This is a genomic window from Nocardia nepalensis, from assembly GCF_048910785.1.
In the GTDB taxonomy this organism is placed as follows: domain Bacteria; phylum Actinomycetota; class Actinomycetes; order Mycobacteriales; family Mycobacteriaceae; genus Nocardia; species Nocardia nepalensis.
Window position 1 is genome coordinate 111,111 of the sequence record NZ_JBKBET010000028.1, and the last position, 115,343, is coordinate 226,453.

The window sequence follows — 115,343 nt, forward strand, 5'->3', positions numbered from 1 at the left end:
ACACCACCGCATCGGACATGTCGACGACGCGCTTGTTGCGGCCGCCGGGGGTCTGCGCGATGCCGGGCACCTTCTCCAGCCCGTCGACACCGCCGACGGACTTCAGTCCGTCCGACATCACCAGCAGCACATCCGGTGCGGCCGCGATCATGCCCTCGCTGGTGATCGCGACGAACGGTTCGGTCAATCCGGCCGCGGTGCCCGCATCGCGCGCGCCGAGGGCGGTGATGAGGGCGTCGGCGCCGGAGCCGGGTCCGGCGAGCATGGTGATGGCGGTGCTGCGCAGGTAGAGGAAGGCGATGGTGAGGGGCTTATCGGGCTTGGGTACCGCGGCGCTGGCGGCGGCGATTTCGTCGCGGGTGCGCTGGGCCAGGGCCCGGCCGCGCTCGGGGATGCCGAGTGCGGCGGCGACCGCCTCGATCTGCGGCACCACCCCGTCCATGGTGCGTTGCGGATCGAAGTAGACGACGGTGACCCCGGCCGCGCGCAACTGCTCACGCACCTGCGGGGCGGCGCTGGTGCTGTCGGTGAGGAACACCGAAGGACGCAGCGCCAGAATCGATTCCACATTCAGCGAGCCGCTGCCGCCGGTCACGTTCGGCACATTCTCGACCGCGGGGAACGCGGCGGCGGTGCTGCGTCCGACGAGTTTTGCGCCCATGCCCAGCGCCCACACGGTCTGTGCGAGGGTGCCGTAGCGGTCGGCGGCGATGATGCGGCTGGCATCGGTCACGGTGACCTCGGCCCCGTCGAACGAGCGGACGGTCACCGGCAGCGCAGGTGTGGGTTCGGGCCCGATGGGCACCGGATCCAGATTCTCCAGTTTCGCGGTGACCGGCCCGCGCCCGCCGGAGGTCGCCGCGTCGCCATCGGTGCCGCAGGCGGCCGAACCGACCAGCAGGGTCAATGCCAGCGCGGCCAGGAGGCAACGAGCCCCGCCGGATCGGACACGGTCGAGAAACCTCATGCAGGTAAGGCTAGCCTCCGTCATTCCGTGCGTGCACTCACGTCGTCGAGCGCGGCCGCGATGGCGCGCGGAAGTTCCAGTGTCTCGGCGGCCAGCACCCCGGTGAGCTGCCCGATATCGCGAGCGCCGACGATCATGCTCGCGATGCCCGGGCGATCCCGAATCCAGGCCAGGGCGACCGCCAGCGGTGAGGTGGCCAGTCCGTCGGCCGCGGTCACCAGGGCATCGACCACGCGGGTCGCCCGGTCATCGAGCCGGTGCCGGATCTCGGCGGCGGTCGCCTCATCCGCGCCACGCGAGTCTGCGGGCACACCGTCACGATATTTGCCGGTGAGGATGCCCCCGGCCAGCGGCGCGGTGGCGATCAGCCCGACACCGTGGTGGCGGGCGGCGGGGATGAAATCGGTCTCGGTCTCACGGGCCAGCAGCGAGTACGGGGTCTGCGCGACACTGACCGGCGCGACCGCGGCGATGCTGGCGACCTGCCAGGCGTTGAAACCACGCACCCCCGCGTAGCGGACCTTTCCGGAGCGGACCGCGAATTCCAGGGTTGCGGCGACCTCGTCGAGCGGGGTCGCCGGATCCCAGGCCGCGACATGCCAGATATCGAGATAGTCGGTGCCCAGTTCGAGCAGCGTCCGATCGAGTTGGCGCAGCAGCGCGCGACGCGAGGTGTCCACGGCCGGACGCACCGGCTCCGGTGTGGGCACGGTCGGTCCCGCGGGCGCGGGCGTGATCCGCGGCGCGACACCCGCGCAGCCGCTGAGCACCAGATCGTCGCGCGAAACCAGATCGCCGAGCAGCTCGGCCAGAATCCGTTGTGCCACACCGCCCGCGTAGGCGGGCGAGGTGTCGACCAGGGTGCCGCCCGCCTCGGCGAACGCCACCAACTGCACCGCCGCCTCGTTGGTATCGGTATGCGCACCCCAGGTGTGGGTCGCCAGTCCTATCCGGGACACCCTTAGGCCGCTGCGGCCGACCGTCCGCTGTTCCATCACCGTGTCCGCGCATTCGTCACGGCGCCAAGCCTAGAGTGTGGATACCCAACTCGACGCCCACCAGCACAGTGGGTCGCATCGGTGCGAGGTCGAGTCGGCGAATTCGGTCCCGGCACAACAGCCGGACACGCCGTCGTAGCCTCGACACTGTACTGTCGCTGCGTGATTGCGGCGATGGTCACGTGATGCGACCGGCCGCCGGACCAATTGCCCAGTAGGAACAGGTATTTCGGGCGGAAAGTGGAGGCGGATTCGTGGTCGGTGAGTCGATGACCTGGGTGCAGGCCTTGGTACTTGGTCTGGTGCAGGGGCTCACCGAGTTTCTGCCGATCTCCTCCTCGGCGCATCTGCGCATCGTTTCGGCGGTGTTCTTCGGCGATGACGCGGGCGCCTCGTTCACCGCGGTGACCCAGTTGGGCACCGAGGCCGCGGTGCTGGTGTATTTCGCCAAGGACATCTGGCGGATCATCGTCGCGTGGTTCGCTGGCCTGCGCGAACGCCTGACCACCCGCGGTCGCCAGGACCTGCCGCTGCACGATCAGCCCACCACGAGACTTCCGGTCATCACCGCCGACTACAAGCTCGTCCTGGACGAGCGGGCCCAGCGTGAGCTCGATTACCGCATCGGCTGGTATGTGATCATTGCGACCATCCCGATCGGTGTGCTGGGCTTCCTGCTCAAGGATCAGATCCGCACCGGCGCCCGCAATCTGTGGCTGGTGTCGTTCATGATGGTCGCGTTCGCGCTGGTCATCGCCGCCGGTGAGTACTACGGGCGCAAGATCCGCCCGATCGAGCAGCTGACCACCCGCGACGGGCTGATCATGGGCTTCGCGCAATGCCTGGCATTGATACCGGGTGTGTCCCGTTCCGGTGCGACCGCGACGGCGGGTCTGTTCCTCGGGCTGGAGCGCGAAGCGGCCGTGCGGTTCTCGTTCCTGCTGGCGATTCCCGCGGTGACCGCGTCGGGATTGTTCAGCCTGCCCGACGCGTTCGAACCGGCGGGTGAGGGTCTCAATGCCAGCGGTCCGCAGCTGCTGGTGGCGACGATCCTGGCCTTCGTCGTCGGCTACGCCTCGGTCGCGTGGCTGTTGAAGTTCGTCGGTAAACATTCGCTGGACTGGTTCGTCGGTTACCGCATCGTGCTCGGCCTGACCGTCATGGGCCTGCTCGCGGGCGGAGTGGTGTCGGCGACATGATCGTTAGGCTGGTGCCATGACGGTGATCCTGCTGCGGCACGGTGTCTCGACCTCGAACACCGCCCGCACCCTCGCCGGGCGCAGTGCCGGTGTCGAATTGACCGAACATGGCAACACCCAGGCCCGCGCCGTCGCCGAGCGGCTCGCCGCGCTGCCTATCGAGCACATCGTGCACTCCCCGCTGCTGCGCTGTCAGCGCACGGTCGCACCGCTGGCGGAAAAGCTCGGTCTGGAACCGGAATACGACGATCGGCTCATCGAGGTCGATTACGGCGACTGGACCGGCAAGGCGATCGCCGATCTGCTCACCGAACCGCTGTGGAAGGTGGTGCAGCGGCACGCCTCCGGCGCGATCTTCCCGAGCGGGGAAGGGCTCGCGCAGGTGCAGGCGCGCGCCGTCGCGGCGGTGCGCGAGCACGATCGAAGATTCGCCGAGAAGGCCGGGCACGATGTGCTGTGGGTGGCGTGCACGCACGGTGATGTGATCAAATCCGTGCTCGCCGACGCACTCGGCATCCACCTCGACGGCTTCCAGCGAATCGTGGTCGAGCCCGCCTCGATGAGTGTCGTGCGCTATACCCCGACCGCGCCGTATGTGGTTCGGCTCAACGACACGGGCACGGATCTGTCCGGTTTGGCGGCAACCAGACCGCAACGGCCCGCATCCGATTCCCGGACGCCGGACGCCGAACCGGTGGATACGTCGGGCCCGGTTCCCGGTGGCGAGCTAGGTGGTACCCCGAGTGCGGATAATGGGAATGCGGAGCTTTGAGATTCCTTGTAAACGAGTAGGTGGCGTGTTGCGGAGTCCAGCGCCGCGGGTAGTCGATCAGGGTCACGTATCAGGAGGTGCAGATGTCTCGCGCAATCCATGTATTTCGCACCCCCGATCGTTTTGTCGCCGGGACCGTCGGTGAGCCGGGCGATCGCTCGTTCTACCTGCAGGCCGTGCAGGAACCTCGGGTGGTCAGCGTGTTGTTGGAGAAGCAGCAGGTGAAGGTGCTCGCCGATCGCATGGGGCTGCTGCTGGACGAGGTCGCGCGCCGCTTCGGCGCCGAGGTGCCGCCGCAGGCCGAGGACATCTCCGACAGCGATCCGCTGGTGACACCGATCGATGCCGAATTCCGGGTCGGCACCATGGGCCTGGGCTGGGACGCCGACGCGGGCGCGGTGGTGGTGGAGCTGCTGGCGATCACCGAGACCGAGGTCGACGAGTCGGTGGTGCTCGATGACACCGAGGAGGGTCCGGACGCGGTGCGGGTGTTCCTGACGCCGATCCAGGCCCGGGAGTTCGCGTTGCGGTCGACGCGGGTGATCGCGGCCGGGCGGCCGCCGTGCCCGCTGTGCGGGGAGCCACTATCGTCGCGTGGGCATATGTGTGTACGAACCAACGGATACAAGCGCGGGGATATTTTCGGCGCGGCTGAGCTAGAGGAGTAGTCCGTGGCCGAGGCTCGGTGGCACACCGCCGAATTGACGGTGATCGGGCGGGTGACGACCGCGAGCAATGTCACGCTGGTCTGTGATGCGGACGGCACCGATGGGGTGCCGGTTCGGGTGGTGTACAAGCCGGTGCGCGGTGAGCGGCCGCTGTGGGATTTCCCCGATGGCACCCTGGCCGGGCGTGAGGTCGCCTCGTATCGGGTGTCGCAAGCACTCGGCTGGGGCGTCATTCCGGAGACGATCCTGCGTGAGGGTCCGTACGGGCCCGGCATGGTGCAGCGGTGGGTGGAGTCGGTGGACAACCACACCGAACAGGGCAATCGGCTCGATCTGGTGGATCTGGTTCCGTTGGGTGCGGTGCCGGACGGGTTCTGCGAGGTGCTGCGCGCCCAGGACCCGGCGGGCAACGAGGTCTCGCTGATCCATGCCGACGATCCGCGCCTGCAGCGGATGGCGGTGCTCGACGTACTGCTCAACAATGCCGACCGCAAGGGCGGGCATGCGCTCGAAGGTGTCGACGGGCAGGTTTACGGCGTCGACCACGGCATCTGCCTGCACAGCGAGCACAAGCTGCGCACGGTGCTGTGGGGGTGGGCGGGCAAACCTATCTGCGACGGGCTGATGGCCGATATCGCCGTGTTCGCCGAGAAGCTACCCGGCGCGGTCGCCGATGGTCTCGCGCCGCATCTCACCGATGCCGAGATCGAGGCGCTCGCCGACCGCACGCAGGAGTTGCTGGACAATCCGGTGATGCCGGTGCCGCGCACGTCGCGACCGATTCCGTGGCCCGCGTTCTGAGCTGAGGTCGGCGCCGTCCGGGACTGCCGTCGTCGGCCGACGCCGTCGCCTGCAGCGAACTCGAATTCGATACCGGCCGAGGCGAGTTCACCCAACTCGCATTCGCTGCGACCGAGCCCGGTATCCCGCACCTTCGCCCGCGAACCGGACACGATCACCGACCTGGTCAACCGCTGACCCGTCAGCGACCGAGGTGCGGCGGTGCCGCGCTGTGGGCCGGTCGCGAAGCTCGGCGATGCCGTCGATCGCACGGGGTGTGCCGACCAGCGCATTCGGGCGGCCTGGCGCACGAGGCATTCTCCCGAGGAGCTTCCTCGGCTAGGGCCATGCGCTTACGGCGTACTCAGCGCAGCAGCGGGCGGACTTCGGCGCCGACGAAGCGGATGAATTCGATCAGGTCCGGATCGTCATCGGTGGGTTCGAGGACGACGGAGTCCGCGCCGGCGTCGGCGTAGCGGCGGACGGTGTCGGCGATGGCTTGCGCATCGCCCGCGACGCCTGCCTCGGCGGGGTGCTCGCCGCTGTTGCGCTGCTGGGCGGCTGTGAGGCGTTCGGATGCGTCCGGTCCGGTGGCGGTGAGCACGTAGGCGATGACCCGGTGCGCTTCGGTGCGTCCGGCCCTCGACCGGCCCTCCTCGATGAGTGTGCGGGCGGCGCGGACTCCGTCCGGGGTGGTCCGTGCGGTGAGGATGGTGGCGTCGGCGAGTTCGCCCGACAGTCGCAGGGTCTGTGGGCCGGTCGCGGCGGCGGCGATCGGCGGGGGTGTGGTCGGCGGCCAGTCCAGGGCAACATTGTCCAGGCGCACGTATCGGCCGGTGGTGCTGACCTTCTCCCCGTTCAGCAACCCGCGCAGCGCACCCAACTGTTCACGCAACAGCGTCATCGGCGACTCGACGCGCGCACCGACCTGCCCCATCCAGTCCTGCACTCCGTGCCCGAATCCCGCAAGCACCCGGCCCGGATGCAGCCGCAGCAGCGCCGCCACCTCCATCGCGGTCAGCGCTACATTACGCAGCGGCACGGGCATCACCCCGATGCCGACGCGCAGCCGCTCTGTTCGTGCCAATATCGTTGCGGCAGTAGCGATTCCACCGCTCCAGAAGCAGTCCTCCCACAGCCACAACTCTTCGAGACCGCTGTCTTCGGCCGCGGCCGCCACCGCGGCCAAACGTTCGGGGGAGAGCTGGGGCAAGGACACGGCACCGAGAACAGTCACCGGTCCAACCTAGCGCGATCCCCTTCGGCCCCGGCAGGATTCGGCCACCTCGTCCCAGCACCCAGAGGCTGCGCGGTCCATCTGGAGGTGTCCGCGACCGGGTCTCCTTACGCGCCGGCGATAGCTCGAGGCGAACAATGACCAACAGCGGTGCAGGATACGGGCGTGGAGTTGGAGCCTTACCGCGGTCAACAGCGCCTTGCAGCGGGTCCATGCGGCGCTGGCCGATATTGCCGACATCGATGAGGTCACCGAACCGGCGGATCCCGAGGTGGCCGCGGCGGTCGACCGGTACGTGCGCGCGTTCGAGGCGGCCGACGTCGCGGCGTTGGTCGGGCTCCTGACCGACGACGCGGTGCTGGAGATGCCGCCGGTGCCGTTGTGGTACTTGGGCAGCGGGGACTACGGGCTGTTCATGCGGCGCGTCTTCGACATGCGCGGAAGCGGCTGGCGGATGCGGCAGCTGTCGGCCAACGGGCAGCCCGCCCTCGCCGCATACGCGCCGGAACCGGGCGGCGGCCATGTCCTGCACACACTGCAGGTCCTCACGGTGATCGGCGGCCGAATAGCACGCAATGTCGTATTCGCCGACCCAGGCGTGTTCCCGCTGTTCGGGCTGCCGGACAGAATTTCCGCGAGCGATCTGCGCCGGCCGCGATGAGTCGGCGCGATGTCGCCGGTACATATCGGTGAAACATCGATCGCTGCGAAAGGAACATTGATCATGAGCGTGATCGTCATCGAGTTCATGACGCTCGACGGAAGAGTCACCGACCCGGACGGACGCGGGGGAACTCCTACCGGCGGCTGGGCATTCCGGCACGGCCCGCAGACCGTCGCCGGCGACAAGTTTCGGCTCGGACAGACCATGGACGACGGCGTGATGCTGCTGGGCCGTCGGACATGGGAGTTGTTTTCTCGCATCTGGCCGCAACGCGACGACCCGTTTTCGGCTCGAATGAACGCGATTCCGAAGTTGGTCGCCGCACGCACGCGCACCGATGTCTCGGCGTGGTCGAACTCGCGGATCATCGAAAGCGACCCGGTCGCGACCGTCAAGAGCGAGCATCGCGACGTGATCATCACCGGCAGTCTCGGCATTGTGCAGTCGCTGATGGCCCACGATCTCATCGACGAGTACCGGCTGTTGATCTTCCCGACGGTGCTCGGCGCAGGCGATCAACTCTTCCCCGCCAACCAGCCGCCGCTGTATCTCGAGTGCCGGTCGGCGGAACCGGTCGGCGCCGCAATCCTCGCGCAGTACACGAGGTCGACTCAGTGACCTCCGAACATTCTCGCCGCAGATGACCGTGGGCAGGTCTCGGCCCCAGCCGAGACTTGCCCCGTGCGATACCGCCTCCTCGGCGCGGATTTCGGGCCGACTTCCTCGCCGAATGCGATGGCTCCCCGTTCGTTTACGGCGTGACCGCAGCCACGATGTACACATTGCCTACGGTGTAGTTGCGGGCTGGGTGAGCACATTGCGTTGCGGAAGCGGGAGTGACCTGCGCCACTCGCGGCAATTCGATCTGCGAGAGCGGAAACATTGACTTCCGACTTTTGTGACATCGGGGCTGGTCAGATCCAGCGTTGTCGGCATCGACCCTACCGCTCGGGGCAGGGTGCGGCGCGATGGCCGCCACCACACCTTTACCCTCGAATCATGCAGTCCTGGTCCGATACCGCCCTCCCCACCATTCCCGGAGCAGGGCCACCGTTGCGGTTGTACGACACCGCCGACCGGCAGGTCCGCCCGGTAACCCCGGGCCCGACGGCCACCATGTACGTCTGCGGGATCACCCCCTATGACGCCACCCATCTCGGGCACGCCGCAACCTACCTGACCTTCGATCTGGTCAACCGGCTGTGGCGCGACGCGGGCCATGAGGTGCACTACGTGCAGAACGTCACCGATGTCGACGACCCGCTGTTCGAGCGCGCGGCCCGCGACGGCGTGGACTGGCGTGATCTGGGCACCCGCGAGATCAATCTGTTCCGCGAGGATATGTCCGCGCTGCGGATCGTGCCGCCGCGCGAGTACGTCGGCGCCATCGAATCCGTCGACGAGGTCGTCGAATTCGTGCAGAAGCTGCTGGCCGAGGGGGCGGCGTACACCGTCGACGATGCCGAGTATCCCGATATCTACTTCCGCGCCGATGCCACCGAACAGTTCGGCTACGAATCGGGCTATGACCGCGCGACCATGGACCGCCTGTTCGCCGAGCGCGGCGGCGACCCGGACCGTCCGGGCAAACGCGACACCATCGACGCGCTGCTGTGGCGTGCCGCGCGTCCAGGCGAGCCGTCCTGGCCCGCCCCGTTCGGCGCGGGCCGCCCCGGCTGGCATATCGAATGTTCGGCGATCGCACTCAATCGCGTCGGCCCGGAATTCGACATCCAGGGCGGCGGCAGCGACCTGATCTACCCGCATCACGAATACTCCGCCGCGCACGCCGAGGCGCTGATCGCAGGCCGCCGTTTCGCCCGCCACTACGTGCACGCCGGTCTCATCGGCTTGGACGGCGAGAAGATGTCGAAGTCCAGGGGCAATCTGGTACTGGTCTCCAAGCTGCGCCGCGCCGGAGTCGACCCGGCCGCCATCCGCCTCGGCCTGCTGGCCGGTCACTACCGCCAGGACCGCATGTGGACCGACGCCGTCCTCGCCGAGGCCACCGGCCGCCTGGACCTGTGGCGCCGTGCCACCACCCTCGCCTCCGGTCCCGCCGCCGAGGACACCGTGGCCCGCCTGCGCCAACACCTCGCCGACGACCTCGACACCCCGAAAGCCCTTGCCGCCGTCGATAACTGGGCCACCCAGGCACTGAACTACGGCGGCCAGGACCCGACCGCCCCGGCTCTGGTCTGCACCGCCGTGGACGCACTGCTGGGCGTGCAGCTGTAGTCCGAACCTCGTTGTCGGTCTCGTCCCGAATCGACCATGCGCTGATCCGGAGCATGCCGTTGCCGTCGAGACCGCCGACACGCGAACTGATCCGGCCGGATTCAGGCGGGTTCGGGGAATGGGTTGTTCAGGGAGTCGATCCGTGGTGTTGTACATCGGTGTGCAGCATTCATCCTCGTGCCTTGGTCGGTCGGCGGTCCCCGCTCGGTCGGGTGATCGGGGCAGGGGTTGTGCTGGCGGCTGGGCGGTTGGAAGCCTGTGGCGCGCAAGGGGATCCGCGGACCGTTGCGGCGCGCGCCCGGTTTTTCGGATCGGACATGGTGGATCCGGATACGGGTGCGGTGCGCGCGGATCGGGTGGTGCTGTCGTGGGTGGGGTGCACGACCTATGCGTTCGCCATGGCCGGGTCGGTCTTTCTGCTGGATGCGTGGGTGCCGCGGTTGACGAGCACCGGTTACGTGCCCGCGACCGCGCAGGATCTGGCGGATCTGGCGCCGGAGGCGATTTTCATCGGGCACGGGCATTTCGATCACGCCGGTGATGCGGGGCGGATCGCGCAGGCCTGCGGCGCTGTCGTATACGGAACCGCCGATCATGGCGCGAATATCCGTGCGCAAGTGGTGGATCCGACGTTCGGCACGGTCGCGCTCGGGGACGCGAATTCGCTGCCGGGGGAGCGACACGAGTTCACCGTGGGACCGGTCGAAGTGACCGCGGTCCGTCACCTCCACTCCGCGCCGACCGCACCCGAGCGACCCGGCGGGTCCGCGCCGTTCTTTCCGATCCCGGACTTGCGCACGCTCGTGCGGTATCCACCCACGCTGGCCGGAGTGCTGCAGAGCGCGCCACGGCTGAAAGACCCGGAGGGTGGCAGCCTGCTGTATCAATTCCGGGTGCCCGGCTTCTCGTTGGTGTGGCACGATTCCGCGGGCCCGCTCACCGAGAGGGCCCCGCAGGTCTTCGACGTCTTCGCCGACCTGCCGCCCACCGACCTGCAGATCGGCGCGGTCCAGGGTTTCAACCAGATCACCAACGGCCTGCGCGACCCCCGCCGCTACATCGAGGCGATCCGGCCCGGACTGTTCGTTCCCACCCACCACGACAACTGGCTGCCCGGCCTCACCGCCTCCGCCGCCACCTACGACGCACCCCTGCGCGGTGAACTGGCCCGCATCGCCGCCGACCAGCGCCCGGAATTGCGCCCCTTGCACGACCCCTTCGACTACCTCAGCCCCCAGCGCCTGACCTTCCCCCTGTAACCCGCGTCAGTGCGCAGGTCTGGGCGGGAGGCGCGCGGCCATGGTGGCGAGGTTGTCGGCGAAGGTGAGGACGAATTCGACGCAGAGGTCGATGAGTTCGTCGCGGCTGACGTCGATGCCGCCGTCGAGCCAGGCCAGCACCAGTTCGGCGGCGCCACCGGTGATCATCAGCGAGACCGCGCGCACCAGGGTGTCGCTGCCCGGTGGCGGTGCCAGCAGGGCGCGTTCCTGATCGGCGACGACATCGGCGATGGTGCGCATGGCGGCGGCGCGGCGGCGCATCAGGGTTTCGCTGCCGTGCGCCTCGGCGAAGGCGATGCGGGCCCGGCGCGGGTCGTCGATGACGGAGGTGAGGATGGCGGTGACCGCCGCGCGGGTCTTGGCCGCAATTCCCTCGGGCGCCGCGGCGAGGGCGTCGAGTGAGCTGCGGATGGCGGTGTCGATGATTTCGTCGTGCACCGCCGCGGCGAGGGCGTCGAGGTCAGCGAAGCTCTCGTAGAAGAACCGCGGGCCGACCTTGGCCTGTTCGCAGACCCCGCGCACCGTGGTGGTGGCCCAGCCCTGCGTGCCGATGATCTCCAGGGCCGCGTCCATCAGACGGCGGCGGCGTTCCTCGCGCCGCTGTTCGGCGGAGGTGCCGCGGTAGATCCCGGTCGCTGCCCGTGTCACAGGGTCAGTATGCCGCAGCGCAATTAGGAAACAACCGTTTACGGAAACGATTGATTCCGGTATGGTTCAGATCACAGGATGCCCGCAGCGACTGCTTGCAGGAAGGGTCGGCGAGGGCGCGAGAGGACGACCATGATGTCGACGATGGGCCGACGGGCAAAATACGCCGCATCCGCTCTTGCCGAGCACTATCCCTCGCGCACCCGAAGTCTGGCCGAACCGCCCGCGGGTAGCGAATTGCGGCCGATACTAGGCGATTACGGGCTACCGATGATCGGGCACGCACTCCCAGCCATGACGGACAACCTCGACTTCGCCCGGCGGCGGTTCGAGAAATACGGTCCCGTGCAGTGGTCCGGGCTGCTCGGGCGGCGGGTCGTGATGGTGGTGAGCCCGGAGGCGATCGAGGAGGTACTCGCCGACCGGGACAAGGCGTATTCCGCCCAGCGCGGCTACGGCTTCTTCATCGGACCGTTCTTCCGTGGCGGCATCCTGTTGCGCGATTTCGACGAACACCGCTACCACCGGCGCATCCTGCAGCAGGCGTTCACCCGGCCACGACTGGTCGGCTATCTAGACATCACCACTCCGGCGATCGCCCGCGGCATGCGGGACTGGTTGCCCGGCACTGACTTCCAACTGTTCCCGGCGACCAAGGATCTGCTGCTGCGCATGGCGTCGGAGGTGTTCATGGGCGCCCGCCTCGGCCCCGAGGCCGCCGGCCTCGAGCGGGCGTTCATCGACGCGGTGCGCGGCGGGCAAGCGTTGGTCCGCGCCAATCTGCCCGGGGGTGTGTGGGCGAAGGGCCTGCGCGGGCGCAAGGTGCTCGAGGACTACTGCCGCAAGGAAATGCCGGCAAGGCGCGCGGGTACCGGCGATGACCTGTTCAGCGTGCTGTGCCATACCGCCAGCGATGAGGGCCATACCTTCACCGATCAGGACATCCTCGACCATCTGATCTTCGTGCTGATGGCCGCGCACGACACCAGCACCATCGCGCTGTCGATGATGGGCTATCAGCTGGGCCTGCATCCGCAGTGGCAGGACCGGCTGCGCGCGCAATCGCAAGCGCTGGGCAAGGATTGGCTCGACTACGACGATCTCGACCGGCTGCCCGCCCTGGATCTGGTGTTCAAGGAGATCCTGCGGATGTACTCCCCGGTCGGCCAGCAGATCCGGGAGACGGTGCGCGACACCGCGCTTCAGGGCCATTTCGTTCCCGCGGGCACCATCGTCATCATCGGTTCGCATCCGGCGATGCGGATCGACCGCTGGTGGCGCGATCCGGATGTCTTCGATCCGGAGCGTTTCACCGCCGAGCGTCATGAGGACAAATTCCACCGTTACGCCTGGGCGCCCTTCGGTGGCGGCGCGCACAAGTGCATCGGCCTGTATTTCGGTGGCATGACCGTCAAGGCGATCATGCATCGGATGCTGTTGCACTACCGATGGTCGGTGCCCGCTGGGTATGTGCCGCCGATGGGGTGGGCCACCGGCCCGATCCCGCTCGACGGCCTCCCGATCCATCTGCAACGCCTGGACGCTCGCGTCGAAAGCCGGAGGTCCGCATGAGGATCATCGCCGACCGGGCCCGCTGCCAGGGCCATGGCATGTGTGAGGCGTTGCTGCCGGACCTCTTCCAGGTCGACGACACCGGCAAGGTGCGTGTGCTGGTCGAGCAGGTGTCCGAAACCGACCGTGCCGATGCTCGGCTCGCGGTCGACACCTGCCCTGTCGAGGCGTTGCAGGCGTCCACCGACTGAGCCCCGCCGAGCGTGCGCTGCTGCTAGGTCGCGCTCGACGCTTGCCGCCAACAGCGCACGGCGAGGAGTGCGCCTGGTCAGACCTCGGAGGCGACCTGGGTGGCTGGTTCGTGGACGGTGCCGGACAGGTCTGGGGCGTAGAGGTTTTCGATCTCGATGGCGTATTTCGTCGCGATCGGCTTGCGGCGCAGCTTCATTGTCAGGGTGACCTCGTCGCCGCCGGGTTCCCAGAACGCGGGCAGGATGGTGAAGCGTTTGATCTGTTCCACCCGAGACAGTTTCGCGTTGCCCGCCGCGACGCCCTGCGCTATTTCGGCGATGACGCCGGGATCGCCGGCGAGTGCGGTGGCCGAGGCGTCGGGCAGACCTCGTTGGGTCGCATAGGGTGTCGCGGATTCGGCGTCAAGCACGATCAGGGCGGTGTTGTAGGGGCGTGCGTCGCCGATGGTGACGATGGAACCGACGAGCGGGGTGGCGGCCTTGATGGTGTTCTCGATATTGGCCGGGGACATGTTCTTTCCGGCCGCGTTGATGATGAGTTCCTTCTTGCGGTCGACCACGCGCAGGTAGCCGTCGGCGTCACGGGTGAGGATATCGCCGGTATGCAGCCAGCCGTCGGCGTCGACGGCCTCAGCGGTCTTGCCCGGTTCCTTGCGGTAGCACTTCATCACCAGTGGTCCGCGGACCAGGAATTCGCCGTCCTCGGCGATCTTGGCCTCCGACCCGGGCAGCATTCGCCCGACGGTGCCCAGACGCGCCTCGGCGGGCGGGCTGGCGCTGGCCACGCAGGTCAGTTCGGACATGCCCCAGATCTCGGAGATGGGGATGCCGAGGCCGCAGAAGAACCCGAGGGTTTCCGGCGGGATCGGCGCGGCGCCCGACATCGCCCACTTCACTTGGTCCAGACCGAGTTTGGCGCGCAACTTGGACAGCACGAGTTCGTCGGCCTTGGCCCATTCGGCGGCCAACTGCGCCTCGACGGTCCGCCCGTCCAGCAGCACGACGGCCTTGCGGGCGGCCACACCCAGCGCCCATTGCAGTGCGGCCCTGGTGGATTCGTCGGGTTCATTGGCGACGGAGAATTCGACCGCCGCCTTGAACTTCTCCCACACCCGTGGCACCGCACCCCAAATCGTGGGCCGCGCGTCCAGCAGTGCCGCGGGCAGCTGATTGCGGTCCGGCACCACGGTGATCTGGGTGCCGTAGTACTCCTGCAGATACAGCGCGGTGAACCGGTCGGCCATATGCGCGGTCGGCAGGTAGGAGGTCTGCCGGTCACCGAATTCGACAGGGAGCACGGCATTGAACGCGCGCGCCTCGGCGCTCAGATTCGCGTGGGTAATCTCCACGCCCTTCGGATTGCCGGTGGTGCCGGAGGTGTAGACCAGCGTCGCGATATCGTCGGGACGCACCGAACGCCAGCTCGCCTCGAAGTCGAAATCGTTGCGGCCCTTGGCCTTCAGCTCCGCCAGGCTGATCGTTCCGGCATGCTCGGCGTCGATGCAGACGATGGTCTCGATCGGTACGCCGCAGGTGCGGACCCGCTCGACATACTGTTCCTCGCAGATCACCACCCGGTTGCCCGCATTGTCGAACACGTAGTTCAGCTGCTCGGGCGCGAGGGTGTTGTACACCGAGAACGAGGTGGCGCCGGTGTGCTGCGCGCCCACCTCGATCGGATAGAACTCGACCCGATTGGCCATCATCAGCGCGACCGTATCCCCGCGCCCGATCCCGAGCCCGTGCAATCCCGCCGCGATATGGCGGACCTGCTCGGCGTACTCGCGCCAGGTCAATGCTTGCCCGCCGCCGATGGAGCGCACCGCGATCGCATCGGGATCGATCGCCGCAACGCGCTGGAACGCGGCACAGGAGGTATTCGGTTCGGTCATCGCACATCACAATCACTACGGCCGGATTTTCTCCCCGACCGTAAGGTGCCACACGCTCCGTGCGCGCCGTTTTCACCCGATTTCGGCACACCACCACCGACCCGACCGCCTGCCGCGGATGCGCTACCCGATTCGGCGGCCTCACCGTGGGATCAGCCGCCATAGCGAGGTGACTTCGGCGGCTCGGGCGTCGTGCAGCGGGTCGGTGGCGTCCTTCGGGCGGCAGTGGCGCGCCTTGGTGTCGTGTCGATCCACGACGCGCAGGGCCGCCGACTCGATGGCTGCCAGTAGTTCCGCACGGGTTCGCAGCCCTACCCGCTCGGCGAGATCCGACAACACCAGCCAGCCCTCGCCGCCGGGTTCGAGGTGTTCGGACAGCCCGCTCAGGAAGCCGCGCAGCATGGTGCCGTCCGGGTCGTAGACGCCTTGTTCGACCGCCGAGGTCGGACGGATCGGAAGCCACGGCGGATTGCAGACGACCAGGTGCGCGCGTCGGTCGGGAAATAGGCTGGGGCCCTGGACATCGACGCGGCGGGTGAGGGCGAGCCGGTCGATATTGTCGCGGGCGCAGGCCAGAGCGCGCGGGTTGATGTCGGTGGCGATGACGTGGTCGATGCCGCGGCGCGCCAACACGGCGGCGAGCACGCCGGTGCCGGTGCCGAGATCGAATGCGGTGTGGTGCTCGACCGGTAGCGGCGCTTGGGCGACCAGGTCGACGTACTCGCCGCGCACCGGGGAGAACACCCCGTAGTGCGGGTGGATCCGCGCGCCGAGAGCCGGTACCACGACCCCGTTTTCGCGCCACTCGTGCGCCCCGATCGCGCCGAGCAGTTCGGTGAGCGCGACCACCATCGGCTCCCGCGACGCCCCGTATGCCTCGGTGCACGCCTGCCGCACATCGGGTGCGCGCCGCAATGCCAGCGAATGATCCTGTGCGAGTTCCACGATCAGCTTGCCCAGCACCCGGGCCCGATAGCCGCGCGCCCGACGATACAGGTGAAAGGATTCGGCAGCGCCGTCACCCTTCGGCACGGGTTTGCGATCGATGCGGCGGCTCAATGCCCGCAACAGCTGGCGCGCGTTGTGGAAGTCGCCGCGCCACAGCAGCGCCGTCCCCTCGCAGGCCAGGCGGTAGGCGGTATCGGCGCGCATGCGGTCATCGATGACGGTGATCTGTGCGGGCATCGGCGCGGCGCTCTCGGAATGCCACTGCGCGCTGTGGTCGGTATCTGCTTCGGTCCAATGGATGGTCGACATGGAAGTGCTCCTCGTGATCGGACGTGCGTTGACACGGAGCGCACTTCGACGAGAAGCGGGAGATCGACCCGAGGTAGCCGGGCAGGCCGGAAAAGGACGGGTCAGCGGCCCCGCGTCGAAGCGCGAGCCGAGCAGTCCCCGAGGACCATGCCGAGCGTCACGAGCAGCCCTTTCACCAGAATGTCGAGTCGAGATTCGCACACCGGTCGCGGCGGGCGCGGACCGGTTCGCGGCTACCGTCGACAGTAGCCGTACCGTACGGTGCCGCGATACCGGGGATGGGCGCCGGCCCCTGGAGTCTGCTGCTCCCGGCCGATGACGGGCCCCTCAGGTCCGCGAACAAGCCACCGCCGCAAGGCAATTCGCGCTCACACAACCGCAAGCACTGATCGAATGAGGCCGCAACTCGAAACCGCAACTGTCAGGCGCGGCCCATCCACTGGTCGATCTGATCGATCGCCCCCGGCGTATACGCACACGTGATGTGATCGCACGGCAGCAGCGTCAGGGAAACGTTGGCCCCCGCGCTCTGCCATTGCTGCTGTAGCGCCTGCGCGCCCGCCGCCGGAATCCATTCGTCGAAGATGCCGTGCCACAAGTAGATCGGCATGGTCGGCGTCGATCCACCGGCCTTGGTTTCGTGGTAGATCCGCTGGGTGACCTCGGCCTGGTAGGGGTCGACCGTGGTCAACGAGCGCAGCGGTATCGGCGCGACACCGAGCAGGGCGGCGCTCGAACACAGGTTCTTGTTCTCCTGCGCGGTCCGCACCCCGGTCTCGTTGAGCAGATCCAGCGCACCGGGCGTCACCCGAGCCACGCCGAGCGCCGCCATCAGATACAGCGCGGCGGCGGGTGGTTTGCCGTCCATCGTCTTGCGCAGCAGGCTCAGATCGGCGGGCGTGCCACCCGCGGCGGCGCCGAGCATCCGCAACTCGGGGGCGTATGTCGGCTGCAGCTGCGCCGCCCATACGGTGGCGATCGCGCCGCCGCTGTAGCCGATCATCGTGGTGGGACTGCCCGCCAGACCGGCCGTCGGAAACGCCAGTGCCGCACGGATTCCGTCGAGCACCTCGCGCGCTTGGGTGGGCCCGTGCGCGTAGGCCATCTTCGGTCCCTGATAGTCGGTCATCACGACCGCGTAACCGCGCGCGAGCAATTGGCGGGTGATATCGGGCTGTTCGATGGAGACCTCATGGGTCAGTTGGTAGGACGGATTGCACCGGAGCCCAACACTGTCGATGGCGTAATTGTTGCTGACGGTCCGCCCGTTCCACACCTTCGGTTTCATGATGGTGGTGATCGCGGCGATCGAGGAGCCGTCGGCGGCGGTGGTTTTGAACCACACCTGCCAGGCGTCGAAGTCCGAGGTCAGCGCCAGCGGCGGCAGAATCTTGACCGATCGCGAGGACATGATGGTGCCGTTGGCCAGGCCATCGGTCTGGAAATGCTGATCGAGATACGCGTCGCCGGTCGGGTCGGGATCGAATCTCGCATAGTCGCCGCTATCGGCCGCGACGAGGGTGCAGGCCGCGAATACGCTGAGCGCGAGGGTGATCGCGATCGAGAGCGCTCGCCATGGTGGCCGAGACATGAACAGGTCACCTTTCGCTCGAATAACGCGCTGAGGTTAAACCAACCGGCGCGCCGAGATCGGCGTTTCACGATCAACGCCAAAAATTCGCAGAGTGCGCCACGCGATAACCACCGATGGCTGTACACGTCTGAGACAGAGGCATACATTCTGATCATGAACACCATCGAGCTCGACGCGCCGGACGGCACTCTCGAGGCGATCCTGGCCCGCCCGACCGGGGACGGGCCGTGGCCGGGTGTCGTGGTGATCCACGACGGTGTCGGCTTCGGCCCCGATATTCGCGGCAATGTCGAAATGCTGGCCGACTACGGCTATCTCACCATCGCCCCGAACCTGTTCGCCAACGGCCGGGTGCGCTGCATCCGCGCGGTGATGCGTTCGCTGATCCTGACCGGCGCGAGCCCGGCGATCCGGGAGATCCTGGCCGCCCGCGACCGGCTGGTGGCCGATCCCGGCTGCACCGGCAAGACCGCGGTCATCGGGTTCTGCATGGGCGGCGGTTTCGCATTGCTCACCGCGCCCATGGGTTTCGATGCGGCCGCGCCGTTCTATCCGGGTCTCTACGGCGACTACCGCGCCCAGCTCGAAGGGGCGTGCCCGGTGGTGGCCAGCTATGCCCAGCTCGATCCCTCACTGATCGGCGCGGGCCGCAAGCTCGACCGCGCACTGACCGAACTCGGCGTCGAACACGACATCAAGACCTATCCGGGCACCACCCATGGTTTCGCGAATGTTTTCGCCATCGACCCGGTCCTGCGGGTCACCGGCCTCGGTTACGACGCGGACGCGACCCGTGATGCCTGGCATCGCATCTTCGCGTTCTTCGACAAGTACCTCACGGACGCACCGCAGGGCACTGCGCCAGACGCTGATTCGGCCGGCCGCTCGGGGTAGGGGGCAGCGTTCGTGCTGGCTGGTCAGCTCGGCTGGCTCGTCAGCGCGAACTCCCAACCCGCCGGGCGCGCCGCGGGTTCGGCGTATTCGACCGCCGTTATTCCCCGCGCCACTGCGGCGCACGCCGCTCGGCGAAGGCACGCGGACCTTCGAGCGCGTCCTTGCTGGTGAAGATCGGTGCCGCTTCCCGAAAGCTCATCTCCCACATCGGGTTGTCCCACTCGGAGCCGAACTCGTTGACGCGGTGCATGATTCGCTTGGAGGCGCGGACCGACAGCGGCGCGTTGGCGGCGATCGTCTCGGCGAGTTCCACGGCGGCGGGCAGCACCTGCTCGGCCGGGACGACCCGGTTGACCAGCCCCCAGTGCGCGGCCGCCGCCGCATCGATCGGTGTCCCGGTCAGCACCATCTCGTGGGCGATCTTGGGCGGAATCTGGCGTGGCAGCCGCAGCACTCCGCCCGCGGCGGCGAACAGACCGCGGGTGACCTCGGGCAGTCCGAGTTCGGCCTGCGCGCTCATCACCGCGAGATCGCAGGCCAGCACGATCTCGGTGCCGCCGCCGAGGGCGAATCCGTTGACCGCGGCGATGAGCGGTTTATCGACGAAGTGCTGGACCAGTCCGGCGAATCCGTATTCCGGATGCCGCGGATCGTGAATGCCGTTGCCGCGCGCCAGTTCCTTGAGGTCGGCGCCCGCGCAGAACGCGCGACCGGCTCCGGTGATCACCCCGACCCGCAGTTCCCGATCGGCCGCCAGCTCGTCGAGTGCCGCGCCGACGGCGATCGACAGTTCGGCGTTCACCGCGTTCATCGCCTCGGGCCGGTTCAAGGTGATGATCGCGATGGGGCCCTGGCGGTGCAGGATGGCGGCGTCGGTCATATCGGGCTCCTCGGTCGAGATGTGTCCGAACCTATCGGGGCGCAGCGGTTTACGAGCCGGTGTCGGTGAGCTTGGCCACCGCGGGGCCGAACATGGTGTGCTTGATCGCGCCGAGCGTGCCGGGATCCTTACCGCCGAGCGGTGCGAGCATCGCGGCGGCGGCGGTGGTGACCGCGCCTTCGGCCGCGGTGGCATCGACGATATCGAGGTCGCGGGCCTCGACGCCGCCGAAGCGGCGACCGGTGGTCATCGAGGCGACGGCGGCCTTGGGTGTCAGCTTGGACTGGATCAGCGCGGCCATGCCGGGGGTGAACGGGATGCGGATGTCGACCTCGGGCAGACAGAAGTAGCCCCGATCGGCGCGCATCACGCGATAGTCGTGGGCGAGGGCGAGCATGGCGCCCGCACCGAAGGCGTGGCCGGGCACCGCGGCGGCGGTGGGGATGGGCAGGGTGAGCACGCGGGCGAACAGTGCCTGCACCTGGCCGATGTACCACTGGGTGCGATCACCGTTGGCCAGCAGCCAGTCCAGATCCAGGCCGTTGGAGTAGAACTTGCCGCTCGCGGTGGTCACCAGACCCTGTGCGTCCTCGGCGAGCACAGTGTCGAGGTGGGCGTTGACGGCCTCGAGAAAGGCTGGGGTGAAACGGTTTTCGTCGTCGCCGAGGTCGAGGACGGCGATCTTGTCGTGGTAGCTCAGGGTGCTCATATCGTTCCTTCGTCGGAGTGTGGGTTGGGTGGGCCTACGTCGAGCACCGCGCGAACGGCGGCTCGCAGATGTTGACGCGCAATGGGTTCGGCGATCCGGTCGCGACGCAGCAGGATGGCCGTCGGCAGGTCGACGACGCAGGTGGTGATCACATCGACCGCGGCGGCGTCGCCACGGCCCCACAGTGCGCGCGCGAGCCGAATGATCAGTCGCACCAGCGCGTCGTCGGTTCCGGCGAGCTCGGCCGCGAGCTGTTCGGGCAGTTCGTCGCCGAGCAGTTCGTCGCGCGAGACGGTCAACAGCAGCTTCGACGAGTCGGGAAACCGTTGCGCGAATTCCACCGGCGTCTCGGCCGCGGCGACGACGGCCTCGATGACCCGCGACGAGTGCGCGGCGTCGCGGGGGTTCGATGAACCCGTGGTGCGCGCTTCGGATCCGCCCAGGTGCGCCTCGACCAGGTCGGACTGCATCGTCAGATACCGCCGAGCGGCGCGTAACCAGCTGCGCCCGAGCAGTTCCGCGCGCGAGCCGAAGGTGTGATAGATCGCGCCATTGGACACTCCGGTCGCGGCGGCGACGGCACGAATGGTGACCGCCGCCGGACCCGAGCGCACGGCCAGCGACTCCGCGGCATCGAGCACGGTGTCGGGGTCGTGGGTCCGTGGGCGGGGCATGACACAACTATAACAGAGCATTTGCTCTGTTATTCGCCCGGGGGGATCCGCATCGCACCGGCAAACTCTGTTCCACTCTGGCACTGCGTGTTTCGCCCGGTCACGGGTACCTTCGCGGCGCGGCAACGCCATTTCGTAGACTTCGCTACGTTCCAGCGAGACGGCAATACGATGAGGTACTGTCTGGTCCTCCCGCCCTGCCCGCACGAACAGAAACGGCGCCTGCGAATGTCACGAGTGGTCACCAAGGAGCAGTACTTCGACAGCGCTCTGGAGGTCCTGGCCGAACTCGGCTTCAAAGGCCTCAATATCGGCATGCTGTGCCGCCGCCTCGGGGTCACCAGCGGCTCGTTCTACCATCACTTCGGCAGCTGGCAGGGCTTCGTGGACGCGCTGCTCGAGCATTGGGAGAACCGCCAGGTCGTCATCCTGCGCACGCTGAACTTCAACCAGGGCAATCCCGACGACGATATCCGCGCCATGTCCGATCTCGCCTCGGGCCTGCACCATGCCGCCGAGGCCGCCATCCGCGCCTGGGCCGCCAATGATGAATCGGTGAATCTCGCGCTCAAGCGGGTCGACGAATCACGCCGCCGCACCGTGCACAAGGCGATCAAAGGCGTTGTGGGCGATGACGAGACCACCGCGGTCGTCACCGCGCTCGGCATGTCGATGCTGATCGGCTACCAGCAGATCGCCGCGAGCGGCGAGAACATCTCCCTGGACAAACTGCTCGCCCAATACGCCCGCCTCATCTACTCCCACGCCCGGCGCTGACTCAACCGCCCAGGGGAGTCGAAAGGCGCCGGTCAACACCCTCGATAACCACCATTCGATTAGCCCAGCAGTTCGTCGACATAGCACCAGCGCCAGGCCTCGCCGGGTTCGACGCTGCGCATGACGGGGTGGGCGGTGTCGGCGTAGTGCTTGCTCGCGTGGTTGCCGACCGAGGAGTCGCAGCAGGCAATGTGACCGCAGGACAGGCACATTCGTAGATGTACCCAGGTCAGGCCCTCGGCTATGCATTCGGAGCATTCGTCGGGTTCGGTCGGTTCGAGCACCAGCGGTGCGGCCTGCAGATGCGCGCACGAGTCGGCGGCCGCGGCCGCGGGCGCGGCGAGCGGTTCGACGCGCTCCTCCTCGGTTTCGTCGTAGCGGTCGATCATCGATTCCTCGAGGTCGAGCCGAGACAGCACATATTGCAGGATCTCGTAGTCCGCACCACCCGAATCCCGTACGCGCAGAACCGTTTCCCGTTCCGCGCGCAACATCTCGAGCCGCAGCCGCCGATATTCCGCGGTCGGTGTCGCCAGTTCCGATTCCGAGCGGCCCAGGCGTTCCCAGGCCGCGTTGGTCTTCCAGGTGACCCGGTCACGCAAGGTCTCCACGACCCCCGGCGGCGTATCGGGGGTGATGTGTTTCTCCAGTTCGGCCAGTCCGGCCGCGGTCGCTTGCTGCAGCAGATTCGCCTTCTGCAATGCGTTTTCCGCGCGACTGGGCCCGCGCACATGCAGCCGCCGCACCACCCACGGCAGCGAAGTCCCTTGCAGCAGTAGCGTTCCCGCGACCACGACGAGCGCGAACAGTTTCAGCACCGGCAACTGAAACTGCGGACTGTCGGGCAGCAGCAGCACCGCGGCCAGGGTGACCACCCCACGCATCCCCGCCCACGACACCACCAGCGGATGACTCAGCGGCACATCGGCATTGGACAATCCGAGCTTGCGCGAGAGCAGCGACACCGGAAACACCCACAGCGGCCGCGACAGCATCGCCGCCAACATGACCGCCACCGCCGCCACGATCAGGGTGCGGTGGTCGAGTCCGCTGCCCCACGCGCCCTCGATGATCGCGCGCATCTGCAACCCGATGATCAGGAACACGACACTCTCCAGAATGAACTGGATGGTGCGCCAGTTGGTGCGCTCGGCGATCCGGGAGGCGGCGCTCTGCCACACCGGCGCACCATGGCCCAGGACCATGCCGCAGGTCACCACCGCGATCACACCGGAGGCGTGGATGCCTTCGGCGGGCAGGTAGGCGACGAAGGGCGCCAGAAACGACAGGGTGGTGTCCAGCACCGGATCGGTGATCCGGCGTCGCAGCATCGCCAGCAGATAGGCCACCACGATGCCGACCGCCGCACCGCCGCCCGCGGCGAGCAGGAAGTCACCACCGGCCTTCCACACCGACACCGTCCCGGCGGCCGCCGCGATCGCGGTGCGCACCGTCACCAGCGCGGTCGCGTCGTTGAACATCGACTCGTCCTCGAGGATGGTGACGATCCGGCGCGGCATGCCGATGCGCCGCGCGATCCCGGTCGCGGCCACCGCATCCGTCGGCGCGACCACCGCACCCAATGCGACCGCCGCCGCGAACGGCACCGGCACCAGCCACCACACCACCGCCGCGACCACGAACGTGCTGAACAGCACCAAGCCCACCGATAACAGCGCGATGGTGCGCGCATTGGCCCGGAAATCGACCAGGGAGGTGCGGATCGCGGAGGTGTAGAGCAGCGGCGGCAGGAATCCGAGGAGAATGATCTCGGGATCCGGATGGATCTCGGGCATGTGCGGCAAATACGACGCGACCACCCCGGACAGCGTCAACACCAGCGGTTCGGATATCCCGAACCGTCGCGCCAGCGCCGCGAGCGAGGCCGCCGACGCGACTAGAACAACGAGGCCGATCGCGACATGCACGATGGCATTCTCGCAGAGCAAACAACCGGCTCGAAAAGACCACACGGTATGTGACACGGACAGTCAGATCGGTTCCCCCGAACGCCTGTGGCGGTAGCGTTCGCGCGCGATAGTTGTCGGCACAAAGGAGGTAGACATGGAAGAGTTTGCGTCCTGGCGGGCGAGCGGGCGACGCCACACCCACCGCGGCCACCAGATCTTCTGGCAGGACAGCAGTGCCGTTTCGAGCGGCATGCGAGCAGCCGCTGGCGGTGGCGCCGGCGAGGGAAATCTGCTCTGCATCCACGGATTCCCCACCGCGTCCTGGGATTGGCATGCCGTGTGGCCGGGCCTGTGCGCGCGCTTCGCGCGGGTGATCGCACCGGACATGATCGGCTTCGGCTGGTCGGCCAAACCCCGCAATTACCAATATCGGATCGCCGATCAGGCCGATATCCACGAGAACCTACTGCGCGAGCAGGGGATCTCACGCGTGCACATCCTGGCCCACGACTACGGCGATACCGTCGCCCAGGAGTTGCTGGCCCGCGACGCGCAACGCCGCGCCGACGGCGACGACTCGCTGGTCATCGAATCGGTATGCCTGCTCAATGGCGGACTGTTCCCGGAGACCCACCGGGCCCGGCCGGTGCAGAAGCTGCTGGCCAGTCCGCTCGGACCGCTGGTCGGGGTGTTCGGCACCGAGCGGGTCTTCCGCCGCAGCCTGGCCGCGGTCTTCGGACCCGGCACCCGGCCCAGTGACACCGAGCTGGACCAGTTCTGGATCCTGTGGTGCAGCAAGCACGGCAAGAGCAACGGGCACAAGCTGATTCGCTATATGGGCGAACGCAGGGCGAATCGGGAACGCTGGGTGGGCGCGTTACGCGATACGGTTGTCCCGCTGCGGCTGATCGACGGGCTGCTCGATCCGGTGTCGGGCGCGCATATGGTCCGCCGCTACCGCGAGCTGATCCCGAATCCGGATGTCGTCGAGTTGCCGAACGTCGGCCATTACCCGCAGCTCGAAGCCCCCGAGGAAACCCTGGCCGCGGTCACGGAATTCCACACGAGCCAGGTGTAGGCGGTCGTCGCTGCCGTAGCGCGAAACCTCGTTATGGGGTATCCCATACCATGGCTACATGGCAGCGACACGCCGATCGGATAAGGATGCTCCAGTGCGCCCGCGGGTGCGCGATGCGCGGCGGCGGATGATCGACGGAACGATCGAATCCCTGCGCATCCACGGCGCGAGCGCGACCAGTGTGGACCGGGTCCTGGCCAATACCGGTGCGCCGCGCGGGTCGGTCTACCACCACTTTCCCGGCGGTCGCACCCAGCTGATCGCCGATGCCCTGACCGCGGCCGGTGGCTCGATGTCCGAATTCATCGAGACGATCACCCGCGACAACGACCCGATGGTCGCCCTGGACATGTTCGTCGCCCTGTGGCGTCAGACCCTCATCGACAGCGAGTACCGCGCGGGCTGCCCGATCTTCGCCGTCGCCGTCGAAACCAATGACGACGCACCGGAATTCGCCACGGCCGCCGCGGCGATCTTCGCCCGCTGGAATAGCGCCCTGACCGATCTGCTCATCCGCCACGGCCTGGACCCGGCCCGCTCCCGCCGCTTGGCCACCCTCACGATTGCCGCCGTCGAGGGCGCCATCGCGCTGTGTCGAGTCGAACGCGACACCGCACCGCTCGAGGACGCGGTCGGCGAACTCCAATCTCATCTCGCCGCAGCCATCACTCCCGCCGAATAGTCGCGAACCCGGGAGCGCCCCGTCGGCGGGCGCTTCAGCGCCGATCGGTGTCACCGTTGGATATTGCGCTACTCGCTCGGCGATTCGGCGGGTCGGACCGAGCAGTCGGTCGGCGACGCCGCCCCATCGGCTGTCTTGCATTTGCCTCCCGCGGCGGTCCGAATCCGGGCCATGCGTAGGGAGCTGAATTCGAGGGTGTGTGACCGGTCCCGCGTTCGCGACTTGTGCCGCGGACCGGCGAGGGGCTTTGCACTCGATTTGCTCGAAGGTTGCGGTGTAGCCGATTTCATTCGGCTTCTTGCCCCTGCGCCATGCAGCGTCGCTCGGGAATTCACGGTTGCGGCCGCCTGCAGCGCCCCGCGTCATAGCGCCGCCTACAGGAGATTCCTGGTGGTAGATTGGCCGGGCGCGGATCGCCGAGGAATGCCAGTGCCCTGATTCGGATCGTCACCGAAGTGAATTTCCGAGACAATCTGGAGCAACCATGGTCATCAGATCCAACAAGGCCACCACTGTTGGTGCCGACTATCGTTTGATCACATTTGCCGTGCTGATCATTGGCGCGCTGACGCTGGTGAGCGCGTGCGGGTCGAATACGCGTACGAGCGAAGAGGTGACATCAGCGACCGCGACGCCTGCCGCGAAAGAGGCGCAGAGTCGGGACGACCAGCTCGCCCTGCAAACCTTGGATTCGATCGTGCGCGCGGACTTCACCGCGGCAACCTCCCATTTCGATGACGCGATGAAGAAGAAACTGTCCCCGGACGGTATTGCGTCGGGCTGGGCGGCGTATCAAAAGGAGTTCGGCCGCTACCAATCGCACGGGGATCCGCAGAACGTCACGCAGGGCGATCTGACCGTTGTGAATGTGCCCTTGACCATGGAGCGAGCCCCCGGCGAGTTCCGAGTGACCTTTCACAAGGACGCGACCATCGCGGGCCTGTTCCTCCTCAAGGCTGGGGCTCCCTAGGTCTTTTCGCGGCGACCTCGAGCCGTCGCGTGCGGACCGACCGGAATCTTGCATCCGATGAAATCGGAATCAGCAGCCTCTCGCGCGAAAGTGCACGCCCAGAGCCATTCCCGTGATCGACGTGGCGCTGCAATACTCGCGCGATTCAGTGTCCGACCCCGGCACACCTTGACATCGCGATTATGGTGGAGACCATAATCAGTGCCGGAAGAAGGTTTCACCGCGCCCGCCCACCGATGCACCGACCCGAGGAGACGCCGATGTCGCGAGCAGCCGAGCTCGACCTGGAGACGATCGACCTGGCCCAGAGCGGGAGAGTGCTCACCGCGACCATCGTCGCGCCGCCGCTGAACTTCGTCACCCCCGCCGTCGTGCGCGACCTGGACCTGCTCACCTCGGCCGCGGACACCGACGACACGGTCGGCGCGATCGTGCTCACCGGCGGTCTGCCGGGACGCTTCCTCACCCATGCGGACCCGAGCGCCCTCACCGACATGCTCGCGATGCCGCATCCGTTCATCCCGGCCCGCGCGGTCGCGCCGCTGATCCCGGTGCTGAACACCGGCCTGCGGGTGCCGGGTGCGGCGCAGATGCTCGAGCGTTTCGGCGGCGGCCTGGGCATCGGCATGGTGTGGGGCTATCGCTGGAAGCGAACGACCATGCGAATGAACCGATCTCGCGTGGTCTATCTGGCCGCCATCAACGGTCCCGCCCTCGGCGGCGGCCATGAGATCGCCCTGGCCTGCGATATCCGCTATGCCGTCGACGCCGAACACGTCAAGCTCGGCCAGATCGAATCGATCGCCAATCTGATTCCCGGCGGCGGCGGAACCCAGCGCTTGCCGCGCTTGATCGGCGCGGCCAAGGCGATCGAACTGACCCTGGAAGGCGCGCCGCTCAGCGCACAGGAGGGCCTGCGCTTGGGGCTGGTGCACCGCCTGACCGGCGAGGACGATCTGCTCGCCGAGACCAGGGCCACCGCCGCGCGCCTGGCCGCGCGCAACCCGGTGGTCATCTCCGAACTCAAGCGCGCCATCTACTTCGGCACCGAGAAGTCGTTGTCCCGCAGTCTGAATCACGAACTCGCCGCCTTCCTCTCGACCGGCAGCAGCAAGGCCGCCACCCGAACCCAGGACGCCTTCTTCGACGATCTCGCCCGCCTCGGCGACACACCGTTCCTCGCCGAACCGAAGGCATGGGTCGACGGCACCCGCGTCGACCAGACCAGTTGATGAGCACAACGGCACGGGACCGACGCCGCGCATCCAATGTGCGTTCCCGACTCCAGTTTTCGACAGGCGGTTCGCTTCCGCTATCCACACCACCCCACAGGAGCAGCGATGAGCACCGCCGCGCAGCAAGCCAGCCGAGTCCAACCGGCCGATCTCGTCGGTGGGTCACCCGAGCACAGGCACACCAAAGATGGTGGCGCACAAGGCCAATGGCACAAGACCGCCTGCATCCTGTGTGAGAACAACTGCGGCCTGCTGATCCAACTCGACGGGCGCGCCTTCGCCAAGATCCGCGGCGACAAGGACCACGTCGCCTCGGCCGGATACACCTGTAACAAGGCGCTGCGCCTGGACCACTATCAGAACGGCGGCACCCGCCTGACCTCGCCGCTGCGCCGCGAGGCCGACGGCAGTTTCACCGAAATCGATTGGGACACCGCGATTTCCGAGGTAGCCGCACGGCTCACCGAGGTCAAGAACACCCACGGCGGCGACAAGATCTTCTTCTACGGCGGCGGGGGACAGGGCAACCACCTCGGCGGCGCCTACAGCGGCGCCCTGCGTCGCGCACTGGGCAGCCGCTACCGCTCCACCGCACTCGCGCAGGAGAAGACCGGCGAGGGCTGGGTCGACGCGCATTTGACCGGCGGCCACACCACCGGCGACTTCGAACACGCCGAGGTCTCGGTGTTCCTGGGCAAGAACCCCTGGCAGTCGCACGGCGTGCCACGCGCGCGCACCGTACTGCAGCAGATCGCCAAGGATCCGGCCCGCACCATGATCGTGCTCGACCCGGTGCGCACCGAAACCGCCGACCTCGCCGATATCCACCTGCAGGTGCGTCCCGGCACCGACGCGTGGTGCCTGGCCGCGATGCTGGCGATCCTGGTCCAGGACGATCTGCTCGATCACACCTTCCTCGCCGAACACCTCGACCAGGTCGAGGCCGTCACCGCGGTACTGCGCGATATCGACGTCGCCGCCTATGCCGAAACCTGTGGCGTCCCCGCCGAACTCCTGCGCAGCGCCGCGCACCGGATCGGCACCGCGGGCAGTGTCGCCACCTATGAGGACCTCGGCGTCCAGCAGGGCCCCAACAGCACCCTGATCTCGTATCTGAACAAGCTACTGTGGCTGCTCACCGGAAATTTCGCCAAACCCGGTGCCATGCAACCGCATTCGTGGATGGCCCCACTGGCAGGCTACAGCCGCGATATCAAACGCAGCCCGGTCACCGCCGCACCCATTCTCGGCGGGATGCTCCCGTGCAACTCGATCGCCGAAGAGATCCTGACCGACCACCCCGACCGGTTCCGCGCGATGATCATCGAATCCGCCAATCCCGCACACTCACTGGCCGATTCGACCAGCTTCCGCGCCGCGCTCGACGCGCTGGATCTGGTCGTGGTCATCGATGTCGCGCTCACCGAAACCGCACGCCACGCCGACTACGTGCTGCCCGCGGCCAGCCAGTTCGAGAAGTGGGAGGCCACCTTCTTCAATCTGGAGTTCCCGCACAATACTTTTCACCTGCGCGCGCCGGTGCTCGACCCGCTGCCCGGCACCCTGCCCGAACCCGAGATCTACGCACGCCTGATCCGCGAACTCGGCACCGTCGGCCGCACCCAACTGGCCGTTCTGCACACCGCCGCGAAACTCGGCCGCCGCCCCTACACCTGGGCCTTCGCCGCACTGCTGGCCCTGGACAAGAAGATCGGCGGAGTCGCACCATTCCTGCTCTATGAGACGCTCGGCCCGACCCTGCCCGATGGCGCTCGCTCCGCCGCCGTGCTGTGGGCGCTCGCGCAGCGTGTCGCCAAGGTGCACCCGGCCGCCATGCGCCGCGCCGGCCACGCGAATGCCGACGCCCTCTTCGATGCCATCCTCGCGGGCCGCTCGGGAGTCACCTTCACCGTCGACGACTATCCGGACGCCTGGGATTATGTGCCGCAGCGGCGAATCCCGTTGGCAATTCCGGAATTACTCGACGCCCTGCGCGAACTTCCCAGCACACCGGCCACCCACACCACCGCCGAATTCCCGTTCGTCCTGGCCGCCGGGGAACGTCGTTCCTTCACCGCCAACACCATCTTCCGCGACAACACGTGGCGCCGCCGCGATCCCGAAGGCGCACTGCGCCTCAACCCCGCCGACGCCGATGCCCTCGGCCTCACCACCGGCGACCACGCTCGCATAACCACCCGCCGCGGCACCGCCGTCGCCGCCGTCGAAATCAACGATCGCATGCAACCCGGACATGCGTCCCTGCCCAACGGCCTCGGACTCGACCTGCCCGACGGCACCCGCACCGGGGTGGCCGCCAACGAACTCACCGATGCCGCCTGGCGCGACGCCATTGCCGGAACGCCATGGCACAAACACGTTCCCGCACGCATCGAACCGCTGCACGACGCGTAACCGCCGGTCTGTACGCGCCCGGTGGCGGGCGTCGGTTCCCCTCACGGATTCCGCTCCGGCTTGTGGGCTTATTGTCGCTGGATCCCCGGCTCGGCCCATGCGCGGGTCACGCTGTCCAGCACCTGAGTGAACCTCATAATGCTCCAGTGCTTCTCGGGCACCTGGGGACACCGTAGAGTCGGCGCATGGTTTTCCAGCTCGAGCTGCAACCTGCCCCACCCCTGCACCTGACGCCGCAATGTGTGGTGCACACCGGAACCGTACGACTATTCACGACCGGCATGCTCATCCACACCTCCAACGCCCCCGCCGAACAGTTCGGTTTCTTCCTCCCGAACACCCGCCCCCTGCCCGAGGACGCACCCGAACCACAACTCTGGGCGGAAATGCACCTGATGACCGCCACCGCCACCACCGCATCCGGAAACTTCCCCTTCGGCGTCGCCCACGCACGCGCGGCCTACGTCCCCGACCCCCGCGACGCCCTGCACCGCTGGCTCCATCTCACCGCCGCCGCCCACCCGGCCCGCGAGATCCGCCTCGGCTACCGCATCACCGTCCAAACCGCATAGCCCGCTGCCTCGGCGCCGATTCACCACGCGTCGACGAACCGCCCCGACTTGCGTTAGCCGGTCGGGAGGCACCTTCGCGATAAGGGCCGCGGTCTAGCCGGTACGCGCGACCGCAGCATGGACTGAACGTCAACCTGCTTGTGAACGCAGTTCGGCAAGTCCCTGCTGTCGTGTCTTGATCGGCTTGTAGCCAAGTTCCGTGCGCGCCTTGGTGATGTCGATGGTGCACTCGCGGCCGGAGAGCCAGACGCTCATGTAGTCCAGTGGGGGTGCGCCCTTCAGATGCACTGTCCGCCACAGGGTCTCGCCGGCCGCGGCAACGAGACGGGCGATACCGTAGGGCAGGGAACGCTCTGGAGCGGCGACATCCTGGGTGGCAAGCAGTTCGGTGAGGAACTCGCGGAAGACCACCGGCGAGCCGTCGGTCACGAAGTACGCCTGACCCGGTTGGCCGCGCTCGGCCGCGAGTATCAGTCCTTCCACCGCGTTGTCGACGTGGGTCGCGTCGGTGAGGTGCCGGCCACCGCCGAGCCACGCGAAGCGGCCTGCGTTGACCATGCTGATCAGCTCGGGCAGCAGTGTTGTATCTCCTGCGCCCCAGACGAAGCGCGGCCGTAGTACGACGGTTTCCATCCGGGTTCCGTTGGCTTCGAGCACAAGCTGTTCGGCGGCCGCCTTGGAGGCGGAGTAGTAGGCGCGCGAGTCCGGCCTCAGCGGCGCAGTTTCGTTCACGTTGACCAATGGCCGGCCGCTCATGAGGGCCGCTTCGGTTCCGACATGAATGAATCGCCTCACCCCGGCTTCACGCGCGGCGTGCACCACGTTGGCGGTGCCGGTGACGTTGTCGGCCTGAAACTGCTGGCGGCTGCCGTCGACGCTGGTGCGTGCGGCCGCGTGGAAAGCCAGCTCGGCCCCTGCGGCAGCGACGCGCAACCCCTCGGGGTCTGCGAGGTTCGCCCGTGCTGGGATGGCGCCGAGGCCCTGGACTCTCTGAGCGGCGGCATCGCTTCGGACCAGCGCGCGCACTGCGTGCCCGTCCTCGATCAAGCGCGTGATCAACCGACCGCCGACGAACCCCGAGCCGCCGGTGACAAAGACGGTAGCCACAATTGCACTTCCTTCCAAACTATAACAATCAGTATAGCTATACCGATCACTATACTTACCTCGTGGCCAGACCCAAATCCGATTCGCGTCAGAAAATCCTCGACAGCGCGCACCGGCTACTGTGCCGCCAGGGGTACCAGGGGACCGGATTGGCGCAGATCATCGAGGAGTCCGGCGCACCCAAGGGATCGGTCTACTACCTGTTCCCAGGAGGGAAGGAAGAGATCGCGGTCGAGGCTGTTCGTATCGCGGCAGCGGACTCGGCGAGCTTCATCGAAGCCACCCGCCTGTCCAGCCCCACCGCACGGGCATGGGTCGCCTCGATGGCCGAGCACTTCTCCCAGCACCTGCAGGAGACCGGTTTCAGCGAAGGCCTGCCGATCACCACCGTGACACTGGATTCGGTGCCCGGGTCCGCCGCGCTCGCCGCAGCTTGCCGCGAGGCCTACCACGTGCTTCTGACGGCCTTGGGAGAAAGCCTGACCTACTACGGGGTCACGTCTGCTGAGGATGCCAGCGGTTTGGCCATGCTCCTTCTCGGCGCACTCGAGGGCGCCATGGTACTGGCGCGCGCCCAGCAGTCCCTGACTCCTTGCGAGCTGATCCTGGCGCAGATTCTGCCGCTCTTTCCGGATCGCCCAAGTCGCGCTTGAGGTCCGGCGCGGATGTACGCCGGAATCGTGGCAGCGAGCAACGTCGACAAGGAACGGCGCGCGCCAGGTACTCACCGAGACCAAGCACGAGGAACATGGATGCCGCAGCCTGAAGTCAGGCGATGCTTGACCTCAACGAAAGTTGAGCTCGTAGCGTGAGCGGCGTGACGGATCCTGAGGGAGAATACGGACGTGAGCGACGCAAGCAGGCAGAAGTTCAGAGATCAGCTCGGGGCACCGGCGGTCGTGGCGCCGGCGGGTGCCACGGCACCCGCCGGCTGCTAGCGCGATGTCGGACCGGGAAGTGCCGGGGCAGGGATCCTCGCCGGGGCCCGGCGGGAACAGGTTCGATGCGGTGGAACGGTTACGCAGGAAGCTGGAAGGTATGAAGGCTGCCGAGACCGGTTCCCCCGACGAGGGAGACGGCACGTCGAAAATCACCCGGCTGCCGCGTCGCCCGCGGCGCATGACGGAACAAGCCAGCGAGCGGCCCCACAAAACGTGGCGTTCGGAAGGCGGCTCCGTCTACGATCCCGCTCCGACCAGGCCCGTGCTGCGGTCAGAACTGCAGCGTGATACAGGGTGGTGGCCGGTGGACCCCGGCCCGGCGCGGCACCGCGCTCCGGAGGATGATCCGGGCAGAGCCGAGCATGATGGGAGTGTCATCGATCTCGGCGCATTGCGGCGGAAACGAGCTGGTGACGATACCCCGGCCGTCGGCATTCGGCGCATGGCCAGACCGCCGCGCAGAATTGCACCTAGTGCAGGCGAGGGATCCGGCGCCGACGGTGATCAGGGCAGTGGCCGTAGCGGTGATCCCGATTCTCCACGGCCTGACGGACCTGCTCCGCGGCACTGACTCTCCGCGATGTCGTCGCCCCGGCCATCACGCACACATACCTCCCCGGGTTCCACACGCATTGCGTGAACTGGTGCGGCAGACACTGAATTCCGCAACTGCTGTCCCCTCGGGCAGCTCCTCTACGTCGAAGTGCCTGGCGCAGCGGGTGTCGCGCCGACACGAGGTCTGCGTCGACCTCGAGGATTCTCGATCCACCTCGGTTCCGCGCAATGCGACTCGGTCCACCGCAAGCCTTCGTGATCTGTGAATTCGGTTGTGCTGCAGTGGATCCGACAGCCACATCGAAGGAACAGAGAAGGCGATGATGTGATCGGAACTCGGCAAGACGGTACACAGGGCTATGACGAGCTGAGGAGCGACGCTGCGCACGACCGTGTGCATGCGCGTCTTCACCCTGGCAGTGGTCGCGATCATCTCGGTCGCAACGAGGTAATCGGCTCCTGTGCGTGATCCCGCAGGCATTCCAGGGCTTCGAATACGCCTGCCTTACCGGTTGAAGAGGGCCGGTTTCGACGTTTCGATCGTTGGATTATTTCGTGTCGGTGGATGCCGACGGCTGCTGACCCGGTGCCTCCAGTAGATCGCGGAAGCGGCGGGCGAACAGGAAGGCGTCACCGGGCCAGCGAGCGGAGACGTAGTTGCCGTCGGTGACGGTGAAGGCATGGGTATCGTCGTCTGCCGTCCCACGTCGGGTGAGTTCCCGTGGGCCTCTGCAGAATTGAGTGTCCGGATCGGTGAGGGCAGCGCGTACCTCGTCTTCCACGTATGCGGAGTAGGTGCGGTAGTAGCGGCCGAGCCGCCATGCGGTGAGGTAGTAGGCGGTGCGTTCCATGAACTTGGGAAGACATGTTGTGGTTCTGTTGGCCAGCACGCTCAGTCCTGTCTCGGGATCACGGGTGCGGGCGAGCGTGAGCACTCCGTGGCAGATCGCGCCGACCGGGCGGTGCAGCGACCAGAATCGGGCGATCTGCTCCTGGAGGAGGGGTGAGCCGAGATACTGGCGCATGCCGGGCGCGTGTCCTCCCGGCAGGATGAGCCCATCGAAGCTGGTGACGTCCAGATCGGACCAGGCGACGGTGGCGGCGAACTCTGGCGCGTCGGTGAGCTGCCAGTAGTACTGCTTGGGTTCATCCTCGGCCCCCAACTGACCGAACAGCACTCCGGTGAGCAGTCGCGGGTCGGCCGAGGGCCGAGTGCCGGCACGTTCGGTCGCGAACACGACCTGGTGCCCGGCGTCGGTGAGAACGCGCCAGGGAACGGCCACTTCGGTGACGTCGAAATCGGTATCGGGAACCGGGATCAGCACACGCACACGTCCATCATGGCAACACGCAGCGCCCTGCGGGGAACGCAACCGAACGATATTCGGTGCCAGACCGCCGAGTTCGGTGAGACGCTCGGCCACTTCGGTCGCCGCCTCGAGGTGAACACTGTCCGTGGCCTGCTGCCGGCGCGACCAGGACCCAGGTATTGCTCAACCGCACAAAACGCACGGTCCGAACAAATATGCCGCGCGCGGTTACTGAGTCGTCGCGGGTTGGCGATCGACATCGGCCGCCGTCGATGCGGGTGAGGCGGGGGTGACCGTGACCCAGGTGTTGTTGACTGCGGCGTTGCCGGAGAAGGTGTCGGTGAGGGCTGGGTCGTGTAGGAGGTTCACGTTCGCGCCCGGCAGGGATGCGGCCACCTGCCAGCCGACGCCCGGTTCGCGGTGGCCCCAGCCGTGCGGGATGGCGATGGTGCCGGGGCGGATATCGTCGCTGACCTCGAGGGTGACCACGATCGAGCCGGTGCGGGAGGTGACCACGACCGGTGTGCCATCGGTGAGGGCGCGCTCGGCGGCGTCGGCGGGATGCATGAGGGCGGTGCAGCGGTCGCGGCCCTTCACCATCGACGGGACGTTGTGCAGCCAGGAGTTGTTGCTGCGCAGGTGGCGGCGGCCGATGAGTTTGAGGTCGTAGCCGTCGGCGGGCGCCGTCACCGCCTTGCCGCGGCGCGCGTCGTCGAGCAATCCGCGTGCGGCCGTGACGAAATCCTCGGGCGCCAGATGAACCTTGCGATCCTTGGTTCCGATCAGTTCCCGCAATCGCGGCTGCAGCGGACCGAGATCGACACCACCGGGCACGGCACGCACCTTCGCGACGGTCAAGCCCTTGCGACCGCGCCGCAGCACCCCGTACGGACCGGCGGCCACCCCGAGCCTGGTCAACCGGATCGGACTGAACTGTGCGAGTAATGCATTCAGTGCACGCGTGGTGAACCGGCGCGCCGGCAACGGCACCAGCTCGGTGATCAAGCGCGCCATGATCTGCCAGTCCTCGAGCCCATCGGCCTGCGGTTCGAAGACACGCGCGTCATAGCGAAGATTGTTCCGCACACTGAACACCGGGAAAAGGATGTTCACGTCCTCGCGTTCCAGCGGTGAAATCGGCGGCAGGATGATATCCGCGTGCCGCGTGGTCTCGGTGTTCTAGAGACCAGTTTGAAGCGAACTCGCAGCGTTTGCGTGTTCATAGCCTTAGAGATTACCGGCATCGACGCCCTCTCGGAGTGACAGGTTGGCGCGCCAACGGATGACGTTTGCTGCTGAGCATTCGCAGCACCTCTGCGACGAACTGTCGGCGTTGAGTGAGATTCGTTGCCCCGGTGCGCATTCCGGGCACATGATCGCTCGACGGGGACGGATGTCGCTGCGGTGTGGTTGCCGACTTCCCTGCCCCATGAAGCGAATCTAAAGCGAATTCCGACCGTATGTCAACGGTAGTGGGGGAGAGCGAAGCTATTCTCGCACTCTGGTTTTCTCGATAGTGTCCGGCGAGGTGTTGCGCCACCGCTGCTCCCATGGCGAGAGTGGTTGGTATGGGGATTGGGCGAGTGGGTGTGGTTGCCCGGTCAGAGCTGAAAGTGCGTGAGCGACTTCGATAATGCCGGCTTTGGTGTAGATCGGTGTCGATCCTTCGTAGGCGGTGTTGTCGGTGTGTCCGGCGTAGGCGTGGGCGACCGAGGGTCCGAATTCTCGTTCGACGTAGGTGAGTGTGGTGTGCCGTATCCAGTGTGGGGTGACCTGCATCCGCGCCGCCCACGGCAGGTGTGCGTGGATTCGCTTGCGTAGGTAGTCGTATCGGCCTTGCCCGAGGGGGCGTCCATCGCGATACCGCAGGACCCGAGTGGTGGCGGGTTTGGCGCGTCGATGGTCGGTGTGTGCGACGAGTCGGGTCATCAGCAGTGGTGAGATCGGTTGCCAGCGTTGGGTTCCGCCTTTCTCGTGTAGCAGGATCAGGCAATGCTCGGGTTCGAGGTCGGTCTCGTCCAGTCGCAGAATTGCGCTGCGGCGGCAGGCGGTTTCGATGTGCAGGCGCACGATGAGGGCGTCGAGTTCGGTGTCGTTGCCTGTGGTCGAGGCGATGTGTCCGATGGCGATGACCTGTTCGCGGGTCAGCGCATGGCGCGGGCTGGGTAGTCGGCGGGGTTTCGTGATCCGACTGGCGGGATTGCGGGCGGGACAGATGAGGTTGTCGTGTTCGGCGTGGCGATACAGGCAGCGGATCGCGGAGATCATCGCGATGACGGCGCCGCGACCTTCGCGCGTGTTGGCCCGCACCTGGGCGCGACTGCGATGTGATTCGACCAGTTCCTCGATCTCCAGCGGCGTCGGTTCGTCGAGATACCGGTCACCCCAAACCGTTTCGATGATGCGCCAATACGGGTTGTAGGTGCGCAGGGTGGTCACCGGAACAGCGACCCGCAACCGGGCAAGATATCCAGTGAAGGTCGGCATCACCGGTATCCGATCAACCATGTCGACGTGCAGGCGGGCGGTGATCAGTCGCAAGGCCGCGTCGATGTCGGCGTTCATACCGGCTTCTGCCATGTCTGGGGCCGATAGGCCCATAACGCGGCCGCCATTACCGCCGGCGGGACGACGACGAGAAGATCATTGTCCCGGCTTGCGGCGAGCAGCACTCGATCGCCCGGATCGAGGTTGCAGCGGTGCCGGAAAGCCGCCGGAATAAGCAGATACCCCGATCGCCCCACCGACCACCGGCCCTGCCGCAGCCACCGGACCACGACGAACTGATCATCGCCCTCGAACCCCAGCGCCTGACCCGCATACCAGGCAAGGTGTTTGAGCGCCGAACGATCCGACACGCGACCGTGATCGTCGATAGTGCCTGCCGCGCAGAACAGCTCACCGATCGGGGTTGCCTCGACGACACCCGGGAAAGCGAACGGCACCTCGCGACCGTCATGTCGGCCGGGTGCACCGCGCCGTGTGCCCGTCGGGAACAACTCATCGAAACCCAACCGGAATACCGGACGACTCGGTCTGGAAAAGGTTTGCCGAGCAGGAGATGTTGCAGATGTGTTCGTTCTCATCGCAGACGCATCGAAGTGAATGGGCGCATTGCCTGCATCGGGTGTTGTCCGCACGCAAGAATGCGGTGTTGCGGCCAGATCGCCCATCTGCATCCCCTCCTTGGTGCCGTTCCCCGGGCGCGGAGTGCTTGTTGAACACCCCAGATGAGTTCAATGATTGGCCTGTCGGGAGACGCTGCAATCGCGTCACATGCTGCCACGACGTCTCAAGGACGGTGTGCCGATGGTCGTTCAGTCGGGGCGCTCACGCCCAAGCGTGCTGGTAATAGATCTCAACGGTACGTGCCGGTTGCGTCTCCGATGGTGCCGATGACACCAGCCATTCCATGGGCCAGATCAACGGTATCCCAAGGCTTTCCGATAACCGATTCCTTACGGGGCAACCGGCGATAACTCAATTGTAGCCGCATATTTTGTCATGGGGGAGCGGATCGATCACAGCGATAGGTCCGCGCGATACCACATCCACCGACCGCATCGTCGGCTCCAGCTCTTCCGGCGACGGCGTGTCCCCGGCGATCTCGTCGACCGGGCCAATTACTGTCCCGTCGCTCCTTTCCGCCTGGGTTGGGTCGGCGTCGTACAGGTTCGCACCGGTCAGGACCCCGCCCGCACCAACCTCGACCGCCACCCCAACTACATCCTTGCCGCCTACATGGCCTCCGGCACATGACAACCCAACGCACGCACATGCCAATATCCGGGCGTTCGGGAACCCTGCTGCTACCAGCGTGTTCGACCGGACACACGTCCAAACCGTTCTACAGCTGCACTTTTCGCGCCAAACCGCCGAAAATCCGTGTTGAGCCGGAAATACAGCTGGAGGCCAGAGCCTCCCTCAAGGGGACATGATGGCCTGGCCCAACGATGCGGGTCAGGTCCGCGCTGCCAGGGGTTCATAAGCGGTTGTTCGCGCGTCGGCTGTGGTGCAGGATACGAGATCGACAGGGAGGCAGGAGGACTCTCCATGGACGAGCAACTCGTAGTTGCCGATACTCCGTTCGGAGCACTTCTGCAGCTGCTGGCACTGGCTCTGCAACGCTCGGCTGGTGGTGGGCCAGCTGTGCTCGTTGAGGAGGGTCCAGACGCAGCCGGACGCTCGCCAGACTGGGGACCTGGCACGATCTACGCCGCTGGTGAGAATCTTCCAGCGATGCTGTCGGCACTGCTGGAAACACATCCCAGCGTCGTATGGATTCCTTGGTGGGAGCGCGCCGCCGAGTCGCGCCGACCACACTACGACCAGCACCTGCAGGAGCTTCGGCCGTGTTCGCGTGATTCGGGTCTGGTAGTCCTCTTGCCTGCGGGGGAACTCAGCTCCCGGTCGGCGGTGACGATGCGGCAGAACATGTATGCACACTGGGACGTGGTTGCGGTGATCGAGGCCAGAAATGTTCACCCCCTTGCGCATCACAGCATGCGAGTCGCAGCTGTCGTGCTCCGGGCCAAGGCTGATCCTGCGCCCCCTGTCAGGATGTTCCGCGTTCCGACAGACGCCGACGCCGACGCTGTCAGATCCGACCTCGCGCATCTGTTCAAGCAAGGCGGAGGCCGCAGCAAGTTCGGATACGTTTTGCGCGAGAGACCAGACGCGGACATCGGGCTCAACTTCGACGCTCACGATCCTGCTATCGAGCAGCAGCGCGCAAGCCTGTCAGGGTTCGGCGGTGTGGTTCGCCTGGGCGACCTGTACGAGTTCCCACCCAGGATCTGGCTGAAAACAGAAATGGAATGTGCACCCGATGCTGCGGGCGCGGCGCGGGTTCTGCGGGGCCGGGACGTCGGCCGCGATGGGACCCTGGCAGCACCGAGCGAGGACACCCGTGGGGCCTGCATACCCGAGCAGTTCCACCTCGCGGTAGGTGACGTACTGGTGCGGCGCATATACCGTCGCAACGATTCCGGCGGACTGGTGCTAGCCACCGTTCGCCCGGAGGACCCTCCCGCCGTGGTCACGCACCACCTGCTGGTGATGAGACCGCGTGACCAGCAGGCGACGCGAGACAGAGATTTCGCACTGAGGTTCCTCCGAACTCCTGTTGCTCTGACGCTGCTCAACGCCACGCTGAGCAGTGCCCATGAAATGGTGCAAATTTCGGCGGCGCCGTTGACAGAAATGGTTGTTCCGCGGCCGGATAAGGATTTGGTCGACGCGTTGGATGGTCTGGACGCAGCGAAGGAGCGCCTTCAACGATGGCAGGCGCAGGCCGATGAGATCCTCACCTCGGTATTCCGCAGCGACACACCGTCGGAAGCTCGGCGACGCGTCATAGAGTCCGGCCGTACCCTGCGGTTACGTGTCGAGGCTGCCTCGTTGTTGGACGACCTCGGCCACACCGTGCGGACGCGTTTCCCGTACCCGGTCGCCGCACGCTGGCGCACCGCCGAGGTACTGCAGAGCACGGAACCAACCAGGGAAGCCTACGGAGCAATTCTGGACGCGACCGAGATCCTGCTGTGCTACAGCGCGCTGGTGACGTTGGCGTTGACCCGCCAGGAGGGAATCGAACTCGGCTCCGCAGGCGAGCTCCGGGCCAAACTTCGCACCGGCCGCACGGGGCCAGGTCTGGGTGAATGGACCGCAGTCCTGACCGAGGCCGCCACCAGTAAGCGGCTCCGATCCATGACGCCGTCACATCCGCTCGGTGATCTGCGTGGCTTGCTCGTCGGCGCCGCGGTCAATGGTGCACGGCAACGGCTCGCCGACCGACGCAACGATCAGGCACACATGCGTCACACCGACGCAGCCGATTTGCCGGATGCGGTGCGAGACGCCGCCAAAGACTTGAGAATCCTCCTCGACGCCGCCCGATTCCTGACCGACTGGCCACTTGTGCAGGTGGCAGCGGTGCGGCGCGATTCGCTGGCTCGGCGTTCCTACATTGAGTACCGCGAGCTGATGGGTGACCACCCAGTGGTACCGGTCAGCTCGTCCGAACATACGGACAACGAGTTGGAAGTCGGCAGTCTCTACCTGCGCGGTCCCGAACAGCGGCTACATCTTCTACGGCCATACCTAATCGGTAGGGATTGTCCGGTGTGCCGGAACTGGTCGACGTTCCATGTCGAAAGGGCGCCGCAGGGTGCGGTGGTCCTCAAGAGCCTCGAGCATGGTCATACGACAGTAGATCCAACGCTCAGCGACGTTCTCCAAATCGTAGGCCTGCTTTAATCACCGTACCGGCACGAGAGTGCCTGCTACAGGGTGGTGGGACCCACCACTCGCCAGGCTGTGGTGTCGGCCGTGTAATGCCGCGTTCCGGCAATTGCCCAGGGACAGCCATTGTCCGACAGGCGATCTCGCGGAACGCCCCTCATACCGATTCCAGGATGTTCTGCTTCGGGACGCCGACCGCCCCAACAGCGGGCCTGCATTGACGCGATGATGAGCAGCTCAGTCACCACGGGTCACCTGGAAATTCACCGCTGGCGACTGTCGGTGCCGCCATGACGAAGTGGGCGCATGACGAATCCTGGCCTGATAAGACTTCGCCGCTCGGGCGAGAGCGAACTACGGTGCGATGGAACCGAACAACACCGAACGTGAATATCTGCAACTGCTTGCCGCGCGCCCTGGCATGTACATCGGGTACACCTGTTTGCGCGGCGTGAAGTGCTTCTTGGAGAGTTACGACGCGGCGGCCCGCCAACGCGGTGAGACGGAGCTGGACGGTTTCCGGAAGTGGTTGATGGCCAACCATGTTGGTGAAAGCAGCCTCGTCTGGTTGGGATAGATCCAGCAGATCGCACTACCGGTCTGGGACTTCGAAACCCCGCTCACGCCGGATCAACGTCGGCATTTCAGCATTATTCACTGTCGTAGCGGAAAGCGTGTACTGCGGTATAGGGTCGACGAGGTTGCGTCGCATGGGAATTGCGGTGGTTTGCGAGGCCTTTGCATCCCACCCCCGGCCTACACCGGTTCAATGAACTGCGGACTCGGATTCGCCTTGCTGTTCGTCGGCGCGCATCAACATATCCGCTACCGCGGTAGCGGCCTGAGTGATGATATCGGCCGTCCGGCCGGGCTGAGTTACCAGCGCGAGCTGGTCGGTGCCCTTTCGATGTGTACGGCGTTCGCCCTCGCCACCGACGCGTAGGGCGCCTTGCTCAGGTCGGTAGACGTTCGGGGGTGTTCGCGCTCTGCGAGTCCTTGCGCGAACTTGTCGAGTTTCGCCACCGGCTCCCGGCCATATTTTTGGATGGATACGGAATTAGCTGAGGCTCAATGCTTCCGGGTAGGCCTATCGCGGTGCATGAGTCTGCCATACCCAGACGGCGGGGTTATCCGTTGAAAGTCATGCAACGCTATGCCGAGGGCCTCCAGCCTCGGATGATTCGCACCGTCACGTAGTAGATCGCGGACCGTGTCAGATGCAACCAGGATCGACTCGCCGGTGGCCTCGGGGTGAAAGGCCGCGGCTGCAGGAATCGTCGCAATCAGTCTCTCCAGGTATTCCACGATGAGGGACGCGTCATGGTGGAAGTGGTCAGCGAGTTGGTACAGCGCACGGGTCATGGATGCAAGGGACTGGATCAATAAGCCGCTGACGTCACGGTCTGGAAGATTTTCGAGACAAGCCTGCTCCATGCAGAGGTAGTAGACCGCTTCTCCCCATTTGCCAAGAGAGCCAAGGGTTCCAGCGAGGTTTCCCCACAGCTGTGCATTGGCCAGGCTGAGCGGGTTGTTTTCATTGGCGAGTTCCGACACGGCGATGGCGTGCTGGACGAGGCTGGCGGCTAGCTGCGTGTCATCCTTGGCGGCAAAGAACCCCATCCACGCTTGTGTGGAATAGGCAGCGCGGAACAGAGCGAGGTCGGTCTGGCCCTCAAGTTCGACCAGTTGCCGCACAATGGACTGCACGATGTCATTCATCGCGACCGTAACGTCCAGCACTCTGGCTGGGCCGCGTGCGCCGGCCCGGGAGATGGGTATCTGTTCGTCCAGGGTGACAAGGCAATCGCGTTTAATCGCTCGAAGCACCTCACCCGCAGGTGGATCGCCGATCGCATAGTGCGGAAACTGCTGGTCGACAGTGTCGCCGGCACACCCGAGCAGAAGGTTGACGGGAATCTGTCGTGACGCGAGGAAGGCCGCTGTGCGCAGGGCTGTCGCCGCCAGTATGTCAGCGGCCCCTGTTCGAGCGGTGAGCCGTGCCCACGTCATGGTGATGGCGCCCACCACAGTGACCGGGTACTCACGGTAGCTGACAGGCACCGAGGACAGGTCGTCCATGGCCCGCTCCAGCAGATGCTCGAACTCTGCCACCGCGTGCGGGATATCGTCGTCGTAGTCGAGGTGCGTGGTCAGCAAGTACCCGGTGGCCAGTTCGAGAGCAAGCGGCCAGCAGTGCAGACGGATCGCCAGCCGATCAAGCGCCCGTTGCTCGCTCTTGCTTGGCAATCGCTCAGGGAGTAGACGTAGGGAAAGCAAGCGAGTGGCCTCGGTAGCTGCCATGCCCTCCACGACCATCTTCGAGGAATTCGGCCCCGACAGTGGGGTCTGGTCGGTGCTGGTCACGATGACGTGTCCATGCCCTCGCCGTGGAATCCAGCGGCGTACAACGGTTTGGTCGCCGCAGTTGTCGAACACCATCAGCCACGGTCTAGCGCTGCGCGCCAGCGCCGCAGAGACTCGCTCGTTGACCGGCACGGCTTGGTCGCAGCCGATTAATCCGTTGTCCTCGAGCCAGCGCGCAGCGATGCTGAACGATTGCCTCACTCGACGTTCGTTCGTGGCGTCGATCCAGATGATCGCCCAGTACGCATACGCATTCTCGTCCGCCCACGCCGCGACGAGGCTACTCTTCCCAGTTCCCGATAATCCAGTGACCAGACATACCGGCGCTGCGTCGCGCGGGACAGGGATGGGCAGACGGCGGGCCAATTCCGCCAGCAGGTCCGGGCGGGCGACGTCGGTGGTGCGTGGCGGCGGTGTGACGTGGATGGCCCAGTCCCGTTGATGCATTATCGATTTCACCGTTTCGGCATCGATGCACAATGCCTCCAATAACTCAGTCCTGGCGAGTACCGCCGTTTGCGGCCCGGAGGCTCGCGCCATCACCTCCCACACCAGATAGCCGGTCAACAGCCCAGTCGCATCCCACCCCACCGACGCTGGAACGGCTCGATGGCGGGCAGTGCGGACCAACTGCTGAACCTCGACCCTCACCTGTTCGATGTCGCGTCTGTCGAGTCTGATTTCTGTGCGCCGCAAGCGCTCCCAAAACTCTTCCCCTGACGCTGCAAGATCGCTTGAGACCTTCGCTCGAGACACCAGGGGGAGAATCTCGGCGCGGATGTGTGTACCGCCGACCGCCATCAACTCCAGCAGCTTGACGAGGCTGTCTTGTGCCGCACGGTTCGTGACTACCAAGTACCTATCTGCATCGAGGTTGTACAACCTCAGCAGAATCGCCATCACATCAGCAGCGGAAAGAGTGCTTCCCGGCCCGCCGCTCTTGACCTGTGCGACGGTGTGGACACAGGGCCCCGAAGCCAACGAAAAGTCGACGATCTCTTGGTCTGCCTTCAGATTCGACGTGAGTACACCTTCGACCTGCACATCGGTAAGCTCCGAATCGAATGCGAGCATCGTGACCAGCGCGTACTCCAACGTGATGAGGTACTGGTATTCAAATCCGCGTGCCGCGGCCTGTCCACCCATCGAAGTCCCTGCCTTAAGGTGACGCTCGTCCAGAGCGAATCTGGAGATGGCGGAACAGTATCCGACCACGCCGACACGTCCGACAGCCAAAATCGGTGGGCGACACCACCGCGGTGCCTACAAACGAGGACCCTCGGCTCTGCAGGCGCTGGCGTATGACACCGGTCCGCCGGCAATCTCGATCGTTGAACAACCGACTAGTTAGCTCAACCACGATCGTGGCAGCCATAGGCGCCGGATCCGGCTCTCGTGCGTAACGACGCTGCTACCAGCGTCGATGAAAGTTGTCAGAGGGTAGCCCTAATCTTCTACACGTGCCTTTCCTCATCTGAGGAGTGAAGCCTGGAGGTTGCTCAGTGAGTATTCTCAGCGCGTTCGACGCCTACCAAGAGACGGTCGATGCCGATCCTGCTCACGTCGCGTTGGCGCGCGAGCGCCGCGATATCTTCGTTGGCGCGTTGGGAAACGCTGACGGTGTCGTCGAGGTCGTCAAATCTGGTTCGCTACAACGTCGTACACAGCTCGAGCCGATCCATGATGTCGACCTGATCGTCGTCTTCGACGGTGAGCAGCACCCGAGCTGGGGACAGCCGGGAGCCTCCTCGGCAGAAGCGCTCGAGCATGTCCACGACTTGGTGGTCTCGCGTCTGGGGACCGGGCAGGGGTCGGTGGAGCAGCTGGTCCGTCTTGCTTTGGACCGCAACCGTGCGGTGAAGTGCTTCATCGATCCTCCCGAGCAGGAACATGCCTTCACCGTTGACGTCATGCCCGTTTTACGGCAGGCCGACGGGACGTTGTTGTTGCCCAGCACGAAAGACGAGCTGTGGTCGAGTGCGAATCCGGAGTTCCTGATCGGGCAGGTCGCTGAGCGGCAGCGGGAATGGAAGTACTTCCGGCCCATGGTCCGCGTGCTGAAAGACTGGCGTAAGGACGTGCAGGTCGAGGGGAAGATCAAGTCGTTGGTGATGGAAGTCCTTGCGTTGGAATGCCTTCCGTTGGATGTCACCCGCCCTAGCGCATTGCGATCGTTTTTCACCTCCGCGGCGGTTGAGGTGAACTGGGGTGTGTCCGATCCCGCTGGCTATTGCGGGCTGATCCAGCCGGATCTGGATGTCAAAGGGCTTCGTTCGGGGCTCGAGGAGGCCGCGGACAAGGCTGACCTGGCGTGTGATCTGGCCGCCCGCAACGACATCGACGGCGCGTTGCGGGTGTGGCAGGAGCTGTTCGGTCCTGATTTCCCGGCCCCGCCGAAGAAGCCCAAGGGCCGCACCAGCGCTGCGCCGCCCCCGCTGATCAGGGACGCCCCGCAAGGATGACGGTCGAGCAGGGGGTGGGGCAGGCTGGCGGCGAGGACTGGTGGGTGCACGAACCCCAGCGATTCGACGCCGACTGTGACGAGATGGCTCGGAGATTCCCTGGCCTGGCGTGGATTCCCGAGGGTTCCGGCCAATGGGAGGGTGAGTTGCCCCTGTGGCCGTTCGACCGGCCGCAGCCGGCAGGCCTGGAGGCCTGGCTGGGCGGACGGGGCCTGCGCTTGCAGGTGCAGTGCGGGCAGGCATATCCAGTCGTAGCTCCGCGGCTGTTTGCGCTCGACCCCGAGCCGGGACTGCACCAGCGCCTGCTGCATCGCTGGCACGTCAACAGCGACGGAAGTTTGTGTCTGCTGGCGGATCCGACGCGCTGGACCAATCGGATGTCGTTGAGCGATCTGCTGCTGAAAGCGGCTGGCTGGCGCATTGAATACGAACTGATGGTCGCCGGCGTGCTGGAGTCGATGACCGACAACGGCATCGTCAGCGACGACGTGCTCGATGCTCTGATCGAGCAAACGGCCCAGGGGCGGAGCGCCGCCGATGACCGTTGACTTTCTAGTCCTGCTTTCGACCGAGGCAGCGCAGACCCTGACCGGCGGCGGGCGCTGGGGCCGCTTGAGCTGCCGGGTCTCCGAACCCGACCGTGTCGCGGCTGTTATCGCCATCTCGAACGGCGATGACGCGCGGCGCCCGGTCAGCGCATGGGATAACACCCATTTTCTGGCGGTGGCCGATTACCGTCCGATCGGTTTTTGGCACCGGGTGAACCAGGATCTGCATGTCATATGGGCTAACGCGGCGCTGCGGGGGATCGGCATCGAACTCAGCGCATTTCGCGAGCGGATTCCCGCGGGCTTCCGCTCTCCCGGCGACGGCGCCCATCTTGTCATCACCTACGCGCCGGACGTCTCACCGGAGTATGTGGGCGTTCCGTCGATCGTCGCGTGGCATGTCCAGTCAGACATTGTGATGCCCGTCCGTGCCGAGGTCTGTTCCGCCAGCACCGGTATCGCTCAACTGCAGGGTCATTGGCCGGTCGAGATCTTGCAGTGCAAGCGGATCGCCATGGTGGGACTCGGCAGCATCGGATCGGCCGCAGCGCACGCTCTGGCCCGCAGCGGGGTCGGTGCCCTGGATCTCATCGATCCGGATCGACTCCTGCCCCACAACCTGATTCGCCACACCTCCTCGGCAAAATACGTCGGCAAACGCAAGGTCGAGGCCATGGCGATCGAGCTGCGCGAAGGTAACCCACACACCGCTGTCCAACCGTTCGCCCTCGATGTCGTGGCCGACGCAAACCGCGTCCGCCAGGTGCTGGCCAGAGCGGATCTCGTTGTGTGCGCGGCTGACGGGATCGAGCCCCGCCGGGTCGTCACTCACCTCGCACGCCGCGCGCGCACCGATGCGGTGCTGGCCTGTGTCCTCGAGGGTGGCGCGCTGGGCGAGATTATACGACTTCGGCCGTGGCCGGCGCACGGTTGCCTGACCTGCCGCCGCGAAACGCTCCAGGACACAGGCGCATTCGACCCGGAGCCGAGTCTGCATCGTGCCTACGGTGAAGCAACCGTTCACCGTCCGATGACCGCAGTCGGCAGCGATTTGCAGCTGATCGGTCAGCATGCGGCGAAGATCGCGGTGGCGACGCTGCTGGAAGCCGAAGGTGAGCCCGACCAGCGTCTGCCAGGCGAAGAGTTCATCGTCGCGCTGCGCCCCTCGCCGTCCTGGCCGGCTCCCTACGATCTGCGCCGCTGCGGTGAAGTGCGTTGGCTGCCAGCGATGCCCCCACGCGGAGGGTGCCCGACGTGCACGTGCGGATGACCGCGGCCGAGCACCTGAACGTCGTGAAGCTCAGCTACGGCGCCGCGCGCACGATCGGCCGCGAGGCACGCACGTCGATGTCGGATGGTAAGGAAACCGGCGGGATCCTTCTCGGTGACTACGGTGGCGATGGCAGCGTGCGCGTGCGCTTCGCGGGCACACCGGGCCCGCACGCGATCCGCCGCCACGACTTCTTTCTGCGCGACCTCGAACACACCCGCGTCTATGCCGAACAATGCTATCGCCACTATGGCGTGGCCTGGGTCGGCGAATGGCACACCCACCCCGTACATGCCCCCATCCCGAGCCCGCGGGACCTAGCGACCTACGACGCGCTGTCGACCGATCCCGAACTCGATTTCAGCCACGACTTCCTCGCCCTGATCGCCGCACCGTCCTCGGACGCCGGTGGCCGCTGGGTCCTGGCGGCGTGGGCCTGCCGCGGTTGGGCCTGCCGCCCGCTCGTTGTTGAACAGCCCTCCGCCACCGATCAAGAACCGCCGACACAGAAAGCACCAGCACCGTGACCCAGCCGAACTCGCGACGACCACACCTCGACGTCCTCGGAACTGCGACACCCCAGACCAACCGAGGCTGGCAGGCCGTCAGTGACGGGACGGTGGTCCACACGGTCGGGTTGATGGGCGTCGGCGGATTCGGCACCGAGGTCGCAAAATCGTTCGCTGCCAACGAAACTGCAGGACGGGTCTGGTTAATCGCTAGCCTGCTGGCAGGGCTCGAACTTCTCGGTCTCGCGTGGTGGCTGCGGCGCCGCGCTCGCCGGAACGCGCGGGTCGCGATCGTGGTCACCGCACCCGATGCCCGCCGCGGCGGGATCGCACGAGCGACACAGCTGACCCAGCAGGCCGAGACCTTCGCCCAGACCTGCTGCAACGTCACCCTGAAAGCCGAGGTGCCGACCAGCGAAGGCGAGCGACCGACCTCCACCCTGATCACCCAGCTTGCCGACGAAACCCTCACCGCGCTGTCCCTGGCCATGCGGCTCACGCCCGACGCCACGAGGTTCAACCTGATACCCACCATGCCGCTACACGCCGCATTCTGCTTCGGTTTACGCCTGGGCCACACGCACGCCCGCGAGATCCGCGTCTACCAAATCCACCAAAGCAACGGGGAACGAGCCTATTTCGAAGCCACCACGTTGAGGGCGGGCACACCCCGCCGATCGCCTCTGGACGTCCACCCGCTCATCACCCTGCCCAACGGCGACCCCACAACCGCGGCGCTGGCTCTGGATCTGCAGCATCGTGGGGACGCCTTCGTCGAGGCCGTCAAGGCCAGCTGCCTTGAGCGCGGCATCGGCACCCTGCTGGTGCTTCAAAGCCCGACGCAGACCCTGAAAGAAAACTTCAATACCTTCACCGCCGTCGTCGCGCAGACGGTCCGCGAATGGCGCAGCGCCGAACTGACTCCGGTGGCCCGGAACGGACGCCACGCCGTCTTTCTCAGCGGCCCGGTCTCGGTGTCATTGGCGTTGGGCGCGTTGTTCGCGGCCGAGGCCGGGCGCTGGCAAGCAATGACATTCGACCCCGACAGCAGCCGATACGAGGAACTTCCGTAGCATTTAAATTCTGCGCGGAATTAGCGCGCAGCGCCGACAAATCGACTTCTTCTATGTTCAGGGCTCACTCATCGCTTCGCAGCCGATTGGTTCGAATCCGGTTGCGCGAGGGATGGCCTCGTTAATGCCATCGACGCTCAAGCTGCAGTACCCGAGCTGGCGGGGCGCGAGTTCAGTGATTCGGGGTCGGAATCGAGACCGGCTGATGCGGGTGCCGCCGGAATCGTGCTGTCGCCGATCAGGTAGCGCGGCGCGGTGAAGTCCATTGAATCCGCTCGCGGCGACGGTCACTTTTGCCGTGGTAGTGCGAGGATCACCAGTCCAGCCACCCGAGCTCGAACGCGATCCGACGCGCACCCCACCGCTGGGGTATGGCGAGAGTCGGGGCGCAGATGGTCCCGGTCGTCGGCCTGTGCCCGGTCGGGGCTGACCACCAGCTTGACTTCGCTCCCATAGGCTGCGTGCCGCGCTCACACTGGGCGGTGTCGAAACCGAACAGGACACGGCCCCCCAGGGTCGCTCCGGCGCCGGGTCAATTGATGTGCTGTGTCGAATCTGCGCCCACTAGCGCGGGATCGGTGGGCGCTGGGGTCACCGACACCCATGTGTTGTTGACCGCGGAACAGCCGGAGAAGGTGTCGGTGAGCGAGGGATCGTGCAGCAGGTTCACATTGGCACCGGGCAGTTGCGCCGCTACCCGCCAGCCGACACCGGGGTCTTGATGTCCCCAGCCGTGTGGGATCGCGATCGCACCGGTGCGGATATCGTCGCTCACCTCGAGGGTCACCACGATCGAACCCATCGGTGAAGTGACGGTGACGGGTTCGCCGTCGGACAGGCCGCGTTCGGCGGCATCGGCTGGATGCATGAGCGCGGTGCATCGGTCGCGGCCTTTCACCATGGGCGGGAGGTTGTGCAGCCAGGAGTTGTTGCTGCGCAGGTGCCGTCGGCCGATCAGCCGAAGATCGAAGCCCTCGGGTGCTTTTGTCGGTGCCACCGGATCGGAGGTGTCGTCGATCAAAGTCCGTGCGCCGATGAGGAAATCCTGCGGCGCCAGCGCCACCTTGCGATCCTTGGTTGCGATCAGCGAACGCAACCGCGGTCGCAGCGGGCCCAGGTCGATACCGCCCGGTGCCGCCTTCACCTTGCCGAAGGTCAAACCGTTGCGGCCGCGCCGCAGCACTCCGTACGGGCCGGCGGCGATCGCGGCCATCGCCATGCGCAGCGGGCTCAGTTGATCGAACACAGCGTTGAGCGCCCGGCTGGTGATCGACCGGGCTGGCAGCGGCAGCACCTCGGTGATCAGGCGGGCCAGGATCTCCCAGTCCTCGAGCGCACCCTTCGGTGGCTCGAAGACCCGCTCGCTGAAGCGGACGTTGTTGCGCACGCTGAAGGCCGCCAGCACCAAATCCAGATCGGCGTGCTCGAGCGGCGAGACCGGTGGAAGCACGAAATCGGCGTGTCTGGCGGTCTCGGTCAGATAGAGATCCACGGCCACGACGCACTCCAGCCCGTCCAGTGCGGCACCGAGCCGGCCGCGCTGTGGCGTGGACAGTACCGGGTTGCCCGCATAGGTGATCATCGCCTTGATGTGGCCCTGCTCCATTTCATCGGCGAGCACCGCCACCGGCAGCTCCGACCGGAAAGACTTGAACCGGCCCGAGCTATCGGTCCACGCACCGTGCGCCATCGGCACGAAACGACCCAGCGGTGCCCCATCCACAGCCGGTTTGGCGAACATCTGCCCGCCCGGCCGGTCCAGGTTCCCGGTGACCGCATTGATGGTGTTCACCAGCCAGTGCGTCAAAGTCCCCGTTACCTGCTGGCACACCCCGATCCGGGCGTACAGCACCGCCGAGGGTGCGGCCACGTGCTCACGCGCCAGCCGCCGAATTGTCTCCGCGTCCACCCCCGCATGTGCTGCCGCCCGCTCGGGCGTGAAATCGGCGACCAGCGCGCACAATTCGCCCCATCCGGTGCACTGCGAACGAATCCGGTCTTCGTCACACAGCTTTTCGGTCACCAGCACATGCAGCATTCCCAATAGCAGATATGGGTCGCCGCCAGGCGCCACCGCGACATGCTCATCGGCCAGCCGCGCGGTCTCGGTGCGCCGCGGGTCGATCACCACCACCTTGCCGCCGCGGCGACGCACCTTCTGGATGCGCAGCTTCGCGCCCGGCATAGTGCTCACTGACCCGTTCGACACCGCCGGATTGGCGCCCATGATCACCAACCGGTGCGTGCGGTCGATGTCGACCACCGGCATCAGCACGTTCGCGCCGAACATCCGCCACGCCACGAACTCCTGCGGGAATTGGTCGATTGAGGACGCGGAGTAGAAGTTGCGAGTCATCAACGCCACTCGCAGCAGCGCACCATAGATCACCGAGGAGCTGTGCGCGGCTGGATTACCTAGATACATCCCGACAGCACTGGCACCGTGCTCGCGGCGGATCCGGCGCAGCCGCTGCCCGATCTCCCGGAACGCCTCATCCCAGCCGACCGGTTCGAACCGGTCACCCACCCGGCGCAACGGAGTACGCAGCCGGTCCGGGTCGTGATGCAGCCCGCCCATCGCCGTCGCCTTCGGGCAGATGTACCCGGCGGAGAGTACATCGTCGGGGTTGCCTTCGATCCGGGTTACCCGTTCGCCCTCGACGGTTACCAGGATCCCGCAATGAGCCTCACACAGGGTGCACTGGCGGGCAATCGTGGTCGCGCTCATGAGTCTTCACTCCGCATCGGTCCAACACTGCCAGAGTCCGGCTCCAGCTTTGTGGCGAGCTTATCGGCCGAACGCCAATAATCGCACCGTTCTCGACCGAGGTGCCCAGCCACAGGTTCGGCGGGAACGCCAGGCCGCGCTCGGCCAGCCGCTTGGCCCGTGAGGGCCGCTTGGTCAGCACCTGGTAGGTGTGCTCCGACCGTGACGGCCGGGATGCGGAGCTCAACGATGTCGCTCGCGAAATCCGCATCGCCGAAATCCAGCGACGCAAGGCGCGAACCTCCCTCGATCGCAGTGTGCGCCACCTCGACAATGCCCTCACCGAACCACAGTGACTTGACGAACTGACCGACCACGACCGTGCCCTCAAGGATCGCGCCCGCGAGTACCTCGACCATTCCCAGCAGCCCGGCGAGTCTGCACCCGCAAAGACACCGCGAAAGACACGCAGCTACACGCCCGAAAGAATGTCGATGGCAAGCCCAGCGAAGCTGGCGTGGCAGTAAGTTCGACCTTCCGGATCCTCATCCAGTTGCCTGGCTATCCGCTACGCGGGTGCCTAGAAAACCTCCAGAAGTTCTTCGATTTTCTGGCGAATGTCGCGCTGCGAGCCCTGGGCAGCGATGTCGTGCAGTGACCGCGCCGCCGTAAGCGCAGCTGCGCATCGGTGGGTCCGCCCAACGCGTGGTCGAGATCGGTCGCGACCAGCGCGAGGTGCTCAGCGGCCGTGGCGAGTAGTTGGCGGTTCTCGTCGGTCAATTCACCTGGGCGCTCAGCACGAAGCGCCTTGATCTCATTCAGTGAGTCCACCTGCGTATTAACAAGTGCGTCGATATGGCCGATCGTGGCATCGAGCGCGTCGATGTGTTTCTTGAGCTCGTCTACATCTAATGGTTCAATCTCGAACCACTGCTCCTGCTCGGGGATCGTCACAAGCAGATCCGAGGCGACTGCCTGGCCGTTGTCGAGTAGTCCGGTGACGCGGACAAAGTCAATCGGATGGCAGAGACAGTGAGCCAAGTCGCGGGTGACTCGCAGGTAGCCGAATGGGTCGTATTTGGCCCAGCCGTCGAACCATATCTTCACTTCCACAGAAGCGTGGACTGTCACCGGTGTGCCGGGGACGACTTCCTTTCGTGTTTCGTCCATGTCGAGGATCGAGTAGGTCAGTGAGTGCTCCGCTTCGCGCAGTGAGTACTTGTGCATGACGGGCTCGACTGGTCGCTTCAGGCGGATGCCCGAGGATTCCGTGCCGGTGTTGCGGATCTTCACATCGACTCTGATCTTTGCGCGGACAAACCCGACGCGTCTTGCTTTTGGGCCGACCAGATCCCTAGCGGTCCAGTCGCAGTAGGGCACCAGCCGCAATGCCGAATCAAGGTGGTATCGAACATCGGGATTCACCGCCATCAACCGCTCCGCCCTCCGGCGGCGGTGGATCCCGGTGTCGTCGGGGGCGCTGCCAGGTTTGCCCCACAAGAACCACGAGAGTTCAGCCCGAGTCAGCGGCTCCGCGTCCACCACCTCGCCGATAATCTCCCGGGTGATTTCCAATGCGCTCACGCGGGCAGCGCCGTCCGGTGGAGGTCCGACGAAATAGAACGGGCCGTAGTTGGTTGTACTCCAAACAGCGGGCGAATTGTTTCCGTGCGTCTGCTGCACGGGCGAATTGTCTCCGTACGTCTGCTGCACGGAGGTAGTTGGCTCAGAAGCCGTACGGCGGCGGGTCGCCAAATTCGACAGCCAGCCGAATGGAACAGCCGCGATGGCCACGAGCAGCGCCGCAATCCCGAGCGCATCCGCCCTAGACCAATGCAGGTATCGCTCAACCAGCCAAAAACTGAGAAAAAATACCACTAAACACCCGACTAGGGCCAGGATCACGACTTTCAGCCAGCGCCACACAGTCGACCACGGGTCCACAGACGAAGCGTGACGCCGCACCAAACTTCTGTCAATGCCCCCGTGTCAGCCCTGATCCACCGACGGTGTCCGGCGGTGTAAGAGAATGTCCTCTTGAGCGGGGATGATCGGGTCATCGGGTGAGGCGCTTAGCCAGTGCAAACGAATTCGAAAAGTGAAACCTGCTCCATCACACCACCCTCCAACCCACCCCGATACCGCAGATAGATTCCGAATCGGGATCCTGGACTGGTGTGCTTGCGTATTCAACTATCGCGGGGAGTCGATGGTTTCCAACCGGTGGGCGGGCGGAATCTTGGCGCGGTTTCGTATCGGATCTAGGTGGCCGCAGTCTCGGCGGCAAGCCTGGTGGTGATGTGGTGGTAGCCGAGAGTGTCGGCAACGACCGGGTCGGGGATCTGCAGAATGTGCTGAGGAATCGCGGGCGCGCGAGCGGGAGCGGTGAGGACGCCGAGGTCGTGCGCGTGACCCGCACCGCAAGGCTCACACGGCGCTCGGCATCCCCGGCGCACTCCCACTCGGCCGCGCCTTGGGCCAAGTCCCGGGCGAACTGGTCGTCATCGCCATCGACGCGCAATGCCTCGACCTGGGCGTCGGCCTGTCGGCCCCAGTCTCAACCGTCCCCGGCGTGACCCGAGCCATCCTGAACGAGTTGGCCGCGGCGGAACACCGGCAAACCCCTGAATCCGCAACACGGATTCCATCGCCGTGCGACCATGCGATCATGCGCCGAGACAGTCGAATCGGGTCGATCAACGAGGCGGAACCCTACCTGCGACCTACTTTCGACGCGCTGGACACGCTGCGCACGGCATATCGGACCGAACAGCACCCGAAGAACTGCCACTTCCGACTGCAGCAGGCATGCGGCCTGCTGACTTCCTCACTCGTGCGTGACTTCGTCGCACAGCCGTTACGGCGGGTCGACGGCTCGCGCCGGATCACACCGGAGAAGCGGAAACAGCTGTTAGCCAAGGAATCACAGCTGGTGAAACGAGTCAGCGGGCAACGCGACCACCGGATCCTCAGGCGCGCACTCGGTTTGGTTTCCGATACCGAGCCCGCCGAGTGGTGCCGGTCCTCCGACGATCTGGCCGCCTATCTCGAGGATCGGCACCGTAAGCTGTGCGCGAGCTATGTGAACACACCCGCGTGGCGCATATCGCCGCGCTTGCACAACAGCGGTCTCATGCGCCGCGCCGACCATACGGTGCTGGCGGTCGTCATCGTCCTCGTCGATGTGCTCGACAGGGCATATCTGGCGGAGTCCTACCGGATCGGCGCGTCACTGGCGCGGGATGCGAGCCTGCCATGAGTAATCCGGCCACGGAAGACGTTCGCGTCGCGGCGCGCCGCGCCCTCATCGATCGGTTTCCGGTATCGCTGGGCGAAGACGACCGGCAGCCGCTGCGCGGCTTCACGCGGTCACAGTGGAAACCGATCACGGCCTGGGGTGTTGCCGTGGCGCTGGTATCGGGATTCGTCGTCTGGGTGATCTGGTTCGCCCCTGGCCAATTGACCTCTCCGCTCAATGCCGACGATCTGGCCGCGATGCATCCCGATCAGCGCGTCGCCGCGCAGATCAACTATGCAGCCGCCAGGAATCAGGTCCGCACCACGCTGATCGGCGCAATCGCCGGAGCGGCATTTCTCACCACCGGATTCTTCGCCTGGCGGCAGATCGTCGTCAGCAGACTCGGGCAGTTGACCGATCGCTTCACCAAAAGTGTCGAGAATCTGGGCGCTGCGCAAAGCGCGGTACGCCTCGGCGGGGTGTACGCGTTGGAGCAACTCGGCGAAGACCGGCGTTTCACCCGCCCGGTCGCGCACGTGCTGGTCGCATTCGTGCGACAGAGTTCCGAATCGCCGACACCGGCTACCGCCGGTAGAAGTGAATCGCCTCGCCTCATTGTCGGGAATTCCCCGAGCGAAACCGGTGTGGAGAATCCCGCGATCGTCCCATACGAGGTCCAGGACGCCATGATGATCCTCGCATCGAAAGGTTTGTGGCGGCGGGGGGTCGACGCGCCGATCGCACTCGCCGGTGTCACCCTGCCCGGAATAAATCTGCCACGCGCCGACCTGCGGCAAGCAGTGCTGTACCACGCCGACCTGCGGTCAGCCGATTTCCGGGACGCGGATCTGTTCGAGGCCGATCTGCGTGGAGCGCGGCTGACCGATGCCTATCTGCTGGCAGCGAAACTCGGTGATACCTGGTTTCAGCGCGCCGATCTCAGCGGAGCCCACCTCGAGTCCGTCGAAGGCGGCGACACCAAGTTCAAGGAAGCCGACCTGCACGGCGCCTATTTGACTTATGCGAACCTGCCGAGAGCCGATTTCGAGCAGGCAAATCTGCACGGTGTATACGCGGAGTCGGCGACTTTGACCGATGCCCGATTCGTCGAAGCGAATCTGGCCGACAGCAGATTCCCCGCCGCGAATCTAACCGACGCTGATTTCAGCAGCGCGAATCTGCGCGGCGCAATTCTGGAAAATGCCAGGCTGACGGGCGCCACTTTGGCGTACGCGAACCTGGCGGACACAAGGTTGGGCGGCGCGGTGCTGGTGTCGGCGAATCTGACCGGTGCGAACCTGCCCGACACAAATCTGGTCGGTGCCGATTTGACCGGAGCGAACTTGGCAACCGCTAATTTGACCACTGCGAATCTGACGGATGCAGAGCTGACCGATGCGAATTTGTCCGGTGCGAATCTGTGCGGTGCGACCATGACCGACGCGGATCTGACGAGCGCGAACCTCACCGGCGTCCGTTCTGACGAGCGAACCCGGTGGCCAGATGGTTTTGTTCCTGACAGCGGTGCGGACTGACCGGCACGGTCGGCCGCTCCGACAAGGCCGCATCGCGACCGCTACTGGATCGGTCGTTCGCCAGCGCGGGATCGAACTACCCCTCGGCGCAGGAGAATCCGGGCCGGAGGGGCGGACCAGTCACCCAAAGTCGCTGAGCCGCATTCCGCCCCGGCACGTTGAGCTCGGCAACCGATTCCGGCCGGCCCGGGAATCCACCGAACGGTTGCGGCGCAGCGGCTTCGACGGCCTTACGCACGTCGTAATCAGCGGAGATCCAAGTGGGCCTTGGGCGTATCGACAACACCCGCGGCAACGACATTGAGGGCAATGCCGGCCAAGGCGTCGAGCCATATCTTGAGTATCAGCGACTGGCCTTGTCCGCACCCAACTCTCGGGCCCGGCGCTCTCGTGTCGCCGCGGCCCGGCCGGGGAAGGGTTCATCCGGCATCCTGGTGTCGGTCGGTGGTGCGCAGGGGTGCGCCGACGTGGTGCAGGTGCTTCAGTGCCTCGTGGTAAGAGGAGATCAGCCCGGTCTCGTGGTATGGCACGCCGATTTCGGCGCAGTAGTCGCGAACGATCACCTGGGCGTGACGCAGGTTCGGTGTCGGCATGCTCGGGAACAGGTGGTGCTCGATCTGATAGTTGAGTCCGCCGAGGGCGAGGTCGGTCAACACGCCGCCCCGCACGTTGCGGGAGGTCAGCACTTGCCGGCGTAGGTAGTCGGGGCGCTCGTCGCCGGTCAGAGTTGGCATGCCCTTGTGGTTCGGGGCGAAGATGCAGCCCATGTACAGGCCGAACAGCGCTTGGTGGACAGCGAGGAACGCGAAGGCTTTGTCGGCGGGCAGAACCGCGAACAGTGCGGCCAGATAGGCGGCGAAGTGGCCGAAGAGCAGCGCGCCCTCCAATCCGCGGTGTTTGATCGATCGGTTTCTGAGCGCACGGGCGCCGGCCACGAATTGGGATGGTATGGATGCCCGCCTCAGGGGACCTGCTAGACCGATGACCCCGTGCGTCTGCGCGGAGAAACCTCGGTGGGAGGTGGGATCTGCCCTGAGGGGACGAGGGTGCGCGGCCCTACGACCGCACCTCGGATACACACGGCCCTCGGCGGCCCATGGATTCGTGATCTACGGGATTTCCGGTGCGAATTCGCGGCAAAAATCAGTGATCTCGGTGTTCTAGAGACCGGTTTGAAGCGAACTCGCAGCGTTTGCGTGTTCATAGCCTTAGAGATTACCGCCATCGGCATCGAAAGCGCCTCTCCGACGAGCCAGTGGCTGCGAGTGAGATTCGTTGCGTAGTCTTGCATTCCGGGCGCTCGGGTACCGAACGGTCCGGCGGGTGGATCGTCGATTGTGGCTGTGGTGGAATAGGTTTGCGCGGTGGGTATTGTCTCGGCAAGACCCGGAAAGGAATGGATCGTTGAGTCGTCGCCGGGATGTGTTGTCCAGCAGCACACTTGGCTGATAGCAGGATGGCGCGGCATCGCTAGGTATGCGCGCGGATCAGCGGTAACGGTGCGCATCGCTGCGGTGTGGTTGCCGAGCTCTCTGACCCATGAAGCGAATCTAAAGCGAATTTTGATTGGATGTCAACGATATTGGTGGAGCGGAATCGGTGCGCGGTCGGCCATGCGCGATGACGAGTCTGGTGGTGGCCGAATTATCGACCATCATTGCCTGCAACCTATCTGGCCAATCTGCCTCGGCTATATGCTCACCGAACTTGTAACACCCCGCCGAGTTGGTGTGGAATCGACGGCGGCGGTGTCCGGTCAGGGTTCGCTGTCCATCTCGTCTTAGCCGGGCTGGTTGGTGCACCGAGGTTACCCGGACCGGTCCTGCCATGGGGCCAGCGGATGGTGTGAAGTCCGTGCCAGTGGATGTGGCTGCCCGGTCAAGGCCGAAAGAGCTTCGGCCACTTCGACGATGCCTGCTTTGGTGTAGGTAGGTGTTGATCCCTGGTATCCAGCGTTGTCGGTGTGTCCGGCGTAGGCGCGTGCGACGGAGATGCCGTATTCGCGTTCGACGTAGGTGAGTGTGGTGTGGCGGATCCAGTGTGAGCTGACTCGGAGTCGTGCTGCCGACGGCAGATACTGATGGATTCGTGCGGTCAGGTAGGTGTAGCGGCTGGGGCCTATCGGGCGTCCGGTGCGATACCGGAGTACTCGGGTTGTGGTGGATGTGCCGTGGCGTGCGGCGGCGTGGGCGATGAGTTTGGTCATGAGGATGGGGGAGATGGGCTGCCAGCGCAGCGTGCCGCCCTTGTCCCGCAAGCGGATAAGGCAGTTGTCGGGCTCGAGGTCGGTCAGTTCCAGGCGCAGGAGGCTTCCTTGTCTGCATGCCGCTTCGATGTGGAGTCGGATGATGAGTGCGTCGAGTTCGGTGTCGTTGCCGGTGGTGGAAGCGACGTGGCCGATCGCGATGATCTGCTCGCGGGTCAGCGCGTGGCGTGGGCTGGGTAGTTGACGGGGTTTGGTGACCCTGCTGGCCGGATTGCGGGCGGGTGCGATGAGGTTGTCGAGTTCGGCGTGGCGGTAGATGCAGCGGATCGCCGAGATCATGTGCGTGACTGCGCCACGGCCCTCACGGGAGTTGGCTCGGACTTGCGCCTGGCAACGGTGCGTTTCGACCAGCGCCTCGATCTCCAGTGGCGTCGGCTCATCCAGGCACCTGTTGCCCCAGGCGTTTTCGACGATGCGCCAGTAGGGGTCATAGCTGTGCATGGTTGTCGCCGAGACCGATGCACGTAATGCCGCAATGTATTCGGTGAAGGTTGGCATCACGGGGGTGGCTCCCCGGATTCCTGCGAGCGCGGAGGAGTCCAGGCCTAAGCGTGAGGCGATGAGTTGTAGTGCTGCGTCGACGTCGCTGCTCATGCGGTCTTGTGCCAGACCTCGGGTCGGTAGGCCCACAAAGCGGCGGCAACGACAGCTGCCGGGATGACCACGAGACGATCGTGTGCCGCTGCGGCCGCGATCATGACCCGATCGCCGGGGTTGATGTTGCAGCGGTGCCGCAACGCAGCGGGGATGAACAGGTACCCCGACCGTCGGATCGACCATCGTGCATGTCGTGCAGGCTGGGCGACGATGAACTGATGGTCGCCCTGAAACGAAAGGTGTTGTCCGGCCAGCCAGCCCAGGTGCTTGAGTGCCGACCGATCCGATAGCCGGCCGTGATCGTCGGTTGTTCCGGCTGCGCAGTGCAGTTGACCGATCGGCGTGTCGGTGACCATGCCCGGGAACGCAAACGGAATCCCAGGAAACCGGTGCGGCACCGTACGCGGCGATGCTATGGGAAACAATTCGTCGAACCCCATCGGTGTGGGATCTATCGGCTGCGCGCGCGACGCGCGAGTCCCGGTCGTCACCGCGGGTTCGGTGAGCTGGCATCGCGGCCCTGCTCCCGCGGCGTCGGACTCACCGGGCGGCGGTCCTATCTCCGGCAATTCGTGTTCGAACCGAAGTCGTGCATCTGTGGTCAGGTGCCCCATCTTCTTCCCCTCGCTGATAGTCGGTACCGGTGTGTCGGCTGATCCTGCACGACGGGTTTGATGATCCGGGTGACCTATTCGATCGCGCCCTCGGATGCGCGTGTCGCAGAGACCAGCCGGCGAATCGCCAGCTGCGAGGCATCCAGTGTGGTGTTCTCAGATGACTCGTTCTCGGCGTGTCCTGGCTGGAGTCAACGGCTTTCGCGCCCATGGTTCATGGACGTACAAATCATGGGGAACGGCCTCGAAGATCGACCGACGAGAACGGCCCACATACGTCGGTGACCATCGGCGGGCGGGCGGGCGTCGGCCGAGGCACGGTCAATCATCCGCGAAGATCCGAAAAGCCGATCGCCACAACAAGGCCGGGGCGACTATCTACGGGCCGCTCCTCATCGGCGCGCCCGAGGCGGTTCCGGCGCCTCGCCCGCCGTCAGTCCCGATAGTCGATGTTGGGCTCCACACGATGGTGTCATGACAGTTCCTCGGTCGAGAACCGGACTGTACGACCAACGGCTCTGGAAAGACCCCAACTGGTCGTCGTAGCCGAAATACGCTGGGTTTGTTAATAGATGACCGCTACTATTCGGCGCCATGACATCGGGAGTTGCTGGCGCGAAGCTGAAGTTGATGCGGGCGCGTGAGCATGTAGACATGCTCGATGCCGCTGTGAAGCGGTTTCGCCAGAGCCACCCCTACGAATTCAGGCCGGAGTGCAAGCCGAACGAGCCAGGCACACCGGATGTGTTCATCCGTGTCGTCGTTACACAGGCCCACGATATTCCAGACACCTGGCCATTGGTGGTCGGAGACGCCTTAACCAACCTGCGCGCGGCCCTCGACCACGCGGTCTACCCGCACATTCGTCGTCAGCGACCGAACATGGCGGACAGGGATATCCAGTATCCCATCCATAACACGCGGGCGCAGTTCGAGAACAAGACGCGCTTCTTCACCAGACCTGTCTATCAAGTCGTCAACGACAGCCAGCCCTACCGGGCGACCGAACCGCAATGGCATCCACTCGCGGTGTTACGTGATCTGGTGAACTGTGACAAGCATCGGACCCTGATCGTCAGCAACTACGCGACGATGCAGATCAACCTGTCGGTGGATACCGAACTGTTCGACGTTGTCGAAAAACTTGCGTTCACCGACAAGGTCATGGATGTCGGCGCCGTCGTTGGCGGCGCTCACCTCCGGCTCAAGCGCGCCGTCACCGGCTGGGAAGTCGCCCAGTTTCGCTCCGAAGTGGGCTACACCGAAGCCATTGAAATCCCCAACACCAATGGCCAGGCTCATGGCATGCTCTCGACGATGCAAAACCTCTGCGACACTGTCGAATCCCTGCTCACCGATCTGGAAGACGCCGGCGTGTAGACGCAGCAGCCCGACAGCGGCGAGTCTATGTGCTTTCACTCGACGGCGGCTGATGCTGGTGCTGCGTCCGGATGCCCTGGTGACGGGCGCGGAGCCGGCGAATTCCTTGAGACCGCGGGCGCCAGTGAACGGTCTGGTCTGTCGTGATCACGGTGGTCAGCTCGGACAAGCCGCCGGTTCGCCACGCGTGGCTGCGTCGATGTGCACCGTGGAACCGACAGCGCGAACCGTCCCGATCGCCAGCCCGGCCGAGATGCGGAAACAAGACCCTCAGCACTCCAAGATCAGAACACCGACCACCGACCAACCATCCAGCGCCCCAACGCATCTCGACCAGGTCAATCGCTGAGTAGGCCCGGACCGCAGTGGCGGGATTGCTCCTGCTCCATGAGGCGCAGTCCCGCCTCTGCCGCAGGAACGTCGGCGAAGGCGACAGCCTCCACGTGCGAGCAGGACGTGCCGTGGAAAGCCAGCACCGGGTACCCCGGACCGATCCCCGCACTCCATGCCGCCCACCGTCACATCCCGCAGCGCCATCGTCCATGAGCTAGCACGCGAACGATCGATGGGGTTCATCCCCGCTGCGGAGATCGCGTGGCGTGCGTCGGCGCCGACCCCGGTGCGACTGCTGTCCTCGGTGCGGAATCGAAATGGGCCGGATGGCAAGGCAGGCAAAGGAAGCGGATCGCAGACCCTCGAAAGAGGCTGCGCAGCAGTACAGTCAGCCAGCTTGCCATGGATAAAGCGTGAAACTGTCGAAGATGTCCGCCGGTAGGATTGGTGTAAAAGGCTGGCCTGCAACATTTTCGAGCGATGGGAAGGACTGTCATGGCTGGCGCGCCACTCCGGTGGCATGTGGATGTCCAATGCTTGTCCGGACAATCGGATGCTCGATCGAGGGCGGGTTGTCGAATGGCAACGGCGTGGAGCCGGGCGGTTGCGCGTTGCGTCATATAGTTCAGGGGCGAGCTGCACGACGGAGGGAGGCGGGGGGTGTCCGGGGAACTCCAGGTCGAGGTAGACCGGCTACGTGAGGCGGCGCGGTTTACCGCCGGGAAAGCACAAGCCATCCGAGGCGAACTCAGCAAGCTCGACGACACGATCGGCAAAGAGCTGCTCGTAGATGGCTGGCAGGGGAAAGCTGCCAGCGCGTATGACGAGTCGTGGGTGGAGTGGAAACACGGTGCCGAGACGGTGATCGCTGCGTTGGAGGAGTCCGCGGCAAGCCTGTCCGAGGCTGCGACCCAGTACGAGCTGCGTGATGCAACTAACCGGGACGCGATCACTGGGTTGCAGGGGTTAGATCTGCCGTGACCAGTGAGGACAGCTACCGGGTCGATCTGGAGCAGCTCGATGCCGCGATCGACACGATGGACAAGTTCGGCCGCAGTGTGGAGGACTGGCTGGGCGAGGTCGATCGGCATATCGCTGATCTGCATCTGACGTGGTCGAGCCAGGCGGCGACAGCGCAGCGCGTAGCGCATGACAAATGGGTGGCCGGTGTCGGCGAGATGCGGGAAAACCTCGACGAACTCCGTGATGTCGCCAAGACCGCGCACCAAAACTACAGTGCCGCAATCGAAACCAACACCGGAATGTGGCCCTGATGGCGCCTCCTGTGCAGGTGGATCCGCAGGGGTTCACCAAGGCCGCCGGCGTGTACGAGGGCGTGCACAACGCGTTGACCTACAACGTCGACACGTTGAGCAAGGTGTTGGCCACAGCGGGTGGGAGCGCGGGCTCGGACAACGCCGGGCGGAAATGGACCAACGACTACGACCCGGCCGCGTGGAGCACCGTCGACGCGCTCGGTGATCTCGCGTTGGCGGTCGGGCAGATGCACGACCTGCTGCAGTTCACCGCCGCCAACCACGCCAACGCTAATTCGCAGTCCGCACCGGAACCGAGCCCGAATGACCTGGTATTTCCGCCGGGAACCCTCAAGGTTTACAATCCGCCCGAGCCTCCGGCCGCGTATGGCGGTCACGATGCAGAGCCGACGGGCTGGTCCTTGGTCCGTGACTGGGTTCAGGGCGAGGTGTGGCCGAATGGTCACCCGGATGTGCTGCGCAAGATGGCTGCGGCGTGGCGGGCGATGGCCAATGGTCTTCGCGTATCGGCGGCCCCGCTGCCGACAGCGCGGGAGCTGATCGAGGCGCAGCAGAGTCCGGAGACTGAGCAGGCGCTCGAGCAGGCCGACATCGTCAAAGGTGAGTTCGAGTCGCTGGCGGGGGTGTGTGAGGAACTCGCGACTTCCTGTGACTCGTACGCGAATTCGGTTGAGCAGACCAAGAGCGCGATCAAACGCGCACTCGTCGAACTCGTGGCGTTGGTGGCGGTGGATCAAGCCTTCGGCTGGATCGCGGCCCCGTTCACTGGCGGGGGATCGGCGTTCGCTGCTCAGGGCGGGATGGCGATCGCGATCAGCGTTTACGGCGCTCGCATCGCGACGATGATCCGTGCCTTGGTGGGTGTGGTCGAGACCGTGCGCGTTCCGGTGGCGGTGTCACAGGCCCTCGCCCGTGGCTCGGAATTGTTGATTCCGCTGATCGAGGCGCGACCGGCACTCGCGGTTGCCGATGGCGCAGTGGCTCCGGGGCCGTTCACATCCTGGGCGAAGCTTCGCCGCCCCAATCTGTGGAAACCCACCAAGGATACGATCGTCAACAACACCGACAAGTGGAAAAGACCTGGTGATGCCACCGAGGACTTCTATACCGTCAAGTCCGAGCCTGACATCAAGGTGTCGATCGACAAGACCTATGACAAGCACCCGGAGATCACCCAGCTACCCAAAGATCCCAAGGGGCAGTACTACATCGACGAAGCCAACGGAGTCCGATATCCGGTCAAACCGGGCTGGGATTTCGGCCACAACAGCGGCTACGAAAACCGGAGACTGATCGCCGACGCACAAACCAACGGCTGGACTCAGGAACAGCTGGATAAACAGGTCAACAGCCACCCTGACTGGTTCCACGTCGAGGATTCAACCGGAAACCGAAGCGGCAGAAGGGAACAGAAGTAGATGACCCAACGCGACGAATGGGGCCGCACCCCACTGCATTACGCCGCCCTGCATGGTGATCTCGACGCCATCGAGCTTCTGCTCGCCACCGAGGACGTCAATGTCCGCGACAACGACGACTGGACACCTTTGCATTTCGCCGCACAGGAAGCCAATCCTGCGGCCGTGGAACGGCTGCTGGATGCCGGGGCCGATGTCGACGCCCTCACCGAGAAGGGTATGCCCGCGATCTACTGGGCAGCCACCGCCACCGGCGGGGACCCGGTGGCCACGATCCGCGTGCTGCGGGCGCGTGGCGCTGATCCCCGGCGGGAGACGATCAAAACCTACTTTGGGCCCAAGAGCCCGCTGCATTTCATCAACGAAACCACCAACAAACCCCACATCAAAGCCGAGTTCGCGGACCTGCTGTGACCGATGACCCTGACATCGACGCCGCGATCGAGGAGATGAGAACCAAAACCCGTGCCGTGCAGGGCGCGATGGCCAAGATCCGTGGCATCGGCACCGCTGGCAACGGTGCGATCACCGCGACCGTCGACTCGGCTGGACACCTGCGCGATCTGAAAATCAGCTCCGAAGCGCTACGACGGGGCGATCGGCTGGCGAGTATGATCCTTCAAGCAACCGCCGCGGCCGAGCAAGACGCCGCGACCAAAGCCGAGAAGGCGATGCGCCCCCTCATCGGCGACGAACGCGTCGAGGCCGGAATGCAGGCGATTCGCGAAACATTCGGCGAAACCAACCCTGTGCCGACCGCGAAGACGATGACCGAAGCGGAGATCCAGGCCGCCGACGACGCCTACTTCGAGCGCATGAACCGACAAGGTTGGGGCCGATAGCCATACCGACGGGTGCCGCGTCGATGCACATCGTGCGCCTCCGGACAGGTGGGCTCAGCTAGATGCAGATGTTGGTGCTCATTGGCCCGAGAGGAATGTTCAGGCAGATCGCTGCCGAACCGAGGATGAGGAAAGCGACGTTTGGCATGTTTTGGTTCTTGGGTAATGCGGGCGGTCGCTGTCGACTTTTCGCCGAAGTCATGGCGAGTGCAGGCGCGGCACGTATCGGGCGTTGTCGAGACAAGCGTGCCGGGTTATTGACATGTCGACAACCTGTCGGGCTACCTGTCGACGCTGTCGGCGAGACCGAGCCGGAAGTCCATCAAGCGCTGCGGTTTCGCGGTCGCGAACGCGTAATACCGCAATCCGTCCGGAGCCTCGGCCGCCACCCGCACCGCTGCCTGGGTGATCGCGATGATCTCCTCGGCCGCGGCGACACCCGGCGGAAAGTCACGAAACACCATCTCGCCACCCTCTATGGTCTCCACCCGGCTGCGCGTCGCCTCGAACCACCCCTGAGCGACGAAACCCTGCTCGTCCGCCGGAACGATCACCCACACGACGCCGGTCGCGTATGGATGCAGCACCGGCAAATCGGCAGCGAGTGAAGCGAACAGCCGCTGCACATTACGATCGAAGGACTCCCAGTCGGTGGCCTTCGGATCCGACGGAAACCACATCCCGTCGATATCGGCGCGACTCGTCGTGGCATCCGGTCGGATCCGCCAGCACTCCGAGGGCTCCCAATCCTCGTCCCATTTGGCGTTGGAATAATCCTCGTTCTCCTTCGCCTCGGTCGGATACAGATCCATTTCCAGCAGACCTGTCTCCAACCGCGCACCCCGCGACAGCATCAGTGTCGTTGCGCTGCGCCGCCAGGTGGCGAAGGCCTTGGGACCACCGACGAACGACGGAGTGCCGAGTATCCGCACGCACTCTGCCAACGCGGCCGCGTAGGCCAGGTCGAGGACCTGCTCGGGCAGTCGCGCCATCAGCCACATGCTCTGGAATTCGCCGTAGCCGTATCGGCGCTGAAATTCTGAGGAGCGAAAGGCGCACAGGGCAGTTGCGCCGGAGTTGGCCCGGACAGTCCCAGACTCGCTGTCCTCCTCGAGCGCCCACGCGACCGCGCCGAATGCGCGGTCCATATCGGTACGCGACCAGGCGTCCGGGTCGGCCTGCGCCAACACCCCTACCGCCGCGACAACAGTGGTCCATTCTTCCGAGGCAATGAACTCGGCCACCGCCCGCTGTTCGATGTCGGCCAATCGCCACTGTTCGGCGGGGTTGATCAGCCACAGGTCGACCGACCGCTCACCGACCGTCACTCCGACCACGACCTTCGAAAACGTCCAGCTTTCACCGATTTCCCCCGCTACTCGGACACCGCTGGGCGCGCCCCACAGCCGCCACAGTTCGACGCCCACCTCGTTCAGGGCGGCCGCCAACGCGGGTCGACAATCTCCCTCGTCGAGCTCGCGCGCATCCGCGACCGTGAAGACAATGTGGTCCACCCGATCATCGGTGCCAGAAATCCGGGCACTCGGCCACGCCTGTGTCAGGAACCCCTCGACGCCCGACCGTGTCCACGTCCACTCGAATTCCCTTGCCGCCTTGGCTATCTCGGCCACACCCCGACCATCGACCCGTATCCCTGCTCCCATGATGCGAGGATAACGGGCTGCACGGACAGGGCCGTTGCTTCTGCGCGCGCGCCGTATTCACCTACGCCAAGGTCGTGAAATCGCGGGTCTCTGGGTGGGCGTGAATGCCCTGGCGGCATAGGAAACCGTCGATCAGATCTCACGCCTGCGGTCGATCGCTCCGACCCTGCCAGCTACCTGCTTCCGACAATCGGAGTCGCAATCCGCGCTGAACTGGCCATGCAGTGGCCGGTGATGCAGTCAGGAGACCTATGTGGCAGTTTCGCGGTTCGCCGCAGCGCGACGGTTCCGCTGAGTCGCCCGGAAGTCGACTTCGGGTTGCCTTGTCGTGGTCGGCCACTGCGCTGCTCGCGTTGCCGACGGTGACGCTGAGTGCCTCGTCGATTCTGGCGTCGTGCTCGGCGCGCCGATCGAAAACTATTGTGTCCGTTCCGCTACGACACTCCCGCCGGCATCACCAGATGGCGGGGTGGCCGGGCTGATGGGCTGGGCCGTGCGCCGTCGCCGGAGGAGTTCGCGGACTATCGGGAGCCAGAGCAGGGTGAGGAACGTCAGTGCCAGCGTGTGCCAGGGTATCCGCCACCACCACGGGACCACCGGTGGGAACGATGTTGCGGTCGTGGGCAGCGGTGCGGCGAAGGACCAGGCCAGGAAGGCGTCGCCGATGGGGAGGGCGCCGAAGGCGTAGCGTTTCGAGTTGTCGAGAGTGACTGGTATGCCGAGGCTTTCGCCGAGGCTGGTCAGCGGACCGGCGAGGGATCGATCGCCGTGCACTCGGGCCGCGCCGATGGCGACCACTGTGGCCGAGGCGCTGACACCGAGAACGAGCGGTCCGGAATCCACATCACCCGCGCCGTTTTGGCCGTGCGGATACTCCCGCACTGCAGGCAGGCCGAGTGGGGTATCTACGAACAATCGGCGGAATGTGTCGTACTGCTGTCTCGCCCACGCGGGGTCTATCTCGGGTAGGAACCGCTGGATCATTGATTGTGACGAGCCGCGCGCCCCCTCGTTCACGGGTGTCGCTTGGTGCGGCAGTAGACCGGTCGCTGGGTCCAGACGCGTGCGAGCCGAGGTGAGCCATTGGGCGATCACTGGTTCGAAACGCGATCCGACGATACGATCGTGCAACCTCAGCGCGGTCACAGCCACGACACTGTCGACCGGCCAGGCCTGGCCTGGATACGCCGCAAGGAAGGGCCCGTCGGTGTCGAAGGCCGCCGCGAGTGCCTCGCAATCCGCGGTGAACTGAGCCGTCTCCGGTGCGCCGGCACCAGCGAGTTCGATCACGGCCCCGCGCAACCGGCTGGACCATCCGACGTAGAAGACCCCGTATGCCGGGCGCAGGCGGGCATCGAAAACCGCTCGCCCCGAAGTGGATCCCAAGCGCTCCAGCGCCCAGCGAGTCTCCCGAAGCGCCTCGTCCCGATACGTTGGGTCGCTGCGCGCGACATCGGCCCATACCAACCCGTACAAGGCGTGCGTAAAGAAGTATCCCTCGGGGAACATGCCCTGCATCTCCTCCCCAAGTCCCGATCCCAATTCCGAACGGAGAAACCGCAATTGGGCGACCACATCGGTACGCGGCTGCTCATCCCGATACAGCCGAACCTGCGGGACGAGGATCAGCAGCGTGAGCAGAGCCGCGACGGCGACATATATCGTCCCGAAGACGGTCCGAATGGAGATCACACACCGACCCTAATCCCGAGTCAACTCGAGCCGGTTTCCTGGTTCAACCACGAAGCATGCTGGCAGGTGGATCATTTGCGCGTTGGAATGTTGCTTGAGCGCTGGGCTGAACCGGTCGCAGCGTCGGATCCGTGGACGTGATCAAGGTCTACCGGAAAGCGAACGCCTAAGACGGGGTCGGGTGACGAAATATGTTGTTGTGTAAACAATCTGGCATGCAAGGGTAAGTTGATCCCCAGGATTCCTTCGCGCCGGCATACTGTGCCGCTACGCCCGGCTGTGCTGACCGCGTGCCGGGATCGGCGGCCCACCAGGTCGCGGATTCCGCCGTCATATGGTGGAACAGGGTGGACTTTTCCGCGGCGGTGAACACCACGTTGCGATGTTCCGCCAGTGCGGTCACCAGCGGTTGCGGGACGCCGGCCGGGACGGCTTGGGAGGCCTCAGCATCCGACTCCGATATCTGTTCTACATACAGATCCTGGAGCGAGGGTACTCGTCTATCAGCAGCCGGTAGGGCACTTCGCGGCGTTGTGCGCGTAGGAGTTCGCCGACAATGGGAGTGGATTCGGGGTCGAGCAGTGGCACCGGTGGGCTCGTCCGCCACGCCCGAATGCCTTGTGCCACTGCTTACTCGGCCTGGGTGAGCCAGCGGTTGGGTCTGGGGGCGAGTGCAATGGCGTTCTCGCGCACGGAGAAGGACCTTGTGCGGCGGGTGGGTGTCACGCCGCGCCCGGGGGCGTGGCTGGTTCGCCCACCGCGCGCCGAACCGGCAGCGGGCCACCTACCGTCGCGCACAAGATGTTCGGCACATGTTCGGGGCGCTCGATCTGCGGACCGGGCAGCTGTACTATCGGATCCGTGACCGGAAACGGTGGACGAAGTCTTGGCTTTCCTGAAATCTCTGTGGGCACGCTGGCCTGGCGAGAGATTGTATCTGATCTGCGACAACTATTCGGTCCATAAACGGCGCGAAGTTCGGAAATGGTGCGCCGACAACGACGTCGAGCTGGTATTCCTGCCCACCTATTAATCTTGGCTGAACCGAATCGAATGCGAGTTTGCCGCATTGCGGTATTTAGCCCTCCACGGCACCGACCACCGCAGCCACGACGACCAGGACGCCGCCATCGGCGACTACATCTGCTGGCGCAACCAGCACGCCGGACCGATCCGAGACTTCGGCGTCGGATCCAAGATCCGCCACCCCGACTACGAAGGCTACGCCAATGATGCCGATGCCGTATTCGACACCCGCCGTATCGCTTTGGCTTCGGTACTGAAACGCGACGTCTGCACCCAGGACTGTGGCTGGGAAGACGAGTGTGTATTCCTCAGTCGTGCAGCGAAGGGTATTTCGCCATCTTCCACACCCACGACGACGGCCGAATTGTCATCTCACCGATTGGGGCGCCATGGACGGGCTCGCGCGGTACGCCGAAACCGTGATGAAGGTAGCTGGCGGGGACGTCCCCAAGGTTGCCCAGGCTTGTTTGTACCTGGAGGCGGGAGAGGCGATCGCCAATCAGGCGAAATTCGTTCTCGAGAGCGCACTGTGGGCCACGACCATCCCCGACGCCACGTGCAAGCCGCATTCGACTGTGGCCGGCTGGCCCGCTCATTGCATACCGACCGAGCCAATTTGTCACGACAGGTTGCCAAGGCAAAGGCGGAATACGAGCAGAGGATGTCGCCGATCCACAAGAGGCGTGACCACGAATCACATTGATGGACAACGAAAGTGAGTGGATACGTGCCTGACGGAGACGACGTGCCGGTGAACCTGCGATCTCGGAACGAGGAAATTCCGGCAGTTTTCGATGAGCTGTGGGCGGCCGTGATCGAACCTGATCGACGGGGTCGTTTGAAGTGGTCGCCGATCCATCAGGACTGGCTTCCATGGCTGGACGGCCCGGCCGGCTACCCAGGAGACTTCGCGCGGGAGCCGCTTGGGCAGCCGCTCCGCGATGACTTCGCCGTCCGCGTTCCCGTGCTGGTCGCCAAGGCCGCCGACGCGGTGCACCAGCGATTCGGGAAGAGCAGCTGCTGCGGCCTGTGCGGCGGCGGCGTAGCAGACCATTACGTGATGCCCAATATCTTTGGCGACGCCCAGGTCTATTGCGTGCAACTACCCGATGAGGCGATGGCTCCAGGGTCCACGGTCAAGCACTGGGCGAGCCTCGAAGCTTGCCGGCACGTAACTCCGCGGTTCGTATCCGACCAACACGGTGACGAGTGGATCGAGTTCATCCACGGCAGAGGAGTCCCAGCCTCTTCCGCAGTGTCGCAACCGTGGTGTCTTGATTGCCGGACTGCAGCCGAACGTGTCACTGCCGATGCGAAGGAGGAAGGGCTCACCTCAGAGGTGTGGCTCAGAAACAACGAGCAGGAGCTTCTCGACAGACGCCGACAGAGCCGCCGATACCGGTGACAGCTGACGACGAGAAGACCGAATCGGTTGTCGTGTAACAAGACTGACGTCCTGTCTACTTCGGACTGTGTTACCGAACCCACTGGAGTGGCCTCGCGAGGTTGCCCGGCTTTGGACGGACGTGCACCCCTTCCCCCACAGCTGGACGGATGCTCTCAGAACTCTCTGGACTCAGGCCGACACACGCATACTTCGGAGGACTATAGACGGGTGGCGTCGAGACCGAATGGGACGCGGCCGGCAGGGTCGCTGTGGCGCCGGGTCAACTGATGTACTGCGTCGAATCTGGGCCCACTAGTGCGGGATCGGTGGGCGCTGGGGTCACTGACACCCACGTGTTGTTGACCGCGGAACAGCCGGAGAAGGTGTCGGTGAGCGAGGGATCGTGGAGCAGGTTCACATTGGCGCCCGGTAGCCGACACCGGGGTCTTGATGTCCCCAGCCGTGTGGGATCGCGATCGCACCGGTGCGGCTTTCCTGAACGTGCAGCGCGGCGTCGAGACGCGCCCACACGTCCTCGCGCAAACATTCTTTGGCTTCGTCGGGAGTGTGGAAGGCGAACCTGAGTGTGTACCTGACCTGCATTGTGGGCCTGACAATCCGCCTTGCGCGCCAGCCTGTCTGCATTAGGCCCTGAGCCCAGGTGCGATCGCGCTGCGCAGTCATTCAAATAGCCCACACCACAACAACACAGAAAATATTTGTCGCATGAGGATCGTCAATCCCAGACAGCATGAGCCCCGACAGAGTTGACCTGCATGCCGCCGATGGCAGCCGCTCGATCAGCCACTCCGCGGGATGAGTGAACGCACCCGGCGGAACAGTGGCGCGTCGAGGAGCGAACCGTTGACCCGCTGCTCGCAGCACGACGTGCTGCTCTCATTGCGATTCTGGTCGGTCCTCATTGACTGATCGTGAACCGATCTGCGCCTGCACGATCAACATGTTCTCCCGTACTTCCAGTGTGTCGGGATGGTTCGGACCGAACGCGACCACGCAACGGGCGTACACGTCGGTGAGAGTCTCAAGTGCTTGCTCGTGCATGCCGAGCGCGCGGAGATTACGCACCAATCCGTGCAGCGCATCCAATGCGTCCGGGTCTTCGGGGCGTGCGATCACCGGCCAGCGATCGGCGGCCGCGAGCCACAACCGGTGAGCCACGCCACGGTGATACCTCTGCTGAGCGGGTGTGCTGCCCAAATGGCCGCGGGCAATCGCGAGATTGTTCAGCGCGATTAGGGTGTCGCGATGAGTGGGTCCCAACAATCGGTGCTCGCGTCGACGGCGATACACCTCTAGTTGGAGCTGGTATGCCTGAATGTGGTGACCCAGCTTCGCGTGCGCGATCGCGAGGTTGTTCGTTGCGGTGAGTGTCTCGGCGGCGTCCTCGCCTAGCGCTCCGGACAGTGTCTGCACCAATTGCTGCTTGAGGACCAGGGCGTGGGAGTAGTCGCCTGAATATTCATGGGCCACCGCTAGCCCGTTGACGGCGACCGCGTGGGTCAGCGCACCGACTACTTCGATCGGGCACACCTGCACTAGCCGTGCATAGGTGTCAAGCGCGCGGCGATTGGTCTCGATCTGGAAGCGACCAGTTTCGTTGAGCGGGTCCTGGCCCTCGATCTCCCACCGGTCGCCTGCCGGTGGGAGATCGACCACCGCACGCACGTGCGCGAGGTAGGCACCGATTCCTTCCGATCGAGAACGGTCACCATCGCAGTCGACTGCTGCGATGAGCTCGCTCAAGGCCGCGTCGCGTAGCCGATGGTGCCGGCGCTGAGGCTTCACGAGTACCCGCAGGGCGCGCGCGTCGAGCGCGTGCATGCTGAAGTCGTGTTCATTCATACAGATAAGGCCTCGTGTGGCCGCCGCCTGAGCTCCCGTTAGGATTTGTTGTTCGCTCATTCCGGTCACCGCACTGACTATGGCGGTGAGCAGCGCGCGGGGGATCGGTGCTGGCGCCAGCACGCTGGCCGCGCAGAGTACCTCTTGCCCCGCAGGGGCCAAAGAGGCGAATGAGCGCAATAGCGTCCGGCTGAACGGTCGTACACACCCAGCAGGAAGCCCGAGTGCCGTGTGGGCGGCTTCCAGTTCATCGGGCTCGGCGCTCGACAGTTGGTCGAGCAACCTGTGATAGCCGGTGAAGTCCTCGACTGACGTCAAGCCTGCGGCGATGGTGAGACCGAGTGGATGCTGGCCGAGGATGTTCACGATCTGAAGCACCGCAGATTCCTCGCCCGGCTGTGCTGGTCGGTAGGAGGTGAGGACGTCGGCGCTGCTGTGTACACCAAGCGGGCCCAACGAGATGGCGGCCGAGGCATACCGTTCGCGGTTGCGTGTCGTGATGAGTGTTCGTCCCGCTGAGGTGGGTGCACACATGGCCGTCACCGTCTCTGGGGACGCTGTGGACGGGACATCGTCGAGGATCCATAGATACGGCTGGCCCATTCTATCCAAGGCTGCGGGGATCGCCGTTCTAGTGACGCCCAACCCTTGCGCGATCAACTCAAGGTTTTCGCGGTGTCGTGTTTCGAGCTCCAGGGTGCTGATGATCCGGCCGTCGCTACCTCCGCAGTCGAGTACGAACACACCGCCGGGGTGGTCGTGGGCGAACACTCGCGCGTAATGCAGACACAGCGATGTCTTACCTTGCCCTCCGCTGCCGGTCACTGCGACCACTGGCAGTCCACGATCACGACTGCGGGCGCGGGACCGCAAACCCGAATGCAGCTCCCATAATTCGGCGTAGCGCCCACGAAAGAAGCGTTCGGTGGGGCGCTCGTGGGGAAACCAGCGCGGTGGCATCAACGTGGGTGCGTCGCCGAATACTCCAGTGTGGCCGGCAACATTGGAAACGATGGCGTCTACTAATACGGTCGGCAGCAACTCACTGCAGGGCAGCCGGTGCACAGTCAACTCCTTTGGCCGCACCTCGTCGGCGGAGATGCCATGCGCCAAGGCCATTACCCGCGAGGTCTGCCCGCCATCGAGGCGGTATGCCGCGCACAACGCGACATGCAGCTCGTCGCGACAATGGGGGCTAGCTGGGAAGTTTGGAGTCATCACCGCGATCAGAGTCCGTGACCTGGCGAGCGCGTCGGCGATCGACGCTATCAGCGGCGCCCAGATCTGGCCTTCAAGCACATCTAGGAACACTCGCATCCCTCGCGAAACCAGTTCCGCGCGTATCGCATTCGCGATCCGGAGATCTTCGAACTTGTAGCACAGGAACACGTCGTAGTAGTTGTCATCGTCGACAGACGGATCGCGATTCATCACCAGAACCAGATGAGGATCTCGCCCAGCGCACAGCTAGGCGGCATGGCGCTTGCATTCCTGTCGCAGGACATACGCACCAAACGCCATCTCCCACAGCGTGTTGCACATCGAACTGTCCAACGTGCGATGCCAGGCCCACACCGAGCCCCAGCGTTTGTCGATAGGCCGAAACCAGCAACGGTGCCACCGTGTCCTCCGAGGGACCGCACCAAGGAAGGTCTCGGCTCGTGGCGGCAAGCGGTCGTCCTGTTCTCCGCCGCAGCAAGGGGCTCAGGCTTGTTAGCGTAACCGCGAGGCCAATTACATTCGCTTGCTGAGTATGTCATTGATCTGGTTTCCAAGCGGAACGGTAATCCGTCCTTCAGGTAACGAGACTCCGAGGGCTGCAGCTAGTTTAGCTTGATGAATGTCAAGCGCGGATTCGAACAATGCGGCTAGGCCACGGGAGCTGTCCCGCGCCCGCCACCTGCCTGTGGTGATGCAGGTGACTGCAATTATCCCGGCTGGCCACCACCAGATCACCCATGGGAGATACAGCATGCCCCAGGAGACGAGCGCAGCGTCGGCGAAGTAGCGTCGGTGGGCCTCGGTGAGGACTTTTCGGCTATCGGCGTCGATCAACAGCCAGAGTCGAGGCCAGGCATGCACCAGGGACAGGCCGTATTCCACGTCGGCGCGTTCGCCTAGAAGCCGGAAGGCTTCACCGATCGCCGTCGCGCGAGTCGGGAGGTAACGTGTCGGTGGCATGGGCGTGCGGGCTTGCCAGCGGGCGCGGGCTTCTGTTTGCAGCCGAGTCCGGGCTGCAGTCGACGCTTCCCGGATCCACCATCGGTGTACTACTTTTTCGGCGACCATCACAGCGATAGATCCGACCAGCGTGGCGATCCCGAGTGCCAGTATCGCTGACAGCACCAGCGTTGCCAGGTCCCGTCCGTCGTGGGTCAGTGCCCGGGTCCGGGCTGCTAGGAATGCGGGATCGAGAGCGTGACGTTGAGCGCACAGTATGGCCCAGACCGAGATGCCGACATACGCCAGCCCGGGCAGCGCGATCATGGTCATCCAACGTTCGCCCAGCCGTTTGCCGACGGCGACGAGAATGTCGTTCATCGGCTGCCACCCAGTCGCGGCAACCGAAGGGTCATCTCGACGTCGTCTATGTTGCACCGCGGTTTGTGGCCGGAGTCGCGGTCCGCGCTCGCGTGGCGGTCGCATGCTGCGGTCGGGCAGGCGTACATGCCTCTGACCGCAACCGCCCGAAGCCCCAGTATTTCAAGGTCGCTGGGATCTGGGCCACCACGCGTACCTGTGTCAGCGGGCGCGGTACGGCCCGCGTCGCGGGGATCGAGCGGAAGTCGGTGTCGCTGGATCGCCCGGCTGATCGACACGCCAGCGGCAATATCACGCATTGCTGATGCAAGTTGGGGTTGCCAGCGAAACTGCTCGGCGAGAGTGGTGAAAGTGGATAGATTCTCGCACCACCAGGCACGGACCGTTCGATCGTCGGGGACGTTGCGTGGCACTGATAGTGCTCCTTTCGGAGGGGGTATCGGTCAGGGGCCGAGGTGAACGAAAGGTGCCCAGCTACGGGGGCTCTGGGGGTTTGCATCACGCAAGGTGCGGATCGTTTCATGCAGTGCAGCGGCAGCATTATCGGCTTCGAGTAGCCCCGTGCGGAGCACGCGCGGGTAGAACCCTTCACAGATGTGTAGCGCGGCGTCATCCCAGACCTCCCACATCGTCCCGATGACATGGCGCCATCCGCGGCTCTGCAATGCCGCAGCGAGGGTGGCAGATTCGTCGAGACTGTGTGCACCCGCGGCGGTGGTGTCACAGGCCGAAAGAAGAGCGAATTCGCCACGATGGGAACCGTTTCCGATCAAGTCCTCGATGCCGACTAGGCCGGCGTCTTGCCAGTCGTGCGGAAACAGTCCAGCTTTTCGCGGATCGAACAGGTCCTGATATCCATGGCAACAGATGTGGAGCCATCGGTGATCGGTCAGTGCGTTCAGAAACGCCACCTTGGTGGCGTCCTCACCGATCAGCACTGTATGGGTTTCTGCGCCTATGAGTTTCGCTAGAAGTCCGACCTCGGCAATGACGGAAGGCAATGGCGATCTTCCGGGAGTGTCTGGAACCGCGACGACGGCCATGTCGTCGGCAGGCGTCGGTGGCGACACTGTCCCTCGTGCATCGGCGAGCCCTGTGAGTGAGGTCGCGCGCGAGGAGATGACACGATCGATCACCGTGTTGCCCATGCCGTCGTTGTGGTATCCGGCTGCGTGGACCGGCAATGTTGCAAGAACCCCGGTCGGATACCACCAGATTCGTGGCCAGGGTCCCGCTGTGGACGCGGTGGTGATACCGAGTTTGTTGAAGATCGGGGCGGCGATCTCGGTCCACAACCATTCCAGCGTTCTCGTTAAACCCGCATCCAACAACAGGGCCTCGGTAGTGTTGTGTGCGCTGGTAGCGAATCGTCGCAGGCTCGCAGCGTGAAGCTCTGCCTGACGGGTCACCTCCGCCTCCGTCAGGTGTGGCAGAGGGATCGGAATGAGGCGGTCGCTGCTGAATGCCACAGCATCGCAGCGGAGTTCGCTGGAGTTGAGCAGTACGATCCATTCGTCGGGACCATTCGGACGCAGGTCGGGCAGCAATTTTGGAAGTAGGAATCGGCTAGGGTGGGGAAACTTCTCAGAAGGTGCAAGTTGCCGAATATCGGTCAGTAGGTTCTCGAAGCGGTACGCCGATTCGGCACGGAGATCCGCGATGTTGGCGGAGACTGATTCCTGATCAAATTCCGCCTGGCGGCCATCGAGAAGTGCTGCATAGCGGTCGAAGTCGTCAGCCAGCTCCCGCGCCACCGCGCGTAATCCGGTAAGATCCGCTCGGATCTGGCTGATCTGGGCCCACAGTATCCCGCGCCCGCTCTCGGCCAGTTCGATTGCGCGCTCGAGTTGGCCAGCTGCAATCGCGGCAGCGGTCGCGTTCTGAATCAGCCCCTTACCGGCAGAATGCAGGATTTCGCATCGGTCTGCCCAATGCATATCGCGCCAGGCCAGCGCAGGCAACAGGGATACGCCGCGGGCAAGGATGTCGGCGCCGGCGGCAGGGTCGCCTACCTGTGCGGTCGCGGTTCCCCAACGGCGTGCGATGCTGATCAACGCATCCAACGATGCGCCCGGGGTGTCCCACGCACGCTGCCACGCCTGCCGTGCGCGCTCCCAGTCGTCAGGATCGGCATGTTCACCCATGTCGATGAAGCGCCGGTGCACTGCTTTGGCCAGATCGCCGTGCACCTCTGCACGATGGGGTTCGTCTTCGGGAAGTTCGGCCACTGCCGACGCCTGGGCTGTGATCGCCGCATTCAGATCCGCAATATCATTGCTGCGCTGATATCGCTGCCATAGCACGTTGCCGTACCCGTGGAGCAAGCGTGCGTGTATATCTGGGACATCTGGTTGTGCCGCAGAACGATCCGCGACAGCGTCGGCGTACAGGGCGACTGCCTCATCGAGATCATTGTGATCATCGAGTTCATTTTCGGCCCGGGTCTGCAACGACAGTGCCAACGCGGGCTGTAGGAGCTGCCGCTTGCGTGCTTCGCTGAGGCTCGACTGCAGCGCAGCGCGCAGCAGACTGACCGATTCATCGAGCAGCTCTAGATCCATGCTGCTCGCGTAGCGCAGTTGCAGTACCTGTCCGAGCTGGAATTGGCACTCGGCGCGCTCGGTGTCATTCAGTGACCTGCTCAGCAGTGATCGCACTGCCACTTCAGCGATACTCAAATCCGTTGGGCGTAGGAGGGGCTTCAGTGCACGTCGCCAGGCGAGGCGCGCGAGCTCCAGCACCGTCGGGACTTCGATCTTCGAGCTGGCCACACAGATTTCAACGGCGCGTTGCGCAGTGTTGGTGGCTTTGTCGAGATAGGAAGGCAGTGGTATTTCGGCGGCGGCCTCGCCCCACAGCAACGCGACGCTAACCGTTAGGTCGTCGTGTCCGGCGGACGAGGGTGTATCGATCACGGCCTCGAAGATATGATCGAGGTCGGCGAGAGCGCTCGCCATCTCCAAACGGTCGCCTGCCAGAAACCCTGTGTAGATCACGTTAGAGATGGTCACGGCCTGTATCTCTGACGGTCCACTGCCCTCGAACAGTTCTAAGCTCTCACGGGTTGACTTTGCCGCACGGGCAATGTCGCCGGGCTTCCCCCGAGCTTGCAGCGCCACGGATAGGGTGGCCAAGTTTTCAGCGCGTCGCCGTACATCGTGCTCGGGTGTGTACGTGAGCGCGCGCTCGGCGGCGTCGACTGCGGCGTCTGCAGCACCCAAACCTTTTGACCGCGTCAAGCCGTGAAGTGAACTGATCGCGCCAAAGGTATCGGCGAGCCGAGGATGACCATCGGGGTACAGCTCGGCTGCGCGAAGCCCGTAGCCGATCGCCCGCTCAGCCGCGTCGATATCATCGAGCTCGAGCACGCGCACCAAGAGGTTATGCATCAAGCCGAACAATCGATTGGGTTCGTCGGTACTGTCGATCGCCGAAACCCACTGATGCGCAGCAGGATTGTCGGGCCATCCGGGCGGCACAGATTCAGGCACAGTCGTTGTGACGGCTTTGCGATACTGGACGAGTTCCTGTCGTCCCCGATCATCTGGGGCTAGTTCGTGGATGACTCGATTCAATGCGTCGAGTGCGCCGTCCAAGTCGGCGGGTCGACCGGCGGCCTGGAACCGCCGATGCCGTGCAATCGCGACGGTACCCTGAGCGGCTTTGAACTCTTCACCGGCTTGGGCACGGGCTGCTACCTCCTCCGCTGCTCGAACCGCCTCATCAAGCAACTCGGGAAACCCCTGATGCTCGTATGCGATGGTTGCTAGAAAGTGGCTGTAATTGATCAGGCGGCTACCATATGTTGGATCGTCCACCGGGACAGTCAGATAGTAGGTATCGCGCACCGCCGCAATGAAGGTTTGACCGGGTGTGTGTTCGCCGACCCCACCTTCGAAAAGAGCGTGGCGCAGTCGTGCGAGTAGTTCTTGCGCTAATTCCAGCAGTCGCCGACACCTGGCGGCCAGTGCGGGATCAGAGGCTGCGTCCTCGACTGCGCAGCTCAATAGTGCAACGATGGCCTCCTGGACGTCCAGTCGTCCGTTGGGACGGACCGCACGATCAAGTTGGGCGGCCAGGGTCGCAGCTAGGTGTGCAGCGAGTCGAGGATTATCTGGTGGACGGATTTTTCCGAGCTCAATCAACATCCATGCGAGGTTGACACCGACATTGGGATCTTGCGTGCGATCGAACAGCTCTACCAGAAGATTCGCGTATTCCTGCATGTCGAGAAGCCGGAGCTCTTCCGGCTCCGAGCGCATGAACTCGTATGCGGCGATCACCGCCCTTTCCAAATATTCGACACCCTCTGTCTTTACATAAATACGCCACAGGATCCCGGGCAGATTGTCCACAGCCGCATATCGGATCCCCACCTGGGCGGAGCCCGCTACCGCTGCGCGGGTAACGTCCAGCAGTTCAGGCAGCAGGTCGTCAGTCGGATCCGCATCCGAAAGTGCGAGCAGCAGCGTCGAGAGCGTAGACAGCCTCCCTGGGGAGAACAAATCGTCGGTGGGTGTCGCGGCCACGGCTTGCCTGGCTGAATCGACCGCCTCCCGAAGAACTTCCATGTCGTGCGACTCCAGGTATTGGCCGTAAAGTGCCTCCGCTCGCTGGTCGAGTGCACGTACCCGCGGGGGATTGGCATCCTCCAGACCACGTCGGATGGCATCCGGAACGGCGTCAGGATCCTGGTCATAAACGACCGCAAAGTACCTGACCACCACGGCGAGTTCATCCGAAGACAGCAGCGCAGTGCCGCCAATTTCCGTAGGTAGCCAGTGGAACCAACCCAGCGCATATGCGGCCTCGACATCGGTATCTAGATCACAATGAGCGGCGAGGGCTGCGGCATCGTTCGTCGCCGCGACACTTAACAGCTCCGAGGCGTCCCCACGTGTGGCGGCATCCTCGATCCGGTATCGAACAGCCGCCAACGCGGCATCTCGATCGGTCATCCTGCCTCGCGCGGCGCACGGTGTCCCATCCGCGGCACCCCACACCCGGAATGACAACCGTCCGGGCATAGTCCAGCGGTATGCGCGTGCGCCAGATGCTCATTGTCAGGCATCGCGCCACGCAGGCAATCGCGATCGCATCACGGCGTCCCCAACTGTTGTCGATTTGGCCCCTGTATTCTGCCCGCTCGCCTCGTCATCCCACTACGGACCAACGTCACCGTTGTCAGGCAATCTGTAAACGAAAACTACACACCTCGACACCCGATACTGCGGCCTAGAGCGCTGCGTGCAAACCAAAGCCCAGCCTAGAGACGACGATCGCGCTGCGCAGTCATTCAAATAGCCCACACCGCAACAACACAGACCAACATCTGTCGCATGTGGATCGTCAATCCCAGATGGCGTGAGCCCCCGGGACGGGACTGTGCAAACAACGGCTCTGGTGCACTTCCGGTGGCGGGTGTTGCGGTCTAGGCCAGCAGGATGCGGTGGCGTAGTAGTGGGAAGCTGGCGCGGCATGCGGCCGAGGCGCTGGAATGCTTGGGCGGCAACGGCTATGTCGAGGAGTCCGGCATGCCGCGCCTGTATCGGGAGGCGCCGTTGATGTCCATCTGGGAGGGCTCGTGCAATGTCGTGGCGCTGGATGCGTTCCGCGCCATGGGGCGCCGGCCGGAGCAACCGGCCGTTGCGGCCGACGTGCTGGCCGTTGGGTCAGTCCGACGAGGACGTCGCGGTCGCCTTCGAGGGCTTCGCGTTCGAGCAGCTGCTCGCCGCCGTCTTTGACCGCCAGCAGCTGTCCTGCGCTGATCTATCGGCTTTTCTGGATGCAATTCGCACCACTATCGGGTCAGCGGTCGGTGACATACATGTCCACGGCCACATAGAAATCCAACGAGTCCAGCGCCGCGTCGAGCTTGCCGCGCTGCGGTGTCGACAGCACCGGATTGCCCGCGTAGGTGATCATCGCGCGGATCTGCCCGGCCCCCTCGGTCAGGATCTCATCGGCCAGCACCGCGACCGGCAACTCCGAGCGGAACGACTTGTAGACCCCGGAGCGGTCGGTCCACGCTCCATATCCCATCGGCAGATACTTCGCGAACCGCGCCGCATCGATCGGCGGGGTCGCGAACATCTGTCCGCCGGGCCGATCCAGATTCCCGGTCACCGCGTTGATGGTGTTGACCAGCCAATGGGTGAGCGTACCGGTCACCTGCTGGCACACCCCGATTCGCGCATACAGCAGCGCGGACTCGGCCGCCGCATGCTCGCGCGCCAGCCGACGAATCGTCTCGGCATCCACACCCGCCAGCGGCGCGGCCACCTCCGGGGTGACCTCGGCGACCAGCGCGCGCAACTCGTCCCAACCCGTGCACTGCGCGCGAATCCTGCCCTCGTCACACAGGTTTTCACCGACCAGCACCTGCAACATCGCCAGCAGCAGATACACATCACCGCCGGGTGCGATGGCCACATGTTCGTCGGCCAGCCGCGCCGTCTCGGTGCGCCGCGGATCGATGACGACCACCTTGCCGCGCTCACGCACCTGCCGAATGCGCTGTTTCGCATTGGGCATCGTGGTCACCGACCCGTTCGACACCGCCGGATTGGCGCCCATGATCACCAGCCGATCGGTCCGATCGATATCGGCCACCGGCATCAGCACATTCGACCCGAACATCCGCCACGCCACGAACTCCTGCGGAAACTGGTCGATCGAGGATGCCGAATAGAAGTTGCGGGTCAGCAACACCGCGCGCAACAGCGCGCCGTAGAGCACCGAAGAGCTATGCGCCGCCGGATTTCCCAGATACATCCCGATCGCGCTGGGCCCGTACGCGCCACGCACCTTCCGCAGCCGCCGCCCGATCTCCCGGAACGCCTCATCCCATCCGATCGGCTCGAATCGGTCACCGACGCGCCGCACCGGCGTGCGCAACCGGTCCGGATCATGGTGCAGCCCACCCATCGCCGTCGCCTTGGGGCAGATATACCCCTGCGACAGAACGTCATCCGGATTGCCCTCGATCCGGGTGACCTGGTCCCCGTCCACGGTCACCAGAATCCCGCAGTGCGCCTCGCACAACGTGCATTGCCGAGCAATGGTGGCAGCACGCCCACCCGTCGATGCTGTGCTCATCCGTGTTCCTCCACACCATTGAGAGAGTTACCGTCTCATCGTAACGGGGCCACCCCATCGGGCACACCGTTCCCGCCGAGCCCGGACTGCCGGTCGCGAACCTGACGCCGCACATTCGGTGCGGGCCCGGCCATGCGCATGCATCCCTTGGTTGCGGCGGCACACCCGCCCGCCCATTCGGCATCGGTGGGGGAACCGGTGCAGTAGCGTCGATCACGGCCCGCAGGGGCCGCCAAACCCGGCCGGTGTCCAACGATACTTCGGAAGTTGTTATGCGCGAACGGATTTCGTAACGATGCAGTACCATCCCTCGGCCGCCGAACTGCTAGCGGCCCTCGCCGAACTACTCGAGGACACCCTGCTGCCCGCGCTCGACCCGGCATTGCGGCATCAGGCCCGGGTGGGGGCCAATATCGCGCGCATCGTGCAGCGTGAACTCGAACTCGGCGACGCTGCGGCGCAACAGGAGCGCGACCTGCTGGCAGCGGTACCCGACGGCAATGACAGCGCGCTGTGGCGGGCCCTGGTCGAGGTGGTGCGGGCGGATCTGCGGATCGCCAAACCCGGCTACGACGCATGGGAGGGCGCGTGAGGGCGGATACGGCAGCCGGGCTCGCCCGCTTTCTGCGCACGGAATTCGGCCAACCAGTAGAAGTATCGAATATCAGCGCGCTATCCACCGGCGCACGCCGAACCAACATCGCCTTCGAAGCCGAAACAGCCACCCGCACCCTGCGTTTGGTCGCCACCTTCGTACCGAGCACGATCGAACTGACACCGGTCACCGTCGAAGCCGACGTACGGGAACTGGCCCGCGCGCACGGCGTGCCCATACCACCGGTGATCGCGGTCTGCACCGACGCCACCTACACCGGTACACCGTTCCTGCTCTCGCAACGAATCGACGGAGAGACCGTGCCCCGCAAGGTCTTACGCCTGGTCCACGCAGAGAGAATCGGCGACCTGGTCGCCGAACAGATCGGCTCGGCCATGGCCACCCTGCACACCATCGACCCGCAACTCGCGCCATCCCAACTCCCCGGCGCACCGACCGTCAACCCAGCCGAACAGACCCTCACCGAACTCATCACCGGCGTCCGCACCCTGCTGCGCGACCGCCCCGTGTTCACCCTCGCCCTGCGCTGGCTCGTCGACCACCTCCCGCCCGCGCCGCAACGGCGCACCCTGCTGCACACCGACCTACGCAACGGCAACCTCATCATCGGCGCCGACGGCGTCCGCGCGATCCTGGACTGGGAAGGCGCCCAACGCTTCGGCGACCCCATGCGCGATGCCGCCTGGCCCGCCCTGCGCATGTGGCGCTTCCACGAAGACGCCCGCGAAATCGGCGGATTCGCCACCCGCCCCGCGTTCATCGCGGGCTACGAACGCGCCGGCGGCGTCTTCGACGCCGACCGATTCCGCTGGTGGAAGGTCGCCAGCACGCTCTGGTGGGGCATCGGCCTGGCCAGCCAAGCCGCCGCCCACCTCGACGGCACCGTCCGCAATATCGTGATGGCCGCCAGCGGCCGGCGCATCAGCGAGATCGAATGGGACCTGTTGATGCAGATACGCCCGGCGACATAGACAACGCTTCGCACCGCGGTCGGCTGGTGCCGATGCTCGATACGGACACGACGGCATTCGCGCGACAAGACAGGAGCCGCAATGGATTTCGAGCTACCGACGGAACTGGCCGGCTATCTGCTAGAACTCGACGCATTCATCCAAAGCGAGATCGTTCCCCTGGAACAGGCCGACGACAACATCCGCTTCTTCGATCACCGTCGCGAACACGCACGCACAGATTGGGAACGCGGCGGCCTTCCGCGCGCCGAATGGGAAGCGCTGCTGGCCGAGGTCCGTCGCCGCGCCGACGCCGCCGGACATCTGCGCTACGCCTTCCCCGCGGAATACGGCGGCCGCGACGGCACCAACCTGGGCATGGCGGTCATCCGCGAACACCTCGCCCGCCGCGGCCTCGGCCTGCACTGCGATCTGCAGAACGAGCACGCCATCGTCGCCAACAACGTCGGCCTGCTGCTCATGCTCGAATACGGCTCACCCGCACAACAAGCCGACTGGGTCGACGGCCTCGCCGCGGGCACCCGCTTCTTCGCCTTCGGCATCACCGAACCCGACCACGGCTCCGACGCCACCCATATGGCGACCACCGCCGTCCGCGACGGCACCGACTGGGTGATCGACGGCGAAAAGACCTGGAACACCGGCGTCCACATCGCCGACGCCGACCTCATCTTCGCCCGCACCGCAGGCAATCCCGGCGACGCGGCGGGGATCACCGCCTTCCTCGTGCCGACCGACACCCCGGGGTTCCGCGTCGAGGAATACCTGTGGACGTTCAACATGCCCACCGACCACGCGCACGTCACGCTGACCAACGTGCGCGTACCCGATACCGCGGTCTTCGGCGGCGAGGGTCGCGGGCTCGCCGTCGTTCAGCACTTCTTCAACGAGAACCGCATCCGACAGGCCGCATCCAGCCTGGGCGCCGCCCAATACTGCATCGACCGATCCGTCGAATACGCCAAACAGCGCAAGCCCTTCAGCACACCGCTGGCCACCCATCAGGGTATCCAGTTCCCCTTGGTCGAACTGCACACCCAATGCGCGATGCTGCGCGCCCTCATCCACCAAACCGCCTGGTCCATGGATCGCCACGGCACCTTCGCCGCCTCCGAACAGGTCTCGATGTGCAACTACTGGTCCAACCGCCTGTGCTGCGAAGCCGCCGACCGCGCCATGCAGATCCACGGCGGCCTCGGCTACTCCCGCCACACCCCGTTCGAACACATCTACCGACACCACCGCCGCTACCGCATCACCGAAGGCGCCGAGGAAATCCAGATGCGCCGCATCGCGGGCTACCTCTTCGGGTTCATGAGCCAGCGCGAACCCAAAGGCGTCGCCACTAGACCGGCGTGATCGGCAACCGAAGCGCCGCAGGGGCCGCCTGCGGAACAACCGGGTTCTTCGGCGCGATCACATCGATGCGCCGATACGGGGCACCCAGCGGCGGACGCTGATCCTGTTCACCCTTGTTCGGCCACAATGACATCGCGCGCTCGGCCTGCGCGGTGATGGTCAGCGATGGGTTCACCCCGAGGTTCGCCGAGATCGTCGAACCGTCCACGATATGCAGACCCTCGTAGCCGTAGAGCCGCTGATACGGGTCTACCACGCCGGTGTCGGGGGAGTCGCCGATCGCGCAGCCGCCGATGAAGTGGCCGGTGATCGGGATATTCGCCATCTCGGTCCAGCTGCCCTGCGGGATGCCGTTGATCTTCTCCGCGACCCGCCGGGTGACCTCATTGCCCTCCGGAATCCACGCCGGAGGCGCTTGGCCCGCACCAGGTTTGGTGGTCATCCGCTTACCGAGCAGTCCGCGCTTGTTATAGGTGATGATCGAGTTGTCGACGTTCTGCATGACCAGCAGCCCGATCATCCGCTCGGACCAGTGCGCCGGATTGTGCATCCGCACCAGATCCCGCCGATACCGCACCATTTCACGCAGGCCGAGCACCCAGCGTCGCTTACCCTGCTGCCCATCGACCAGCACAGTGGTCAGCAGACCCATGAAATTGCTGCCCTTGCCATAGCGCACCGGCTCGACATGGGTATGTGCGTTCGGGTGGATCGAGGAGGTGATCGCGACACCCTTGGTGAAATCCGAATCCTTATCCCGCGATCGGGCCGCGAGCACCGCCTCGGAGTTCGTGCGCGCCAAATGCCCCAGGCGCGGCGAAATATTCGGCAACACACCACGATCCCGCAGATTGTGCAACAACTGCTGGGTGCCCAGCGCGGCCGCGGAGAACACCACCTGGTCGGCGGTGAAGGTCTGCTTCACCTTGCGAACCCAACGCCCGGTGCGCACGGTATCGACCGCGTACCCGCCACCGGACCGCGGCCGCACCGCCACCGCGGTGGTCAGCGGATGCACGACCGCACCCGCCTTCTCGGCCAAATACAGGTAGTTCTTGACGAGGGTGTTCTTCGCACCATGCCGACACCCGGTCATGCACTCACCACAGTGCGTGCACGAGCGTCGCTGCGGCCCGACACCGCCGAAGTACGGATCGGCGACCGCCGCCCCGGGCCGAGTCTCCTTGTCCGCGAACAACACTCCGACCGGCGTGCGACGATACGTATCACCGATGCCCATATCCTCGGCGACCTCTTGCAGCACCCGATCCGACGGCGTCGTCGCCGGATTGATCGTCACCCCCAGCATCCGCTTGGCCTGGTCGTAATGCGGCGCGAGCTCGGACTTCCAATCGGTGATATGGGCCCACTGCTTATCGCCGTAGAAGGTGTCGGGCGCCTCGTAGAGCGTATTCGCATACACCAGCGAACCACCGCCGACACCGGAGCCGCTCATGATGAAGGTGTCGTTGAGCAGTGTCATCCGCTGGATGCCGAAACAACCCAACTTCGGTGCCCACAGGTATTCGCGCAGGTGCCAGGAGTTCTCGGCGAATTCCTCATCGGCGAAGCGGCGACCGGTCTCCAGAACGCCGACGCGATAACCCTTCTCGGTCAGCCGCAGCGCAGTGACGCTGCCGCCGAAACCCGAGCCGATCACCAGCACGTCATAGTGCGTCATATGCCATACCTTCCGGTGCGAACCAGCTCGTAGTCGCGGGCGTCGAAATGGGTCCGCTTGTCGTATTCGCTCATCCGGCCGGGCCAGTTCGTCGTCACCCGCCCGCTCGCCTCGCGATACCAGCTGGTGCACTTGGTCCACACCGTATGTTCGAGCCGCCCCTGGATCTCCTCATCGAAGCGGGCCTCGACCTCCGGCCGCACCGAGAGATAACCGCCCACACCACGCAGATGCTCGACCGCCTGGCGGACGTACCGCGCCTGCCGCTCGTGCATATAAATGATCGAGCCCGCACCGAGATTGGTATTCGGCCCGTACATGATGAACATATTCGGGAAATGCGGCACGGTCAGCCCCTTGTAGGCGCGCGCACCGCCCGACCACACCTCGCTCAGCTCCTTGCCGCCGATCCCGCGAATCGCCATGGGCGCCAAGAACTCCGTGGCCTTGAATCCGGTGCAGTAGACAATCACATCGACCTCGTACAGCACACCGTCCTCGGTGCGCACACCGGTCGAGGTGATCTCGGCGATGCGCGAGGTCTCCACATGCACATTCGGCTGTGCCACCGCGGGGTAGTAGTTGCTCGCCATCAGCCCGCGCTTACAGCCCGCCTCATAATCCGGCGTCATCTTCGCCAGCAACTCCGGATCGGAGATCTGCGCCGCACGATGCCGGTCCGCCCATCCGGAGATCACCTCCGCGATGCGCCCATTGCCTTCCAGCCCCGAGGTCACCAACTCGTAGAACGAATACCAGCCCAATCGCTCCGCGCGCTGGATCACCGGGAACTTCGTGGTGATCGAAAGCTTGTCCAGCGCGTTGAGCTTCGGTGGCGCGTAATAGCTTTCGATCTTCGGGATGATCCACGGCGCCGACCGCTGGAACACCGTCAACTGCGCGACCTTCGGCTGAATCGCCGGAATGATCTGAATCGCGCTCGCACCGGTGCCGATGATCGCGACCCGCTTACCGCTGAGCTCGACCTCGTGATCCCAGCGCGCCGAATGGAACGCATCCCCTTGAAAGGAATCCATACCCGGGATGCTCGGCCACACCGGACGCGACAACTGACCAACGGCAGGCACGAACACCTCCGCCTCGAGCACCTCGCCGGCACTCGTGCGCACCTGCCACACGCCACGATCCGCGTCGAAGTCCGCCGAGGCGACCTCCACACCGAAACGCATATGCCTGTCCAGGTCGTAGCGCCGCGCGACATCGCGCATATACGCGAGGATGTCGGGTTGTTCGGCAAACCGCTTCGGCCAGTGCGCATTCGGGGCGAAGGAGAACGAATACAGATCCGACGGCGCATCACAGGCCGCACCCGGATAGGTATTGTCCCGCCAGACCCCACCGAGCCCATCGGCCTTATCGATGATGGTGAACGCGTCGTAACCGCGGCGCTTGAGCTCCAGTGCGGCCGCGAGCCCGCCGAAGCCAGCGCCGACGATGAGCACAGACGGAGTGCTAGTCATGTCGATAACTGTATGAACGCCGACAGAGTTGGTGAGAGAGCGCCGCGGCCAGGAAATCAACATTTTCGGCCATCTGCGCCCCTAGCCGTCACGGCGAAACAGCGACCGCGGCGGGTTCAGCCTTTCGGTCCAGCTGAAATCCCGGAAGATACCGGTTCGCGAACGGAATCAGCACCTGGATCAACGGGCCGATCCCGAAGGCATACACCACGGTTCCCACACCGACACTGCCGCCCAATAGCCAGCCGGTCGCCAGCACGGAAACCTCGATCCCGGTGCGCACCAACCGCACCGACCACCCGGTCCGCCGAACCAGTCCAGTCATCAGTCCATCACGCGGCCCAGGCCCCATACCCGCACCGATGTACAGCACCGTGGCCACCGCATTCAACACCACCGCGGCACCCATCGCGCCGACCCGCACCGGCACCGAGTCCCACACCGGCAACATCCACAACCCGACATCGACCGACACCCCGATCACCACAACATTGCTCACCGTCCCCAGACCGGGCCACTGCCGCAACGGAATCCACGCCAACAGCACCGCGACTCCGGTAGCCGCCGTCACCGCACCGAAACTGATCGGCACATGCCCGGCCACCCCTTGATGGAACACATCCCACGGATCCAACCCGAGACCCGCCCGAATCATCACCGCCATCGAGAACCCGTACAACCACAACCCGACATAGAGCGCCACCAGCCGCCGAACCAACATCAGCCCAGCATGCCGACAACTGGCCCCTCGATACAGAGCCAATCACCGATCACTGGCCCCATAACCGGCCTCATGCCCAGTAATGAATCCGATCCCACCGAACCCGCCACAGCCCCGCAAATCGTCACTGTGACGTTTTAAGGGGTTGAAGGGGCAAGCGAGGGGGAGTTGCCACTGAACGACCCAAACTCCGAATCCCAAGCGGCCCAACAATTATCCGACAAAAAACGAGTCAAGCCGGAATATTTACATCAGCCAAATTGTGCGCCGAGACGATCAGCAACACAACAAACGCGCACACCGAACCGCACCTAACCACGGCGGCCAGAGCCCATCAGCCACCCAAGAGCCCGAAACTACGCACACGCCAACGCGATACAACAAGCGCCACCCACTCCCAGCACCTCCGTTGTAACGCCGATAATCGACATTATGTTAAGTAAGGTCCGTATCGGTGGCCGCTTGGTTGATCAACCGCTCTCCCATGCCCCGGCTGTCCGGTGCCAGTTGATCTGACGTACCGCCAAGGTGGCGAGGCGCCCCCTACTCTCCGGCAACGGTCGTGCGCAGGGTCTCGATCCACCAGTCGAGCATGGGATCCCGCGCGGCCGCGTCCAGGCCGACGCTGCGGCGGAATTCCTCGCCGAACAACGGCTCCATCGCAACAGCCTGGTGCAATGCGGCCACCGTCAGCTGGATCGTCTCGCGCGGTGGCGGCGTTCGCCCGCTGGCCGCGCAGCCCTCACACGCCTGGGCATGCAGCCGGTCCACCACCTCATCGAGCAGCCCGCTGCCGGTATCCCGCCAACCGGACCGGTGCAGCGCGAGCGCCAGTTCGGCATAACCGTCGGCGTACAGTGCCGACAGCGCATGCACCAACTCGGCGGGGTCGATCGGGCCGTCGGTCCACGCGCCCAGAACGGCGTGCAGTTCGGTCTTCAGTTTGGTCCCACCGAATCGCAGCAACGCCTCCAGCAGTTGGTCCCGCGTGCCGAAGTGGTGGTTGACCGCGGCATCGGACACCCCGATCTCGGCGGCGACCGCACGCACCTGCACCGCGGCCAGTCCACCTGTGGCCAGTAGCCTGCTCGCCGCCTCCAGGATCATCCGCTTGGCGTCATCGGGTGTACGTCGTACTCGGGCAACCACACACCGATATTACCTTGACTAGTCAAGGTAATATCGCTTACCTTGGATGCTCAAGGTAAGGAGAGCGGCGTTGTGCACGAACAATCCACGATTCCGGCGATGACCGAGTTGGCGGCGACACTGGGCGTCTCGATCCACGATCCGACGCCGCCCCGCGAGGTTCGCTTCTCCCACGCGGGCTGCCGGTTACACGGATTCGACTGGGGCGGAACCCGATCCCCGGTACTGCTGCTGCACGGCGGCAGATTGACCGCGCACACATGGGATTTCGTCTGCCTCGGCCTGCGCGGCGATGCCCGGCTGGTCGCGCTGAATCTGCGCGGCCACGGTGACAGCGACTGGTCCGACGACTACAGCATCGACACCCTGGCGGCCGACGTAGTCGCCACCGCCGACCACTTCGGCTTCGATCGGGTCGGTCTGGTCGGAATGTCCCTCGGCGGCGTGGTCGCCGCCCACGTCGCCGAGGCGTGGCCAGACCGAGTCGATCGGCTGGCACTCATCGATGTCGCCCCCGGCGTGGATTTCGAAAGCACCCGGCGAGTGCGGGCATTCATCACCGGGCTCGGTCCGGTCCGGGAACTCCAGACGATTGTCGACACCGCGATGCGGGTCAACCCGCGCGCCAACCGCGCAGCCGTCGCCTACCGCATGAGCACACTATTTCGCCGTGCGCCCGATGGCGATTGGGTGCCGAAGGCCGATCCGAGCCCACCCGACTTTCCCGCTATTCTCGCTGCCATCGATCGGCTGGCCGATCAGCTGAGCCGGGTGCCGGTGCTGTTGGTGCGCGGCGGACGCAGCCGGGTACTCCCCCAAGTCGCCGCCGAACGACTCGTCGAGCGCATTCCGGACGGGGAACTTGTGGTCATACCGGACGCCGGCCACAACGTCCAGGAGGACAATCCGGCCGAGTTGATCACCGCGCTGCGTGCCTTCCTGACACGCTGAGCGCAACCGATATCGACTTTGTGCTGCGCCCGACACCTCGAGTTGCCCGGCCGCTGACCGGCGGATTTGTTGGTTCACCAAACTCGGGACCGCCGAAGAAGGCATCCCGTTGTGCGATCGTCTCGAGGTTTCGCGAAACCCTCCCGACCGAGACTGGAATGAGTCATACTTCTGAATGTGTCCACGACTTCGGAATTCGAGCGTATGTTGCGTGGAGCCGCTCTGCGTGTGACGGCGCCGCGAGTTGCCGTGCTTACCGCTGTGCACGAGCATCCGCACTCCGATACGGACTCGATCCTCGGTCGCGTGCGCGACACACTCGGCGCGGTATCGCATCAAGCCGTGTACGACGTGCTGCGCGCATTGACCGCCGCGGGGCTGATCCGGCGCATCCAGCCGATGGGTTCGGTGGCCCGTTACGAAACGCGGGTCGGCGATAACCACCACCATGTCGTGTGCCGGTCGTGCGGCGTCATCGCCGATGTCGACTGCGCCGTCGGCGAGGCACCGTGCCTGACCGCCTCGCACGACAACGGTTTCGTCCTCGACGAGGCCGAGGTCATCTACTGGGGTCTGTGCCCCGACTGCAAGACATCACCCATGTCCGGATCACAGCCGTGATCACAGCCCGTTTCACTCACTCCCCCGAAAGGAAATGCCGTGCCTGAGGAACATCCGCCCATCGGAGAGGCAAGTACGGAACCCGCCGCCGGTGGTTGCCCCGTTACATCCGGTCGGCTCAAGTCCCCGGCCGAGGGCGGAAGCAGCAACCGTGAATGGTGGCCGAACCAAATCAACCTCAAAATCCTGCAGAAGAACCCCGCCGAAATCAATCCGTTCGGCCCGGACTACGACTACGCCGCGGAATTCAAAACCCTCGATCTGGCTGCCGTGAAGCAGGACATCGAGCAGGTCATGACCACCTCGCAGGACTGGTGGCCCGCCGACTACGGCCACTACGGACCGCTGTTCATCCGGATGGCCTGGCATGCCGCGGGCACCTACCGCATCAACGACGGCCGCGGTGGTGCCGGTGCCGGTATGCAGCGGTTCGCGCCGCTGAACAGCTGGCCCGATAACGCGAGCCTGGACAAGGCACGCCGCCTGCTGTGGCCGGTCAAGCAGAAGTACGGCAAGAAGCTGTCCTGGGCCGACCTGATCGTCTACGCGGGCAACGTCGCATTGGAGTCGATGGGCTTCGAAACCTTCGGCTTCGGCGGCGGCCGCGTCGACCAGTGGGAGCCCGAGGAGGACGTCTACTGGGGTCCCGAGCAGACCTGGCTCGGCGACGAACGCTACACCGGCACAAGGGATCTGGAGAACCCCCTGGCCGCCGTCCAGATGGGTCTGATCTACGTCAACCCCGAAGGCCCCAACGGCAACCCGGATCCCGTGCTCGCGGCCACCGACATCCGTGAGACGTTCCGCCGCATGGCCATGAACGATGTCGAGACCGCGGCGCTCATCGTCGGCGGCCACACCTTCGGCAAGACCCACGGCGCCGGCGATGCCGAACTCGTCGGTCCCGAGCCCGAGGCGGCCCCGCTCGAGGAGCAGGGTCTGGGCTGGAAGAGCGCCTTCGGCACCGGAGTCGGCAAGGACGCGATCACCAGCGGTCTGGAGGGCACCTGGACGCCCACCCCCACCCAGTGGGACAACAGCTTCCTCGAAACCCTCTATGGCTACGAATGGGAGAAGACCAAGTCCCCCGCCGGTGCGTGGCAGTACATCCCCAAGGACGGTGCCGGGGCAGGCACGGTCGCCGACGCCCACGACCCGTCGAAGTCCCACACCCCGGTGATGCTGACGACGGACCTCTCACTGCGCATCGACCCCGTCTACGAGCAGATCACCCGCCGCTGGCTCGACCACCCCGAAGAGCTGGCCGAGGAGTTCGCCAAGGCGTGGTACAAGCTGACCCACCGCGATATGGGTCCGAAGGCCCGCTACCTCGGACCGGAGGTGCCGCAGGAGACGCTGCTGTGGCAGGACCCCGTCCCGGCCGTTGACCACGACCTCATCGGGGCGGCCGATATCGCCGCACTCAAGGAGCAGATCCTGGCCTCGGGTCTGACTGTCGCACAGCTTGTTTCGACCGCATGGGCGGCGGCCGCGTCGTTCCGCGGTAGCGACAAGCGTGGCGGCGCCAACGGCGGACGCATCCGGCTGCAGCCGCAGGCCGGGTGGGAGGCCAACAGCCCCGACGAACTCGCACAGGTGGTGCGAACCCTGGAAGGCATCCAGGAGTCGTTCAACTCCGCGCAGACCGGCAACACCCGGGTGTCGTTCGCCGATCTCGTGGTGCTCGGCGGCGCCGCGGCCGTAGAGCAGGCCGCCAAGAACGCCGGGTACGACGTCGAGGTGCCGTTCACGCCGGGACGTACGGATGCCACCCAGGAGCAGACCGATGTGGAGTCCTTCTCCGCACTCGAGCCGACTGCCGACGGCTTCCGCAACTACCTCGGCAAGGGCAGCCGCATCCCGGCCGAATTCCTGCTCATCGACCGGGCGAACCTGCTGACCCTCACCGCTCCGGAGATGACCGTCCTCGTCGGCGGTCTGCGCGTGCTCGGCGCGAACCACAAGCAGTCGCAGCTGGGCGTGTTCACCTCGACCCCCGGGTCGTTGACCAACGACTTCTTCGTGAACCTGCTCGATATGGGCACGAAGTGGGAGCCGACCTCGCCCGACGACGAGACCTACGAGGGCAAGGATCGCGCCACCGGTGCGGTCAAGTGGACGGGCAGCCGCGTCGACCTGGTCTTCGGGTCGAACTCGCAGCTGCGCGCGCTCGCGGAGGTCTACGCGACCGACGACGCGAAGGAGAAGTTCGTCCAGGACTTCATCGCCGCGTGGGTCAAGGTATCCAACCTGGACCGGTTCGACCTGGTCTGATAGCCGATGTGCGGCGCCCCGCGAACTGTCACAGTTCGCGGGGCGCCGTGCGTTCAGTCGGTGAAGCTGACTTCCTTCGTCTCCGCGACCGCGGCGGTGCGCCCTGGCGCGGTCTGGTGGCGCCAGTACAGGTTGGTATGCGCGATGACCTGCTCCGGCGAGGGCGCACCCCATTGGCTCTTGTCGAAGGTGGTGTGCCCGTCGCTGACAAGCGTCACGTCGTATCCCCGCGCGAAGGCGCCGTGGATGGTGGACCGGATGCAGGCATCGGTCTCCGCACCGGTCACCACGAGGCGTCCGACACCGGCCCGCGCCAGCACCTGCGCCAGCTCGGTGTCCTCGAACGAATCGCCGAACTTCTTGTGCACCAACGGTTCCGACTCCGCACGCACCAGCTCCGGGACATACTCCCACGGCGTACTTCCCGGCACGAGATGCTCACTCGAGTGCTGTACCCAGACAATCGCAACCCCCTCCTCGCGCGCCTTCTCGACGAGCGCGCCGATATTCGCGATGACCGTATCCCGCTGATACGCCTCGCCCACAACACCGTTCTGCACATCGATCACGATCAAGGCGGTGTTCGGTCGATCTTGCAGCGTGCTCATGAAGGTCTCCTCCTGCTGGTCGAGGGGCTTGTCCACACGATCACTCAACTACGAATCGACCGACGGGACCAGCCCGGCGACCCATCGCTGGCGAAGATCGGCAACGGGCGTCGATAATCGAATATTCTCGGGGTCTGTCCGGGACACCAACCTGATCGAATGAGCCGACGATGAGTACCCAGTTCGGCGCTGTACCACCGGAAAACGGTGGGGAACGCGCGATGGCGACGCAGGCCGTGCTGGCACAGGCGGTGACCGAATTCGCGGGCGCGTGGGATGCCGCGGGCGAACCGCCCGAACTGGCCGCGCACCTCCCGGCCGAGGGTGCATTGCGACGGTCGGCATTGATCGAGTTGATCAAGGTGGATCTGCATCATCGGTCGGTACGCAAGTATGTCGGCAAGCGCCTCGACGAGTACCGGGCCGAATTCCCCGAACTCGACGCTGCCCCACTGCCGCCGGATCTGATTTATGAGGAGATCACCGCGCGCCGCCAACTCGACAAGCACGTCGATCTCACCGAATACGAGCAGCAATACTCGCAGCAGATGGCGCGCATCGCCGACCGGCTCGATGCCGATCACTTCCGGAGCACACTGCTGACCGATCCGGCCGCGCTGGCGACCCTCGACACCATCAATCCCGGTGCGACCGTCGACGATTTCGATATGTTGATCCTGCTCGGCCAAGGCGCGTTCGGGCGGGTCTTCCTGGCGCGACAGCGTTCGATGCAGCGGCTGGTGGCGGTCAAGATCTCCCACGACCGCGGTAGCGAGGGCCAGACGCTGGCCCAACTCGATCACGAACACATCGTGCGCGTCTTCGACCAACGCCAAATCGCCGACCAGCACCTGAAATTGATGTACATGCAGTACGTGCCGGGCGGCACCCTCCTCGGCGTACTGCGGCTGCTGCGGCGCACCGGGGTCGAAGGCAAGACCGGCCGACTACTGCTCGAGGCCGTCGACCAGGCCGCCGCCAACGGTGGGGTGCTCGAACCGCAACCCTCCGCGACCCGGGCCGAGCTCGCGCGCCTGAGCTGGCCGGAAACCGTTGCCTGGCTCGGCAGTCGGCTCGCCTCGGCATTGGACTACGCCAACCACGCTGGCGTGCTGCACCGCGATATCAAACCCGCCAATGTGCTGCTCACCGTCGACGGGCAGCCCAAACTCGCCGACTTCAATATCAGCTTCAGCCGCCACATCCCCGGCGCGAGTCCCGCCGCCTACTTCGGCGGCTCACTGGCCTACATGTCCCCCGAACAGCTCGAGGCCTGTCATCCGAGCATGACCACCACCGCCGCGGACCTCGACACCCGCAGCGACCTCTACGCGCTCGCCGTCGTGCTGTGGGAACTGCTCACCGGCCGACTCCCCTTCGATGACGAACGCAGTGCGGGCGAATCGGATACCTCATTGGAGCGGATGATCGAACTGCGCCGTCGGCCGATCGGCGACCGGCTCGCGGCCGACATCCCGCCGGATTGCCCACCGGTACTGCAACATGCCCTGCTCACCTGCCTATCCCCCGATCCGGCCGACCGATTCGCCACCGGCACCGAACTCGCCCACCAGCTCGAGCTCACGCTCGACCGCACTGCCCGCGATCTCATCGATCCGCCGTCACGCAGCATCCGTGCCAGACTCCGGATGCGGCCGATGCCGGTGGTGACGCTGGCCAGCGTGCTCGGGCAGTTCCTCGGCGCGCTGTACCTCTCGGCGCACAACACTCGGCTACTCGACGCCGCGCTCACCCCCGACGCCAGCGCCCAACTCCAACGTCTGGCGACCGTGCTCGGTGCGATCGGCTACCCCGTCGGCGTTGTCGCGCTGCTGTATTGGTGCCGCCTGGTGTTCCTGGTGCCCGACGGACTGCGGCGCGGTAAACACTTCGACCAGCAGACCCTGGCGCGTGCGCGCGCCGACACCCTGTCCTGTGGCGACCGCATCGCGGTGGTCGGATTCACCGGTTGGGTGTTATCGCTGGTGATCTTCTTGACCCAATTGCACTACACCGCTGACCTGTCCACCGGATTCACGATCAACCTCATCGCGTCCCACCTCGTAGCGGCAGCGGTCGCGGTTGTGTACTCCTACTTCCCGGTCACTTTCTTCGTGCTGCGCTGGTACTACCCCGGCTTGGTCGGCTCCGGGCAGACCTCCCCCGACGACGCGGTCCGCTTGCGGCGGCTGGCTCGACGCAGCCGGATCTATCTCGGCATCGCGGCGTCGGTGCCGCTGATCGGCGTCGCCGGCGGTCTGATCTATCTGGACGCGGCGCAGCAGCAGATGGTGATCGGTCCGATCGTCATCCTTTGCGTCGTAAGCCTTTTCGCGTTCGTCGGTGCGCTGCGCGTGTTCTACGCGCTGGAATCGGACCTGCACGCCCTCAACCGCATTGTCGATCCGCGTTCTCGGCGATCCGGATAAATGCACCGTTCGCGGATGCTCCATGACGCCAGTCACCGACCGCGTCTGGCCGCTATCGGTGAAATCCGCTCCCCCCGGCGCCTTTTCACCTACCGGATAGTCGCGTTTGTTTGAAACGGCTTATGGTCAACTAACGTTCATGCGGTGCTAGGACATTCACATGCGACCAGCGGCGCTTTCGCCTGGTCGGTGGCAGCGGCGACGTTGCCCATCTCGGCGTTGGTATATCCGGTATTGCCCAGTGGGGACGCACATCTCGGCGCCGTCGAGATATTGCTCGGCACCTTCCTGACGGCCGGGGCCGCGCTGCTGCCCGATGCGGATCACCCGAACGGCACCATCGCGCATGTGCTCGGTCCGATCTCCTATCACCTGTGCCGCTTGATCTCCTGGATTTCCGGCGGACACCGGCACGCCACGCACTCGTTCGCTTTCGTCATCGCAGTCGCGTACGGGACCTGGGCGGGCGAGCATTGGCTCGGACGATATTTCACTCTCGGATTGGTCTTCTTCCTGCTCGCACTGGCGGTGCGAGCGTTGCATCTGTGCCCCTCCGGCGAGGGCATCGAGGCCTGGGGCACCGTCATCATCCTGGCCGCGGCGGGAACGTTCGCGATGGACCATTGGATCACCGATAAACCGGCCTGGTTGCCGTTCTGCGTGGGACTCGGGGCGTTGGCCCACCTCGCCGGTGACTGCCTCACTGATAAGGGGTGCCGACTCTTCTGGCCGTTCTCCCTGCGCACCCGGGTGCCGGTCATCGACCGAACCGGGAACAAGGTCGAAACCTGGATCCTGTCACCGCTTTTCACGTTGGCGACGCTTGCTGTGCTGTGGCACGTGTTCGCTGTCAATCCGTAGCGGGTCGGTGCGTTGGGGACCGAGGTGATCGGTCTCCGGCGAGTCCGCTGCGCGGCTCGCTCCGAGCGGTGGTCGACGACGACGGCCGCGCCATCGACGCCCAGCCCGTCGGCGATGGCGCGGCCGATACGCGTGAGCTTGGCTCCCCCCAGCCTGTGTTCCTAGCCGAGGGGACCCCTCCGTGTCCCTGCTGCTTTTGAGGTGCTGTTGGATTGCGACACAGCGCGCAGTTGAGCTTTGTATAGATTGATTCGCATATCCAGATACTGAAATGACTACTGGCAGCGACTCGAGTTGGCGGATCTCCTCAATGCACATGGCCGCTTGCAGCTGCTTACCAGCCCTGATACCGACGGCGATAAGTGTCGGCATCCGTCGCAGCGAATCCTTGCCCTACCTTCCCCACCTGTCCCGGATTGCGGCCTCGCACTTATCCGAAGGCCCCCTCTCCCCCGGCTTCGTGGCAGGCTCGGCGGGTGTTCGTCTCGGCCCGGCCGGGATCGAATGATCCTGAGCCGGGCCCAGATTCGGGTGCGAGTCAGCTCGCGACGCTGTCGAACGTACCGGGTTCGTAGGAACCGCCCTTGGTCTGCGTGATGACGAGGAGCCGGTTGGCGGCGTTGATCATGGCGACCAGGTAGACCAGCGCGGCGATCTGGTCGTCGTCGTAGTGCTTGCGCACTTGGGCCCAGGTCTCGTCGGACACACCGTGGTTGGCGTCGGCGAGCCGGGTGCCTTCCTCGGCGAGCGCCAGCGCGGCCTGCTCCGCCTCGGTGTACACGGTGGACTCGCGCCAGGCGGCGACCAGGTTGACTCGCACCGCGGGTTCACCGGCGGCCGCCAGTTCTTTGGTGTGGGCGTCGACGCAGAAACCGCAGCCGTTGATCTGGCTCGCGCGCAGCTGCACCAACTCCGCCAGAGGCTTGGGCAGCTGCGACTGCGTGATCGCCAGGCTGGTGTTGGCGAACCGCTTGCCGATCTTGGCGCCGAGCTCGTTGTCGTTCAGGTTGAAACGGGGTTCCATGACTTCGTCCTCACTTGCGGTGCTGAATTGAACGACCATGAGACGGCGGCCGCCCCATCGACATAACGGGGCACTCGAGTGACGTGTGCCACTACGGATTCGGTGTTACGAAATGGCGGGGCGCGGCGTCTGGTGGGTGACACAGTCGAGAGGACAGGAGCCACCCATGACCGGCACGGCGCAGACCGACGATCGCGGCGTCAGCGGAGACAGTCGCCCGGGCACCGCGACCGCGGCGTTCGTCGCCCATCGCAACCTGCTGTTCACCGTCGCCTACGAGATGCTCGGCTCGGCGGCCGACGCGGAGGACGTCCTGCAGGAGACCTGGCTGCGATGGGCGGGCGTCGATCTCGACACCGTGCAGGATCAGCGGGCCTACCTCGTCCGGATCACCACCCGTCAGGCGCTCGACCGACTGCGCACCCTCGGCCGCCGCAAGGAGTCCTACGTCGGCCCGTGGCTGCCCGAGCCGCTGCTGACCGCACCCGACGTGGCCGAGGACATCGAGCTGGCCGACAGCGTCTCGATGGCGATGCTGTTGGTGTTGGAGACCCTGATGCCCATCGAGCGAGCGGTATTCGTACTGCGCGAGGTATTCGATCTGGGATACGAGGAGATCGCCCAGGCTGTCGACAAGAGCCCGACCGCGGTCCGCCAACTCGCCTACCGGGCACGGGCACACGTCGCGGCACGCCGACCGCGCGGAGTCGTTTCCGCAGCCGAGACCCGCGGCGCACTCGAGGCGTTCCAGCGGGCGGTCGAAACCGGCGAACTCCAACATCTGCTCGACATCCTCGCACCTGATGTCGTCTTCCTGGGTGACGGTGGCGGAGTAGCGCGAGCCGCCCTGGCACCCATCGTCGGAGCCCACGCGGTGGTCGGCGTGCTGGCCGCCGGGCTCGGCAACCTCGCCGCGAGGTCGCTGCAGTGGGCACAGGTCAACGGCTACCCGGCGCTGATCCTGCGGCTCGACGGCGAGATCGACACCGTCGTGGCGGTGCGCATCGACCGCGGCCTGATCACCGGGCTGTACTCCGTGCGCAATCCCCAGAAGTTGTCGCGTTTGCAGCACGAGACCGCTCTGCGTCGCTGAACAACTGGGCCGGGAGCGCACAACCGCGGTCGACCATCCGATGGCTCACCGTCGCCACCAACGCTCTCGCTGCCCCGACTCTCCCTTCCATGCCGCGTCCGGCGAAGCCGGCGCGACGTTGGCTGGTCAAGCGGAGGGACACATGTTTAGATGCGCATATCTACGTATGGACATGTTGATTTTGAATGGCCGGTTCCGACCGGTTTGCTGTCGGCGCCGAGATACGCTGAGCCATGGTCGCCGGATCGACAATGCAGCCGCAGCGCTGGACACCGCCCCCTGCCCCACCCCGCGCTCGCGAAACACACAGCGCGACACCACTTCCCTCGGTCACTCGACTGGAACTCCCCGGTGCCGCACCAGAGGATGTAGTGCGAACCGCCGAGGGCCGGATCATCGCGGGAGTAGATGACGGATCGATCTACAGCATCGACCCTGCGGACGGTACCGTGACCCTCCTGGCGAATACCGGCGGCCGACCGCTCGGCATGCACGCCGATGCCGACGGGTCGATTCTGATCTGCGACTTCGAGCGCGGGCTGCTGCGCCTGGACAGCACGGGCACATTCGAGGTGCTCGTGGACGAGGTCGACGGTGAACCACTCCCCTTCGCCAGCAACGTGGTTCGCGCCGACGACGGGACGATCTACTTCTCGGCGTCCTCGCGTCGGTATCCCCTGCATCAGTGGCGCGGCGATCTGCTGGAGCATTCCGGCACCGGCCGCCTGTTCCGTCTCGATCCGTCGGGCAAGCTCGAAACCCTCATCGACGGATTGCAATTCGCCAACGGCGTGGTCCTCTCCCCCGACGGTTCCTGCGTTCTCGTCGCCGAAACCGCCGCCTACCGTGTCACCCGCTACTGGCTCACCGGCCCCCGAGCGGGCACCCACGACCTGCTGATCGAGAACCTGCCCGGCTTCCCGGACAATATGGCCCTGGGCAGCGACGGCCTGGTCTGGATCACGCTGCCCTCGCCGCGAAACCCGTTGCTGGACCGCCTACTCCCCCTGCCCGGCATCCTGCGTCGCATTGTCTGGGCGCTGCCGGAATGGCTGCAGCCGAAGCCGCCGCGCACCGTGTGGGTGCTGGCGGTCGACTTCGACGGAAAGATCGTGCACGACCTGCAGACCGAGGGCACCGACTACGCGATGGTCACCGGCGTCGTCGAACACGGCGGCACCCTGTACCTGGGCAGCCTCACCGAATCCGCCGTCGCCGTGAGTCACGTGCCGTCGTAGGGCAGCCTGCGTCGTTCGTCAGCGCGGTCGAACCGGATGGACGCGATCGAATCAGGCGAACCAGCGCGCGGCGAGCCGACTCCAGCGCACCACCTCGACTGTCGCCGCCTGGTCGACCGCCGGCCGCCCTTGGTAACCAGAATCGATCACAGGCCGCCCGAGATCGGCCGGTCCGCCGGCTGCGCGCGTATTGCCGGACGGCAGTGAGGATTCCACCGACACGCAATTCTCAGTGCACAGTTGTACACTCAGAGCATGAGTGCGGGTGGGCGACAGCGACAGGCGGAGATTCAAGCGCTCGCGCGGTTGGCGGGCGATGAGATCGGTGGGGCGGTCGACGGGATCGCGGAGGTGCATCGCGCCGTCTCCGATCGGGTTTTCGCGGCGGTGCGGTTGGGTGTCGGGCCGGCGGCGCAGCCGGTCAAGGTGGTGCACGATGCGCTTACCGATGGGGTGTATCGGCTGGTCGGTGGTGCCGCGGTCGCGGCGGGGGCGCTTGCGGAGCAGGCCTTGGATGTGCCGGGCGCGCCGGTGCTGTCGCGGACGGTGTACGGGTCCGGATTTCTTGCGGCGTTGCAGGGGTTGATCGGTGACAGCCTCGAGGATGCCCACCCGATTCTGGCCGGGCCGATGACGTTTCGGGTGAACGGTGAACCGGTCGCGCCGGGTTGGGTGGGCGATGCGGTGTCGAACCCGCGCCCGCGGATCGTGGTCTTCCTGCACGGTCTGGTGGAGACCGAGCATGCGTGGCGGCTCGGCGGGCGACCCAGCTATGCCGAGCGGCTCGAAGGCGATCTCGACTGCACGGCGCTGATGGTCCGTTACAACAGTGGGCTGCACATCTCCGAAAACGCTCGCCTGTTGAACGCGATGTTGCGGCGGCTGGTCGAGAACTGGCCGGTCGCGGTCGAGCAGATCGCGCTCGTCGGCCATTCCATGGGTGGGCTGATCGCGCGTGGCGCCTGTTATGACGCCGACCAAGCCGACCTGCCGTGGGTGCGCCGGGTCCGGCATATCGTCTGTCTGGGGTCACCGCATTTGGGCGCACCGTTGGAACAGCTCGTCCACTATGCATCCGCGGCTTTGGTGCGCGTGCCGGAGACCCGGCCGTTCGGGCGGCTGTTGCGCCGCCGCAGCGCGGGCATCCGTGATCTGCGCCAGGGTTCGCTCGTCGATGAGGACTGGCACGGCTTGGACGCGGACGCCTTGCGCCGCAGAGCGATTCGCGAGGTCCCGCTGCTCGACTGCGCCGACCACTATTTCGTCACGGCAACCGTCACCCGCAGTCCTCGCCACCCACTCGGCCGCATAATCGGCGACGGCCTCGTCCTCCCCGCCAGCGGCTCCGGCCGAAACCGTGCCCGCCGCATCGGTTTCGACGACGCCAACGGTCTGCACATCCCCGGAGCCAACCATTTCACCCTGCTGAACCACGACGCCGTCTATGCGGCGCTGGTCCGCTGGCTCGCCCACGATGTGCACCAGGAGTCGGTGCGCTGCGGTTGAACCAGCGGGTACACCGCAGCGCCTCCTCCCGTGCATTCCGCAGACCGGCGGGGACGGTCCAGCCAATCGGGTTCCGGTATCGACCGCATTCGGATTGGCCGGCGTCGCCGCGTTGCTCTGCGGACTGGGTCAGAACAACTGGTCAGAGTGGGTATCGGCCTCACCGCGGACATCCGCGGCGAATTGGGATTCGATCTGCGCGTCCTCCCCTGCGGTGTGGGCCGCGTACAGCAGCAGGCAGCCGCGGATTCCGTCGAGGAGGTCTTCGAGGAGGTCGAGGGCCGGACGGGTGGGGTCGAGGCGGCTGATGCGGAATTCGTCGAGGAGGGCGGCGCGGGTGGCGCTGTCGAGGTCGAATTTGCGGGCCTGCTCTTCGATTTCGGCGACGCGGGCCACGACGGCCCATGGCGCTGGCACATGCCCTTCGGAGACGGACATGGCCTCGGCGATGAGGTCGACGACGACCTCGGTCGGGGTCTCTCCGGTGGTGAGGCGCTCGAGCACCAGGGTCGGGGTTTCGACCTGCAGTGCCTCGATATCGTCGGCCTCGACGACCACGTCGGCGGTCGCCACACCCGCCAGATCGCCCGCCACTTCGGCGGCGGCGTAGAGCCAATGTGCGGCCGCGACGGAGGCCGATGCGGGATCGAGTTCGGTGAACAGTTCGACGGTGCCGAGCGGATCGGCGCGCAACAGATCGTTGGCGGCCTGCACCTGGGCCGGTGAGACATCCGGGCGCGACAGTTCGACCGCTTGGCGGGCGCGGCCGGAAAGGTCGCCGAGTTCGGCGGATTCGATGGCGGCCTGTTCGGTGCGGACCTCGGCCGCGATGGTGTCGCGCAAGGCGGAATCGTCGATGGCGTGCAGGGTGCGGCCGACGCGGTGCGCTGATTCGACCACACCGCTGTAGGAGACGATCAGGCCGTGGTCTGTCGGCAGGTTCGGGGTCCGGATCCCCGCCTCGACTTCCTTGAAATTGCGGCGCTCCTCGGCGCGTCGCCAGGCCTCGCTATTGGGGACGTCGGGATCGCCTGCGGCACTTGCCGGATGGGTGTAGGTGCGCCACTGGAAGCGGGAGAGAGTGGTCAGATTCGACGCCAAACTCGTTGCCTGGTCGGGATTTATCGGTGGCAGCTCGGCCACCGTGGTCACGCGATCACCGCGTCCGGTCGCCCAGATGGCGACCAATGCGTTGCGGTCGGCGTCGAATGCGTATCGGGTCACGCACGCAAGTCTGGCCGATCGGCCGCCGTTGCGCGCGCGATCGATGGCTTCGATATCCGGTCGTCGGCGTTTCGGCGCCTGATGTCGACGCTCGCGATCACGCCGCGCCACCGGCGCTCACGGGGTGCCTGCCAGTATGGACGTATGACTCTCGATCACGGTGATCCGGGCGACGCGCCTTCGATTCCGCAGCCGACCGCGCAGGTCGTGAATCCCGCCCGGCCGTCGGCGGCCGAGGAGGCCAGAACCGTTGCGGCGTCGACGAATATCGCGACATTGGCGAGTTTGAGCGAGGACGGCGGACCGTGGGCGTCGTTCGTCACCTATGGACTGCTGGCGGGCCAGCCGGTGCTGTGCGTATCGCGGATGGCCGAACACGGGCGCAATCTCGCGGCCGATCCGCGGGCCAGTCTGTCGGTGGTGTCGCCGGAGCTGCCCGCCGATCCGCTGGCCGGATCCCGGATCACGCTGGCCGGTGTGGCGGAGCGTCCGGTCGGTGACGAGGCGATCGCGGCGCGCGAGGCGCATCTGGCGGCGGTGCCGGCGGCGAAGTACTACGTGGATTACAGCGATTTCGCGCTGTGGGTGTTGCGGGTGCGGCGGATTCGCTGGGTCGGCGGGTATGGGCGGATGGATTCGGCGAGCGCCGAGCAGTATCTGGCGGCCGCGCCGGATCCGGTCATTCCGGTGGCGGGGCGGGCGATCACGCATCTCAATGACGATCACGCGGACGCGCTGTTATCGATGGCGCAGGTGTTGGGCGGATATCCGGATGCGACCGAGGCGAGTTGCGAGCGAGCCGATCGGTATGGACTGGATTTGCGGGTCGTGACGCCGCGCGGGGTGGCGCGGACACGGGTGGGCTATGTGACGCCGATCGATTCAGCGGGCGAGTTGCGTGCGGCGACCGTCGAATTGACGCGGCGTTCCCGTGAAGGGTGAATGACCGGGTCCGCTCGTTGTGCCCACAGCTGGTCGCTGCGGATCTTCGAGCGTCTGACGACGGAATTCGGGTAGTGCGCTACGCGTTCGCTCGCCACTGAACGGCGGGAGGATTTCACCACGGACACACCATCAGGGTCAGCGAGTGAGTCGTGAGTGAAAGGACGATCATGCCTCCCCAGCACGGCCATCCACATCAGGGCCAACCTCAGCACGCAGGTTCGGGTTCCTCCGGCACGAGTATTCGGCGATTCGAGCACCGCGGGCATCAGGTGGAGATCACCGAGCCCGGCGACGGATCGCTTCCGACGGTCCTGATAGATGGCATCGACCTCATGGTTCGGCGGGAGCCCAGTGGGCGAATATCGGCTCCGATGTTCAATATTTTCGACGAGTACGACTCAGTGGACGAACTAGCGCGCAGCATCGCCGACCTCTCACCGGTATTCATGGCGCGACGCCAGGAGCGCGACGCACACGGAGAGGGTGCGGGTAATGCTGCGGTTCGTAAGAACGTCAACCGTCTCACCGCGACCGAGAAGGCCGATCTGGTTCGAGCAATCAAGGCGCTCGAGGCGAATGGCAACTACGACCGGTAGGTGCACGAGCACGACGACATCATCAAGGTCGCCACCGTGCGGCCCGGTGGGGATCCCGATCCGACGGCGAAGCTGTGGTGGGCAGGCCACGCTCACGCGGGCTAGACGCGAAGCAGGAGGTAGGCGGCCGTTGCCGAGCCGATGACGGCAGCGCCGTAGCAGGCCAGGATGATCAACACGCTGAACTGCTCGAGCCGCAGGCCGTCGTACAGCATGTACCGGAAGCGGTGTGCCCAATGGAGTAGCGCCAGCACGCAGAGTCCGAAAAGGACGAGCCGGGTGACAGGATGGCGCAATACCGAGAGCAGGTACGTGTGGTCCGGCGCGGAAAGCCAACCCAGCGGGAAGGCGATGCCGAACAGGAACAGCAGCACAGGTATGAGCAGCGCTGCGGCCATCCCACCGAGGCTGAACAGCAGCCACGCCAACGGCTCCAGGGACTTCCGTTTCGTCATCGCAGCACCACCATCAGCACGATTACCGTCAGCACACCCCACAGCAGGTAGTGCAGCCCGAGGATCACGACCGGCGCGACGCGCCTGCTCCGCACCCGCACCACCATCGCCTTGGGCGCGGCGTTGAACCAGGTGACCGCGTGCAGGAGCACGAACAGCAGGGCGATTATGTTCAGCGCAACCATCCAAGGGTTCGCGCTCCAGCTCAGAAACCGCTGGTACTGCTCGCTTCCTGAGCTCACCGCGTTGATCAGAAGCAGCAGATACACCACGAACCACGCGACGAACACGCTGCTGAGTTCGCGCAGGACGAAGATCAGGTACGAGCGCCTTCGCATCCACCAGAACGTGGAGACCGGCTTTCGGTACAACCGGGGTGTCGTGGTCATCGTGCCCGCCAGGGCATGAGGAAATCTCGCAGCGATTGCGTGGCCGCGGTGAGCTTGTAGCGTTGGATCGCGCCGGCCGGGTCGACCCCCTTGGGGCAGGCGGTGGTGCACTCGCCGACAAAGGTGCAGGCCCATGCGCCCTCGGCCGATGCGAGAACGTCGCGCCGATCTTCGGCTCCCTGGTCGCGCGAGTCGAGGTTGTAGCGTTGGCCCAGTGCGATCGCCGCCGGACCGAGGAAGTCGGGATCGAGCGCGTAGACGGGACAGGCCGAGTAGCAGAGCATGCAGTTGATGCACATGCTGTACTTCTGGTAGTCGTCCATTTCGGACGGTGTCTGCAGGTACTCGCCGTCGTCGAGCGGCCGCTGATCCGCCCTGATCAGCCAGGGCTTGACCTCGGTCAGCTTGTGCATGAAGTCGGTGATCTCTATGACGAGATCCCGAATCACCGGGAAGTTGCGCAATGGCTCGACCCGCACCGGCCCCGGCGCGTAGTCGGTCAGGAAGGTGGCGCAGCTCAGTTGCGGCTCGCCGTTGACGGTCATACCGCAGCTACCGCAGATGCCCATCCGGCAGGACCACCGGAAGGACACCGTTCCGTCGAGGTCGTCCTTGATGTAATTGAGGCCGTCGAGCACCGTCCATTCCTTGCGCAGCGGAACCTCGTACGACTCCAATACCGGCTCGGCCTCTCGATCCGGCCGGTAACGCGCGACCTGCAGAGTTATCCGTTCTACCAACTCGATCACCGCCCGTATACGCGCTCGCCGGGGGGCCAGCGAGTAATCGTGACCGGGAGGTACGAGACGCGGCCCGAGCCGTCCGGCTCCCGGTGAATCACTGAATGGGCCAGGAATCGCTGGTCGTTCCTGGCGGGGAAATCGGTCCGTTGGTGCGCGCCCCGGGATTCCTCCCGTGCCAGCGCGCAGGCGATGATGCATTCCGCCACATCGAGCATGCAGGACAGCTCCAGCATCGCCACCAATTCGGTGTTGAACGCCCGGCTGTGGTCATCGAGGCAGGCATTGCCGAACCGGTCGCGAAGCTCGCGCAATTTGTCGGCCGCCGCGGCGAGGGAGTCGCCGTCGCGGTAGATCCCCGCACTGTTCTCCATCGTGTCCTGCATTTCGGTGCGGATGTGTGCGATGCGTTCGGATCCCTCGGCGTGGCGGGTGAGGTCGCGTTCCAGCCGGTCCTGTTCGACGCGGCCGAGCGCCTGGACCGCCGAGGTCCGGTCGGCCGTGGCCGAGCTCGCGTATTCTGCGGCGGCACGACCGGCTCGCGCACCGAACACCAGCAATTCGGGAAGGGAGTTCGACCCGAGCCGGTTCGCGCCGTTGATGCTGACGCAGGCGACCTCTCCGGCGGCATACAGACCCGCCAGTGGTGTCGCGCCATGGATGTCGGTGTGGACGCCGCCCATCATGTAGTGGACGACGGGGCGTACCGGGATCAGCTCCCGGACCGGGTCGATGTTCTGGTACTTCGAGCACAGCTCGCGCACGAATGGCAGCTTCGTGTCGATGAGATCCGCTCCGAGGTGGCGTATGTCGAGGTGGACGACGGGGCCGTACGCTGTGTCGATGGTCCGGCCCTTGTCGAGTTCGTGGACGAAGGCCTGCGAGAGCCGGTCGCGTGGCCCTAGTTCCATGCTTCGTAGCACCGGCTGCGGTGATGGCGTCCCGAGGTCGTAATCCTGCAGGTAGCGGTAGCCGTCCTTGTTGAGCAGCCAGCCGCCCTCGGCGCGCGTTGCCTCGGTGATCAGGATGCCGGTGAACGGGAGGCCGGTCGGGTGGTACTGGACGAACTCCATGTCCTTGAGCGGCGCGCCTGCCCGGTAGGCCAGCGCCATGCCGTCGCCGGTCTTGATATTGGCGTTGGTGGTGAACGGATATACCCGGCCGCAGCCACCGGTGCACACGATGACGGCGCTGGCGAGAATGGTTTCGACGCGTCCGGTGGCCAGTTCTATGGCCACGACGCCGCCCACCTTGTCCTCGTCGACGAGCAATGTTGTCGCGAACCACTCGTCGTACCTGACTATGTCCCGATAGGACAGCGTGGTCTGGAACAGGGTGTGCAGCAAGTGAAAGCCGGTCTTATCGGCTGCGAACCAGGTGCGCAGGTTCGTCATGCCGCCGAACGCCCGTACCGCGATGTGTCCATCCGGTCGGCGACTCCATGGGCAGCCCCAATGCTCCAATTGGAGCAGTTCCCGAGGTGCTTCCTCGACGAATGCCTCGACGGCGTCTTGGTCACAGAGCCAATCGCTGCCGGAGACCGTGTCGTATGCGTGCTCGTCCAAGCTGTCGTCGCGACCGGCGACCGCGGCGGCGCCGCCCTCGGCGGAGACGGTGTGGCTGCGCATCGGATAGACCTTGGAAACGATCGCGACACTCAACCGCGGGTTGTGTTCCGCGATGGCGATGGCCGCACGCAGACCCGCGCCGCCCCCGCCAACGATCACGACGTCGTGAAAAGCGGTCATGGTGCCACCCGGGGTGTGGTCGGTCAGGCCTCGAAGTCGGCGCTGTGCTCGTCCATCAGGACCTTGCCGTCATGGCGGACGATTCTGATCCGAATGCTGCCGTCGTGGTATTCGTGCCGAATCCGGCGGCAGCCACAGTCGTAGGTCATATCGTCGATGACCAAGCCCGCTTCGTCGTCTTCGCGGTGGCGAGCCCCGGCCCTCTGCTTCCCGCACGGGGCGCGTTCCTTGCTGAACTGCTCGGTGGCGCTGAGCATTTCCACCTCCCGGCAACCCGGTAGCACACCTGATTGATCGGTAGGAACATAAGCGTACCCGCATTGCGCCGGGGCCGCAGGAGGCATTCCGGTCTGCTGGACGTTAGCCACATCATGCGCCACCGGGAGTCGCCTGGCGGATGGGCACGGTGAGCATGGCGACGATCATGTCGATGATTTCGGCCGCGTCGCTGTCGGGGTCGGCGGTGCGCACACCTGCTTCCAGGGCGCGTTCGTAGTCGGCGATCAGGGCGAACATGACGGTCGCCATGGTTTCCAGGCGTTGGCGGCGCCGGCGCGGTGGCAGTTGTGGGAGGGCCGCGTCGAGGCGGGTGGCGATGATGCGCACGGCGGCGCGGTCGGCGCCGGCGAGGCGGCGGGCGTCGGCGATCACGGGGTGGGCGCGCACCACTTCGAGGAAGCGGCCGTAGTGGGTGATCCCCGATGTGCCGATGAGTTCGAGGATGGGGGCGGTGAGCATCGCGACAAGTGTGCGGATCTCATGCGCGGTGCCGTCGGCCTCGTGCTGGGCGAGCAGTCCCATCCGCCGGTCCTCGAGCCAGTTCATGCGGCGTTCGACGATGGCCTCGATCAGGCCGCCCCGGGAGTCGAAGTAGTAGTGCACCGCGGAGTTGTTGCGCTGGCCCGCGGCGGCAGCGATATCGCGCAGCGGGACATCCACGCCGCGTTCGGCGATGAGTCGTTCGCCGGCGTCGAGCAGTGCGGCGCGCGGATCCTCGATGGCCATGCCAGAACTGTACTAAACCCAGGTATTGACGATGTTAAGCATCAGTGATTAATTGGGGGCGTGCGAAAGGAACGTGTGCCAGTCGTCACCGGAGCGGGCTCGGGCATCGGCGCCGCGCTGCGCGGAAAAGCTTGTCGCACAGAGTTTTGGGCACAGCGTGAACACCGCCGCCACCGCGGGCGTGGTGCCGGTGGCGCAGCAGAGTCGAGGTGATCCGATGACCGTCGCGCGGGGTCCGATCTTCCAGCTGTGCTGGGTGGTGCGCGATATCGAGGCGGCGCAGCGGGAGTTCAGCGAGCGCTATGGCGTGGCGGAGTGGTTCACCATCCCGGATGTGCATTTCGGGCCGCAGTCGTGCGAATTGCACGGCGCGCCCGCCGATTACACGATCACCGTGGCGTTGGGGTATGCGGGCGGTCAGCAGTTGGAGCTGATCGAGCCGAAGTCCGGGATCAGTTTGTACTCCGAACATTTGGCGACCGCGGGGCCGGGACTGCATCACCTCGCGTGGGTGCCCGAGGATTATGACGCGGCGCTGGCGGAGGCGAAGGCCGCCGGGGCGGAAATCATCGCGCGGGGTGCGTTCGAGGGTGTCGGAATGGAGTTCACCTATCTCGACGGGGGTGCGCTCGGTTCGGCTGTGGAGCTGATGCGGTTGTCGGCGGATATGAAGGCGATGTTCGATTACCTTATTCCGGAGGGGTTTTCGAATCCATGGGCGTAGGAACCGAACTCCCCCAGCTCATTACCGGCCCGCTCGAATGGGACACGACCGCGGACGTGATCGTGGTCGGCTTCGGGATCGCCGGGGCATGCGCGGCGATCAGCGCGGCCGAGGCGGGTGCGCGGGTGTTGCTGCTCGAGCGCAGCGGCGCTGCGGGCGGGGCGTCGGCGTTGGCGGCCGGGCATTTCTATCTCGGTGGCGGCACACCGGTGCAGTCGGCGACCGGCCACGCCGACAGTGTCGAGGCGATGATCGCCTATCTCGAGGCGGTCACTCCCGAGCCCGACTCGGCGAAGATTCGCGCGTACTGCACCGAGAGCGTCGCGCATTTCGAATGGCTGGAGGCGCACGGGATCGAGTTCGAGCGGTCGTTCTATCCCGGGAAGTCGGTGGTGCAGCCCGGGACCGAGGGGCTGATGTGGACCGGCAACGAAAAGGTATGGCCCTACCGCGATCAGGCCTCGCCCGCGCCGCGTGGACACAAGGTGAACGCACTCGCCGAACGCGGCGGGCAGCAGGTGATGGCGGTGCTCGCCGAGCGGGTGCGGGAGTTGGGCATCGAGGTGCGGTACCAGACCAAGGTGGAACAGCTCGTCGCCGACGGGGACCGGCGAATCATCGGGGTGCGGTGGCGCGAGGGTGCGGCCGCGGGTGCGGTGGTGCTCGCAGCCGGCGGCTATGTGATGAATCCGGAGATGGTCGCCGCCTATACCCCGCGATTGGCCGAACATTTTCTGCCGCTGGGTGTGCCCTCCGATGACGGGCTCGGTATTCGGCTCGGGCAGTCGGCGGGCGGTGCCACCGCACAGATGGACGGGGCGTTCATGACGGCGTCGTTCTATCCGCCGGCCGATCTGCTGTACGGGATCATCGTGAACAAGGCGGGGCGGCGGTTCGTCGCGGAGGATTCCTATCACGGGCGCACGGCGGGTGCCGTTGTCGCGCAACCGGATTCGATGGCCTATCTGATCGTCGACAGCGAGCACATGGTGTGGCCGGAGCTGCCGATGGTGAAATTTGTCGACGGCTGGAACCGCGTCTCGGAGATGGAATCGGCGCTCGGCATGCCCGATGGCGCCCTGCGCAAGACCCTGACCGCGTACAACACCGCGGCGGCAGAAGGACGCGATCCCGAATTCGGCAAGCATCCCGACTGGCTGACGCCGTTGACCGAGGGCCCGTGGGGTGCCTTCGATCTCACACCGGGCAAGGCGACCTACGTCGGATTCACCCTCGGCGGATTGTGCACCTCCGTCGACGGTGCGGTGCTGCGCGCCGACGGGTCGGTGATCGCCGGGCTGTACGCGGCGGGCGCCTGCGCCTCGAATCTGGCGCAGGACAGTTGCGGCTATGCCAGCGGGACGTGTCTGGGTGAGGGGTCCTACTTCGGGCGCCGCGCTGGTGCGCATGCGGCAGACATATCGAGGGCGCGCGGCGCCGAAAGTACCGGGATGGAAGGCGATTGAGATGCGATTCACCTATGCCGAGACGATGACGGACCCGAGCTATTACGTGCCGCTGGCACAGGCCGCGGAGGCGGCCGGGTATACGTCGATGACCATTGCCGACAGTGTGGCCTATCCGAAGGAATCCGACGCCACCTACCCCTACACCCCCGACGGCAGTCGGGAGTTCTTGGAGGACAAGCCGTTCATCGAGGCATTCGTGCTGTCGGCGGCCATCGCGGCGGCCACCACGACCCTGCGCCTGACGCCGTTCGTGGTGAAGCTGCCCATCCGCCCACCGGTGCTGGTGGCCAAACAGGCCGCCTCGATCGCGGCGTTGAGCGGCAATCGTTTCGGCTTCGGCGTCGGGATCAGCCCGTGGCCGGATGATTTCCAGATCATGGGTGTGCCGTTCGAACATCGCGGTGCGCGCATGGACGAATGCATCGATATCGTGCGCGGGCTCACCGCGGGCGGCTACTTCGAATTTCACGGGCAGTACTACGACCTGCCGCCGATCAAGATCAGCCCGGTGCCGACCGAGCCGATCCCGATCCTGATCGGCGGACACAGCGGCCCGGCATTGCGGCGCGCGGCTCAGCGCGGCGACGGCTGGATGCACGCGGGCGGCGACCCGGCCGAGTTGGACCGGCTGCTCGCGAAACTCGATACCCTGCGCGCCGAATACGGCACCCGCAAGGACTTCGAGGTGCACGTCATCTCGCTGGACGGATTCACCGTGGACGGCGTGAAACGGTTGGAGGACAAGGGCGTCACCGATGTGATCGTCGGCTTCCGCTACCCGTACACCACCGAACCCGATACCGAAGCCCTGGACACCAAGATCGCGCACCTGTCGCGGTTCGCGGAGAAGGTCATCGCGAAAACGAGCTGAGGCGAGCGGGGTACCAGCCTTATCGGTGCGTGGCGGCGCGGGCGGCGGCGAGTGTTCGGGATCGGTAGGAGCTGCCGAAGAGCGCGACGTGCACGAGGAGTGGGTGCAGCTGGTGCAAGGGGATGCGGGTGCGCCAGCCGTCGGCCAGTGGGTGGGTTTCGTTGTAGGCGGCCCGGATTCGGTCCAGGTATGGTGCGCCGAACAGGGCGAGCATCGCGAGGTCGGTTTCGCGGTGACCGCCGTGGGCGGCCGGGTCGATGAGCAGTGCGCGGTCGGCGGTCCACACGATGTTGCCGGCCCACAGATCGCCGTGGATGCGGCTGGGTGGTTCGGGTGGACCGGCGAGACTGTCGATGTTCTCGATCACACGCTCGAGCAAGCCGATGCCGTCACGACCGAGATCGGCCGCGGCGCGTGGCAGGTACGGGGCGAGGCGGTATTCGGCGTACCAGCGCGCCCATGAACCGTCGACCTGTGTGTTGTCCAGCGGCAGATCGGCGATCCAGCCCGACCAGCTCGCGCCGAACAATCCCGGCGAATCCGCATGCAGCGCAGCCAGATCGCGGCCGAAGCGCTCCGCGGCCGCCGCGCTCGGCGAGGCTTGCGAAAGCCACGGCAGCACCAGCATGCGCTCGTCGACGGCCAACACCTCGGGAACCAATTCCGGCACTCCCGCGCCGAGCCACCGCAGCCCCGCCGCCTCCGCTTCGAATACCGCCGCCTGGTCGAGTGCCGCCTTCACGAACACGTCGCGCCCGTCGTCGAGAAGGGCCCGATGCACCGTCCAGGAATGACTCGATCCCAGGTCGGTCACCGCACGCACCCCGCTGCCGAGCAGCTCGGCGAGATGGGCCGCGTCCGTCACTTCCGTCCCCTGCCTGCTCCCACGCCTGCGAATCTATCGTGTCCGGCTGCCGCAACCGGTCATCGCGACGCGGCGTTGAGGCGCTTCTTGGTTTCCTCGTCGGCGGGGAAGAACGATTCGATGGCGAGTTCGGCGACGGTCACGTTCATGGGAGTGCCGAAGACGGTGGTGACGCTGATGAAGGACAGTTCGTGGTCTTCGTGGCGCAGGCGTAGCGGCACTATCGCCTGGTCCGGTTCGGGCAGGACGAGATCGGCCTCGCCACCGGGATATTCGCGCAGTTCATCGCGCAGCTCGATCAGTTCGGGCGAACCGGTGACCTCGATTTGGCGGGACAGGCGCTCGAAGATATGGCCGCGCCATTCGGCGAGGTTGGCGACGCGGCCGGCCATGCCGTCGGGGTGCAGGCTCAGGCGCAGGGCGTTCACCGGTGCGGTGAGCAGCTTCGAGTCGATCCCCTGCAACAGCAGTGCGACACCGGCATTGGCGTCGATCATGTTCCAGCTCTGGTCGATGGCCAGCGCCGGATACGGTTCGTGTCCCGCGAGGATCTGGCGCATCGCACCGCGCACCGCGTCCATCGCGGGTGTGTCCAGGGATGGTTCGGCGTAGGCCGGAGCGTATCCGGCCGCGAGCAGCAGCCGATTGCGTTCACGCAAGGGAATCTCCAGCTGCTCGCACAGGTGCACGACCATAGTGCGGCTCGGGTTGGCCCGACCTGTTTCGATAAAACTCAGATGCCGTGCGGAGGTTTCGGCGCGCCCGGCCAATTCCAGCTGACTGAGCCTGCGCTCGAGCCGCCAGTGGCGCAGCAGGTCACCCGCTGTCTGCGTACTCACCCTGCCGATCCTACGAACCGCAGCGCTTCGAGACGATTACCTCGCGGGTAATCGACGAGGCTCCGGCCGCGCAAATCCCGCCCGCTTACCCCGCCGGTAGTCCACACCATGGACCTAGTGCTGATCGTCTGCGAGGGCGACAACCTCGCCTCGGCGAAGACGATCGAGCGCAACGGCGGCGTGCTCGAGGACGACCAGGACAGCGAAGTGAGGCGCTAGTGGGTCGCGACCGGCGCGCCGATCACACAACGCACGAGCTGTCAGAATCGCCAGCGGG

Annotated in this window: 101 protein-coding genes and 4 pseudogenes (2 of these 105 cut by a window edge); 55 read left to right on the forward strand and 50 right to left on the reverse strand. The window is 65.3% G+C overall.

What is annotated here, in order from left to right; genetic code table 11:
• Both ACHQ4I_RS21275 and ACHQ4I_RS21280 read right to left on the reverse strand, forming a co-directional pair.
• On the reverse strand, positions 1-967 hold the 5' portion of the coding sequence (locus ACHQ4I_RS21275; protein WP_420773550.1) for a heme/hemin ABC transporter substrate-binding protein. It extends 74 nt beyond the left edge of the window; only the first 967 of its 1,041 coding nucleotides appear in the window; it begins with the start codon at positions 965-967; its stop codon lies beyond the left edge, outside the window.
• Positions 968-987: 20 nt separating this feature from the next.
• On the reverse strand, positions 988-1,962 hold the full coding sequence (locus tag ACHQ4I_RS21280) for an aldo/keto reductase (protein WP_420773551.1): 975 nt from the start codon (positions 1,960-1,962) through the stop codon (positions 988-990).
• 272 nt (positions 1,963-2,234) lie between these two features.
• Between ACHQ4I_RS21280 and ACHQ4I_RS21285 the strand changes: the two genes are divergently transcribed.
• The 4 genes from ACHQ4I_RS21285 to ACHQ4I_RS21300 all read left to right on the forward strand — a co-directional run bounded on the left by ACHQ4I_RS21285 (position 2,235) and on the right by ACHQ4I_RS21300 (position 5,405).
• Entirely contained in the window at positions 2,235-3,164 is a 930-nt protein-coding gene (locus ACHQ4I_RS21285; protein ID WP_420774164.1) for an undecaprenyl-diphosphate phosphatase, read from the forward strand.
• Positions 3,165-3,180: 16 nt separating this feature from the next.
• Positions 3,181-3,936 (forward strand): histidine phosphatase family protein, encoded by a 756-nt coding sequence (locus tag ACHQ4I_RS21290; protein ID WP_420773552.1) that lies wholly within the window; start codon positions 3,181-3,183, stop codon positions 3,934-3,936.
• Positions 3,937-4,019: 83 nt separating this feature from the next.
• Positions 4,020-4,604, forward strand: coding sequence for a DUF3090 domain-containing protein (locus ACHQ4I_RS21295; RefSeq protein WP_420773553.1), 585 nt, complete (start codon positions 4,020-4,022; stop codon positions 4,602-4,604).
• Positions 4,605-4,607: 3 nt separating this feature from the next.
• The gene (locus tag ACHQ4I_RS21300; RefSeq protein WP_420773554.1) at positions 4,608-5,405 is read left to right on the forward strand and encodes an SCO1664 family protein; all 798 of its coding nucleotides are present in this window, start codon (positions 4,608-4,610) and stop codon (positions 5,403-5,405) included.
• Between the two features lie 343 nt (positions 5,406-5,748).
• On the opposite strand, the gene ACHQ4I_RS21305 is transcribed toward ACHQ4I_RS21300, so the two are convergent.
• Entirely contained in the window at positions 5,749-6,621 is an 873-nt protein-coding gene (locus ACHQ4I_RS21305; RefSeq protein WP_420773555.1) for an LLM class flavin-dependent oxidoreductase, read from the reverse strand.
• A gap of 199 nt (positions 6,622-6,820) precedes the next feature.
• Here ACHQ4I_RS21305 and ACHQ4I_RS21310 point away from each other — a divergent pair, with 199 nt between their 5' ends.
• From ACHQ4I_RS21310 to ACHQ4I_RS21325, 4 genes are all read left to right on the forward strand, one after another.
• Complete coding sequence (locus ACHQ4I_RS21310; protein ID WP_420773556.1) at positions 6,821-7,282, forward strand: nuclear transport factor 2 family protein; 462 nt, start codon at positions 6,821-6,823, stop codon at positions 7,280-7,282.
• Positions 7,283-7,345: 63 nt separating this feature from the next.
• Positions 7,346-7,903, forward strand: coding sequence for a dihydrofolate reductase family protein (locus ACHQ4I_RS21315; protein ID WP_420773557.1), 558 nt, complete (start codon positions 7,346-7,348; stop codon positions 7,901-7,903).
• A gap of 381 nt (positions 7,904-8,284) precedes the next feature.
• The gene (gene mshC / locus ACHQ4I_RS21320; protein WP_420773558.1) at positions 8,285-9,523 is read left to right on the forward strand and encodes a cysteine--1-D-myo-inosityl 2-amino-2-deoxy-alpha-D-glucopyranoside ligase; all 1,239 of its coding nucleotides are present in this window, start codon (positions 8,285-8,287) and stop codon (positions 9,521-9,523) included.
• 317 nt (positions 9,524-9,840) lie between these two features.
• The gene (locus ACHQ4I_RS21325) at positions 9,841-10,782 is read left to right on the forward strand and encodes an MBL fold metallo-hydrolase (protein WP_420773559.1); all 942 of its coding nucleotides are present in this window, start codon (positions 9,841-9,843) and stop codon (positions 10,780-10,782) included.
• A gap of 6 nt (positions 10,783-10,788) precedes the next feature.
• On the opposite strand, the gene ACHQ4I_RS21330 is transcribed toward ACHQ4I_RS21325, so the two are convergent.
• Positions 10,789-11,451: a TetR/AcrR family transcriptional regulator gene (locus ACHQ4I_RS21330; protein WP_420773560.1), complete on the reverse strand. Its 663-nt coding sequence runs from the start codon at positions 11,449-11,451 to the stop codon at positions 10,789-10,791.
• A 135-nt stretch (positions 11,452-11,586) separates the two neighbouring features.
• Here ACHQ4I_RS21330 and ACHQ4I_RS21335 point away from each other — a divergent pair, with 135 nt between their 5' ends.
• Positions 11,587-13,023, forward strand: a complete 1,437-nt coding sequence (locus tag ACHQ4I_RS21335) for a cytochrome P450 (protein ID WP_420774165.1) — start codon at positions 11,587-11,589, stop codon at positions 13,021-13,023.
• The gene (locus ACHQ4I_RS21340; protein WP_420773561.1) at positions 13,020-13,214 is read left to right on the forward strand and encodes a ferredoxin; all 195 of its coding nucleotides are present in this window, start codon (positions 13,020-13,022) and stop codon (positions 13,212-13,214) included. The genes ACHQ4I_RS21335 and ACHQ4I_RS21340 overlap by 4 nt, the downstream gene beginning before the upstream one ends.
• Positions 13,215-13,291: 77 nt before the next feature.
• Here ACHQ4I_RS21340 and fadD11 read toward each other — a convergent pair whose 3' ends face one another.
• From fadD11 to ACHQ4I_RS21355, 3 genes are all read right to left on the reverse strand, one after another.
• Positions 13,292-15,106, reverse strand: a complete 1,815-nt coding sequence (gene fadD11 / locus ACHQ4I_RS21345; protein ID WP_420773562.1) for a fatty acid--CoA ligase FadD11 — start codon at positions 15,104-15,106, stop codon at positions 13,292-13,294.
• A gap of 141 nt (positions 15,107-15,247) precedes the next feature.
• Positions 15,248-16,363 carry a methyltransferase gene (locus ACHQ4I_RS21350; protein ID WP_420773563.1) on the reverse strand — a complete coding sequence of 372 codons (1,116 nt, stop codon included), beginning with the start codon at positions 16,361-16,363 and terminating at the stop codon, positions 15,248-15,250.
• Positions 16,364-16,784: 421 nt separating this feature from the next.
• On the reverse strand, positions 16,785-17,954 hold the full coding sequence (locus ACHQ4I_RS21355) for a lipase family protein (RefSeq protein WP_420773564.1): 1,170 nt from the start codon (positions 17,952-17,954) through the stop codon (positions 16,785-16,787).
• A 156-nt stretch (positions 17,955-18,110) separates the two neighbouring features.
• On the opposite strand from ACHQ4I_RS21355, the gene ACHQ4I_RS21360 reads away from it, so the two are divergent.
• A complete protein-coding gene (locus tag ACHQ4I_RS21360) occupies positions 18,111-18,851 on the forward strand; it encodes a dienelactone hydrolase family protein (protein ID WP_420773565.1) in 741 nt (246 codons plus the stop codon).
• A gap of 97 nt (positions 18,852-18,948) precedes the next feature.
• On the opposite strand, the gene ACHQ4I_RS21365 is transcribed toward ACHQ4I_RS21360, so the two are convergent.
• Genes ACHQ4I_RS21365 through ACHQ4I_RS21375 form a run of 3 tightly spaced genes read right to left on the reverse strand, consistent with a single transcriptional unit; the run spans position 18,949 to position 21,114 of the window.
• On the reverse strand, positions 18,949-19,731 hold the full coding sequence (locus ACHQ4I_RS21365; protein WP_420773566.1) for a crotonase/enoyl-CoA hydratase family protein: 783 nt from the start codon (positions 19,729-19,731) through the stop codon (positions 18,949-18,951).
• Between the two features lie 49 nt (positions 19,732-19,780).
• Positions 19,781-20,440 carry an enoyl-CoA hydratase-related protein gene (locus ACHQ4I_RS21370; protein ID WP_420773567.1) on the reverse strand — a complete coding sequence of 220 codons (660 nt, stop codon included), beginning with the start codon at positions 20,438-20,440 and terminating at the stop codon, positions 19,781-19,783.
• The gene (locus ACHQ4I_RS21375) at positions 20,437-21,114 is read right to left on the reverse strand and encodes a TetR/AcrR family transcriptional regulator (RefSeq protein WP_420773568.1); all 678 of its coding nucleotides are present in this window, start codon (positions 21,112-21,114) and stop codon (positions 20,437-20,439) included. Before ACHQ4I_RS21375 ends, ACHQ4I_RS21370 begins: the two co-directional genes overlap by 4 nt.
• 228 nt (positions 21,115-21,342) lie before the next feature.
• Here ACHQ4I_RS21375 and ACHQ4I_RS21380 point away from each other — a divergent pair, with 228 nt between their 5' ends.
• The gene (locus ACHQ4I_RS21380; protein ID WP_420773569.1) at positions 21,343-21,891 is read left to right on the forward strand and encodes a TetR/AcrR family transcriptional regulator; all 549 of its coding nucleotides are present in this window, start codon (positions 21,343-21,345) and stop codon (positions 21,889-21,891) included.
• A 59-nt stretch (positions 21,892-21,950) separates the two neighbouring features.
• On the opposite strand, the gene ACHQ4I_RS21385 is transcribed toward ACHQ4I_RS21380, so the two are convergent.
• On the reverse strand, positions 21,951-23,819 hold the full coding sequence (locus ACHQ4I_RS21385) for a Na+/H+ antiporter (RefSeq protein ID WP_420773570.1): 1,869 nt from the start codon (positions 23,817-23,819) through the stop codon (positions 21,951-21,953).
• A 136-nt stretch (positions 23,820-23,955) separates the two neighbouring features.
• Between ACHQ4I_RS21385 and ACHQ4I_RS21390 the strand changes: the two genes are divergently transcribed.
• From ACHQ4I_RS21390 to ACHQ4I_RS21415, 6 genes are all read left to right on the forward strand, one after another.
• Positions 23,956-24,879 carry an alpha/beta fold hydrolase gene (locus ACHQ4I_RS21390; protein WP_420773571.1) on the forward strand — a complete coding sequence of 308 codons (924 nt, stop codon included), beginning with the start codon at positions 23,956-23,958 and terminating at the stop codon, positions 24,877-24,879.
• Positions 24,880-24,937: 58 nt separating this feature from the next.
• On the forward strand, positions 24,938-25,561 hold the full coding sequence (locus ACHQ4I_RS21395) for a TetR/AcrR family transcriptional regulator (protein WP_420773572.1): 624 nt from the start codon (positions 24,938-24,940) through the stop codon (positions 25,559-25,561).
• A gap of 484 nt (positions 25,562-26,045) precedes the next feature.
• Positions 26,046-26,531, forward strand: coding sequence for a DUF3887 domain-containing protein (locus tag ACHQ4I_RS21400; RefSeq protein ID WP_420773573.1), 486 nt, complete (start codon positions 26,046-26,048; stop codon positions 26,529-26,531).
• 260 nt (positions 26,532-26,791) lie between these two features.
• On the forward strand, positions 26,792-27,763 hold the full coding sequence (locus ACHQ4I_RS21405; RefSeq protein ID WP_420773574.1) for an enoyl-CoA hydratase/isomerase family protein: 972 nt from the start codon (positions 26,792-26,794) through the stop codon (positions 27,761-27,763).
• A gap of 108 nt (positions 27,764-27,871) precedes the next feature.
• Positions 27,872-30,181, forward strand: coding sequence for a molybdopterin-dependent oxidoreductase (locus tag ACHQ4I_RS21410; RefSeq protein WP_420773575.1), 2,310 nt, complete (start codon positions 27,872-27,874; stop codon positions 30,179-30,181).
• A 185-nt stretch (positions 30,182-30,366) separates the two neighbouring features.
• Positions 30,367-30,753 carry a hypothetical protein gene (locus ACHQ4I_RS21415; protein WP_420773576.1) on the forward strand — a complete coding sequence of 129 codons (387 nt, stop codon included), beginning with the start codon at positions 30,367-30,369 and terminating at the stop codon, positions 30,751-30,753.
• A 129-nt stretch (positions 30,754-30,882) separates the two neighbouring features.
• On the opposite strand, the gene ACHQ4I_RS21420 is transcribed toward ACHQ4I_RS21415, so the two are convergent.
• The gene (locus ACHQ4I_RS21420; RefSeq protein ID WP_420773577.1) at positions 30,883-31,860 is read right to left on the reverse strand and encodes an NAD-dependent epimerase/dehydratase family protein; all 978 of its coding nucleotides are present in this window, start codon (positions 31,858-31,860) and stop codon (positions 30,883-30,885) included.
• A gap of 62 nt (positions 31,861-31,922) precedes the next feature.
• Between ACHQ4I_RS21420 and ACHQ4I_RS21425 the strand changes: the two genes are divergently transcribed.
• A complete protein-coding gene (locus ACHQ4I_RS21425) occupies positions 31,923-32,513 on the forward strand; it encodes a TetR/AcrR family transcriptional regulator (protein ID WP_420773578.1) in 591 nt (196 codons plus the stop codon).
• A gap of 1,391 nt (positions 32,514-33,904) precedes the next feature.
• Here ACHQ4I_RS21425 and ACHQ4I_RS21430 read toward each other — a convergent pair.
• From ACHQ4I_RS21430 to ACHQ4I_RS21450, 5 genes are all read right to left on the reverse strand, one after another.
• Positions 33,905-34,687, reverse strand: coding sequence for a type 1 glutamine amidotransferase domain-containing protein (locus tag ACHQ4I_RS21430; protein ID WP_420773579.1), 783 nt, complete (start codon positions 34,685-34,687; stop codon positions 33,905-33,907).
• A 207-nt stretch (positions 34,688-34,894) separates the two neighbouring features.
• Entirely contained in the window at positions 34,895-35,761 is an 867-nt protein-coding gene (locus tag ACHQ4I_RS21435) for a molybdopterin dinucleotide binding domain-containing protein (protein ID WP_420773580.1), read from the reverse strand.
• Between the two features lie 393 nt (positions 35,762-36,154).
• The gene (locus ACHQ4I_RS21440) at positions 36,155-37,231 is read right to left on the reverse strand and encodes a tyrosine-type recombinase/integrase (protein WP_420773581.1); all 1,077 of its coding nucleotides are present in this window, start codon (positions 37,229-37,231) and stop codon (positions 36,155-36,157) included.
• Entirely contained in the window at positions 37,228-37,839 is a 612-nt protein-coding gene (locus ACHQ4I_RS21445) for an AbrB/MazE/SpoVT family DNA-binding domain-containing protein (RefSeq protein ID WP_420773582.1), read from the reverse strand. The genes ACHQ4I_RS21440 and ACHQ4I_RS21445 overlap by 4 nt, the downstream gene beginning before the upstream one ends.
• 307 nt (positions 37,840-38,146) lie before the next feature.
• Positions 38,147-38,383, reverse strand: coding sequence for a hypothetical protein (locus ACHQ4I_RS21450; RefSeq protein WP_420773583.1), 237 nt, complete (start codon positions 38,381-38,383; stop codon positions 38,147-38,149).
• 705 nt (positions 38,384-39,088) lie between these two features.
• Here ACHQ4I_RS21450 and ACHQ4I_RS21455 point away from each other — a divergent pair.
• The 3 genes from ACHQ4I_RS21455 to ACHQ4I_RS21465 all read left to right on the forward strand — a co-directional run bounded on the left by ACHQ4I_RS21455 (position 39,089) and on the right by ACHQ4I_RS21465 (position 41,852).
• Entirely contained in the window at positions 39,089-40,924 is a 1,836-nt protein-coding gene (locus ACHQ4I_RS21455) for a restriction endonuclease subunit S domain-containing protein (protein WP_420773584.1), read from the forward strand.
• A gap of 349 nt (positions 40,925-41,273) precedes the next feature.
• Positions 41,274-41,486: a hypothetical protein gene (locus ACHQ4I_RS21460; protein WP_420773585.1), complete on the forward strand. Its 213-nt coding sequence runs from the start codon at positions 41,274-41,276 to the stop codon at positions 41,484-41,486.
• 192 nt (positions 41,487-41,678) lie between these two features.
• Positions 41,679-41,852 (forward strand): hypothetical protein, encoded by a 174-nt coding sequence (locus tag ACHQ4I_RS21465; RefSeq protein ID WP_420773586.1) that lies wholly within the window; start codon positions 41,679-41,681, stop codon positions 41,850-41,852.
• Positions 41,853-41,977: 125 nt separating this feature from the next.
• Here the strand turns inward: ACHQ4I_RS21465 and ACHQ4I_RS21470 are convergent, their stop codons facing one another.
• Positions 41,978-44,419 carry a hypothetical protein gene (locus ACHQ4I_RS21470; protein WP_420773587.1) on the reverse strand — a complete coding sequence of 814 codons (2,442 nt, stop codon included), beginning with the start codon at positions 44,417-44,419 and terminating at the stop codon, positions 41,978-41,980.
• 335 nt (positions 44,420-44,754) lie between these two features.
• Here ACHQ4I_RS21470 and ACHQ4I_RS21475 point away from each other — a divergent pair, with 335 nt between their 5' ends.
• From ACHQ4I_RS21475 to ACHQ4I_RS21495, 5 genes are all read left to right on the forward strand, one after another.
• Positions 44,755-45,735, forward strand: coding sequence for a nucleotidyltransferase (locus ACHQ4I_RS21475; protein ID WP_420773588.1), 981 nt, complete (start codon positions 44,755-44,757; stop codon positions 45,733-45,735).
• On the forward strand, positions 45,732-46,283 hold the full coding sequence (locus tag ACHQ4I_RS21480; RefSeq protein ID WP_420773589.1) for a hypothetical protein: 552 nt from the start codon (positions 45,732-45,734) through the stop codon (positions 46,281-46,283). The genes ACHQ4I_RS21475 and ACHQ4I_RS21480 overlap by 4 nt, the downstream gene beginning before the upstream one ends.
• On the forward strand, positions 46,273-47,553 hold the full coding sequence (locus ACHQ4I_RS21485) for a HesA/MoeB/ThiF family protein (protein WP_420773590.1): 1,281 nt from the start codon (positions 46,273-46,275) through the stop codon (positions 47,551-47,553). Before ACHQ4I_RS21480 ends, ACHQ4I_RS21485 begins: the two co-directional genes overlap by 11 nt.
• Positions 47,550-48,080: a Mov34/MPN/PAD-1 family protein gene (locus tag ACHQ4I_RS21490; RefSeq protein WP_420773591.1), complete on the forward strand. Its 531-nt coding sequence runs from the start codon at positions 47,550-47,552 to the stop codon at positions 48,078-48,080. Before ACHQ4I_RS21485 ends, ACHQ4I_RS21490 begins: the two co-directional genes overlap by 4 nt.
• A gap of 113 nt (positions 48,081-48,193) precedes the next feature.
• Positions 48,194-49,135, forward strand: coding sequence for an SAVED domain-containing protein (locus tag ACHQ4I_RS21495; RefSeq protein ID WP_420773592.1), 942 nt, complete (start codon positions 48,194-48,196; stop codon positions 49,133-49,135).
• Positions 49,136-49,667: 532 nt separating this feature from the next.
• Here ACHQ4I_RS21495 and ACHQ4I_RS21500 read toward each other — a convergent pair.
• A complete protein-coding gene (locus ACHQ4I_RS21500; RefSeq protein WP_420773593.1) occupies positions 49,668-51,863 on the reverse strand; it encodes a molybdopterin-dependent oxidoreductase in 2,196 nt (731 codons plus the stop codon).
• Entirely contained in the window at positions 51,823-52,113 is a 291-nt protein-coding gene (locus ACHQ4I_RS21505; protein ID WP_420773594.1) for a DUF5131 family protein, read from the reverse strand. The genes ACHQ4I_RS21500 and ACHQ4I_RS21505 overlap by 41 nt, the downstream gene beginning before the upstream one ends.
• On the opposite strand from ACHQ4I_RS21505, the gene ACHQ4I_RS21510 reads away from it, so the two are divergent.
• Complete coding sequence (locus ACHQ4I_RS21510; RefSeq protein WP_420774200.1) at positions 52,052-52,198, forward strand: hypothetical protein; 147 nt, start codon at positions 52,052-52,054, stop codon at positions 52,196-52,198. The two genes, ACHQ4I_RS21505 and ACHQ4I_RS21510, sit on opposite strands and share 62 nt — an antisense overlap.
• Before the next feature lie 205 nt (positions 52,199-52,403).
• Here the strand turns inward: ACHQ4I_RS21510 and ACHQ4I_RS21515 are convergent, their stop codons facing one another.
• Positions 52,404-53,786: a hypothetical protein gene (locus ACHQ4I_RS21515; protein ID WP_420773595.1), complete on the reverse strand. Its 1,383-nt coding sequence runs from the start codon at positions 53,784-53,786 to the stop codon at positions 52,404-52,406.
• A gap of 317 nt (positions 53,787-54,103) precedes the next feature.
• Positions 54,104-54,304, reverse strand: a complete 201-nt coding sequence (locus tag ACHQ4I_RS21520; RefSeq protein ID WP_420773596.1) for a hypothetical protein — start codon at positions 54,302-54,304, stop codon at positions 54,104-54,106.
• Positions 54,305-54,510: 206 nt separating this feature from the next.
• On the opposite strand from ACHQ4I_RS21520, the gene ACHQ4I_RS21525 reads away from it, so the two are divergent.
• On the forward strand, positions 54,511-55,101 hold the full coding sequence (locus ACHQ4I_RS21525; protein WP_420773597.1) for a hypothetical protein: 591 nt from the start codon (positions 54,511-54,513) through the stop codon (positions 55,099-55,101).
• Complete coding sequence (locus ACHQ4I_RS21530; protein WP_420773598.1) at positions 55,098-56,615, forward strand: pentapeptide repeat-containing protein; 1,518 nt, start codon at positions 55,098-55,100, stop codon at positions 56,613-56,615. Before ACHQ4I_RS21525 ends, ACHQ4I_RS21530 begins: the two co-directional genes overlap by 4 nt.
• Before the next feature lie 419 nt (positions 56,616-57,034).
• On the opposite strand, the gene ACHQ4I_RS21535 is transcribed toward ACHQ4I_RS21530, so the two are convergent.
• The 3 genes from ACHQ4I_RS21535 to ACHQ4I_RS21545 all read right to left on the reverse strand — a co-directional run bounded on the left by ACHQ4I_RS21535 (position 57,035) and on the right by ACHQ4I_RS21545 (position 59,834).
• A complete protein-coding gene (locus ACHQ4I_RS21535; RefSeq protein WP_420773599.1) occupies positions 57,035-57,550 on the reverse strand; it encodes a fatty acid desaturase family protein in 516 nt (171 codons plus the stop codon).
• A gap of 872 nt (positions 57,551-58,422) precedes the next feature.
• Positions 58,423-59,379, reverse strand: coding sequence for a tyrosine-type recombinase/integrase (locus tag ACHQ4I_RS21540; protein WP_420773600.1), 957 nt, complete (start codon positions 59,377-59,379; stop codon positions 58,423-58,425).
• A 92-nt stretch (positions 59,380-59,471) separates the two neighbouring features.
• A complete protein-coding gene (locus ACHQ4I_RS21545) occupies positions 59,472-59,834 on the reverse strand; it encodes a hypothetical protein (RefSeq protein WP_420773601.1) in 363 nt (120 codons plus the stop codon).
• Between the two features lie 852 nt (positions 59,835-60,686).
• Here ACHQ4I_RS21545 and ACHQ4I_RS21550 point away from each other — a divergent pair.
• Entirely contained in the window at positions 60,687-61,472 is a 786-nt protein-coding gene (locus ACHQ4I_RS21550) for a hypothetical protein (RefSeq protein WP_420773602.1), read from the forward strand.
• A gap of 3 nt (positions 61,473-61,475) precedes the next feature.
• Here ACHQ4I_RS21550 and ACHQ4I_RS21555 read toward each other — a convergent pair.
• A pseudogene (locus ACHQ4I_RS21555) lies at positions 61,476-61,601 on the reverse strand (IS110 family transposase); the annotation flags it as partial.
• A gap of 864 nt (positions 61,602-62,465) precedes the next feature.
• Between ACHQ4I_RS21555 and ACHQ4I_RS21560 the strand changes: the two are divergent.
• The 5 genes from ACHQ4I_RS21560 (at position 62,466) to ACHQ4I_RS21580 (ending at position 65,342) form a co-directional block, all read left to right on the forward strand.
• The gene (locus ACHQ4I_RS21560) at positions 62,466-62,786 is read left to right on the forward strand and encodes a WXG100 family type VII secretion target (protein WP_420773603.1); all 321 of its coding nucleotides are present in this window, start codon (positions 62,466-62,468) and stop codon (positions 62,784-62,786) included.
• Positions 62,783-63,079, forward strand: coding sequence for a WXG100 family type VII secretion target (locus ACHQ4I_RS21565; protein WP_420773604.1), 297 nt, complete (start codon positions 62,783-62,785; stop codon positions 63,077-63,079). Before ACHQ4I_RS21560 ends, ACHQ4I_RS21565 begins: the two co-directional genes overlap by 4 nt.
• Before the next feature lie 230 nt (positions 63,080-63,309).
• Positions 63,310-64,500 (forward strand): WXG100-like domain-containing protein, encoded by a 1,191-nt coding sequence (locus ACHQ4I_RS21570; RefSeq protein WP_420773605.1) that lies wholly within the window; start codon positions 63,310-63,312, stop codon positions 64,498-64,500.
• Complete coding sequence (locus ACHQ4I_RS21575; protein WP_420773606.1) at positions 64,501-64,914, forward strand: ankyrin repeat domain-containing protein; 414 nt, start codon at positions 64,501-64,503, stop codon at positions 64,912-64,914.
• Positions 64,911-65,342, forward strand: coding sequence for a YbaB/EbfC family nucleoid-associated protein (locus ACHQ4I_RS21580; RefSeq protein WP_420773607.1), 432 nt, complete (start codon positions 64,911-64,913; stop codon positions 65,340-65,342). The genes ACHQ4I_RS21575 and ACHQ4I_RS21580 overlap by 4 nt, the downstream gene beginning before the upstream one ends.
• Before the next feature lie 281 nt (positions 65,343-65,623).
• On the opposite strand, the gene ACHQ4I_RS21585 is transcribed toward ACHQ4I_RS21580, so the two are convergent.
• The gene (locus ACHQ4I_RS21585; RefSeq protein WP_420773608.1) at positions 65,624-67,006 is read right to left on the reverse strand and encodes a DUF6301 family protein; all 1,383 of its coding nucleotides are present in this window, start codon (positions 67,004-67,006) and stop codon (positions 65,624-65,626) included.
• 417 nt (positions 67,007-67,423) lie between these two features.
• Positions 67,424-68,698 carry a hypothetical protein gene (locus tag ACHQ4I_RS21590; protein WP_420773609.1) on the reverse strand — a complete coding sequence of 425 codons (1,275 nt, stop codon included), beginning with the start codon at positions 68,696-68,698 and terminating at the stop codon, positions 67,424-67,426.
• 874 nt (positions 68,699-69,572) lie between these two features.
• Between ACHQ4I_RS21590 and ACHQ4I_RS21595 the strand changes: the two genes are divergently transcribed.
• Positions 69,573-69,731 carry a transposase gene (locus tag ACHQ4I_RS21595; RefSeq protein WP_420773610.1) on the forward strand — a complete coding sequence of 53 codons (159 nt, stop codon included), beginning with the start codon at positions 69,573-69,575 and terminating at the stop codon, positions 69,729-69,731.
• Between the two features lie 45 nt (positions 69,732-69,776).
• On the opposite strand, the gene ACHQ4I_RS21600 is transcribed toward ACHQ4I_RS21595, so the two are convergent.
• Complete coding sequence (locus ACHQ4I_RS21600) at positions 69,777-69,905, reverse strand: hypothetical protein (protein WP_420773611.1); 129 nt, start codon at positions 69,903-69,905, stop codon at positions 69,777-69,779.
• Between the two features lie 564 nt (positions 69,906-70,469).
• On the opposite strand from ACHQ4I_RS21600, the gene ACHQ4I_RS21605 reads away from it, so the two are divergent.
• Positions 70,470-71,129 (forward strand): hypothetical protein, encoded by a 660-nt coding sequence (locus ACHQ4I_RS21605; protein ID WP_420773612.1) that lies wholly within the window; start codon positions 70,470-70,472, stop codon positions 71,127-71,129.
• A gap of 879 nt (positions 71,130-72,008) precedes the next feature.
• Here the strand turns inward: ACHQ4I_RS21605 and ACHQ4I_RS21610 are convergent.
• The 4 genes and pseudogenes from ACHQ4I_RS21610 to ACHQ4I_RS21625 all read right to left on the reverse strand — a co-directional run bounded on the left by ACHQ4I_RS21610 (position 72,009) and on the right by ACHQ4I_RS21625 (position 80,473).
• Positions 72,009-73,718, reverse strand: coding sequence for a tetratricopeptide repeat protein (locus ACHQ4I_RS21610; RefSeq protein ID WP_420774166.1), 1,710 nt, complete (start codon positions 73,716-73,718; stop codon positions 72,009-72,011).
• A gap of 426 nt (positions 73,719-74,144) precedes the next feature.
• Positions 74,145-74,405: pseudogene (locus tag ACHQ4I_RS21615) on the reverse strand (toll/interleukin-1 receptor domain-containing protein); the annotation flags it as partial.
• A gap of 303 nt (positions 74,406-74,708) precedes the next feature.
• Positions 74,709-75,515 carry a hypothetical protein gene (locus ACHQ4I_RS21620; protein ID WP_420773613.1) on the reverse strand — a complete coding sequence of 269 codons (807 nt, stop codon included), beginning with the start codon at positions 75,513-75,515 and terminating at the stop codon, positions 74,709-74,711.
• 443 nt (positions 75,516-75,958) lie between these two features.
• The gene (locus ACHQ4I_RS21625) at positions 75,959-80,473 is read right to left on the reverse strand and encodes a CHAT domain-containing protein (protein ID WP_420773614.1); all 4,515 of its coding nucleotides are present in this window, start codon (positions 80,471-80,473) and stop codon (positions 75,959-75,961) included.
• A 486-nt stretch (positions 80,474-80,959) separates the two neighbouring features.
• Between ACHQ4I_RS21625 and ACHQ4I_RS21630 the strand changes: the two are divergent.
• Positions 80,960-81,151, forward strand: a pseudogene (locus ACHQ4I_RS21630) (acyl-CoA dehydrogenase family protein); the annotation flags it as partial.
• A gap of 178 nt (positions 81,152-81,329) precedes the next feature.
• On the opposite strand, the pseudogene ACHQ4I_RS21635 reads toward ACHQ4I_RS21630, so the two are convergent.
• A pseudogene (locus ACHQ4I_RS21635) lies at positions 81,330-82,613 on the reverse strand (molybdopterin-dependent oxidoreductase); the annotation flags it as partial.
• A 295-nt stretch (positions 82,614-82,908) separates the two neighbouring features.
• On the opposite strand from ACHQ4I_RS21635, the gene ACHQ4I_RS21640 reads away from it, so the two are divergent.
• The 3 genes from ACHQ4I_RS21640 (at position 82,909) to ACHQ4I_RS21650 (ending at position 85,559) form a co-directional block, all read left to right on the forward strand.
• Positions 82,909-83,205 (forward strand): DUF6285 domain-containing protein, encoded by a 297-nt coding sequence (locus ACHQ4I_RS21640; protein WP_420773615.1) that lies wholly within the window; start codon positions 82,909-82,911, stop codon positions 83,203-83,205.
• Positions 83,202-84,200, forward strand: coding sequence for a phosphotransferase family protein (locus tag ACHQ4I_RS21645; protein WP_420773616.1), 999 nt, complete (start codon positions 83,202-83,204; stop codon positions 84,198-84,200). Before ACHQ4I_RS21640 ends, ACHQ4I_RS21645 begins: the two co-directional genes overlap by 4 nt.
• Before the next feature lie 81 nt (positions 84,201-84,281).
• Positions 84,282-85,559, forward strand: a complete 1,278-nt coding sequence (locus ACHQ4I_RS21650) for an acyl-CoA dehydrogenase family protein (RefSeq protein WP_420773617.1) — start codon at positions 84,282-84,284, stop codon at positions 85,557-85,559.
• Here ACHQ4I_RS21650 and ACHQ4I_RS21655 read toward each other — a convergent pair.
• The 4 genes from ACHQ4I_RS21655 to ACHQ4I_RS21670 form a co-directional block, all read right to left on the reverse strand.
• Positions 85,546-87,240 carry an FAD-dependent oxidoreductase gene (locus ACHQ4I_RS21655; RefSeq protein WP_420773618.1) on the reverse strand — a complete coding sequence of 565 codons (1,695 nt, stop codon included), beginning with the start codon at positions 87,238-87,240 and terminating at the stop codon, positions 85,546-85,548. The two genes, ACHQ4I_RS21650 and ACHQ4I_RS21655, sit on opposite strands and share 14 nt — an antisense overlap.
• Complete coding sequence (locus ACHQ4I_RS21660; RefSeq protein WP_420773619.1) at positions 87,237-88,721, reverse strand: flavin-containing monooxygenase; 1,485 nt, start codon at positions 88,719-88,721, stop codon at positions 87,237-87,239. Before ACHQ4I_RS21660 ends, ACHQ4I_RS21655 begins: the two co-directional genes overlap by 4 nt.
• 88 nt (positions 88,722-88,809) lie before the next feature.
• Positions 88,810-89,442, reverse strand: coding sequence for a membrane protein YczE (gene yczE / locus ACHQ4I_RS21665; protein ID WP_420773620.1), 633 nt, complete (start codon positions 89,440-89,442; stop codon positions 88,810-88,812).
• A 543-nt stretch (positions 89,443-89,985) separates the two neighbouring features.
• Positions 89,986-90,591, reverse strand: coding sequence for a TetR/AcrR family transcriptional regulator (locus ACHQ4I_RS21670; protein WP_420773621.1), 606 nt, complete (start codon positions 90,589-90,591; stop codon positions 89,986-89,988).
• 72 nt (positions 90,592-90,663) lie between these two features.
• Here ACHQ4I_RS21670 and ACHQ4I_RS21675 point away from each other — a divergent pair, with 72 nt between their 5' ends.
• The 3 genes from ACHQ4I_RS21675 to katG all read left to right on the forward strand — a co-directional run bounded on the left by ACHQ4I_RS21675 (position 90,664) and on the right by katG (position 94,437).
• Positions 90,664-91,542 (forward strand): alpha/beta fold hydrolase, encoded by an 879-nt coding sequence (locus ACHQ4I_RS21675; RefSeq protein WP_420773622.1) that lies wholly within the window; start codon positions 90,664-90,666, stop codon positions 91,540-91,542.
• 204 nt (positions 91,543-91,746) lie between these two features.
• Positions 91,747-92,163, forward strand: a complete 417-nt coding sequence (locus ACHQ4I_RS21680; protein WP_476445405.1) for a transcriptional repressor — start codon at positions 91,747-91,749, stop codon at positions 92,161-92,163.
• Between the two features lie 39 nt (positions 92,164-92,202).
• Positions 92,203-94,437, forward strand: a complete 2,235-nt coding sequence (gene katG, locus ACHQ4I_RS21685) for a catalase/peroxidase HPI (protein ID WP_420773624.1) — start codon at positions 92,203-92,205, stop codon at positions 94,435-94,437.
• 53 nt (positions 94,438-94,490) lie between these two features.
• Here the strand turns inward: katG and ACHQ4I_RS21690 are convergent, their stop codons facing one another.
• Entirely contained in the window at positions 94,491-95,045 is a 555-nt protein-coding gene (locus ACHQ4I_RS21690; RefSeq protein ID WP_420773625.1) for an isochorismatase family protein, read from the reverse strand.
• Positions 95,046-95,215: 170 nt separating this feature from the next.
• Between ACHQ4I_RS21690 and ACHQ4I_RS21695 the strand changes: the two genes are divergently transcribed.
• Positions 95,216-97,474 (forward strand): serine/threonine-protein kinase, encoded by a 2,259-nt coding sequence (locus ACHQ4I_RS21695; RefSeq protein WP_420773626.1) that lies wholly within the window; start codon positions 95,216-95,218, stop codon positions 97,472-97,474.
• A gap of 144 nt (positions 97,475-97,618) precedes the next feature.
• Positions 97,619-98,335 carry a metal-dependent hydrolase gene (locus ACHQ4I_RS21700; RefSeq protein WP_420773627.1) on the forward strand — a complete coding sequence of 239 codons (717 nt, stop codon included), beginning with the start codon at positions 97,619-97,621 and terminating at the stop codon, positions 98,333-98,335.
• Between the two features lie 538 nt (positions 98,336-98,873).
• On the opposite strand, the gene ACHQ4I_RS21705 is transcribed toward ACHQ4I_RS21700, so the two are convergent.
• A complete protein-coding gene (locus tag ACHQ4I_RS21705; protein ID WP_420773628.1) occupies positions 98,874-99,359 on the reverse strand; it encodes a carboxymuconolactone decarboxylase family protein in 486 nt (161 codons plus the stop codon).
• Between the two features lie 166 nt (positions 99,360-99,525).
• On the opposite strand from ACHQ4I_RS21705, the gene ACHQ4I_RS21710 reads away from it, so the two are divergent.
• The 3 genes from ACHQ4I_RS21710 (at position 99,526) to ACHQ4I_RS21720 (ending at position 103,196) form a co-directional block, all read left to right on the forward strand.
• Positions 99,526-100,452: an RNA polymerase sigma-70 factor gene (locus tag ACHQ4I_RS21710; protein WP_420773629.1), complete on the forward strand. Its 927-nt coding sequence runs from the start codon at positions 99,526-99,528 to the stop codon at positions 100,450-100,452.
• Positions 100,453-100,703: 251 nt separating this feature from the next.
• Entirely contained in the window at positions 100,704-101,690 is a 987-nt protein-coding gene (locus ACHQ4I_RS21715) for an SMP-30/gluconolactonase/LRE family protein (protein WP_420773630.1), read from the forward strand.
• A gap of 255 nt (positions 101,691-101,945) precedes the next feature.
• Entirely contained in the window at positions 101,946-103,196 is a 1,251-nt protein-coding gene (locus ACHQ4I_RS21720) for a lipase family alpha/beta hydrolase (RefSeq protein WP_420773631.1), read from the forward strand.
• 129 nt (positions 103,197-103,325) lie between these two features.
• On the opposite strand, the gene ACHQ4I_RS21725 is transcribed toward ACHQ4I_RS21720, so the two are convergent.
• Entirely contained in the window at positions 103,326-104,420 is a 1,095-nt protein-coding gene (locus tag ACHQ4I_RS21725) for a hypothetical protein (protein WP_420773632.1), read from the reverse strand.
• A gap of 144 nt (positions 104,421-104,564) precedes the next feature.
• Between ACHQ4I_RS21725 and ACHQ4I_RS21730 the strand changes: the two genes are divergently transcribed.
• Together ACHQ4I_RS21730 and ACHQ4I_RS21735 are read left to right on the forward strand one after the other, a co-directional pair.
• On the forward strand, positions 104,565-105,362 hold the full coding sequence (locus ACHQ4I_RS21730; RefSeq protein ID WP_420773633.1) for a HugZ family pyridoxamine 5'-phosphate oxidase: 798 nt from the start codon (positions 104,565-104,567) through the stop codon (positions 105,360-105,362).
• A gap of 374 nt (positions 105,363-105,736) precedes the next feature.
• The gene (locus tag ACHQ4I_RS21735; protein WP_420773634.1) at positions 105,737-105,961 is read left to right on the forward strand and encodes a hypothetical protein; all 225 of its coding nucleotides are present in this window, start codon (positions 105,737-105,739) and stop codon (positions 105,959-105,961) included.
• Positions 105,962-106,062: 101 nt separating this feature from the next.
• Here ACHQ4I_RS21735 and frdD read toward each other — a convergent pair whose 3' ends face one another.
• From frdD to ACHQ4I_RS21765, 6 genes are all read right to left on the reverse strand, one after another.
• Complete coding sequence (gene frdD / locus ACHQ4I_RS21740) at positions 106,063-106,416, reverse strand: fumarate reductase subunit FrdD (RefSeq protein ID WP_420773635.1); 354 nt, start codon at positions 106,414-106,416, stop codon at positions 106,063-106,065.
• A complete protein-coding gene (locus ACHQ4I_RS21745) occupies positions 106,413-106,754 on the reverse strand; it encodes a fumarate reductase subunit C (RefSeq protein WP_420773636.1) in 342 nt (113 codons plus the stop codon). Before ACHQ4I_RS21745 ends, frdD begins: the two co-directional genes overlap by 4 nt.
• A gap of 47 nt (positions 106,755-106,801) precedes the next feature.
• On the reverse strand, positions 106,802-107,545 hold the full coding sequence (gene sdhB / locus ACHQ4I_RS21750; protein WP_420774167.1) for a succinate dehydrogenase iron-sulfur subunit: 744 nt from the start codon (positions 107,543-107,545) through the stop codon (positions 106,802-106,804).
• Positions 107,546-107,550: 5 nt separating this feature from the next.
• Positions 107,551-109,293: a fumarate reductase (quinol) flavoprotein subunit gene (gene frdA, locus ACHQ4I_RS21755; protein WP_420773637.1), complete on the reverse strand. Its 1,743-nt coding sequence runs from the start codon at positions 109,291-109,293 to the stop codon at positions 107,551-107,553.
• A 23-nt stretch (positions 109,294-109,316) separates the two neighbouring features.
• Entirely contained in the window at positions 109,317-109,550 is a 234-nt protein-coding gene (locus ACHQ4I_RS21760; RefSeq protein ID WP_420773638.1) for a hypothetical protein, read from the reverse strand.
• A gap of 112 nt (positions 109,551-109,662) precedes the next feature.
• Complete coding sequence (locus tag ACHQ4I_RS21765) at positions 109,663-110,298, reverse strand: TetR family transcriptional regulator (RefSeq protein ID WP_420773639.1); 636 nt, start codon at positions 110,296-110,298, stop codon at positions 109,663-109,665.
• A 217-nt stretch (positions 110,299-110,515) separates the two neighbouring features.
• Here ACHQ4I_RS21765 and ACHQ4I_RS21770 point away from each other — a divergent pair, with 217 nt between their 5' ends.
• Genes ACHQ4I_RS21770 through ACHQ4I_RS21780 form a run of 3 tightly spaced genes read left to right on the forward strand, consistent with a single transcriptional unit; the run spans position 110,516 to position 113,362 of the window.
• On the forward strand, positions 110,516-111,022 hold the full coding sequence (locus ACHQ4I_RS21770; protein WP_420773640.1) for a VOC family protein: 507 nt from the start codon (positions 110,516-110,518) through the stop codon (positions 111,020-111,022).
• A complete protein-coding gene (locus tag ACHQ4I_RS21775; RefSeq protein ID WP_420773641.1) occupies positions 111,013-112,488 on the forward strand; it encodes an FAD-binding protein in 1,476 nt (491 codons plus the stop codon). The genes ACHQ4I_RS21770 and ACHQ4I_RS21775 overlap by 10 nt, the downstream gene beginning before the upstream one ends.
• Position 112,489: 1 nt before the next feature.
• Positions 112,490-113,362, forward strand: coding sequence for a TIGR03619 family F420-dependent LLM class oxidoreductase (locus ACHQ4I_RS21780; protein ID WP_420773642.1), 873 nt, complete (start codon positions 112,490-112,492; stop codon positions 113,360-113,362).
• Between the two features lie 19 nt (positions 113,363-113,381).
• Here ACHQ4I_RS21780 and ACHQ4I_RS21785 read toward each other — a convergent pair whose 3' ends face one another.
• The 3 genes from ACHQ4I_RS21785 to ACHQ4I_RS21795 form a co-directional block, all read right to left on the reverse strand.
• Entirely contained in the window at positions 113,382-114,227 is an 846-nt protein-coding gene (locus ACHQ4I_RS21785; RefSeq protein WP_420773643.1) for a fructosamine kinase family protein, read from the reverse strand.
• Positions 114,228-114,286: 59 nt separating this feature from the next.
• On the reverse strand, positions 114,287-115,075 hold the full coding sequence (locus ACHQ4I_RS21790; RefSeq protein WP_420774168.1) for a helix-turn-helix domain-containing protein: 789 nt from the start codon (positions 115,073-115,075) through the stop codon (positions 114,287-114,289).
• Between the two features lie 251 nt (positions 115,076-115,326).
• Positions 115,327-115,343, reverse strand: partial view of a pyridoxamine 5'-phosphate oxidase family protein gene (locus ACHQ4I_RS21795; protein ID WP_420773644.1) — the 3' portion only. 514 nt of this gene lie beyond the right edge of the window; only the last 17 of its 531 coding nucleotides appear in the window; its start codon lies beyond the right edge, outside the window; the stop codon is at positions 115,327-115,329.

Excerpts from the sequence above, each read along its gene's own strand:
- ACHQ4I_RS21280 (WP_420773551.1), bottom strand. The coding sequence starts at position 1,962 with ATGGAACAGCGGACGGTCGGCCGCAGCGGCCTAAGGGTGTCCCGGATA.
- ACHQ4I_RS21285 (WP_420774164.1), top strand. The coding sequence starts at position 2,235 with ATGACCTGGGTGCAGGCCTTGGTACTTGGTCTGGTGCAGGGGCTCACC.
- ACHQ4I_RS21290 (WP_420773552.1), top strand. The coding sequence starts at position 3,181 with ATGACGGTGATCCTGCTGCGGCACGGTGTCTCGACCTCGAACACCGCC.
- ACHQ4I_RS21295 (WP_420773553.1), top strand. The coding sequence starts at position 4,020 with ATGTCTCGCGCAATCCATGTATTTCGCACCCCCGATCGTTTTGTCGCC.
- ACHQ4I_RS21315 (WP_420773557.1), top strand. The coding sequence starts at position 7,346 with ATGAGCGTGATCGTCATCGAGTTCATGACGCTCGACGGAAGAGTCACC.
- mshC (WP_420773558.1), top strand. The coding sequence starts at position 8,285 with ATGCAGTCCTGGTCCGATACCGCCCTCCCCACCATTCCCGGAGCAGGG.
- ACHQ4I_RS21325 (WP_420773559.1), top strand. The coding sequence starts at position 9,841 with ATGGTGGATCCGGATACGGGTGCGGTGCGCGCGGATCGGGTGGTGCTG.
- ACHQ4I_RS21335 (WP_420774165.1), top strand. The coding sequence starts at position 11,587 with ATGTCGACGATGGGCCGACGGGCAAAATACGCCGCATCCGCTCTTGCC.
- ACHQ4I_RS21340 (WP_420773561.1), top strand. The coding sequence starts at position 13,020 with ATGAGGATCATCGCCGACCGGGCCCGCTGCCAGGGCCATGGCATGTGT.
- fadD11 (WP_420773562.1), bottom strand. The coding sequence starts at position 15,106 with ATGACCGAACCGAATACCTCCTGTGCCGCGTTCCAGCGCGTTGCGGCG.
- ACHQ4I_RS21350 (WP_420773563.1), bottom strand. The coding sequence starts at position 16,363 with ATGTCGACCATCCATTGGACCGAAGCAGATACCGACCACAGCGCGCAG.
- ACHQ4I_RS21355 (WP_420773564.1), bottom strand. The coding sequence starts at position 17,954 with ATGTCTCGGCCACCATGGCGAGCGCTCTCGATCGCGATCACCCTCGCG.
- ACHQ4I_RS21360 (WP_420773565.1), top strand. The coding sequence starts at position 18,111 with ATGAACACCATCGAGCTCGACGCGCCGGACGGCACTCTCGAGGCGATC.
- ACHQ4I_RS21365 (WP_420773566.1), bottom strand. The coding sequence starts at position 19,731 with ATGACCGACGCCGCCATCCTGCACCGCCAGGGCCCCATCGCGATCATC.
- ACHQ4I_RS21370 (WP_420773567.1), bottom strand. The coding sequence starts at position 20,440 with ATGAGCACCCTGAGCTACCACGACAAGATCGCCGTCCTCGACCTCGGC.
- ACHQ4I_RS21375 (WP_420773568.1), bottom strand. The coding sequence starts at position 21,114 with ATGCCCCGCCCACGGACCCACGACCCCGACACCGTGCTCGATGCCGCG.
- ACHQ4I_RS21380 (WP_420773569.1), top strand. The coding sequence starts at position 21,343 with ATGTCACGAGTGGTCACCAAGGAGCAGTACTTCGACAGCGCTCTGGAG.
- ACHQ4I_RS21390 (WP_420773571.1), top strand. The coding sequence starts at position 23,956 with ATGGAAGAGTTTGCGTCCTGGCGGGCGAGCGGGCGACGCCACACCCAC.
- ACHQ4I_RS21395 (WP_420773572.1), top strand. The coding sequence starts at position 24,938 with ATGGCAGCGACACGCCGATCGGATAAGGATGCTCCAGTGCGCCCGCGG.
- ACHQ4I_RS21400 (WP_420773573.1), top strand. The coding sequence starts at position 26,046 with ATGGTCATCAGATCCAACAAGGCCACCACTGTTGGTGCCGACTATCGT.
- ACHQ4I_RS21405 (WP_420773574.1), top strand. The coding sequence starts at position 26,792 with ATGTCGCGAGCAGCCGAGCTCGACCTGGAGACGATCGACCTGGCCCAG.
- ACHQ4I_RS21410 (WP_420773575.1), top strand. The coding sequence starts at position 27,872 with ATGAGCACCGCCGCGCAGCAAGCCAGCCGAGTCCAACCGGCCGATCTC.
- ACHQ4I_RS21415 (WP_420773576.1), top strand. The coding sequence starts at position 30,367 with ATGGTTTTCCAGCTCGAGCTGCAACCTGCCCCACCCCTGCACCTGACG.
- ACHQ4I_RS21440 (WP_420773581.1), bottom strand. The coding sequence starts at position 37,231 with ATGAACGCCGACATCGACGCGGCCTTGCGACTGATCACCGCCCGCCTG.
- ACHQ4I_RS21445 (WP_420773582.1), bottom strand. The coding sequence starts at position 37,839 with ATGGGCGATCTGGCCGCAACACCGCATTCTTGCGTGCGGACAACACCC.
- ACHQ4I_RS21455 (WP_420773584.1), top strand. The coding sequence starts at position 39,089 with ATGCGGCAGAACATGTATGCACACTGGGACGTGGTTGCGGTGATCGAG.
- ACHQ4I_RS21460 (WP_420773585.1), top strand. The coding sequence starts at position 41,274 with ATGGAACCGAACAACACCGAACGTGAATATCTGCAACTGCTTGCCGCG.
- ACHQ4I_RS21465 (WP_420773586.1), top strand. The coding sequence starts at position 41,679 with ATGAACTGCGGACTCGGATTCGCCTTGCTGTTCGTCGGCGCGCATCAA.
- ACHQ4I_RS21470 (WP_420773587.1), bottom strand. The coding sequence starts at position 44,419 with ATGGGTGGACAGGCCGCGGCACGCGGATTTGAATACCAGTACCTCATC.
- ACHQ4I_RS21480 (WP_420773589.1), top strand. The coding sequence starts at position 45,732 with ATGACGGTCGAGCAGGGGGTGGGGCAGGCTGGCGGCGAGGACTGGTGG.
- ACHQ4I_RS21485 (WP_420773590.1), top strand. The coding sequence starts at position 46,273 with ATGACCGTTGACTTTCTAGTCCTGCTTTCGACCGAGGCAGCGCAGACC.
- ACHQ4I_RS21490 (WP_420773591.1), top strand. The coding sequence starts at position 47,550 with ATGACCGCGGCCGAGCACCTGAACGTCGTGAAGCTCAGCTACGGCGCC.
- ACHQ4I_RS21495 (WP_420773592.1), top strand. The coding sequence starts at position 48,194 with ATGGGCGTCGGCGGATTCGGCACCGAGGTCGCAAAATCGTTCGCTGCC.
- ACHQ4I_RS21500 (WP_420773593.1), bottom strand. The coding sequence starts at position 51,863 with ATGAGCGCGACCACGATTGCCCGCCAGTGCACCCTGTGTGAGGCTCAT.
- ACHQ4I_RS21505 (WP_420773594.1), bottom strand. The coding sequence starts at position 52,113 with ATGCGGATTTCGCGAGCGACATCGTTGAGCTCCGCATCCCGGCCGTCA.
- ACHQ4I_RS21525 (WP_420773597.1), top strand. The coding sequence starts at position 54,511 with ATGCGCCGAGACAGTCGAATCGGGTCGATCAACGAGGCGGAACCCTAC.
- ACHQ4I_RS21530 (WP_420773598.1), top strand. The coding sequence starts at position 55,098 with ATGAGTAATCCGGCCACGGAAGACGTTCGCGTCGCGGCGCGCCGCGCC.
- ACHQ4I_RS21540 (WP_420773600.1), bottom strand. The coding sequence starts at position 59,379 with ATGCCAACCTTCACCGAATACATTGCGGCATTACGTGCATCGGTCTCG.
- ACHQ4I_RS21545 (WP_420773601.1), bottom strand. The coding sequence starts at position 59,834 with ATGGTCACCGACACGCCGATCGGTCAACTGCACTGCGCAGCCGGAACA.
- ACHQ4I_RS21550 (WP_420773602.1), top strand. The coding sequence starts at position 60,687 with ATGACATCGGGAGTTGCTGGCGCGAAGCTGAAGTTGATGCGGGCGCGT.
- ACHQ4I_RS21570 (WP_420773605.1), top strand. The coding sequence starts at position 63,310 with ATGCACGACCTGCTGCAGTTCACCGCCGCCAACCACGCCAACGCTAAT.
- ACHQ4I_RS21575 (WP_420773606.1), top strand. The coding sequence starts at position 64,501 with ATGACCCAACGCGACGAATGGGGCCGCACCCCACTGCATTACGCCGCC.
- ACHQ4I_RS21585 (WP_420773608.1), bottom strand. The coding sequence starts at position 67,006 with ATGGGAGCAGGGATACGGGTCGATGGTCGGGGTGTGGCCGAGATAGCC.
- ACHQ4I_RS21620 (WP_420773613.1), bottom strand. The coding sequence starts at position 75,515 with ATGAACGACATTCTCGTCGCCGTCGGCAAACGGCTGGGCGAACGTTGG.
- ACHQ4I_RS21625 (WP_420773614.1), bottom strand. The coding sequence starts at position 80,473 with ATGACCGATCGAGATGCCGCGTTGGCGGCTGTTCGATACCGGATCGAG.
- ACHQ4I_RS21640 (WP_420773615.1), top strand. The coding sequence starts at position 82,909 with ATGCAGTACCATCCCTCGGCCGCCGAACTGCTAGCGGCCCTCGCCGAA.
- ACHQ4I_RS21650 (WP_420773617.1), top strand. The coding sequence starts at position 84,282 with ATGGATTTCGAGCTACCGACGGAACTGGCCGGCTATCTGCTAGAACTC.
- ACHQ4I_RS21655 (WP_420773618.1), bottom strand. The coding sequence starts at position 87,240 with ATGACGCACTATGACGTGCTGGTGATCGGCTCGGGTTTCGGCGGCAGC.
- ACHQ4I_RS21660 (WP_420773619.1), bottom strand. The coding sequence starts at position 88,721 with ATGACTAGCACTCCGTCTGTGCTCATCGTCGGCGCTGGCTTCGGCGGG.
- yczE (WP_420773620.1), bottom strand. The coding sequence starts at position 89,442 with ATGTTGGTTCGGCGGCTGGTGGCGCTCTATGTCGGGTTGTGGTTGTAC.
- ACHQ4I_RS21680 (WP_476445405.1), top strand. The coding sequence starts at position 91,747 with ATGTTGCGTGGAGCCGCTCTGCGTGTGACGGCGCCGCGAGTTGCCGTG.
- ACHQ4I_RS21690 (WP_420773625.1), bottom strand. The coding sequence starts at position 95,045 with ATGAGCACGCTGCAAGATCGACCGAACACCGCCTTGATCGTGATCGAT.
- ACHQ4I_RS21695 (WP_420773626.1), top strand. The coding sequence starts at position 95,216 with ATGAGTACCCAGTTCGGCGCTGTACCACCGGAAAACGGTGGGGAACGC.
- ACHQ4I_RS21705 (WP_420773628.1), bottom strand. The coding sequence starts at position 99,359 with ATGGAACCCCGTTTCAACCTGAACGACAACGAGCTCGGCGCCAAGATC.
- ACHQ4I_RS21710 (WP_420773629.1), top strand. The coding sequence starts at position 99,526 with ATGACCGGCACGGCGCAGACCGACGATCGCGGCGTCAGCGGAGACAGT.
- ACHQ4I_RS21715 (WP_420773630.1), top strand. The coding sequence starts at position 100,704 with ATGCAGCCGCAGCGCTGGACACCGCCCCCTGCCCCACCCCGCGCTCGC.
- ACHQ4I_RS21720 (WP_420773631.1), top strand. The coding sequence starts at position 101,946 with ATGAGTGCGGGTGGGCGACAGCGACAGGCGGAGATTCAAGCGCTCGCG.
- ACHQ4I_RS21730 (WP_420773633.1), top strand. The coding sequence starts at position 104,565 with ATGACTCTCGATCACGGTGATCCGGGCGACGCGCCTTCGATTCCGCAG.
- ACHQ4I_RS21735 (WP_420773634.1), top strand. The coding sequence starts at position 105,737 with ATGTTCAATATTTTCGACGAGTACGACTCAGTGGACGAACTAGCGCGC.
- frdD (WP_420773635.1), bottom strand. The coding sequence starts at position 106,416 with ATGACGAAACGGAAGTCCCTGGAGCCGTTGGCGTGGCTGCTGTTCAGC.
- ACHQ4I_RS21745 (WP_420773636.1), bottom strand. The coding sequence starts at position 106,754 with ATGCGAAGGCGCTCGTACCTGATCTTCGTCCTGCGCGAACTCAGCAGC.
- frdA (WP_420773637.1), bottom strand. The coding sequence starts at position 109,293 with ATGACCGCTTTTCACGACGTCGTGATCGTTGGCGGGGGCGGCGCGGGT.
- ACHQ4I_RS21760 (WP_420773638.1), bottom strand. The coding sequence starts at position 109,550 with ATGCTCAGCGCCACCGAGCAGTTCAGCAAGGAACGCGCCCCGTGCGGG.
- ACHQ4I_RS21765 (WP_420773639.1), bottom strand. The coding sequence starts at position 110,298 with ATGGCCATCGAGGATCCGCGCGCCGCACTGCTCGACGCCGGCGAACGA.
- ACHQ4I_RS21770 (WP_420773640.1), top strand. The coding sequence starts at position 110,516 with ATGACCGTCGCGCGGGGTCCGATCTTCCAGCTGTGCTGGGTGGTGCGC.
- ACHQ4I_RS21775 (WP_420773641.1), top strand. The coding sequence starts at position 111,013 with ATGGGCGTAGGAACCGAACTCCCCCAGCTCATTACCGGCCCGCTCGAA.
- ACHQ4I_RS21780 (WP_420773642.1), top strand. The coding sequence starts at position 112,490 with ATGCGATTCACCTATGCCGAGACGATGACGGACCCGAGCTATTACGTG.